70 protein-coding genes and 1 pseudogene (2 of these 71 only partly in view) are annotated in these 115,343 nt (G+C 67.4%); 49 read left to right on the forward strand and 22 right to left on the reverse strand.

Annotated features, from left to right (window positions below):
• The 6 genes and pseudogenes from ASD47_RS01210 to ASD47_RS27345 all read right to left on the reverse strand — a co-directional run.
• Positions 1-117 carry the 5' portion of an OmpH family outer membrane protein gene (locus ASD47_RS01210; RefSeq protein ID WP_056750411.1) on the reverse strand. 414 nt of this gene lie to the left of the window's left edge, so only the first 117 of its 531 coding nucleotides appear in the window; the start codon lies at positions 115-117; its stop codon lies off the left edge, out of view.
• Positions 118-132: 15 nt separating this feature from the next.
• Positions 133-570: an outer membrane protein assembly factor BamE gene (locus ASD47_RS01215; RefSeq protein WP_056750414.1), complete on the reverse strand. Its 438-nt coding sequence runs from the start codon at positions 568-570 to the stop codon at positions 133-135.
• 32 nt (positions 571-602) lie between these two features.
• Positions 603-6,338, reverse strand: a complete 5,736-nt coding sequence (locus ASD47_RS01220) for a YadA-like family protein (RefSeq protein ID WP_056750417.1) — start codon at positions 6,336-6,338, stop codon at positions 603-605.
• 155 nt (positions 6,339-6,493) lie between these two features.
• The gene (locus tag ASD47_RS01225; protein ID WP_156402054.1) at positions 6,494-7,054 is read right to left on the reverse strand and encodes a hypothetical protein; all 561 of its coding nucleotides are present in this window, start codon (positions 7,052-7,054) and stop codon (positions 6,494-6,496) included.
• A 1,071-nt stretch (positions 7,055-8,125) separates the two neighbouring features.
• The gene (locus ASD47_RS27340) at positions 8,126-8,602 is read right to left on the reverse strand and encodes a phosphatase PAP2 family protein (RefSeq protein ID WP_235525738.1); all 477 of its coding nucleotides are present in this window, start codon (positions 8,600-8,602) and stop codon (positions 8,126-8,128) included.
• A gap of 183 nt (positions 8,603-8,785) precedes the next feature.
• Positions 8,786-9,868: pseudogene (locus ASD47_RS27345) on the reverse strand (phosphatidylinositol-specific phospholipase C1-like protein); the annotation flags it as partial.
• Positions 9,869-9,907: 39 nt separating this feature from the next.
• Between ASD47_RS27345 and ASD47_RS01235 the strand changes: the two are divergent.
• The gene (locus ASD47_RS01235; protein ID WP_369800247.1) at positions 9,908-12,790 is read left to right on the forward strand and encodes a TonB-dependent receptor; all 2,883 of its coding nucleotides are present in this window, start codon (positions 9,908-9,910) and stop codon (positions 12,788-12,790) included.
• Positions 12,791-12,861: 71 nt separating this feature from the next.
• Here the strand turns inward: ASD47_RS01235 and ASD47_RS01240 are convergent, their stop codons facing one another.
• On the reverse strand, positions 12,862-13,602 hold the full coding sequence (locus ASD47_RS01240) for a GntR family transcriptional regulator (protein WP_056750430.1): 741 nt from the start codon (positions 13,600-13,602) through the stop codon (positions 12,862-12,864).
• Between the two features lie 519 nt (positions 13,603-14,121).
• On the opposite strand from ASD47_RS01240, the gene ASD47_RS01245 reads away from it, so the two are divergent.
• The 11 genes from ASD47_RS01245 (at position 14,122) to ASD47_RS01295 (ending at position 37,799) form a co-directional block, all read left to right on the forward strand.
• Positions 14,122-16,791 carry a TonB-dependent receptor gene (locus ASD47_RS01245; RefSeq protein ID WP_056750435.1) on the forward strand — a complete coding sequence of 890 codons (2,670 nt, stop codon included), beginning with the start codon at positions 14,122-14,124 and terminating at the stop codon, positions 16,789-16,791.
• 193 nt (positions 16,792-16,984) lie between these two features.
• Positions 16,985-19,138: a glycoside hydrolase family 2 protein gene (locus tag ASD47_RS01250; protein ID WP_082564397.1), complete on the forward strand. Its 2,154-nt coding sequence runs from the start codon at positions 16,985-16,987 to the stop codon at positions 19,136-19,138.
• The gene (locus ASD47_RS01255) at positions 19,138-20,787 is read left to right on the forward strand and encodes an alpha-L-fucosidase (RefSeq protein ID WP_082564398.1); all 1,650 of its coding nucleotides are present in this window, start codon (positions 19,138-19,140) and stop codon (positions 20,785-20,787) included. Before ASD47_RS01250 ends, ASD47_RS01255 begins: the two co-directional genes overlap by 1 nt.
• A gap of 29 nt (positions 20,788-20,816) precedes the next feature.
• Complete coding sequence (locus ASD47_RS01260; protein WP_056750441.1) at positions 20,817-21,890, forward strand: glycosyl hydrolase family 18 protein; 1,074 nt, start codon at positions 20,817-20,819, stop codon at positions 21,888-21,890.
• Positions 21,891-21,899: 9 nt separating this feature from the next.
• Positions 21,900-24,212, forward strand: a complete 2,313-nt coding sequence (locus ASD47_RS01265) for a beta-N-acetylhexosaminidase (protein ID WP_056750446.1) — start codon at positions 21,900-21,902, stop codon at positions 24,210-24,212.
• 26 nt (positions 24,213-24,238) lie between these two features.
• A complete protein-coding gene (locus ASD47_RS01270; RefSeq protein WP_056750449.1) occupies positions 24,239-26,878 on the forward strand; it encodes a glycoside hydrolase family 2 protein in 2,640 nt (879 codons plus the stop codon).
• A gap of 9 nt (positions 26,879-26,887) precedes the next feature.
• Positions 26,888-29,515, forward strand: a complete 2,628-nt coding sequence (locus ASD47_RS01275) for a glycoside hydrolase family 3 C-terminal domain-containing protein (protein ID WP_056750452.1) — start codon at positions 26,888-26,890, stop codon at positions 29,513-29,515.
• A complete protein-coding gene (locus ASD47_RS01280; RefSeq protein WP_056750455.1) occupies positions 29,512-30,963 on the forward strand; it encodes a glycoside hydrolase family 125 protein in 1,452 nt (483 codons plus the stop codon). The genes ASD47_RS01275 and ASD47_RS01280 overlap by 4 nt, the downstream gene beginning before the upstream one ends.
• Positions 30,960-33,287, forward strand: coding sequence for a GH92 family glycosyl hydrolase (locus ASD47_RS01285; RefSeq protein ID WP_235525711.1), 2,328 nt, complete (start codon positions 30,960-30,962; stop codon positions 33,285-33,287). The genes ASD47_RS01280 and ASD47_RS01285 overlap by 4 nt, the downstream gene beginning before the upstream one ends.
• A 29-nt stretch (positions 33,288-33,316) precedes the next feature.
• Complete coding sequence (locus tag ASD47_RS01290; RefSeq protein ID WP_235525712.1) at positions 33,317-35,710, forward strand: hypothetical protein; 2,394 nt, start codon at positions 33,317-33,319, stop codon at positions 35,708-35,710.
• A gap of 13 nt (positions 35,711-35,723) precedes the next feature.
• Positions 35,724-37,799: an alpha-L-fucosidase gene (locus ASD47_RS01295; RefSeq protein ID WP_056750461.1), complete on the forward strand. Its 2,076-nt coding sequence runs from the start codon at positions 35,724-35,726 to the stop codon at positions 37,797-37,799.
• A gap of 145 nt (positions 37,800-37,944) precedes the next feature.
• On the opposite strand, the gene ASD47_RS01300 is transcribed toward ASD47_RS01295, so the two are convergent.
• Positions 37,945-40,878 (reverse strand): TonB-dependent receptor plug domain-containing protein, encoded by a 2,934-nt coding sequence (locus ASD47_RS01300; RefSeq protein WP_056750463.1) that lies wholly within the window; start codon positions 40,876-40,878, stop codon positions 37,945-37,947.
• A 385-nt stretch (positions 40,879-41,263) separates the two neighbouring features.
• Between ASD47_RS01300 and ASD47_RS01305 the strand changes: the two genes are divergently transcribed.
• The 7 genes from ASD47_RS01305 to ASD47_RS01335 all read left to right on the forward strand — a co-directional run bounded on the left by ASD47_RS01305 (position 41,264) and on the right by ASD47_RS01335 (position 52,809).
• The gene (locus tag ASD47_RS01305) at positions 41,264-41,839 is read left to right on the forward strand and encodes an RNA polymerase sigma factor (protein ID WP_056750465.1); all 576 of its coding nucleotides are present in this window, start codon (positions 41,264-41,266) and stop codon (positions 41,837-41,839) included.
• Entirely contained in the window at positions 41,817-42,773 is a 957-nt protein-coding gene (locus tag ASD47_RS01310) for a FecR family protein (protein ID WP_056750469.1), read from the forward strand. Before ASD47_RS01305 ends, ASD47_RS01310 begins: the two co-directional genes overlap by 23 nt.
• 227 nt (positions 42,774-43,000) lie before the next feature.
• Positions 43,001-46,069 (forward strand): TonB-dependent receptor, encoded by a 3,069-nt coding sequence (locus ASD47_RS01315; protein WP_156402055.1) that lies wholly within the window; start codon positions 43,001-43,003, stop codon positions 46,067-46,069.
• A 36-nt stretch (positions 46,070-46,105) separates the two neighbouring features.
• Positions 46,106-47,797 carry a peptide-N4-asparagine amidase gene (locus ASD47_RS01320; protein WP_056750476.1) on the forward strand — a complete coding sequence of 564 codons (1,692 nt, stop codon included), beginning with the start codon at positions 46,106-46,108 and terminating at the stop codon, positions 47,795-47,797.
• Between the two features lie 170 nt (positions 47,798-47,967).
• The gene (locus ASD47_RS01325; RefSeq protein WP_056750479.1) at positions 47,968-49,962 is read left to right on the forward strand and encodes a TonB-dependent receptor; all 1,995 of its coding nucleotides are present in this window, start codon (positions 47,968-47,970) and stop codon (positions 49,960-49,962) included.
• Positions 49,963-50,347: 385 nt separating this feature from the next.
• The gene (locus tag ASD47_RS01330; protein ID WP_056750482.1) at positions 50,348-52,549 is read left to right on the forward strand and encodes a glycoside hydrolase family 3 protein; all 2,202 of its coding nucleotides are present in this window, start codon (positions 50,348-50,350) and stop codon (positions 52,547-52,549) included.
• 62 nt (positions 52,550-52,611) lie between these two features.
• Complete coding sequence (locus ASD47_RS01335) at positions 52,612-52,809, forward strand: hypothetical protein (protein ID WP_056750485.1); 198 nt, start codon at positions 52,612-52,614, stop codon at positions 52,807-52,809.
• A gap of 30 nt (positions 52,810-52,839) precedes the next feature.
• Here the strand turns inward: ASD47_RS01335 and ASD47_RS26445 are convergent, their stop codons facing one another.
• Positions 52,840-52,983, reverse strand: a complete 144-nt coding sequence (locus tag ASD47_RS26445; RefSeq protein ID WP_156402056.1) for a hypothetical protein — start codon at positions 52,981-52,983, stop codon at positions 52,840-52,842.
• A gap of 18 nt (positions 52,984-53,001) precedes the next feature.
• Positions 53,002-54,777: a methyl-accepting chemotaxis protein gene (locus ASD47_RS01340; protein ID WP_162251599.1), complete on the reverse strand. Its 1,776-nt coding sequence runs from the start codon at positions 54,775-54,777 to the stop codon at positions 53,002-53,004.
• Between the two features lie 644 nt (positions 54,778-55,421).
• On the opposite strand from ASD47_RS01340, the gene ASD47_RS01345 reads away from it, so the two are divergent.
• From ASD47_RS01345 to ASD47_RS01375, 7 genes are all read left to right on the forward strand, one after another.
• Positions 55,422-56,264, forward strand: a complete 843-nt coding sequence (locus ASD47_RS01345) for a TauD/TfdA family dioxygenase (protein ID WP_056751525.1) — start codon at positions 55,422-55,424, stop codon at positions 56,262-56,264.
• 151 nt (positions 56,265-56,415) lie between these two features.
• Positions 56,416-59,004, forward strand: a complete 2,589-nt coding sequence (locus ASD47_RS01350; RefSeq protein ID WP_082564401.1) for a TonB-dependent siderophore receptor — start codon at positions 56,416-56,418, stop codon at positions 59,002-59,004.
• An 11-nt stretch (positions 59,005-59,015) separates the two neighbouring features.
• Positions 59,016-59,966, forward strand: a complete 951-nt coding sequence (locus tag ASD47_RS01355) for an ABC transporter substrate-binding protein (RefSeq protein ID WP_056750493.1) — start codon at positions 59,016-59,018, stop codon at positions 59,964-59,966.
• Positions 59,963-61,537 carry an FAD-dependent oxidoreductase gene (locus tag ASD47_RS01360; RefSeq protein WP_056750497.1) on the forward strand — a complete coding sequence of 525 codons (1,575 nt, stop codon included), beginning with the start codon at positions 59,963-59,965 and terminating at the stop codon, positions 61,535-61,537. Before ASD47_RS01355 ends, ASD47_RS01360 begins: the two co-directional genes overlap by 4 nt.
• On the forward strand, positions 61,537-61,929 hold the full coding sequence (locus tag ASD47_RS01365; RefSeq protein WP_056750500.1) for a ferredoxin family protein: 393 nt from the start codon (positions 61,537-61,539) through the stop codon (positions 61,927-61,929). The genes ASD47_RS01360 and ASD47_RS01365 overlap by 1 nt, the downstream gene beginning before the upstream one ends.
• A complete protein-coding gene (locus ASD47_RS01370) occupies positions 61,926-62,600 on the forward strand; it encodes a peroxiredoxin-like family protein (protein WP_056750502.1) in 675 nt (224 codons plus the stop codon). The genes ASD47_RS01365 and ASD47_RS01370 overlap by 4 nt, the downstream gene beginning before the upstream one ends.
• A gap of 13 nt (positions 62,601-62,613) precedes the next feature.
• Positions 62,614-63,948: an LLM class flavin-dependent oxidoreductase gene (locus tag ASD47_RS01375; protein WP_056750505.1), complete on the forward strand. Its 1,335-nt coding sequence runs from the start codon at positions 62,614-62,616 to the stop codon at positions 63,946-63,948.
• A 90-nt stretch (positions 63,949-64,038) separates the two neighbouring features.
• On the opposite strand, the gene ASD47_RS01380 is transcribed toward ASD47_RS01375, so the two are convergent.
• From ASD47_RS01380 to ASD47_RS01395, 4 genes are read right to left on the reverse strand one after another with little or no spacing between them, the layout of a single operon-like run.
• Positions 64,039-65,037, reverse strand: a complete 999-nt coding sequence (locus tag ASD47_RS01380; RefSeq protein ID WP_056750508.1) for an NADP-dependent oxidoreductase — start codon at positions 65,035-65,037, stop codon at positions 64,039-64,041.
• A gap of 56 nt (positions 65,038-65,093) precedes the next feature.
• On the reverse strand, positions 65,094-66,188 hold the full coding sequence (locus ASD47_RS01385; RefSeq protein WP_056750511.1) for an alkene reductase: 1,095 nt from the start codon (positions 66,186-66,188) through the stop codon (positions 65,094-65,096).
• A gap of 46 nt (positions 66,189-66,234) precedes the next feature.
• Entirely contained in the window at positions 66,235-67,083 is an 849-nt protein-coding gene (locus tag ASD47_RS01390) for an alpha/beta fold hydrolase (protein ID WP_056750513.1), read from the reverse strand.
• 38 nt (positions 67,084-67,121) lie between these two features.
• The gene (locus ASD47_RS01395; protein ID WP_056750516.1) at positions 67,122-67,958 is read right to left on the reverse strand and encodes an alpha/beta fold hydrolase; all 837 of its coding nucleotides are present in this window, start codon (positions 67,956-67,958) and stop codon (positions 67,122-67,124) included.
• 104 nt (positions 67,959-68,062) lie between these two features.
• Between ASD47_RS01395 and ASD47_RS01400 the strand changes: the two genes are divergently transcribed.
• The 10 genes from ASD47_RS01400 to ASD47_RS01445 all read left to right on the forward strand — a co-directional run bounded on the left by ASD47_RS01400 (position 68,063) and on the right by ASD47_RS01445 (position 85,443).
• Positions 68,063-68,560, forward strand: coding sequence for a helix-turn-helix domain-containing protein (locus tag ASD47_RS01400; protein WP_056750519.1), 498 nt, complete (start codon positions 68,063-68,065; stop codon positions 68,558-68,560).
• A gap of 426 nt (positions 68,561-68,986) precedes the next feature.
• Entirely contained in the window at positions 68,987-69,568 is a 582-nt protein-coding gene (locus tag ASD47_RS01405; RefSeq protein ID WP_056750521.1) for an RNA polymerase sigma factor, read from the forward strand.
• Positions 69,537-70,511: a FecR family protein gene (locus tag ASD47_RS01410; protein WP_056750524.1), complete on the forward strand. Its 975-nt coding sequence runs from the start codon at positions 69,537-69,539 to the stop codon at positions 70,509-70,511. The genes ASD47_RS01405 and ASD47_RS01410 overlap by 32 nt, the downstream gene beginning before the upstream one ends.
• Before the next feature lie 376 nt (positions 70,512-70,887).
• Complete coding sequence (locus tag ASD47_RS01415) at positions 70,888-73,698, forward strand: TonB-dependent receptor (protein ID WP_056751526.1); 2,811 nt, start codon at positions 70,888-70,890, stop codon at positions 73,696-73,698.
• 51 nt (positions 73,699-73,749) lie between these two features.
• On the forward strand, positions 73,750-76,914 hold the full coding sequence (locus tag ASD47_RS01420) for an amidohydrolase family protein (protein WP_056750527.1): 3,165 nt from the start codon (positions 73,750-73,752) through the stop codon (positions 76,912-76,914).
• Positions 76,915-76,929: 15 nt separating this feature from the next.
• Positions 76,930-78,489, forward strand: a complete 1,560-nt coding sequence (locus ASD47_RS01425; RefSeq protein WP_056750533.1) for an FAD-dependent oxidoreductase — start codon at positions 76,930-76,932, stop codon at positions 78,487-78,489.
• A 410-nt stretch (positions 78,490-78,899) separates the two neighbouring features.
• Positions 78,900-81,683, forward strand: a complete 2,784-nt coding sequence (locus tag ASD47_RS01430) for a trehalase family glycosidase (RefSeq protein WP_162251600.1) — start codon at positions 78,900-78,902, stop codon at positions 81,681-81,683.
• 113 nt (positions 81,684-81,796) lie between these two features.
• On the forward strand, positions 81,797-82,549 hold the full coding sequence (locus tag ASD47_RS01435; RefSeq protein ID WP_056750539.1) for an N-acyl homoserine lactonase family protein: 753 nt from the start codon (positions 81,797-81,799) through the stop codon (positions 82,547-82,549).
• Between the two features lie 118 nt (positions 82,550-82,667).
• Entirely contained in the window at positions 82,668-83,579 is a 912-nt protein-coding gene (locus tag ASD47_RS01440; protein WP_056750541.1) for a hydroxypyruvate isomerase family protein, read from the forward strand.
• A 334-nt stretch (positions 83,580-83,913) separates the two neighbouring features.
• Entirely contained in the window at positions 83,914-85,443 is a 1,530-nt protein-coding gene (locus ASD47_RS01445) for a carboxylesterase/lipase family protein (RefSeq protein WP_235525714.1), read from the forward strand.
• Between the two features lie 157 nt (positions 85,444-85,600).
• Here the strand turns inward: ASD47_RS01445 and ASD47_RS01450 are convergent, their stop codons facing one another.
• A complete protein-coding gene (locus ASD47_RS01450) occupies positions 85,601-87,022 on the reverse strand; it encodes a DUF1593 domain-containing protein (protein WP_056750543.1) in 1,422 nt (473 codons plus the stop codon).
• Positions 87,023-87,486: 464 nt separating this feature from the next.
• A complete protein-coding gene (locus ASD47_RS01455; RefSeq protein WP_235525716.1) occupies positions 87,487-90,765 on the reverse strand; it encodes a glycosyl hydrolase in 3,279 nt (1,092 codons plus the stop codon).
• A gap of 546 nt (positions 90,766-91,311) precedes the next feature.
• Here ASD47_RS01455 and ASD47_RS01460 point away from each other — a divergent pair.
• Positions 91,312-92,847: a hypothetical protein gene (locus tag ASD47_RS01460; RefSeq protein ID WP_230983717.1), complete on the forward strand. Its 1,536-nt coding sequence runs from the start codon at positions 91,312-91,314 to the stop codon at positions 92,845-92,847.
• A 5-nt stretch (positions 92,848-92,852) separates the two neighbouring features.
• Here the strand turns inward: ASD47_RS01460 and ASD47_RS01465 are convergent, their stop codons facing one another.
• Positions 92,853-93,542 carry a TetR/AcrR family transcriptional regulator gene (locus tag ASD47_RS01465; RefSeq protein WP_156402057.1) on the reverse strand — a complete coding sequence of 230 codons (690 nt, stop codon included), beginning with the start codon at positions 93,540-93,542 and terminating at the stop codon, positions 92,853-92,855.
• Positions 93,543-93,712: 170 nt separating this feature from the next.
• A complete protein-coding gene (locus tag ASD47_RS01470) occupies positions 93,713-94,396 on the reverse strand; it encodes a TetR/AcrR family transcriptional regulator (protein WP_056750549.1) in 684 nt (227 codons plus the stop codon).
• A 225-nt stretch (positions 94,397-94,621) separates the two neighbouring features.
• On the opposite strand from ASD47_RS01470, the gene ASD47_RS01475 reads away from it, so the two are divergent.
• The 8 genes from ASD47_RS01475 (at position 94,622) to ASD47_RS01510 (ending at position 107,487) form a co-directional block, all read left to right on the forward strand.
• Positions 94,622-94,975, forward strand: a complete 354-nt coding sequence (locus ASD47_RS01475; protein WP_056750550.1) for a hypothetical protein — start codon at positions 94,622-94,624, stop codon at positions 94,973-94,975.
• Between the two features lie 649 nt (positions 94,976-95,624).
• Entirely contained in the window at positions 95,625-98,111 is a 2,487-nt protein-coding gene (locus ASD47_RS01480) for a TonB-dependent receptor (RefSeq protein ID WP_235525718.1), read from the forward strand.
• A gap of 84 nt (positions 98,112-98,195) precedes the next feature.
• Positions 98,196-98,507: a hypothetical protein gene (locus tag ASD47_RS01485; RefSeq protein ID WP_056750553.1), complete on the forward strand. Its 312-nt coding sequence runs from the start codon at positions 98,196-98,198 to the stop codon at positions 98,505-98,507.
• Positions 98,508-98,512: 5 nt separating this feature from the next.
• Entirely contained in the window at positions 98,513-100,984 is a 2,472-nt protein-coding gene (locus ASD47_RS01490) for a glycoside hydrolase family 2 TIM barrel-domain containing protein (protein ID WP_162251601.1), read from the forward strand.
• A 138-nt stretch (positions 100,985-101,122) separates the two neighbouring features.
• On the forward strand, positions 101,123-102,574 hold the full coding sequence (locus ASD47_RS01495; RefSeq protein ID WP_056750556.1) for an efflux transporter outer membrane subunit: 1,452 nt from the start codon (positions 101,123-101,125) through the stop codon (positions 102,572-102,574).
• Positions 102,571-103,677, forward strand: a complete 1,107-nt coding sequence (locus tag ASD47_RS01500) for an efflux RND transporter periplasmic adaptor subunit (protein WP_056750561.1) — start codon at positions 102,571-102,573, stop codon at positions 103,675-103,677. Before ASD47_RS01495 ends, ASD47_RS01500 begins: the two co-directional genes overlap by 4 nt.
• On the forward strand, positions 103,674-106,802 hold the full coding sequence (locus tag ASD47_RS01505) for an efflux RND transporter permease subunit (protein ID WP_056750563.1): 3,129 nt from the start codon (positions 103,674-103,676) through the stop codon (positions 106,800-106,802). The genes ASD47_RS01500 and ASD47_RS01505 overlap by 4 nt, the downstream gene beginning before the upstream one ends.
• A 76-nt stretch (positions 106,803-106,878) precedes the next feature.
• Positions 106,879-107,487 (forward strand): TetR/AcrR family transcriptional regulator, encoded by a 609-nt coding sequence (locus ASD47_RS01510; protein WP_162251602.1) that lies wholly within the window; start codon positions 106,879-106,881, stop codon positions 107,485-107,487.
• 33 nt (positions 107,488-107,520) lie between these two features.
• On the opposite strand, the gene ASD47_RS01515 is transcribed toward ASD47_RS01510, so the two are convergent.
• Complete coding sequence (locus ASD47_RS01515) at positions 107,521-110,157, reverse strand: glycoside hydrolase family 2 (RefSeq protein WP_056750568.1); 2,637 nt, start codon at positions 110,155-110,157, stop codon at positions 107,521-107,523.
• Positions 110,158-110,613: 456 nt separating this feature from the next.
• Between ASD47_RS01515 and ASD47_RS01520 the strand changes: the two genes are divergently transcribed.
• Both ASD47_RS01520 and ASD47_RS01525 read left to right on the forward strand, forming a co-directional pair.
• Positions 110,614-110,907, forward strand: a complete 294-nt coding sequence (locus tag ASD47_RS01520) for a hypothetical protein (protein WP_056750571.1) — start codon at positions 110,614-110,616, stop codon at positions 110,905-110,907.
• A 203-nt stretch (positions 110,908-111,110) separates the two neighbouring features.
• Complete coding sequence (locus ASD47_RS01525) at positions 111,111-111,857, forward strand: SDR family NAD(P)-dependent oxidoreductase (protein ID WP_056750574.1); 747 nt, start codon at positions 111,111-111,113, stop codon at positions 111,855-111,857.
• 108 nt (positions 111,858-111,965) lie between these two features.
• Here the strand turns inward: ASD47_RS01525 and ASD47_RS01530 are convergent, their stop codons facing one another.
• Positions 111,966-112,427 carry a carboxymuconolactone decarboxylase family protein gene (locus tag ASD47_RS01530; RefSeq protein WP_056750576.1) on the reverse strand — a complete coding sequence of 154 codons (462 nt, stop codon included), beginning with the start codon at positions 112,425-112,427 and terminating at the stop codon, positions 111,966-111,968.
• Between the two features lie 81 nt (positions 112,428-112,508).
• On the opposite strand from ASD47_RS01530, the gene ASD47_RS01535 reads away from it, so the two are divergent.
• Both ASD47_RS01535 and ASD47_RS01540 read left to right on the forward strand, forming a co-directional pair.
• Entirely contained in the window at positions 112,509-113,405 is an 897-nt protein-coding gene (locus ASD47_RS01535; RefSeq protein ID WP_056750579.1) for a sigma-70 family RNA polymerase sigma factor, read from the forward strand.
• Positions 113,406-113,508: 103 nt separating this feature from the next.
• Positions 113,509-114,186 carry a hypothetical protein gene (locus ASD47_RS01540; protein ID WP_056750582.1) on the forward strand — a complete coding sequence of 226 codons (678 nt, stop codon included), beginning with the start codon at positions 113,509-113,511 and terminating at the stop codon, positions 114,184-114,186.
• A gap of 53 nt (positions 114,187-114,239) precedes the next feature.
• Here the strand turns inward: ASD47_RS01540 and ASD47_RS01545 are convergent, their stop codons facing one another.
• Positions 114,240-114,929 carry a hypothetical protein gene (locus ASD47_RS01545; protein ID WP_056750583.1) on the reverse strand — a complete coding sequence of 230 codons (690 nt, stop codon included), beginning with the start codon at positions 114,927-114,929 and terminating at the stop codon, positions 114,240-114,242.
• Between the two features lie 151 nt (positions 114,930-115,080).
• Positions 115,081-115,343: the 3' end of an NADPH-dependent F420 reductase gene (locus tag ASD47_RS01550; protein ID WP_056750586.1), read on the reverse strand. 340 nt of this gene lie beyond the right edge of the window; 263 of the gene's 603 nt are visible here — the last part of the coding sequence; the start codon falls outside the window, past its right edge — the gene reads right to left on this strand; the stop codon is at positions 115,081-115,083.

A 115,343-nucleotide genomic window follows, 5' to 3' on the forward strand; every position in this document is an offset into this window, starting at 1 on the left:
CGCCCCGACGCGCGATAGCAGGCACATGCCGGTGATGGGCGGACCGAAGGTCTGGGCGGTCGCAGGCCCACCGACGATCATTGTCAGGCCGATGACCAGCCCCCCGATCAAACGCATATCATCCTCGCCCGATCAGCTCGCGGCCGCGACCCGGTCCGCACAGGATTTCTCCTGCCAGACCACTTCGGACACCGTGACGTTGTAGTGCCCGCGCGGGCGGGTGAAGCGAATCTCCATCCGGCAGCGTACCCGTTCCACGCTCCCCGGTGCGACGGGAAAGAACAAGACGTAGTTCCACCGCCGCCGGACGCTCTCCGCGAAGTGCGGCGGACCGAGCAGGGGATAGATGCTGAACTTGTCGACCCCCGGCGTAATCAGCCGCACGTAGGCCGGGCTGACCGTGACGCCCAGCTTGTCGCGTTCGCCTGGAACCTCGTGGAATGCGGCGGGATCGATCGACGCCACATAGGTGTTGGCGGACGGGGAAGGGGTGTCTCGAGCGACGGCCGCGGCCGGGCCCGCGAGGCAGAGTCCTGAAAGGACCGCGAGAGCGAGACGCTTGGCTTTCATGGTGTCCTCCTTGAATGCGCAAATGGCGGGGATCAGAACTGGAGGCCGATGCCGAGATTGGCGCCGGTGCGTTCCTGGGTGTCGTAGGTTGCGCCGGCCTTGAGGATGGTGCGGCCGTCGTCCATGATCCGCGACAGGCCCATGGCGAAGGCGGATTGTCCGCCATAGGTGCCCGCGCCCAGGGAAAGCATGCTGCGACCCGGCTCATAGGCCTGGGGCAGGCCCGCCGCCGCCAGCGCGCCCGCGTTCCCGGCGAAGGCCTCGCGCCGCGCCTTCGACATATCGACCACGAAGCCCTGCAGCCGCGCGTCGGTATAGGCGTTGGCGGTCGAGATCGCATTCGACAGCCCGTCGTTGAGCTGCTGGACATTGACCGCGTCGGTCGGCGCGACGCCGGCGGCGACATTGTGCAGGGTCGCGGCCTGGCCGCCCGGATTGAACGTCACCGCATTGCCGCCGGCGTCGTACTGAACCGAATTGCTGGCCAGTTGCTGGACCTGGTGCAACTGCGAGCCGTTGACCGCGTCGGTCGAGGTGGCGGTCACCGCGCCGGCCCCGACGTTGCGGACAACGTTGCCGCCCATGTCGACGGTGGTGTTCTGACCCACGGTCAGGCCACCATTGGCGTTGATCACCCCGTTGAAGGTCGGGTTGTCCGCCATGGCGATCTGCAGCTGGTTGCCGTTGAGGGTGACCACGGTGTTGGTCCCGGCGGTCACGTTGAGGGTGCCGTTGGACGGGACGTTGGTGGCTGGGCCGCCGTTGGCCTGGATGTTCCAGCCCGCGCCCGCTGTCTGGTTCAGGGCCTGCAGCGCGTCGTTGACGTTGCTGTAGTTGGCGCCGCCAACGTTGAGGCTGGTGGTCACCGCGCCGGTCGTGGCGTTGTAGCTCGAAGCGCCCCCCAGGCCGGCCGCCACGCTGTCGCCGAGATTGGTGACATTGGCGCCGAGGTTGGTGACGGTGTTCTCGACGGTGGTCACCCGACCGTCGAGATTGGTCACCGCCGTGGTCTGGGCCCCGAGGGCGTCCCCGACATTGGTGTAGGTGGCGCCGCCCACCGTATAGGTCGGCGCGGTATAGGTTCCGGTTGTGGGGTCATAGGACGCCCCGCCGCCCAGCGCGCCGGCGGTGTTCTGGGCCACCTGGTTCAGCTGGCTGACGTTCACCGCGTCGGTCGGGGCCGAGCCGGCCGCGACATTGGTGACCTGCCGCTCGGCGCCGACGCCGCCCACCGACACCTCGCCCGCCGAGTTCTGCGGCGCGGCCAGGCCGTAGCCGGCATAGCCGGTCCGCGAGCCGACGGTCGTCGTCGCGCCCGCGCCCAGGGCGACGCTGCCCGAGAAGCTGGCGTTGGCGCCGGGGCCGATGGCGATCGACTGGATGCCGTTGGCGATGGCGTTGGTGCCCAGGGCGACGCCGTCGGCCTGCGAGACCTGGGCGTTCTGGCCGATCGCGGTTCCGCCCGGCGCGGTTATCTGCACGACCGCGCCATTGCCGATGCCAATGCCGTTGTCGCCGTTGACGACGGTGGTCGGGCCGACCGCCACCGAGTCCTGTCCGACCGCCAGCGAGTCGACAGCTGTCGAGTTGGCGTGGAAGTACCGCACCGGGGTCACGGAGACCGAGCCGATGGCGCCCTGCAGCTGGCGCAGGGTCACCGCGTCCTGGGCGCTGGTGCCGTCGGCGACATTGGTGATCTGGCGGTATTGGCTGGTCGTGGCGTTGCCGACCGAGACAGCGCCCAACAGTGTTGCGTCGGTGGTGTTGTAGGGCACGAAGCCGATGCCGGCGGCGATCGTGCCCGAGATCGGCGCGATCGCCCGATCGGCGACGGAGCCGGAACCCAGCGCCAGGGCGCCGTCGACGCTGGCGACCGCGTTGTCGCCCAGGGCCACGCTGTCGGTGTTGTTGGCCACCGCCCGCGGGCCCACCGCCACGCTGTCGGTCCCGATCGCCTGGCTGTCGGCGAGGATCGAGTTGGCGCGGAAATACTTGATGCCGCCGCCATTGTTGATGGTGGTGAGCTGGTTGGTGAGGCTGGTCAGGCCGCCGTCGACCGCCGTGAGGCTGTCGAAGAGCGTCGTATAGTTGCCGCCGAGGATGGTGTAGGTCGGTCCGGTGACGGTACCGTCGAGATTGACGGTCGAGCCGCCGCCCAGAGTGTTCGCGACGCTCTGGCTGACGCCGTAGAGTTGCGAGCCGTTGATCGCGTCGGTGCTGGTCGCCGACACCGCGCCCGCCGCCACATTGGTCAGGTTCTGGGCCGCACCCGGCGCCGAGCCGGTTCCTCCGGGGGCCACCAGGGCCAACTGGTCGGCCGCCCCGGTTTGCTGCACCGGACCGACCGTACCGCTGTTGACGCTGTTGGTCAGATTGGTGATCGCCGCCGTATTGCCGGCGATGTCGGTGGTGTTGGTCGTCACCTGCTGGTTGGTGGCGAACAGCTGCGAACCATTGACCGCATCGGTCGAGCCGCCGTTGAGCCGGCCCGCCGCCACGTTTGTGATCGTGCGCTCGGCGCCAAGCGCGCCGACGCTGACCGTGCTGGTCGGGGCGGTTCCAGCGAAGCTGTAGTTGTTGCCGCCGATCGTCGTTCCGGTCGTGCCCACCGCGACGCCGGTGCTGCTGCCGGAGCCCAGCGCGATGTCGCCGGCGTTGTTGGCTACGGCGCTGGGACCGATGGCGACGGAGTCGGTCCCCAGGGCCTGGCTGTCGGGCTGGGTCGAGGTGGCGTGGAAGTACTTGATGCCCGCGCCGGTGTTGATGTTGGTGACGGTGTTGTTGAGATTGGCGATGTCGGTGGTGTTGGTCGTCACCTGTTGGTTGGTGGCGTAGAGCTGCGAGCCGTTGATCGCTTCGGCGCTGGTCGCCGACACCGCGCCTGCCGCCACATTGGTCAAGTTCTGAGCCGCGCCCGGCGCCGCGCCGGTTCCCCCCGGCGCCACCAGGGCCAGCTGATTGGCCGACCCGGTCTGCTGCACCGGACCCACAGCCCCGCTGTTGATGTTGTTCGTCAGATTGGTGATCGCCGCGGTGTTGCCGGCGATGTTGGTGGTGTTGGTCGTCACCTGTTGATTGGTGGCGAACAGCTGCGAGCCGTTTACCGCATCGGTCGAGCCGCCGTTGAGCCGTCCCGCCGCGACGTTGGTGATGGTCCGTTCGGCGCCGCCAGCGCCGACGCTGACCGTGCTGGCCGGGGCGGTTCCAGCGAAGCTGTAGGTGTTTCCGCCAATCACCGTGTTGGCCGTGCCGACGGCCACAGCGGTCGTGCTGCCCGAGCCCAGCGCCACGTCGCCGGCGCTGGCGGTCGCCGTCGCGCCATTGCCGAGCGCGACATTGCCCGCCAGCCCGGCCGCGCCGGCGGTCGAACCATTGCCGAGCGCCACGCTGCCCTGGCCGATCGCGCGGTTGTTGTTGCCGATCGCGACGGCGCCATTGGCCTGGTTGGCGGCGGTCGCCGTGGTGGTGCCGTCGCTGTTGGCGATGTTGTTGGCCCCGCCGGTGAAGGCGCCCGTGCCGCTGGCGTAGCTGGGGTCGCCGATCGACACCGCGCCGTCGCCGAAGGCGGTGTTTGAGCGCCCGATCGCCACCGCGCCGCCGCCGGCCGTGCCGGCGTTGGCGGTGCTCAGATTGCCAATGGCGACGTTGACGCCGGTCGCGCCCGTGCTGGCGAAGTCGCCCACCGCCACCGAGGACGCGCTGCCGGTCGTGGACCTGTAGCCAAGGGCGACCGAATTGGCGAAGTTGGCCGTCGTGTTCTGGCCGATGGCGATGGCTCGAGCCGCGCCGGCCGAGGCCGGCGTGCCGAGAATACCGCCGCCGCCTCCGCCGATGGCGATTGCCCCGCCCGTTGTCGCGCTGGCGCCTAGGCCGGACACCGTCCCGGCTCCGATGGCGACGGTATAGGCGTTGGACGCAGAGGCCGACTGGCCGAGCGCGACCGCTCCCGTGGCAAGGGCCGACGCGCGGGCGCCGACGGCCGTTGCGCCGTTGTTGCCCGTCAGCGCCGAGGCGCCGATCGCAACCCCGTTGACGCCGATGCCTGGATTGGACGCGCCATTGCCGATGGCGACGCTATCGCTTGCGGCCGACGCTGCGGCCAGACCCAGGGCGATCGAGTTCGTCCCGGTCGCGCCGTTGTTGCTGTAGTTGCCGCCCGTCACGCCGCCGTCATTGACGCTGAGATAGTGAATGGCGGTGGTGCTGACGGTATTGGCCAGCGTGGTGACCGCCTGGTTGGTGGCGAAGAGCTGCGAGCCGTTGACCGCGTCGGTCGAGGTGTTCGAGATCCGCCCGGCGGCCAGGTTGGTGAGCGTCCGCTCGGCGCCCGCCGCGCCGATGCTCACCGTGCTGGTCGGGGTCGCCGTGCCCGCGAACGTGTAGACCGTGCCGTTGATCGTGGTGTTCGCGGTGCCCACGGCGGCGGCCGTGACCGAGCCCGAGCCCAGGGCGACGTCGCCGGCGTTGTTGGCGGTCGCCGTGTCGCCAAAGGCGAGGGCGCCGGCGGCGCCCGCGCGGCTGGCGTTGCCAATGGCGACGCTGCCCTGGCCGATGACCGTGTTCTGGTAGCCGATGCCGACCGCGCCCTGGGCCGCCGTGCCGGCCGTGCTGACCCCCTGGCCGCCGCCGCCGACCATGTTGGTGTTGCCCATCGCCACCGACCCGGCGCCCGTGGCGGTGTTGTCCTTGCCGCTGGCCACCGCCCCGTCGCCGGTGGCGGTGTTGGGATCGCCGATCGCCACCGCGCCGTCGCCGCTCGCGACGTTGCCCGCGCCGACAGCGACGGCCTTGCCACCGGTGGCGGTGGAGCTGTTGCCGATGGCCACGGCGTCGGCCGTGTCCGCGAAGGCCCGGAGACCGACTGCGATGGTGTTGGCCGCTGTCGCCTTGCTTGCGCGCCCCATCGCAAGGGCGTCGTTCGCGGACGCCGTCACGTCCGTGCCGATGGCGACGGTGCTCTGGCCGAGGGCGCCGGCTCCAGCCAGGGTGCGCGAGCCGAGAGAGACGGAGTTTATCCCCGATGCGACCGTCCCGAAGCCGATCGCCACGGCGTTCTGCTGGCTCGCGGTGGCGGTGCTGCCCTGGGCGATCGCATCGATCCCGGATGCATTGGCCTGATACCCAAGCGCGACGGTGCGCAGCCCGCCAGCGACGGACTGATAGCCTCCCCCCCATGCGAAGTTGCCGCTGGCGGTGGCGCCGACGCCGACCGCGGTGGAGTTGCCCCCTGAAGCCAGGGAGGCGGTGCCCAGCGCGCTGGCCCCGGCCCCGGTGGCGTTGGCGTTGACGCCGATCGCGGTCGTATTGATGTTGTTCGAGATCGTGCCGGCGCCCAGGGCCACCGCGCCGCCGGCGCCCGTAGCCTGCGCGCCCTGTCCGATCGCCACCGTATATTGCGACGACGAGACCGTTGAGGTTCCGATCGCAACGGCATTGAGATTGGTGGCCGACGAACTCGCGCCGATGGCGACAGAGCCGCTGGCTGGCGCCGAACCGCCGCCGGCCGCATATTGCGCCTGAGCCGGGGCGCAGAGGCCGAGCGCCACGATCGCCGCCACGCCGCCGATCGCGCTGGCCGGACGCAGGCCGCCGCCGACGCCCAGCGCGCCGAGCCCCAGGCCCTTGCGGCTGACGCCCAGCACCTGGTGGGCTCGGCGCAGGATCGCCATCAGCCGGCGAAGCTGCGACCAGTTGCGCCCATCGCTGCGGCCCATCCAGTTGCGGACGAAACCGGCGAGACGACGATCCTTCGACACGTAGGCATTCATGGCAACGCTACCCCTCAATATCGGCCCGCCAGCCCTGCTGGGCATTGGCGAGAGCCGCGATCTGGGCCCACTTCACTTCTCTCGTGCGGCGGGCGCCTGTCCGCACGACCGATCTTGCGAGCCTGGCTGGCGGGGCCGGGCTCACGCGCGCTGGATCAGTGGCGCTGGGTCATCCCGGAGAGGGTGACCACCACGCAGGTGGAGCCGCTGGGGATCATCAGCGCCTGTCCCTGGTTTCCGGCGAGCTGGTATTGCCAGACGCCCAGGAGGGGCTGGCCGGCCGTGCTGCCGGCCGGGAGGAGGCTGACGACCTCGGCGCAGGGCTTCTGGAAAGGCGCCACGCGCACGAGGTAGCCTTCGCATCCCCCTTGGCCGGGCGCGGCGACCACCACCCCGCCGGCCGATCCCTTGAGGTCCGGCTGGTCGTAGGTCAGACCCAGAAGGCCTCGGACGAGATGGGCGTCGGGGGCGGCCTGGTCCGTTTCGGTCTTGACCGAGAACGCCGCCCCGCGGGTCAGGCCCTGACCAAGCGCCTCGTAGAGATCCGCGCAGTTCCGCGCGCCGACCTTGTTGGCCTGATCGCGGAAGACCGCCGCGTTCGCCGGCGCAGCGGTGGCCGCCGCCGCGGCGGCGGGCGCCAAGACGCTGACGTCAGCAATGAGCGCGAGCCCGACAACGGCTGCAAAAGCGCGGCGTCGGAGATTATTGCCCGCCAATACTTGATTCATCTTCGCCCTCAACCTTCTTTTGATGCCGGTGGATGCGGTTCTGGGCGCCCCAGCTTCCCGAAATCGCATCACCTTCCCGCTTAGGTGGCATGTAGAGGGGAGCCAGCGGCTTAAATTCTTAACACATGGTTAGCGTGGCGCGGTCCATTGGGTGTCGTTTATCGATATCAACTACTAGAAAGGTGGGAAAAGAGGTATAGCTATATTATATTTCAAGTTTATCTGTGGCTTTTGTGGCAAAGCTATTGCGCTTTAGTTTGTGACGAGTTAAATTGCTTAGTATATCTGTGAAAAATTACCCGATTCTATAGACATGTTAAAGTATATCTCGGAACGGTAGGCGGAAAAGTGAAATGGCCGTTTCTCGAAAGCCGCAGCGCTGAAGTTGTCGAGCGGCACGAGCTGTTTCCGGGGAATTGCCCTGGCTAGCTGATAGTATAAATCCCATGTTTCGGTTTCGGCGCGATATGTGTGTCGTTGCATCTCTTGCATGAGGTGGCTGATCTGGTGATTAGGCCCATTGTGGGTTGTGGATAAAAGATGATTTTCCGGGTGGCGCCGGACGCTTATCCTGTACTTTTCGCCTACAGGTCCTCGGTGTTGAAAGTCACACGGGGTGATGTATGGCTAGTGGCGCGGTCGTGGTTAAAATGAGCGGATCTTGAAGTAAATTTTTGCAAATCCGTCAAGAATAGAAGTCTCTATTACCTTCCTCGAGGCGCTCATAAAGTCGGCTGGCTTGATTTTATAGGTGTAGATAAAAAGATAGAACGTGAATTAATGTTACAATCTGGAATAGGTTCTCCGTAGCAATGGGTTTATAGAGATTTCACCAGATTTCAGCGGGTAAATCCTGATATTGTCGAGCAAACTGCAAGCCGCACGATTTTCGATTTGGCGGCGTTTTTAAAACAACAGTTCGTCCCGATGATCGTTACCGAAAGCCCAGCGGCCTCGCGAGAAGCTGCACCGTGGAGAGCTGGAGTTCGGATTCGCTTTCCTACCCGGATCCCGCCAACGGCTTCGGCGTGAGGAAACCTCCAGTCCCTGGAGCGCTCATTATCGAGAGGGCGTTGCCAGGGCTGCGTCCAGTTCAGCGCGGGCCATGTCCATGTCCCGCCGGAAGATCGGCGAAGCGTGTTCGGCCGCGTAGATCACGGCGCCGGCCTGGAGACCCGCTTCCGTCGCGCTGAAGGTGTGAGAGCCGCAGACATAGCGACTTTCGGCATAGTCGCGGCCCCGCGCGTAGAGGGCGGCGGCGCGGGAGGGGGCCAGTTCGGCCAGGATCATCGCCACCTGCTCGCCATGGACGGAGTGCCCGGATGGATAATCCGGATTGCCGGCCAGGTGGTCGCTCTTGGGTTCGCAGATCGGAGCGGCCTCCTTGCCGATATAGGGCCGCTTCGTGTCCCAGTAGGTCTTGGCCAGGCTGACGACTGAGCGATCCTCGCCGGCCCGTTGCAGCAGGGCGGTCAGCACCGGCGCGGCCTGGGGCGTCAGTCTTACGCCCAGGGCCTGGGCGAAGTGATCGTACATGGACCCATCGACGTCGGCGGTGGCCAGGGCCCAGCGAGGCGAGTCCTTCAGCGCGCGGGTCTGGTCGAAGATCGCCGCGTCGGCGACGGCGCGGGGCGAGCCCTTGGCGGGCGGCGGCGCCAGGATCTTGGTCAGGTCCGGCCGAGCCTGGGGTGAGAGATAGCCGCGCGGTGGGACGCCGGGCTGGGCTTCGATCGCCAGGCTGTCGCAACGATCGGCGGCCCGCACGGGGTTGCAGATGGCGACATCGCCCCCGGTCAGGCGCACGGCGTATCCGCCGGCAAAGCGTGGATCGGGCCAGAGGTAGTCGGTCGAGATATATTGCGCGCCGCTTGTCAGCGCAGCGCTGCGCTGGGTCACATCGTTGGTTCGCGCGGCCCAGGTGTCGGCGTCGGCGCGCGTGCGGACGATGAAGCCCGCCTTCACGGCGGCGGCGATGCGGTCCTTCTGGCCGACTGGGTCGTTGAGGGTCAGATAGGCCGCGGCTGGCGAGGCCTCGTCGGTGTTGACGAACATCGCGCGGCCCTCCAGCGAGGTTCGCGTCCCGCGATAGAGCGCCACCTTGGCGGGGGGCTCGTCCAGGGCGAAGAACACCTTGCCGCGCGAGGCGGCCAGGCTGGGCCAGCCGTCGGCCAGGATCGCCTCGCGCAGGGTGGCGCGTCGGCCGCGCACCTGGTCGGGGGTGATCAACCGGCCGTCGTCGAACACCGAGCGGATCTCGGCGTCCAGGGCGTCGAACGTCCTTTCGTCGAAGGGCAGGGGGGTGACGCCGCCGGGCAGGCTGGCCTGGCCATCCTTGGCGTTGAGCAGGATCAGGATCGGCACGTGATCCGGATGGGCTTTGGACCAGGCCTTCACCTGCGTCAGGCACGCGACGAAGGTCGGGCACGAGCTGCGGAAGTCGACGTCTGGCATGTGAAGGACCTTGAAGCCGGGCTTCGCCAAGGCGGCGGCGACGCTGGGCGGCAGGATGGTCCCGTGTCCGAGGGCGGTCAGCGGCTTGGCGTAGAGACCGCCGCCCGGATCGGCGACCACGTCGATCTCCAGCTGCCTGGCCCCGGCGTCCAACTGCTCGACCAGTGGCCGGTGCGCATAATCGACGCCCAGGGCGGCCTGTCCGCGCGCGGTGACCATGGCCGCCATCTCCTCGGGCGGGACGGCCAGCTTGTAACTGTTGTGCGTGCCGACCGCGGTCAGGTCGTTCATGCGCAGCTCGGCGGCGGCGGGACTGGCGCCCATCAGAAGCGCGGCGACGAGACTTAGCATGAGGTCCTCCGAAGATCGCGGTCCGACTAGCCACGCTCGATGACGGTTTCGCGTCGGTGGTCGACGCCCCGTCCGTCGTCGTCACAAACCCTTATTCGAAACGAGAACCGGGAGTCACGGAACACCCCTAACGCCCGGCCTCTCGCCGGACGCCCAGCTTGGGTTGTCTCCCTCCGCCGCCAGTACAGGGGCTTTTCCATGTCACCAATCAAGAAGGCGCTGGTCATGAGCGCCGCGGCCTGCGTCTTCGTCACGGTCCTGTCCGCCGGCTCGGCCGAGGCGGCCGACGTCGCGCCGGCGGCTTCCCCGGCCGACAACGCCGTCGACGAAGTGGTCGTTCAGGGCTTTCGCAAGTCGCTGGGCGCGGCGCGCGTGGCCAAGAAGGACAGCGCCATTGTCGCCGACGTGATCGTCGCCGAGGACATGGCCAAGTTCCCCGACCTCAACCTTGCCGAGTCGCTGCAGCGCCTGCCGGGCGTGGCCATCAACCGGGAAGGCGGCGAGGGGCGTCGAGTCAGCTTGCGCGGCCTGGGCCCTGACTTCACCCGTGTGCAGCTGAACGGCATGGAGGTGCTGGGCAACGTCGATTCGCCGATGGACAGCCGCGGCCAGACCTCGCGGGATCGGGCGTTCGACTTCAACATCTTCGCCTCGGAGCTGTTTTCGAAGGTCGACATACGGAAGTCGTTCTCGGCCGAGCAGGACGAAGGCGGCATGGCCGGCACGGTGGGCCTCTATACCGCCAAGCCGTTCGACTATTCGGGAACCAAGGCCGCCCTGTCCCTGCAGGGCGGCACCAACTCGGCGACCAAGGACTTCCAGCCGCGCGGCGCGGCGATGTTCAGCAGGAACTGGGACGACAAATTCGGCGTCCTCGTCTCAGTGGCCTATTCCAAGCGCAAGACCCAGGAGCAGGGTTACAACACCTACGCCGCCCCCACGACCAAGGCCCTCGCCGCCAATGTCGTCAATCTCAGCGCGGCCGACCAGGCCAAGGCCATTAATGGCGAGCTGATCTTCCAGCGCGGCAACCGACTGACCGTCTGGGGCTCGGACCAGGAGCGCCTTGGCGTGACGGCCGCGCTGCAATGGCGTCCGGTCGAGAACCTCACCCTGACTCTCGACGCCCTGCACGGCAAGTTCACTAACGACAGGGACGAGAACAGTCTGGCCACCCGCGCCAGCCTGAACTCGACCATACTGGGCGCAGCCACCCCTCACTCAGGCAACCTGGTCAGTCCCCCGCCGGTGCTGAACTCGATCCAGTACGACAAGTACAACACGGTCGTTTACGCGGATGTCGACAACACTGTCTTCGCCACCGAGACCCGTCGCCAGCAGACCAGGAACACGTTCGATCAGTTGGTGCTGACCGGCGAGTGGAAGCCCACCGACCGCCTGACGGTCGACGGTCATATCGGTCAGGAGACGTCGGATTACGACATTCCTATCTCGGACAAGTTCTACACCGAGGCGTTCGGCGGGCTGATCACCGACTATCGCGGCGACGCAGGCCACAACACCTACAAGTGGAACACCACCGATCCGAACAACTACCGGGCCCACGAGATCGACTTCTCGGCCACCTATCAGAGCACCGAGTTGAAGAACGGTGAGCTGAACGCAGCTTGGGAATTGAACGGCGCCTTGACCTTCAAGGCGGGCGTTTCGTATCGCGGCTTCGAGAACTCGGGTTACACCCAGACCAACGATGACGTGAACAAGACGGCCTGGGAAAAGGGCACGCTGGATGATCACGTCACCAGTTACTACACGATCTTCGACAAGCACCACGACCAGTCCTGGGTGAACGTCGACTTCGACAAGGCTCTGGCCTTCTACGGGGTTACCCGCACCTTGGGCGCGCCCAAGGCGATCTACCAGGTCGAGGAGGACACCCAGGCCGGCTATCTCCAGCTGGACTGGAAGACCATCTTGTTTGGCAGGCCCGTACGGGGGAACGCCGGCCTGCGGGCCTATGACACCGACTTGATCTCGTCTGGCGTCATGGCGGTCAAGGGCGTCAACACGCCGACCGAGGCCAAGAAGACCTATTCCGGCGTGCTGCCAGCCTTCAACGCCGTGTTGGAAGTATCAGACCAGTTCCAGATCCGAGCCGCCGCAGCCCAGAACATCAACCGTCCCTCGCTGGCCGCCTATGCGATGAACGGAACGATCAGCGTCGACGGGACCAGCGTGACGGTGTCGACCGGCAATCCCAACCTCAACCCCTACACCTCCGACGAGTTCGATCTGTCGGCCGAATGGTACTTCGGCAGCATCGGCATGCTGACCGCTGGCGTCTTCCACAAGAAGATCAACGGCCTGGTCAGCAGCCAGACCGTCAACAATGTCACCTACGCCAGCACCGGCCTGGCCGAAGGCCTGTACCCGGGCGTCACCGGGTCGACGATCGTATCGTCCTACACCCGGTCGGTGAACCTCAACGAGGCCACGCTGACCGGCCTGGAACTCAGCGCCCAGAGCGATTTCTTCTTCCTGCCGGGTCCATTCAAGAACATGGGTGTCGTCGCCAACGTCACCTTCATCGACTCCGAGACGACCAACCTCGTCAACGGCAAGCCCCAGAAGGGCGCGATCTACGGGATGTCCGACCTGAACCACAACGTCACGCTCTACTACGAGACGGCGAAGTGGGGCGCGCGGATCTCCTCCAACTATCGTTCGGAGTACACGATCGACAGCGGCGGCTTCAAGGCGACAACCTATATCGACGCGGCGGCCTTCTATCAGCTGACGCCGGGGATACGCCTGACGCTTGACGCCGTGAACCTCTCCAACGAGCGCGAGTCCCAGTACAACAGCTACAATAACGGGTTCGGCGCGACCGGCGCCCACCGGCTGTGGAACGACACCACCAGCGGACGGACGGTGTTCGTGGGCGCCAACATGCAGTTCTAGGCGTCTGCGAAGGACGCTGGGCAAGGCCGTTCGAAGAACCCTTCGGGCAGCCTTTGCGGCTCCGGGCCGCCCTAGAGATTGTGGTTGAGCTCGGCGACCACGTCATAGGCGTCGCCGCGATAGTAGGACTGGGTGAACTCCGCCGCGCGGCCGTCCGGCAGGAAGCCGCGTCGTTCGATCAGCAACCCTGCGTCGCCCGGACGGACACCCAGCGTCTCGGCCTGCTCCCTGGTGAACGTGACGGCGCGGAGGCGCTGCAAGGCCCTCACAGGTCGATAGCCGGCCTTGTGCAGGGCTTCATAAAGGGAGTCCTCCACCGCATCGAGCGACGGCAGGCAGTAGGCCGGGATGGTCGAATATTCCAGGGCCATAGGCGAGTCGTCGGCGTAGCGGATCCGGTGGAATCGATAGACCGGCGCGCCGGGAGACAGGACGAGCGAAAGCGATTCCTCGGGGGTCACGGCGCCGAGCGAGCGGTTGATCCAGGCGCTGTGTGGGCGGCGCCCGCGAGACAGCATGTCCTCTGAAAACGAAGACAGCTTAGAGAAGCTCTTCTCGACCCGACCGGTGACGAAGGTGCCGGCGCCTCGACGGCGGCTGAGAAGACCTTCGTCCACCAGGCCGCCGAGCGCCTTGCGCACGGTGATGCGTGAAACGGCGTATTCCTCGGCCAGGTCCCGTTCGGGCGGAATGGCGACGTCCGGCGTCAACACGTTACGCTTGATCGCGTTTCGCACGACGCGCTGCAGCTGAAGATAAAGCGGCGTCGTGTCTTCAATCTCAAGCCGGCCCACGATGTCGGAGAAGGACATGGGATTACCTAGGTCTTTCATGGGAGCGAGGTCTCAAGCGGCCGGAAGGGAATAAATGACCTGCCCCTTCAGGGAGGCGGGCGAGAGCCGGGGATCACGCGGGACGTCCTGGAGTGATCAACCAAGCGCATACCACCTATGAGACCATTTTCAGCCCAATGGCTAACTAACATCAATTTGCTTTAATTACCACGGCTGGCCCTGTCCAAATTGGGCAGCCCACAATGGCCGGTCGTGGACCTTTGCGTGGCGCGGTCCCTAAAAATCCCCTTTTTCTACAACCATATACGTGGGTCCTGATCATTCTAAAGGACTACGCCTCTGAGGCCATTTCAGAATTATATATGAAATTTAATTTACTAATTGACGAAGGTGGGAGCCCAAACGTAGGCTCAGGCTCGCATCAGGTATTCCAATGGTCCTGGATTGGTCTCTAGGGGTCTTGGCGGCTTGGGCGGCTGTCGTGGCGACGGTCTGGCGAGGGTGGGAGCTGCGGCGCCCAAGGGGAGGGGACTCGAAATGAGCCTCAAAGCACATATTCTGCTGACGACCGCGCTGGCGGGCGTGTTCATGGCCGGCGCAGCGTCGGCTCAGACGGCCAGCGGGGCGACGACGGTCGACGAAGTGGTCGTCACCGGCCTGCGCGAGAGCCTGAAGAAGTCGATCCAGGTCAAGCGCGAGGCCAACGCCGTGGTCGACGTCATCACCGCCGATGGCGTGGGCAAGTTCCCCGACCGCAACGTCGCCGAAGCTCTGGCTCACGTGCCGGGCGTTAGCGTCGACCACCAGTTCGGCGAAGGTGAGCGGGTCGCCATCCACGGCACCGACCCGGCGCTGAACCGCATCCTGGTCGACGGTCACAGCATCGCCTCGGCCGATTGGGGCGGCAACCCGTCCGATCGCTCAAGCCGCAGCTTCAACTATTCGCTGCTGGCGCCCGAGATCGTCGCCCGCGCCGAGGTCTTCAAGTCGCCGGAAGCCCGGATCGATGAAGGCAGCCTGGGCGGCACCGTCATCGTCCACACGCGCAAGCCGCTGGACCTGGACGCCAACACCTTCTCAGGCTCGCTCGGCTACGCCTACAACGATCGTTCCGAGAAGGGCAATGCCCGCGCCTCGGGTCTCTATAGTTGGAAGGACAGCACCGGCAGCCTGGGCATCTTGCTGGGCGCCACCTACGACAAGCAGCACCTGACCCGTGCTGGCGTCGAATATTTCGGCTACAGCGGCGGCGACAGCTTCGACAGCGCCTTCACCTACGACGCCAGCGGCAACGTCACCGGCGGCCCGACGATCAACGGTGCGGCGCCGACCAACGCCAGCCTGGCTACCCTGCGCGCCTCGCGCCTGCCGTGCTGCATCAACTTCGCCTACTTCGACCAGACGCGCGAGCGGATCGGCCTTTCGGGCGCCGTGCAGTACAAGCCGACGGATGATCTGGAGTTCCTGGTCACGGGCCTGCACATCGACGGCAAGTACAACAACTACAGCCAGTCGGAATATTCGGTCGCGGTCTGGACGCCGACCACCCTTCAGGCGGCCACGGTCAATAACGGCCTGATGACCCAGGGCGTCTTCGGTCCCAAGTCGAACGGCGACACCGCCCAGCTTGATACGAACTATCGTAAGACGACGATCAAGAACGACAGCCTGAACTTCGCCGCCAACTGGAAGCCTGGCGCGTGGGACATTCACGCCGACGTCGGCTACACCAAGGCCACGGGCGGCAAGGATCCCGAGTACCTGTTCTCGGCGATGACTAGCGCAGGCTTCACCTATGCCTTCGACGGCAAGAACACGGTGGTCAACTATACCTCCGATCCGAGCACCCCGGGCACCTTCGCCAGCCGCAAGAACGGCACCGTCAACCGCAACGGCCAGACGTTCACGGGTTTCCAACTCGGCGGTGTCTATACTGGCGTGACCTCGGACGAAGAGGCTTACGGCCAGGTCGACTTCAAGCGTGATGTTGAGTGGGGTCCTTTCACCAAGATCCGGTTCGGCTTGAAGTACTCCGACCACAGCAATGAGGAATCCTCGGCCGGCACGTCCGACTATTCGGACACGCCGTTCAGCCTCGCCGATATTAAGACGATCACCACGCCGGCGGACCTGTTCAGCGGTCTGGGCGCTACCGGCAACGCCACTCAGTTCACGACCATTCCGAAGGAAGAGGTTATCCGTCTGCTGAAGGCGCGGAAGTACTCGTTCTACAGCACCGACTATGGGGCCAGTTTCAAGGTCGACGAAAGCATCGCGGCCGCCTACGTGCAGGGCGACTTCGAGCAAAACGGCTGGCGGGGCAATATCGGTGGCCGCTTCGTCAACACCAACGACGACTCGCGTTACTGGCTGAGCAACGACAACGGCAATACCTATGTGCCGGCAAAGACCATGAACGAATACAACAAGTTCTTGCCGTCGTTGAACGTGGCTTACGCGCTTGGGGACAACGTGGTGGTGCGCGGCGCCGCGGCCCAGGTCGTCGCTCGGCCCCGCTACGGCCAACTGGCCGGGGCGTTCAGCCGGGATGACAACCAGCACACGGCGGGCGGCGGCAATCCCGACCTGAAGCCCTATGAGGCGCTGAACCTCGAATTGTCGGCCGAATGGTACTTCGCGCCGGGCGCCATGCTCTCGGCGGAAGTCTTCCATCGCGACATCAGCTCCTATGTCGTGTCCAAGACCACCGACATGCAGCTGTTCAATCCGAATACTCAGAAAACCGAGACCTATAGCGTCACGCTGCCGATCAATGCGCAGGACGCCAAGGTCAGCGGCCTGCTCGTGTCGTTCCAGAGCGATCTGCCCTGGGGCTTCGGCATCCAGACCAACGTTTCCTACTCGGAAGCGGAGGTCCAGGACTACAACATGCCGTTCCTGTCGAAGTACACGGTCAACGTCATTCCCTACTACGAGAAGGGACCGTTCCAAGCGCGTCTTAGCTACAACTACCGCTCTTCGTATTTCACCGGCATTGGTCGTTTGAATTCGAAAGACAGCACCGACGGATACAACCAGCTCGACTTCTCGGCCTCATACAAGTTCACCGACCGCATGTCGCTGAACCTGAACGCCCAGAACCTGCTGGATGAAACCTACTATTCGTACAGCGGCACCAAGGACGCCCCGACCGCCTTCTACAAGAACGGTCGCGTGCTGGCCCTGAGCTTCGCCTACAAGATGTAGGGTTTACTTTCTCCCCGACTGGGCCGCCGCCGCACCTGCAAGGCGGCGGCCCTTTTTTTGGGAGGCGTCCAAGCGCGCTGGGACACTGACGACGTCGTGACGCCGACGACGAGGCTTGGATCCCGGCGAGTGCATGCTTTCGAAGACTCAGTCTTCGGTGTCGGCTTTCAAGCCGAAACGATAGGGAGTGGGGATGAGGACGATTGGCAATTTTCTACGCCTGCTGATCCTCGCCTTGGCTTTGGGCGGCCATGCCACCGCCGCTACGCGGCTCGATCTCGACGGCGCCTGGCGCTTTCGCACTGACTCGAAAGGAGAGGGGCTCTCCGCCGGCTGGACCGCCGGGCCGCCCGAGGGCGCACGGGCGGTTACCGTGCCCCACACCTGGAACCTGGGCCAGGACCAGGCCTTTGATGGTGTCGGCTGGTATTTCAAAACCTTCGTCCTGCCCGAAGGCCTGACGGACCGGCACGTCGAGCTCAATTTCGGCGGAACCTTCTATAAGAGCCGGATCTTCGTGAACGGCGTCGAAGCCGGCGCCCACGAAGGCGGCTTCACAGCTTATCATCTGGATGTCAGCAAGCTGGTCCGGCCCGGCGAGAACAGGATCGCCGTGGCCATCGACAATCGGCCGAGCCTAGCCACCATCCCGGGTTACGCCATGCGGCTCCAAGCCTCGGGCAACGTCTGGTACGACTGGTGGCGCAACGGCGGTATCCTGCGCGACGTCTGGCTGAGCGTGGCTGACGGAGGATTGATCCGTCAACAGACGATCACCCAGCAGCTGTCCGCTGACCGTGCGACGGCGGTCACTCGGGTGCGGGTCGAGAACGTCGATGCGGAGACACGCGCCTATCGCCTGACCGCCGCGATCGAGGATCCGGACGGCCGCGTCGTGGGCCGCGCCGAACAGACGCTGCGGGTAGCGGCGAGCGGTGCGGCCGAGCCGTCGCTGAGCTTCACGGTCGAGCGACCTCAGCTGTGGAACGTCGGCGCGGCCAAGCTCTATCGCCTGTCGGTGCAGTTGCGCGACGAGGATGGGCGGCTGCTGGACGAACGGACGGATACGATCGGCTTCCGCAAGATCGAGATCAAGGACCGCAAACTGTACGTGAACGGCCGGGCCGTGCGCCTGACCGGCGTGACCCGCCACCAGGACTCCCCATGGGAGGGGCAGGCCGAGAGTGCGGGCACGATCCGCCAGGACTGGAACGACCTCGCGGCGCTGCACGTCACCCTGACCCGGCCGGTGCACTATCCGCAGCCGCAGGCCGTGCTAGAGGAGGCCGACCGCCAGGGCGTGCTGCTGGTCCCGGAAATCCCGATCTGGCAGATGAACGAGGCCCAACTGGCCGATCCGCGCCTGCTGCCGCTGGCCAAGCGCCAGATGGATGAGATGATTGCCGAGGCTGGCAACCATCCCAGCGTCCTGGCCTGGAGCGTGATGAACGAGAGCGACGCCTCCAAGCCTGGCGGCCTGGCGTTCTTCCGGGCCATGAAGGCGCACATCAACGCGCTGGATCCCGGCCGCTTCGTGACCTTCGCGGACTCAGACGTGTCGATCGCGCCCTGGAAGCCGGCCCAGGCGCTGCGCGAGGCCGACTTCATCATGGCCAACGCCTATTTCGGCACCTGGAGCGGCGGGGCCGGCTCGGTGGAGCCATGGCTGGACTTCTTCGACAAGGCCTATCCCGACAAGATGTTGATCATCTCGGAGTTCGGCTGGCCGGGCCCGTTCTCGGCCGATCCGAAGACGGCCGACGCGGCGCGTGTCGAGAACCTGCGGGGCCAGATGGCGGCGTTCGAGAAGCGGTCTTTCGTGGGCGGCGCGATCTTCTGGACCTACCAGGACTACCACTCCAACCGGAACCTCTATGCCGGGTCGGTCGATGGCTATGTGGACCACGGCGTCGTCGACGAGTATCGGCAGCGCAAGCCGTCCTACGCGGCCTGGGAACACCGCAACCGCGCGCTCGATGTGTCGGTGTCCTGGACGGTGGGCGAGGGCGGTCTCAAGGGCTTCACCGCCAAGGTTGCGCCGAGCGCGGCCGGGACCCTGCCGTCCTATCCGTTGATCGGCCAGCGGGTTCGCTGGAAGGCCCTGGACCAGAACGGCGCGGTGGTCGGAGAAAGTCCGCCGACGGATATTGATCTCGGGGCTCCGGCGATCGTGACGGGCGCCTGGGACAAGCCGGTGGACGGCGTCGTCCGTCTCACCCTTGATGTCCTGACCTTGACCGGCGTCCGCTCGGGCGGGGAGACGGCCGAATATCGACCCTTCAAGCTGGGCTCGGCGCCGTTCCCGCCCGATCCCGCGCAGCTTTCCAGCAATCCGGCGGTGCATTGATGTCCAAGACCGATCCGAACAGCCTCGACCGTCGCGCCTTTCTGGCGGTCGCCGCGGCCGGTGCGACAGCCGTCGTCGCCAAGCCGGCTCTCGCGGCCGAGCCGACAGTCTCGCCCACCGCGCCGACGGCCAAGACCTTGAGTCCGGAGAAGATCGACCAGGCTTGGCGGCGGGCGGCGACCAAGTTCGATGCGCCGCGCGCCGCGGTGCTCAAACGAGCCCGCGCGACGGCGGCGACCGGCCCGTTCCGCCCTGACTGGCCATCATTGAAAGCCTATGAGCCGCCGCTCTGGTACCAGGACGCCAAGTTCGGGATCTTTATTCACTGGGGCGTCTATTCGGTGCCGGCCTTTGGCGGCGAGTGGTACTCGCGCCTGATGTACCAGGAGGGCTCGAAGGAATACGAGCACCACCGGGCCATCTACGGACCGCAAGACCGCTTCGGCTACAAGGACTTCATCCCCCAGTTCACCGCCAAGGCCTACGACCCGGCCGGTTGGGCGAGCCTGTTCAAGCAGGCGGGCGCCCGCTACGTGGTGCCGGTAGCCGAGCACCACGACGGCTATGCGATGTACGACAGCCGGCTGTCGGACTGGACCGCCGTCAAGACCGGTCCCAAGCGGGACCTGATTGGCGCCTTCGCCAAGGCCGCCCGGGCCGAGGGGCTGCATTTCGGCCTCTCCAGCCATCGGGCTGAGCACGACTGGTTCTTCGACGAAGGCCGCAAGATCCCGTCCGACGTCAACGACCCCCGCTACCTGGAGCTCTACGGCCCCGCCCAGCTGCGCCTGTCGGGGAAGGACGACGCCGACCTCTATGGTGACTTCACCGCCGTCTCCCAGGCCTGGGTGGACGACTGGCTGGCGCGGACGGCCGAGCTGGTCGAGCTCTACGATCCCGAACTGATCTATTTCGACTGGTGGATCGGCAAGGCCGAGTTCCGCGCCGCCCTGCCGGCCATGCTGGCCCAGTACTACAACACCAAGGCCGCCAAGGGCCTGCAGGCCGTGGTCAATTACAAGCTCGGCTCGATGCCGGTCGGGGCCGGGGTGCTGGACATCGAGCGCGGCCAGGCGCCGGGCATCCAGGCCTCGGCGTGGCAGACCTGCACCTCGATCAGCGACAAGGCCTGGGGCTTCATCGAGAACGACACCTACAAGAGCGCCGGCCAGTTGATCCACCTGCTGGTCGACGTGGTCTCGAAGAACGGCAACCTGCTGCTCAATGTCGGCCCGCACGCGGACGGAAGCATTCCGCCGGCGGCCCGCGACACCCTGCTGGCCATGGGCCAGTGGCTGGCCCTGAACGGCGAAGCGATCTACGGCTCGCGGCCTTGGCGGGTGTTCGGCGAAGGGCCGACAGAGATCGCCGACGGCTCCTTCCAGGAAACCAAGACCAAGCCCTATACGGCCAAGGACTTCCGGTTCACCACCCGGGACGGGCGGCTCTACGCCCTGCAGCTGAGCGCGCCGGAAGGCGACCAGGCCCTGATCGCCTCGATCAAGCCGGCGGACCAGGTTCGCTCCGTCACTGCGCTCAGCACTGGCCGGCCCGTCGCCTTCAGCCAGACGGCCGAGGGCCTGCGGCTGGCGGTCAGCGGACAGCCCGCCGGCCACGCCGCCTACGTCTACCGCATCGAACTCGCCTAATCGAACTTCGCCTGAGTGAAAGGGCCGTCATGCGCCGCATCCTGACCCGCGTACTTCTCGCCGCCGCCTTGGGGACCGCTTTTGCCGGCGCCGCCCAGGCCCAGGGCAAGGCCACCCAGCCCGTGGCGCTGTTCTATTTGATGGAAACGCCCAAATCGACGCGCTCCTTCGAGCAGCATATCGACAAGATCGGCCTGCTGGTGCCGACCTGGTACGGGGTGTCCAAGGACGGCCTGGTCACTGGAGCCCCCAATCCGGGGATCCTGGCCAAGGCCAAGGCCGCGCGCCTGCCGGTGATGCCGATCATCTCGTTGACCGACCGCGCCGGCCTGCACCAGCTGATGCAGAACGAGGCGGCCAAGAAGGCGATGATTAAGGCCCTGGTTCGCGAGGCCAAGGCCAACGGCTATGTCGGCTTCCACTTCGACTTCGAGAACATTAGCTATCTGGACCGTGACGCCTTCACCCTGATGGCCAAGCAGACCGCCGAGGCCCTGCACGCCGCCGGCTTCACGATGGGCGTGGCCGTCGTGCCCAACGCCCCCGGCCATCCGGGCAAGGGCGCCTATTCCAAGTGGATGTGGGAATACTGGCGCGGCGCCTATGACATCGAGGCCCTGGGCAAGATCGCCGACGAGGTCAGCCTGATGACCTATGACCAGCACACGCGCTGGACCCCGCCGGGTCCTGTCGGCGGCATGCCCTGGGTGATGGAAAACCTCGACTACGCCCTGAAGGTGGTCCCGCGCGAGAAGATCTCGCTGGGTATCCCGCTCTACGGCTACCGCTGGTTCGCCGACAATCCGGTGCGCCCTGACGGGACCGAAGCCGTCAACATCAGCGGCGTCTATTTCGACGCCGACGAGTCCATGCCGATGGCGCGGGAATACGGCGTCAAGGTGCAGTGGGACGAGGTCCAGAAGGAGAGCTGGTACGTGCTCTACCGCGACCAGATGAACGAGTGGGTGTCGATGCCGGACGCCCGCAGCTTCAAGGCCCGCTACGAGGTGGTCAAGCAACAGGGCCTGGCCGGGTTCAGCGCCTGGGTGCTGGGGTCCGAGGATCCCGCCGTCTGGGACGCCCTTCCCGTGGTCAAGCGCTAAGGATTGCCGATGCGACCCGCTCACCATTTCGCGGCCGCCAGTCTGGCGGCTCTCTCCCTGGCCCTGGCCGCCGGTTCGGCCTTGGCCGCCTCGCCGGCGCCGATCATTCCGGTTCCGGCCGAGCTGACGCCCGGCCACGGTGCGCTCGCCGTCCGCTCTGGGGCCGTGATCTCGGTCCCGGCCGGCGACGCCGCCGCCCTGTCTGCCGCGCGGCTGCTGGCCGGCCAGGTCAAGCAGACGCGGGGCCTGGACCTCGTCGCGCAAGAGGGCGGGGCCGGGATCATCGTCCTGATCCGGGATCCGTCGGTGAGTGCGGCCGAAGGCTACGTGCTGACCGTGACGCCTAAGGGGGCGCGCATCGCCGCCAAGGACGACGCCGGCCTGTTGTACGGCGCCATGACCCTGGCCCAGCTGCTCAGCCCCGACGCGGCGTTCGGTCGCCCGGTCAAGGTTCCGGCCCTGACCGTTCGCGACCAACCGCGCTTCGCCTGGCGCGGGATCATGGTCGACGTGGCCCGCCACTTCCAGCCGGCCGAGTCGCTGAAGCCGCTGATCGATGCCATGGCGGCGCACAAGATGAACGTGCTGCATCTGCACCTGTCCGACGACCAGGGCTGGCGGGTCGAGATCAAGCGCTATCCCAAGCTGACGGAAATCGGCGCCTGGCGCACACCGCCGACGGCGGGCGAGGCCCCCTCGGCCCAGCCCTATGGCGGCTTCTACACCCAGGACCAGATCCGCGACCTGGTGGCCTATGCGCGAGAACGGTCGGTGACCATCGTGCCGGAAATCGACCTGCCGGGCCACGCCCAGGCCGCGGTCGCCGCCTATCCCGAGATCGGGGTCTTCGGCGACCGCCCGCCCGTCAGCGTCGACTGGGGCGTGAACCCCTACCTGTTCGACGTCGACCAGCCCAGCCTGACCTTCATCGAAGGCGTGCTGGACGAGCTGATGGACCTGTTCCCCTCGACCTACATCCACGTGGGCGGCGACGAGGCGATCAAGGACCAGTGGCAAAGTTCGCCCGCCGTCCAGGCCCGCATGCGCGAACTGGGCCTGAAGAACGAGCACGAGATGCAGAGCTGGTTCATCGAGCATCTGGGCCAATACCTGGCGTCACATGGCCGGCGGCTGATCGGCTGGGACGAAATCCTCGAGGGCGGCCTGCCGACCTCGGCCTCGGTGATGTCGTGGCGGGGCGAGCAGGGGGCGATCGACGCCGCCAATGCGGGTCACGACGTGGTGCTGTCGCCGGCCCCGACACTGTACCTGGACAGCTTGCAGAGCAACCGCGCCGACGAGCCGCCCGGCCGGCTGTCGATCGTGACCCTGAAGGACGTCTACGCCTACGAGCCGATGCCCAAGGGCATCGCCCCCGACAAGGCCGGCCACGTGCTGGGCGCTCAGGCCAACGCCTGGACGGAATACCTGGTGACGCCGTCGCAGGTGCGTCACGCGATCTTCCCGCGCCTGGACGCGGTTTCGGAGATCACATGGTCGCCCAAGGATCGGCGCGACTGGTCGGGCTTCCTGAATCGCCTGGACATCCAGCGCCTGCGCTACGCCCGCCAGGGAATCAACGCGGCCGTCGGCGCCTTCGCGATCAATTTCGCCTTGGACGGTGGTCGCGGCGCGGCGCTACGCTCGGGACAGGCCACCCTGGCCCTGTCGACCCAGACCGGCTTCGGCCAGATCCGCTACACGCTGGACGGCAAGACGCCGACGGGGCGTTCGGCGCTGTACGGCAAGCCGCTCAAGGTTCCGGTGGGGACCACGGTTCGCGCGGCCGCGTTCGCCGCCGACGGTCGCCCGACCGCCGAGCCGCAGTCTTTCGACCTTGGCCGGAACGCGCTGCTGACCCGGAGCAATACCGAACTGACGGCCTGTCCGAAGGGGGCGCTGGGCCTGCGCGTGCCGCTGACCTCGGAAGCCCAGGCCGACGCGCCGGCCTTCAACGTCAACCTGTTCGACACCTGCGCGATGTACCCGGCCGCGCCGCTCGACCTGGCCGGCGGGTTCGAGGTCAAGGTCGCGCGCGTGCCCCGTCACTACGGCCTGGCGGCGGACACCGACAAGGTCCGCTGGCACTACAACGCCACGCGGTTCGGCGAACTGGTCGTGCGCGCGGGCGGCTGTGAGGGGACGGTGGTCGCGACCTTCCCGCTGCCCGATCCGGCCACGGCCGACAACCGGTTGAAGTTCCAGGGCGCCTTGCCGTCGGGCACGGGCGATTCCGACCTTTGCCTGTTGTTCACCGCGCCGCTGTCTGGCCCTTTCTACGCGGTCGAGGCCCTGGCCCTGACGCCCCGCTCTTCCAACTGATCAAGTCCCCAAGGCGAGACCAGACCATGCTTCGATCCGCGCTGCTTTCCGCCTTCGCCCTAGCGGCCATGGGTTCCACCGCCCTGGCCGGACCCGTCGAAACCCGAAGCCTGGACCAGGGCTGGAGCTTCCGGCTTGATCCGGCCGACGCCGCGGCCAAGACCCACGCAGCCGAGGCGGCGCAGTGGCGGCCGGCGACGGTGCCCGGCACGGTGCAGACCGACCTGCTGGCCGCCGGCCGCATCCCCGATCCGTTCGCGGGAACCAACGAGGCGCAGCTGCAGTGGATTGGCTTGGCCGACTGGCAGTACCAGCGGACGCTGGACGCAGACCCGGCCCTGCTGGACCGCGATCACGTCGATCTGGTGTTCGACGGCCTCGACACCTTCGCGGAAGTCTTCGTCAACGGCGTCAAGCTGCTGTCGGCCGACAACCAGCACCGCCGTTGGCGTGTGCCCGTCAAGGCGGTGCTGAAGCCCGGCGCCAACGTGATCTCGATCACCTTCAAGTCACCGATCAAGAAGCTGCAGCCTGACCTGCTCAAGCAGCCCTATGTGCTGCCCGGCGCTTATGACTCTGCGTTCGGTGACGAGCCGCCGGCCAAGCACACCTCCACCTATGTCCGCAAATCGCCCTATCACTACGGCTGGGACTGGGGGCCGCGCTACGTCACCGAAGGCATCTGGCGCGAGGTGCGGCTGGAGGCCTGGGACGAGGCGCGCATTGATGGCTTCCGCATCCGCCAGGACCAGGTCGCCGCCGACCACGCCCGCCTTTCGGCCGAGTTCGAGATCGAGGCCGACGGAACGCGCACGATCGAACTGGCGGTCACGCCTACCGCGCCCGACGGCGCGGCGCTGCCCGTTGTCCGCCAGACCGTAACCCTGGCGCCCGGTCTGAACCGCGTTTCCGTGCCCGTGCCGATCGCCGCGCCCAAGCTGTGGTGGCCCGCAGGCTACGGCGCTCAGAACCTCTACCGCTTCAGCGCCTCCGTCGCCCTGGACGGCGCGGTGGTAGCCAAGGCCGAGCGCCGCTCGGGCCTGCGCACGGTCGAGCTGCGCCGCGAGACCGACGCCTGGGGCAAGAGCATGGGCTTCGTCGTCAACGGCGTGCCGGTGTTCGCCAAGGGCGCCAACCTGATCCCGTTCGACAGCTTCTCGCCGCGAGTCACCGACGAAAAGATGCGTCAGATCCTGACCTCGGCTCGCGACGCCAACATGAACATGCTGCGCATGTGGGGCGGCGGCCACTATCAGAGCGACGCCTTCTACGCGATGGCCGATGAATTGGGCTTGATGATCTGGCAGGACTTCATGTTCGGCGGCGCCATCCCGCCCTATGATGTGGCGTTCCGCGAGAACACCCGGATCGAGGCTGTCGAGCAGGTCAAGCGCCTGGGCGACCATCCGAGCATCGTGCTGTGGAGCGGCAACAACGAGGTGCAGACCGGCTGGGAGAACTGGAGCGACCGGGTCGCCTTCAAGACCTCGATCCCGCCCGAAGAGCGCGAGCGCATCGTCGTCGGCATGACCACCTTGTTCGGCCAGGTGCTGCGCGGCGCGGTCGCCGAGAACGATCCCGACACGCCCTACTGGGCCGGGTCGCCCAGCACGGACTATGACGGGGCTTCCGACCTGCTGACCGATGGCGATCGCCACTACTGGAGCGTCTGGGGCGGCTCACTGCCGGTCGAGGAGTATCTCCACGTCACGCCGCGCTTCATGTCTGAATACGGCCTGCAGTCGCAGCCGGAAATGCGGACGCTCAGGACGGTCGCCGGGTCTAAGGACTTGTCGGTCAATTCCACCGTCATGCGCGCCCACCAGAAATACGCCAAAGGCGAGGGCAACGAGCGGATCCTGTTCTACATCCGCCGCAACTACGGCGAGCCGAAGACCTTCGAGGACTTCGTCTATCTCAGCCAGGTGATGCAGGCCGAAGGTATCGAGCTGGCGGCCTTGCACCACCGATCCTCGCGGCCGCAGACCATGGGGTCGCTGTACTGGCAGCTCAACGACGTCTGGCCGGGCGCCTCTTGGTCCAGCGTGGACTATTATGGCCGCTGGAAGGCGCTGCAGTACCATGCCCGCCGGTTCTACGCCCCAGTCGCGCTCGCGGCCGTGCACGACAAGGGCGCGACGACGATCACCCTGCTGTCCGACCGCACGACCGCCGCGACGGTCCGCTGGCGGATGCGGGTGATGGATGTCGACGGCAAGGTCCTGTCGGACAGCACGTCTGACGCCGAGCTCAAGCCGCTGGCGGCTACCCAGGTCGCCGACTTGCCGGACGCGACTCTTTTCGAGGGCGCCGATCCGGCCCGGACCTTCGCCGTGGTCGAGTTGATTGAGAACGGCCGGACGATCTCGCGCGGCATAGTCACACAGGTTCCGGCCAAGGCCATGGCCCTGCCGGACCCGCGCCTGGGGGCGACCTGGTCGAAGACGGCGGACGGCTATGCCGTGACCGTCAAGGCCGCCAAGCTGGCGCGGGCGGTCTGGTTGGGCTTCGGCGACCTCGACGCCACCTTGTCGGACAACGCCTTCGACCTGCCCCCGGGCGAGGCTGTCACCGTCCAGGTGACGTCCAAGGCCTCGCTGGCCCAATTGAAGCGGGCCCTGACCCTGCGCAGCCTCTATGGCGCCACTAAGCCTGTGACGCCCTAGGAGCGCATAATGGTTCGACCCCACGCCCTAACGGCCTTGCTGCTGCTGTTCGCCACTGCCGCCCCCCTGGCCAAAACCTGGGCCGCCGAGACCCCGGCGGACCTGGTCTCGCGCCTGAGCCTCGAGGAGAAGGCGGCCCAGTTGCAAAGCGCCGCGCCGCCGATCCCGCGCCTGGGGATCCGCGGCTACGAGTGGTGGAACGAGGGCCTGCATGGCCTGGCCCGCAACGGTCCGGCCACGGTCTTCCCTCAGGCCATCGGCCTGGCCGCGACCTGGGACGAGGGCCTGATGGGCCGGGTCGGCGAGGCGGTGTCGACCGAGGCGCGGGCCAAGTTCAACGCCGTCGGTGACCGCGACCCGGGCCGCTACGAGGGCCTGACGATCTGGTCGCCGAACATCAACATCTATCGCGATCCGCGCTGGGGGCGAGGGCAAGAGACCTATGGCGAGGACCCACACCTGACCGGGACCCTTGCCGCCGCCTTCGTGCGCGGGATCCAGGGGCCTGATCCGCAGCACCCCCGCGCCATCGCCACGCCCAAGCACTTCGCGGTCCATTCGGGACCCGAGGCCGGCCGCCATGGCTTCGATGTCGATGTCTCGCCGCAGGACCTGGAGGCCACCTACCTGCCGGCCTTCCGCCAGGCGGTGGTCGAGGGCGGGGCGCGCTCGGTGATGTGCGCCTACAACGCCATCCACGGCTTTCCGGCCTGCGCCTCGCCGCTGCTACTGGACGAGACCCTGCGCCGCGACTGGGGCTTCAAGGGCTTTGTCGTCTCCGACTGCGACGCAGTCGACGACATGACTCAGTTCCATTATTTCCGCCTCGACAACGCCGCGTCGTCGGCTGCGGCTCTGGTGGCCGGCGACGACCTGAACTGCGGCAACGCCTACGCCCAGTTGCCGGCGGCGGTCCGCCGGGGGGACCTCGACGAGGCGATGCTCGACCGCGCCGTCGTCCGGCTGTTCGAGGGCCGCGCGGCGTTGGGCGCGCTGTTCGCGCCTGATCCAGCCAACCCCTACGCCAGGATCGGGGCTGACGCCGTGAACAGTCCCGCCCATCGCGCCTTGGCGCTGGAGGCGGCGCGCAAGTCGATCGTGCTGCTGAAGAACGATCGGAAACGCCTGCCGTTGGCCGTGACGACCAAGATCGCGGTGATCGGGCCGGACGCCGACGCCCTGGAGGTGCTGGAAGCCAACTATCACGGCACGGCCGTCGACCCGGTGACGCCGCTGCGGGGTCTGCGCGCCCAGTGGGGCGAGGGGAACATCCGCTATGCCCAAGGCTCGACCGTGGCCGAGGGCGTGCCCGTCGCCGTGCCGGAAACCGCGCTGCGCACCGGCGTCGGCTCGGACGCGGTCCAGGGTCTGATCGGCGCCTATTTCGACGATCCCGCGCTGAGCGGCGCACCGCGCGTGACCCGCACCGACCGGGTCGTCAATTTCGACTGGGATCGCGCCGCGCCGGCGCCGGGCCTGGATCCCGCCCGCTACGGCGTGCGCTGGACCGGCGCGCTGGTCCCGCCGGGGCCCGGCCAGTACGCTCTGGTGGTCGGCGTCGCCCGCTGTTTCGACTGCAAGGGCCACGATCCCGTCCGGCTGTGGGTCGACGACAAGCTGGTGGTTGACGACGATGGTTCGGGCAAGGCGCTCGAGGCCGTGCTGAACTTCGCCGACACGCGTCCGCGCCGCATCCGCCTGGAACTGTCGCACACGGGCGAGGACCAGGGCGTGCGCTTGCAATGGCGCGCACCCGCCGCGCCGCAACTGGCCGAGGCTGTCAAGGCCGCGAGCCAGGCCGACGTGGTGGTTGCGGTCGTCGGCCTGTCGCCCGACGTGGAAGGCGAGGCCTTGCAGGTCACCGTGCCGGGTTTCGACGGCGGGGACCGCACCGACATCGCGCTGCCCGCACCGCAACGGCGCCTGCTGGAAGCTCTGGCCGCCACCGGCAAACCCCTGGTCGTGGTGCTGACCTCCGGCGGGGCGGTCGAGCTTGACTGGGCCAAGGCTCATGCCGACGCGATCCTGGCGGCTTGGTATCCGGGCGAGTCCGGCGGCGTCGCCATCGCCGAGACCCTCGCGGGCCTCAACAATCCGGCCGGCCGGCTGCCGGTGACCTTCTACAAATCGGCCCGCGACCTGCCGCCGCTGGTCGAGTACGCGATGAAGGGGCGGACCTATCGCTATTTCGAGGGCGAACCGACCTATCCGTTCGGCTATGGCCTCAGCTACACCCGCTTCGACTACGGCGCTCCCAGCGTGTCATCGGCAGCTCCGAAGGCCGGCGAGAACCTGATCGTCGAGACCGAGGTGGCCAATGTCGGCGGTCGGGCGGGGGACGAGGTGGTCCAGGCCTATCTGATCCCGCCCAAGCCCGCGGACTATCGCGGGCGGCAGGCCGATCGGCTGCTGTTGCGCACCCTGGTCGGGTTCGATCGGGTGACTCTGAAGCCCGGCGAGCGGCGCAAGGTCCGCTTCACGCTGTCGCCCCGCGACCTTTCTCAGGTCGCCCGCAACGGCGCGCGCGCAGTGGTCCCCGGTCAGTACACGCTGTTCGTGGGCGGCGGGCAGCCGGGCGAAGGGCCTGGTCACGAGGTGACGTTCACGATCGAAGGCCAGCAGGAGCTTCCGCGATGAGTCTCAGTCTCTCCCGTCGCCAGACCCTGCTGGCCGGCGCGGCCGCGGCCCTGGCCGCCACGCCGGCGAAGGCAGCCCCGTTCATCTCGCACCGGCCTCCGGTCGAGGCTCGGCGCTTCGCCAGTCCAGCGGTCGAGGCCCTTATCAAGCGCGTGAAGGCCAAGGTCGCCGACCCCGAGCTGGCCTGGCTGTTCGAGAACTGTTTCCCCAACACCCTGGACACCACGGTCTTCCTCGGCGAAGCCGGCGGCAAGCCGGACGCTTTCGTGATCACCGGCGACATCGACTGCATGTGGCTGCGTGATTCCTCGGCCCAGGTCTGGCCCTACCTGCCGCTGGCCGCCAAGGCGCCCGAGTTGCGGACCCTGTTCCGGGGCGTGATCGGCCGGCAGGCCCGCTGCATCCTGATCGACCCCTACGCCAACGCCTATATGCACGACCCGACGGCGCGGACGAACCTGAAGTGGTCGCAGCAGGACGTCACCGAGATGCGACCCGGCGTCGGCGAACGAAAATGGGAGGTCGACAGCCTCTGCTATCCGATCCGCCTGGCGCACGGCTACTGGCGCGCGACCCGTGACCCGGCGCCATTCGACACCGAGTGGCGCAGGGCCATGGCCGTGGTGGTGCGCACCTTCCGCGAGCAGCAACGCAAGACCGGCCCCGGTCCCTACAGCTTCCAGCGACCCAGCACCCTGGCGACCGAGACCCTGATGCTGGAAGGCAAGGGCGCGCCGACCCGCAAGGTCGGGCTGATCCATTCGATGTTCCGGCCGTCCGACGACGCCTGCGTCTATCCGTTCCTGATCCCGTCCAACCTGTTCGCCGCCGCCAGCTTGCGGCAACTGGCGGAACTGGCGACGGAGGTGCTCAACGACACCGCCTTCGCCGCGGACTGCGTCGCCTTCGCCGACGAGGTGACAGCGGCGCTGCAGGCCCACGGCCTGACGCGCGACGCCGATGGCCAGCCGGTCTGGGCGTTCGAGGTCGACGGGTTTGGCAATGCCGCCTTCATGGACGACGCCAACGCACCTGGCCTGCTGAGCCTGGCCTATCTGGGCTGCGTTCCGCACGACGACCCGGTGTTCCGCCGCACCGCCCGCTTGGCATGGAGCGAGCGTAACCCCTACTTCTTCAAGGGGGCGGCGGCGGAGGGGATCGGAGGTCCCCACGCGGGTCTGAACCTGATCTGGCCGATGTCGATCATCATGCGGGCGCTGAACGCCCTGGCCGACGGCGACGACGCCACGGTCCTGGCCTCGTTGCGGACCCTGAAGGCCACCCACGCCGGCACGGGCTTCATGCACGAGGCCTTCCACAAGGACGACCCGACCAAGTTCACCCGTGACTGGTTCGCCTGGGCCAACACCCTGTTCGGCGAGCTGATCGTCGAGATCGCCGACCGCCGGCCCGCCCTGCTGGCCCGCCCCCTGGACCCGACCGCATGACCCAAGTTCCCACCCTCGATCGTCGCGCCCTGATGGCCGGAGCCGGGCTCGCCGGGCTCGCCGCGGCCGCGCCCGCCCGTTCGGCGCCGCGCAAGTCGCTGTGCGACTTCGTCGACCCGTTCATCGGCACTGGCGGTCACGGCCACACCTATCCGGGCGCGGCCCTGCCGTTCGGCATGGTGCAACTGAGCCCGGACACCAGCAACAACGGCTGGGATTCCTGCTCGGGCTATCACCAGCAGGACGGCTCGATCATGGGCTTCTCGCACACCCACCTCAGCGGAACGGGCTGCGCCGACCTGCTAGACGTGCTGGTGGTCCCCGCCACCGGCCCGGTGCTGCTGACGCCTGGCGAGCCCGGCAAGCCCGACGACGGCTATCGCTCGCGATACGACCGCGCCAGCGAGCATGCCTCGCCGGGCTACTACAAGGTTCGCCTGACCGACACGCGGATCGACGCCGAACTGACCGTCACCGAGCGGGTGGGCCTGCACCGCTACACCTTTCCCAAGGGCGAGCCCGGGCACCTGCTGATCGACCTGCAGCATGGCCAGAAAGACTGGTGGGAGAAGTCGCCCGAGACCCGGATCAAGAACGCCAGTCTGCGCCTGGTCGGCGACGACACGCTGGTCGGGGCCCGCCAAGTGTTCCAGTGGGCGCCCGGGCGCTGGATCTATTTCGCCCTGAAGCTGTCTCGGCCGTTCAAGGACGCCCAGCTCTACGCCGCTGACCAGCCGCTGGCTGCCGACGCGCGCGAGGCCAAGGGCGAGAACCTCAAATGCGTGCTGCGCTATCCCGACGCCGGCAGAACGCCGCTGCTCGTCAAGGTCGGCCTGTCCGGCGTCGACATTGAAGGCGCGTTGGCCAATCTCCAGGCCGAGGTTCCCGGCTGGGACTTCGACGGCGTGCGGCGCTCCGCACGCGCGACCTGGGAGAAGGCGCTGTCCTCGATCCGCATCGACGACGCGCCCGAGACCGACGCGAAGATCTTCTACACCGGCCTCTATCACAGCCTGCTGGCGCCGACCCTGTTCAGCGACGTGGACGGCCGTTATCGCGGCATGGACCAGAAGGACCACAAGGTCCCGGCCGGCCGCCGCAACTACAGCACCTATTCCCTGTGGGACACCTATAGGACGCTGCATCCACTGCTGACCCTGGCCCAGCCGGATCGGGCCGCCGATGTGGTCGCCGGTCTCGTGCCGATGGCCGAGGAAAGTCCCAAGGGACCGTCGGTCTGGCCGCTGCAGGGGATCGAGACCGGCACCATGAACGGTTGGCACGCAGCCGTCGTGCTGGCCGAGGCGCAGGGCAAAGGGCTGGGCGGCCTGGATGCGGCCCGCACCTGGAAGGCGTTCCGCAAACGCGCCTTCGACGACGATGTACTGGGCCTGGACTGGTACAAGCGCCTGGGCTTCATTCCGGTCGACGAGGTCATGGAAGGCGCCAGCCGCACTCTGGAATACGCCTATGACGACTGGGCCATGGCGCATCTCGCCGCCGCGGCCGGGGCCCACAACGACGCCAAGGCCCTGCTGGAGCGCTCACGCAACTACCGTAACCAGTTCGACGCCTCGACCCAGTTCATGCGGCCGCGCAACGCCGACGGCTCCTGGGTGACGCCGTTCGAGCCGCGCGCCATCGGCCACATGGAGAAGTGGCGCGACTTCACCGAGGCAAACGCCTGGCAAGCGACGTTCCTGACCCAGCACGACCTTTACGCCTACATGGAGCTGTTCGGCGGCGAGAAGGGGTTGGAGGCCAAGCTCGACGCGCTGTTCACCGCCAGCTCGGAGATGCCGCCGGGCTCGCCGCCCGACATCGCCGGCCTGGTCGGCCAGTACGCGCACGGTAACGAGCCCTGCCACCACGTGGCTTACCTCTACGCCTATTGCGGCGCCCACCATAAGACCCAGGCCCAGGTCCGGATGCTGCTCAAGAGCCAGTACCAGGCCAAGCCAGACGGTCTGTCGGGCAACGAGGACTGCGGCCAGATGAGCGCCTGGTACGTGATGAGCGCCCTGGGCCTCTATCCGGTCGACCCGGTGATGGGCGCCTATGTGTTCGGTTCACCGCTGTTCCCGCGGGCCGAGATCGCGGTGGGGCAGGGGCGGAAGCTGGTGATCGAGGCCAAGGGCGTCGCGCCGGACCGCTTCTACATCCAGTCCGTGACCTGGAACGGCGCGGCGCACGACCGCTGCTGGATCGGCCACGACGAACTGGCCAAGGGCGGGCGGCTGGTGTTCCAGATGGGCGAGCGGCCGAACCCGGCGTTCGGCGCGGCGCGGTCGTCTCGTCCGCCCTCGACGCCGAAGTTCGCGTGAAGCCGCGCCGCCTCGCGTTGGGATTGGCCATGCTGGCCGCCAGCGCGGCCGCGGCGGCGCAAGCCGAGGACCTGACGCGCGCGCGGCTGGTCCAGACCAGCGCGGAATCGACGATGGCGGCGCGCTTCCTGGCCGAGGAGATCGCTTCGCGCCTCGAACGGCCCTGGGGAGCGGGTTCTGACGCCAAGGCGCCATTGGTGATCGTGGCGCGGCCCGATGCGATCGAGGGGCTGTTGCCCATAGCCTTGCGAGCGACGTGGCGAGCCAATCCCGCCGGGAGCGCGGCCCGGACGCCGGAAGGGTTCTCGGTACGAAGCCTGCGCGCCGGGTCACGGACGGCGCTGGTCGTGGCGGCTGAAACGCCGCGCGGGCGACTGTTCGGCGTCGGCTGGCTGTTGCGCAAGCTGGAGATGGAGTCGGGGAGGGTGGTGGCCCCCAGCGCCTTGGCGATCGACACCGCGCCGGTGCAGGCCGTCCGCGGCGTGCAGATTGGCTACCGCTTCAAGAACAACAGCTACGACGCCTGGACGCTGACGATGTTCGAGCGCCGCGTGCGCGACATCGCGATCTTCGGCGGCAACACGATTCAGGTCATCGCGCCGCTGTCGGACGACGCGGCGACCAGCCCGCTGTTCCCAGCGCCGGCGCTGGAGACGATCGTCGGCCTGTCGGCCCTGGCCGAGCGCTACGGCCTGGACTTTGCGCTCTACTATCCGCAGCTGGCCAAGGACTACGGTGACCCGGAGGCCGTGGCGGCGGAGCTGAAGGCCTTCGAGGCTTTGGTTCGCCGGCTGCCGAAGGTTGACGCGCTGTACGTCCCGGGCGGCGATCCCGGACACACGCCGCCGGACAAGCTGTTTCCCCTGGTCGAGCAGGAGGCGGGCGTGCTGGCGCGCGTCCACCCCGGAGCCAGGGTGTGGCTATCGGCGCAAGGGTTCGACCAAGCGGAGAGCGAGGCGTTCTACGCCCAACTGGCGCGCGGACCCGGCTGGCTGACCGGCGTGTTCTTCGGCCCCCAGACCCGCGATCCCATGGCCGTGCAGCGCCGGCGGATCCCGGCCCGCTATCCGATCCAGTTCTATCCCGACATCGGCCACACGATGCACGCCCAATTTCCGGTTCCGGAGTGGGATCCCGCCTTCGCGATCACCGAGGGGCGCGAGCCGATCAATCCCCGTCCTCTGGGTCAGGCCACGATCTTCCGCCATTTCGCGGCGCTGAACACCGGGGCGGTGACCTATTCGGAGGGGGTGAACGACGACGTCAACATGACGCTGTGGTTTCAGCTGGGCTGGTCGCCGCAAGTCGAGCCGCGTGAAGTACTGGGCGACTACGTCCGCGTGTTCCTCGGTCCGCGCATTGGTGATCAGTCCAGCGACCGGTTCGCCGACGGCGTGATGGCGCTGGAACGCAACTGGTCGGGCAAGGCGGCCGGCAACGCCGGGATCGACGCCACCCTGACCCTGTTCGACGGCCTGGAGCGAAGCGCCTCGCCAATCCAGCGCGCGAATTGGCGGTTCGAGTCCGCGCTCTACCGGGCGGTCTATGACGCCTGGGTTCGTGCGCGGTCGCGGGCCGAGGCGGCGCGGCAGGCCGCGGCGATGGCGGCGCTCGCGCAGGTCTCCACGACTGGAGCAGAGGCCGCCATGGCTCAGGCCGAACACGCCCTGGCTGAACCGGACACGGCGGAAGCCCTGGTCCTGCGCGGCCGGCTGTTCGAGCTGGCGGGACGACTCTACACTCATGCCGGCCTGCAGCTCAGCGTCCAGCGCTACGGCGCCTCGGCGATCGAGCGCGGCGCCAATCTCGACCAGGTAGACGTCTCGCTGAACGACCGGATCTGGCTGACCCGCCAGTTCGCAGACATCCGTGCGCTGACGGACGAAGCCGAGCGCCGGACGCAGCTGGCCAAGATCGGGGATCCGACGATGACCGGGCAGGGGGGCCTGTACGACGACCTCGGTGACCCGGATCGCGAACCGCATCTGGTGCGCGGCCTCGGCTTCGATTGCGATCCCCAGATGCTGGAGAGCGCCATCGACGGCGTCGCCGACAAGGTCCCGGACGACGGCTGGCGCGGAGCTTGGACAACCTATGCCGAGACGCTCTACGACCGGCCGATTACTCTGGTCTATCGAGACCTCGATCCGAAGCGGACGTGGCGGCTGCGCGCCACCTACGCCGGTGAGGACTACCAACTGCCCATGCGCCTGACGGCCAATGGCGTCGAACTGCATCCGCCGCTGCCGCGCGCCACCAATCCGATGACGGTCGAGCTGGCTGTTCCGCCCGAGGTCATGCGGTCGGGCCAGCTACGCCTGGACTGGACGCGCCCGCCCGGTGTCGGAGGGGGCGGTCGCGGCCACCAGGTGGCCGAGGTCTGGCTGATCCCCGATCCCGTTTCTTCCTCTGTTTCCCCCTGACCGGAGCCGATCGATGCGCCCCGAACTTCATCTATCTCGTCGCCGCTTGATGCTGGCCGGCGCCGCCGCCTCGGCCTTGCCCGGCATGGCCTTCGCCGCTGCACCAACGCCCTACGGCGCGACGCCGTCGGCCCGGCAACTGGCCTGGCACGGCCTGGAGACCTACGGTTTCGTCCATTTCTCGATCAACACCTTCACCGATCGCGAATGGGGTTACGGCGACGAGTCGCCCGCCCTGTTCAACCCGACCGATTTCAGCGCCGACCAGATCGTCGCCGCGGCCAAGGCCGGGGGGCTCAAGGCCCTGATCCTGACGGCCAAGCACCACGACGGCTTTTGCCTGTGGCCCAGTCGCTTCACCGAGCACAGCATCAAGAACAGCCCCTACAAGGGCGGCAAGGGCGACATCGTCCGGGAGATGTCCGAGGCTTGCGCGCGCGGCGGATTGAAGTTCGGCCTCTATCTGTCGCCCTGGGATCGCAATCACGCGGACTACGGCCGGCCGGAATACGTCACCTACTATCGCAACCAGCTGCGCGAGCTCCTGACCCAATACGGAACGCTGTTCGAGGTGTGGTTCGACGGGGCCAATGGCGGGGACGGCTATTACGGCGGGGCCCGCGAGGTTCGAAAGATCGGGCCCAACTATTACAACTGGCCCTCGATCGTCGCCTTCGTCCATGAGTTGCAACCCATGGCCGTGACCTTCGACCCCAAGGGCGCCGACCTGCGCTGGGTGGGCAACGAGCGCGGCTTCGCCGGCGATCCGTGCTGGGCGACGATGGACGATGGGCCCTATACCGAGGCCAAGGGCACTAGCGGCGTGCGCGGCGGGTCGGTGTGGTGGCCGGCCGAGGTGGACGTGTCTATCCGTCCGGGCTGGTTCTGGCACGCCTACGAGGACGCCGAGGTGAAGTCTGCAGGACGGCTGCAGAAGATCTATTTCGAGTCCGTCGGCCGCGGCGCGAACCTGCTGCTCAACCTGCCGCCAGATCGCCGAGGCCGCATTCCCGACGAGGACGTCGCCGCCCTGACCGCCTGGGGCAAGGCCCGGCGCGAGTTGTTCGCCCGCAATCTCGCGGACGGGGGCAGGGCCCAGGCCAGAAACGCCCGCGTCGGACATGCCGCCGCCAACGTGCTGGACGGCGTGCGGGATACCTACTGGGCCTGCGACGAGGGCGCGGCGACGCCTGAGCTGACCCTCACCTTGCCGCAGGCGCAGACCTTCGACGTCGTGCGCCTGCGCGAGCACCTGCCGCTGGGCCTGCGGGTGACCGAGTTCGCCCTGGACGTCTGGGATGGCGACTGGCGCGAGATCGCCCGGCATCAGGGGATCGGAGCCCAGCGGCTGGTGCGGCTGGCCGCCCCGGTCACGACGCGCAAGTTGCGCCTGCGGGTGCTGGACGCGCCGGCTGGCCCGGCGATCAGCGAGATCAGCCTGTTCCGGCAACCCGTGCTGGTCGATCCCCCCGCCATCCAGCGCGACCGCGAGGGTCTGGTGTCGATCATCGGCGACGCGCCGGGGCTGGAGCTGCGCTATACGGTGGACGGCTCCCCGCCGACGCGCAACGCCTTGCGCTTCAACGGACCTTTCCCGCTGCCCGAGGGCGGGGAGGTTCGAGCCATTGCGGTCGAGCCGGCCGGCGGCGTGACCAGCGCGCCGGCGCGACGGGCCTTCGACGTGCGGAAATCCGACTGGCGCATCGCCCAGGCCAGTGCTCCGGGCGCCGAGGCGCTGATCGACGACGAGCGCGGCACCGTCTGGCGGGCGCCGGTCCCCGCGCTCGTGGTGCTGGATCTGGGACAGGCCAGGTCGCTGTCCGGCTTTACGCTGCAACCCGCCTGGGACCGACCGCAGGGCGCGGGCGCGCCGGCGGGCTATCGGGTCGCGACCAGCGCCGATGGCGTCACCTGGACGGCGGCAGGCGAGGGCGAATTCGCCAACATCGCGGCCAGCTTGGCGCCTCAGCGCGTGACCTTCGCTCGTCGGGAGGGGCGGTATCTAAAACTGGAAGTTACGCGGGCGGCGGCAGGCGAGGCGCAAGTCGCGTTCGCGGAGCTGGGAGTCATCACCTTGGGCGACGCGTAAGCCCATCTGAGGTGCTTCTTCACGCGAACCGGTTCCGGTTCGCGTGAAGAAACGGCTTGCGGACAAACGCTCGCCGACGTCAGGACCTCAAGGTGCGAGCCGAAGCACAAGCCGCGTCGTCCCAGGACGACGCGGCTTGCCGGTATCAGAAGTTATATTGCAGGCTGATGTTCACCGCCCGGCCCAGCGGATCATAGAGACCCGTATAGGTGTTGGGGTTGTTGGTGGTGCCGTCGACGAAGGTCGCGGGGACGACGGGGGGCGACTTGTCGAACACGTTGTTGATCGCGATCCGCGCCGTCATGTCCTTGACCACCATCACCGACGCCGCCAGGTCGAAATAGCTGTAGGCCTTCATCTTGGTCAGGATCTTGTAGCCTTGGGGACCGGCGCCGCCGTTGAGGGCGTTGTCGGTGCTGTTGGCCGAAAGCTTGGTGTCGCCGATATAGCGCCAAGCCAGCGAGATGTTGCTGTTGCGCCACGGGGTGCTCCAGGTGGCGCGCGCGTTATGCGCCCACTTGGGGGCCGGAGCGTAGCAACTGGGCTGGCCGTAATAGCCCGCGCAGTCCTGAGCGGGCGTGGTCGGCGAGTCCTGGCCCATGCTGTCGATCAACAGCGTGCCGACCAGGTTGAGGTCCATGCGACCGTACTTGCCGATGCCGAAGTTGTAGCCGACCTGAATGTCGTTGGCCTTGTAGTTGAGGATGTTGGTGTTTTCGGTGCCGCCGGAGATGAAGCCGTTGGTCGCCGACGTGCCGTCGAGGCGGCCGGTAGTGGGGTCTCGCTTGACGAAGCGGCAGTAGTAGTCAAGGCCGGTGGTCAGGCAATTCGACAGGGCGACGTTGGCGTCGATATAGCCGATGAAGTCCTTGATCTTGATGTCGACGTGGTCGATCGAGAACATCAGGCCGGGCACGAAGGACGGCGTGTAGACCAGACCCAGGGTCTGGGTGATCGCCTTCTCGGGCAGGAGGTTGATGTTGCCGCCGCCGGCGTAGCGGCGGCAGCCGTTGGGTCCGCAATCGGCGATGGACTTGTTGGTGTATTGCGCGGCCGTCACGCCCGTGTTGGCGCACTGGGCGGCCGTCGGCGCACCGGGCTGGCTGAGCGAGGTCGCCGAGCACGGATCGACGCCATTATAGCTGAAGTTCCGCGGCGAATAGAGCTCGGAGATGTTGGGCGCGCGAGCGGCGGAGTTGTAGCTGAACCGCACCAGCAGATCGCTGACCGGGCGATAAAGCCCTTCGACCTTGGAGGTGTAGAGCTCCTTCTTCTGATTGTCGTACTTGGACGCCCGCAGGCCGGTGTTGAACACCAGGCTCTTGACGAAGGGCAGGTCGTTGGCGATCGGCAGTTGGGCTTCGCCGTACAATTCCTTGACGCCATAGTGGCCGCCGGTGGTACTGAACCAGCCCTCGTAGTCGACGGTGGCCTGGTCGGCCAGGACCTTCAGGCTTTCCCGGCGATACTCCGCGCCCAGGGCGATGGCGACGCCTTCCTTGGCCCAGGGGCTCTTGATCCCGTACTGGCCCAGGTCGCCGGTGATGTTGGCCGTCACATCCCGCTGCTCGACGACGTTCGTCCAGCGGTAGTTGTCGTAGACGTAAGGATAGACCTTCGGGTCGATCTTGTTGGCCTGGAAGATGTTGGCGGCGACGCAGTTGGTGTCGGTCTTGTCGACCACCGACTGGCAGGTCGGCGTGCCGCCGACGCTGACGACGTTCACGGCGCGGGCGAAGCGCGTCGGGTTGATCTCGTTGCGGTCGGACAGGGTGTTCTCGACGCGCGAGGCGATGAAGTTGACGTCATAATGCCAGCCGTCGAACAGGTCGCCCTTCAACCCGCCGCTGAAGCGATAGTCGGCGTTCACGATACGGTTTTGGACGGGCGTGCTGCCTGGCCCCTCCTGCAGCAGGTAGTAGTGGCCATCGACCGTGGTGGTCGTACCCGCCGACGAGCCGCACAGGCTTTGGCCCTGGCTGGCCGATAGGAAGGGGTTGTTGCAACTGATACTGACGTCCTGGTCGAAGGCGCCCGACTGCTGCTCGATCGACACGTCGCGCATCACCAGCAGGTTGGCGTAGGCTTCGAGCGCATCGTTGAAGTGATAGTTGGCGAACAGGCCGCCGGTGAACCGCTTGTCGGAGCGGATGAAGTTCCAGTCCTTGCGGGTGTTGCTGGCGTAGTCGGCGGCGTTGGCCGTCGAGACGAAGCTCTGGGTGCCGTCCTTGTTCATGAAGTAGCCGTTGCCGGCGTTAGGACCGCTGGCGATGTCGAGACGGCCAAACGGCGTGTAGCTGGTGTTGACCGAGCACGACAGCGCGGTGGTGCTGCCCGCCACGCGGCACGATGAATAGTCGCGCGCGCTCCACTTGACCGGTTTCTGGTCGCGATAATCGGCAAAGATGCTGATGTTGCCCTTGTCGTCCGCGAAGTTCTTGCCCGCCGCGAAGTTGATGTCCCAGCGGCCGCCGTCGGTCACATGCTGGGGAGGCACGGGGAAGTTCGGGTACTGCGAGATCAGGCCTCGCATGGCCATGTCGTCGTTGGTGTGCTGGAAGAAGCTGTAGGACCCGTTGACCTGGACGCCGTCGAACTTCTTGTTCAGCACGAAGTTCACGACGCCGGCCACGGCGTCGGAGCCGTAGGTCGAGGAGGCTCCGCCCGACAGGACGTCGACGCGCGAAATCAGGGCCACCGGCACGATGTTGAGGTCGATCGCCTGGACGGGCAGCAGGCGCTCGCCGTCCAGGAGCACCAGGGTGCGCTGGTTGCCCAGTCGACGGAGGTTCACCTTGGCCTGGCCGCCATTGTCGAAGCCGGCGCCGAACTGGTTGTTGTCGGCGCGGACCTGCGGCAGGCGATTGAGGGCGTCCTCGATGTTCATGACGCCCTGGAACTGCAGTTCCTGCTTGTCCATCGTCACGATCGGCGCGGCGGACTGGACGTTCGGTCGGCGGATGCGGGTGCCGGTGACGATGACCGCGTCGACGGTGTTGTCCTTGTCCGCCTTTGTGTCCGCCTGTTGGGCGTGGGCGCCCTGGGAGAAGGCCAGCGCCGACACGGCGATGGACGCCATGAGACCCGCTTTGAGCCGATCAGATCTGCCAATCATTTTGATTATCCCCTAGGCGCGGGTGAATTCCCGGCGTCCCCTAGAGGTCAAGACGGACGCCCGGCGCCGTTCCTTGGTCGGGTTGACGAAATTATGTGATTTTCGCGACAATCGTGGCTTGTCGGTCTTCGGGGCGGTCCAGCGTCATTGAAGTCGACGGGCGGCTGCCTCATCAAAAGGCAGGGGCGGGAAAAGAGGATGGCGACTGTGTTCTTGACTCGCCGCCGCCGCAGGCCGCCCCTACTAGGCGCAGCTTGCTCAGAGTCGCCATTCCGATGACCAACCAGATCGAGCCAAGGTTCTCGGCGCCCGCAAGGTCGTTGGCCGACCCTTCAAGGCGACGCACGCCGTGACGTCCGATCGGGAACACATCGTCAAATGGGTGGCCAACGAGGTCATGCCGCATGAGGCCGGTGTGCGGGCCTGGTTGCGCCGCGCGCGTGTGCCGGCCGACGAAATCGATGATCTGATGCAGGAGGCCTACGCCAAGCTGGTCGGCTTGCAGCGCGTCGACCAGATCGAGAGCCCCGATGGCTATTTCTTCCAGGTCGTTCGCAATCTGCTCACGGATAAGTTACGGCGCGCCAGGGTGGTTCGTATCGAAACGGCTACGGAAATCGACGCGCTGTCCGTCTGTTCTGATGAGCCGTCACCCGAACAGGCCACAGCCGCGCGTCGTGAACTGTCCCGGGTGCAGGCCTTGATTCAAGCTTTGCCGGAACGCTGCCGGCGGGTATTCGAGCTGCGAAAGGTTCTGGGCGTGCCGCAACGTGAAATCGCCCGACAACTGGGTATCAGCGAGAGCGCCGTGGAGAACGAGGCGGTCAGGGGCATGCGCCTGATCATGCGCGCGCTGCAGGAAGAGGGCGCCGAGGTGCGTGGCGACCGGGTGAGAAAGACGAATGACCGATCGCGAAACGGCTGAGGATATCGAGGCGGAAGCCGCCCGATGGGTCTGGCGATTGGATCGCGACGGCCGCATCCCGGAACTGGAAATCCAGCTTGAGGCCTGGCTCGCGGGCGATGCACGCCGTCGTGGCGCCTTTCTGAAGGCCGAGTCGGTCTGGACGTTGCTGGATCGGGCAGGGGGAATTGCATCACGTTCTCTCGCGAGGCCCGCCCGGCCGATATCGCGCCGGGTCCTGCTGGCCGGAGCCGGCGGAGCGATTGCGGCCGCGATGGTTGGGAGCGGCGTCCTGATCCTGCGAGAGGATCGTTTCAGCACCGGCGTTGGCGAGGTTCGTCGTGTGCCGCTGGAGGACGGTTCGGCTGTCGCGATCAACACCGCCTCGGCGGTGGAAGTCGCCTTCCGGCGGACGCAGCGCACCGTTCGCCTGCGGGACGGCGAAGCCTGGTTCCAGGTCGCCAAGGACGTCCAGCGGCCGTTCGTGGTGGAGGCTGGCGCCGTTCGCGTGCGGGCCGTGGGCACGGCCTTCTCGGTGCGGCGAAGAGCCAATGGCGCCGATGTCTTGGTCACCGAGGGCGTGGTCGAGGTCTGGGCCGAAGGGGCGACGCGCGCGCCGTCGCGCCTTAAGGCCGGACAGGGGGCGTTCGTCGATGCGAGTGCTGTCATGCGTCCGGCGGTCGCCGCGCCCGAGGCCGTCGATCGAAAGCTGGAGTGGCGTTACGGCAAGATCGACCTGGCCGGCGAAACGCTGGGCGAGGCGGTCGCCGACTTCAATCGCTACAACGAGCGCAAGCTGGTCATCGCCGATCCGGGGATCGCCGACGAGCGCCTCTACGGCGCCTTCAACACGGGCGGGCCGGACGCGTTCGCCGCGGCGGTCGGCGCTAGCCTGGGGGTCGAGGTCGAGGTTCGCAGCAGTGAAATCATCCTGGGCCGGAGGCGCGCGTCATAACCTGGCCGTCCGCTCCCGAAGACCTCGCAGACGGCGTCGGGCCATCGCCTCGGCCCAGGTCGGCGGGGTCTTCGCACGGACGCCAGCGACGCCTTCTGGCCTGCCTGATTGCGATCGGCGCGGCGTTAGCCCACCCAGCCTTGGCCGGCGTAAAGACCTTCCGGATCAAGGCCCAGGACGCCGGCCCGGCCGTGACTGAATTCGCGCGTCAGGCGGATGTTCAACTGGTGCTGTCGGCCGCCGCGGCGCGAGGCCGACGCACCAACGCCCTGAACGGGACGTTTGATGTCGGCCAGGGGCTGGAGTTGTTGTTGAAGGGGACGGGCCTGCGGGCCCGTCATCTCGCGCCGGGGATCTACGCGGTTACCTTGGAACCTAGACCGCGCCCGCCATCAACGGCGCCTGTCGTGATTCAGTCTGTTCCGTCGACGCAAGTCGCCGCGCCGACTTCGCTGGACGAGCTCGTGGTAACGGGCACGCGCATCCGCCGGGCCAACACCACGGCCGCCGCGCCCGTGACGACCCTGTCCCAGGCGGACCTGCGCTTGAGCGGCGTGCTCAATCTGGAGGAGGCGATCAACCGACTCCCCGAGGCGCGCGCCGACTCGACCCAGTTCACCAACGGCTCGGATGCGGACGGGCGAGCCCAGATCAATCTGCGGAATCTGGGTCATCAGAGGACCCTCGTCCTGCTCGATGGCGAGCGCCTGGCCCCAGTGCAGGCGGTCGATCTCAACATCATACCGGCCGCCCTGGTTCGGCGGGTCGACATCCTGACGGGCGGGGCCTCGACCACCTATGGCTCGGACGCGGTCGCTGGCGTCGTCAACTTCATGCTCGATCGCGATTTTGAGGGCGTGCGAATTGATGGCGGCTACAGCGTCTATCAGCACGCCAATGACGACGTCGCCGTTCGCGGCGTAGTCGCGGAATTCGCCAACATAAGGGCTCCGGCGGAGCGCGTCACCGATGGCGTCCGCAAAGATCTGACGATTGCGGCGGGGAGGCGGTTCGCCGGAGGACGCGGCGAAATCGCCCTTTTTGGCGCCTACCGCAGCCAGGATCCGGTGCAGTGGAAGGATCGGGACTTTTCCGCTTGCCGGATCATCGCGAGTGAGGATAACGGCGCGCCGTCCTGCGCGGTCAGCGCGCTCTATACCCACCATGGCCGCTTTCGGCCGCTTACCGGTCCTTCGGCGGGGCAGGTCTTCTACACCGGGGCGGATGGCGCGTTCGCGCCGGAAGCCGACCGCGACCTTTATGCAGCAAACACGCGCGAGAACTTCAACTTCATGAGGTCGGACGAGCGGCGCTCCGCGGGTGCTTTCGTGAACTTCGGGGCATCAAGGGCCGCGCAATTCCGCGCCAGCCTGCTCTACATGAAGGACGCGACCTACAGCCAATTCTATCCCTACATCAACACAGCGGAAGTCCCCGCGGGGGGCTTCCAGGTCAATTGCCGCAATCCGTTTCTATCGCCAAGCCAAGCCGCTCTGCTGTGCGGTTCCGCGGTCGGCTCTGACCAGTTGGTCTCAACTCAATACACCGCGATCATGGGCGGCCCGGGCAGCCGACCGTTGCGCGCGGAAGCCATCAACCAGGACTACAGGATCAGCCTGGGCCTGAGCGGCGAGGTGTTCGACCACTGGCATTATGATCTGTCAGCAATCCGCTCGACGGTTTTCAGTTCGCTCTCCGACAGCAACGAGGTCGATCCGAGCCGGCTCAACAAGGCCCTGAACGTTGAACTGGTTGACGGCATCCCGACCTGCGTCGCCAAGCTCAACGGAACCGATCGCGCCTGCGTGCCGGCCGACATCTTCCGGCAGAACGGTCTCGACCCGCACTTCTACGCCTACGCCTACCGCGACTATGTCTGGGCAAACCACTATGGCCAGACGGACCTGATCGCCAACCTATCGGGAGACCTGACGAGTTATGGCGTGAAGAGTCCATGGGCCGGCCAGGGCGTCGCGGTGGCGCTGGGCGTCGAATATCGGGCCGATTCCCTCAAGCAGAAGATCGACCCGGCGGCGCTGGAGTTCGAACAGCTGAGCCCGCCGTTGCGCGGTCGCCAATCGGTGCGCGAATTCTACGGCGAGCTGCAGGCGCCCATCGCCGAAGGGCGGCCCTGGATCGAACGGCTGGAGATCAATGCGGGGGTCCGTTATTCCAACTACAATACCGACCACAGCCTCCTGGCGACCCGGAAATACGAGCTGCAGTACCAGCCCACGGCTGACTGGCTGGTCCGCGCCAGTCTCAACAAGGCTGCTCGCGCGCCGAACATTTCCGAACTCTATACCGGCTCCACCTATGGCGTGATCGGCCTGTCGGATCCGTGTTCGGGCTCGTCTCCGGCCGCAAGCCTCATCGCCTGCCAGCGCACCGGCGTGACCGCCGCGCAATACGGCCACATCCCCAACTGTCCGGACCAGCTGTGCCAGACCTATGGCGGCAACGGGAATCGAAGCCTTCGTCCCGAAAACGCAAGGACCCGGACCATAGGCCTGGTCTATACGCCGCGCGGTCTGCCCGGCTTCAGCGTCTCCGCCGACTACTACCGGATCGCGGTGAAAGGCTATATCGGCCCGATCCTCGCCGACAGCGTGTTTCAAAGCTGCTTGAGCACGGGCCAGGACTACTACTGCCGGTTCGTGCATCGCTCGGCGGACACGGGGGCTCTGTTCGGCAGCCCGGCGACCGGCGGATATATCGCCACCGGCGCCCAAAACACCGCATTGCTGATCAACGAGGGCGTGGACGTTCAGGCCAGCTATGACATGTCGCTGGGTGCGCTCGGACGGCTTGGTCTCAATCTGACCGGCATGCGACTGATCACCACTGGCGGCAGGAGCGCGCCGGACGATCCTTTGCGCAACTGCGCCGGCTATTTCGGGCCGCCCCAGTGCTATGCGCCGCAGCCGCTTTGGCGTCACAACCTTGCCGCCACCTGGCGGTTGCCCTGGCGTGAGGCGGTCGTGTCGCTCAACTGGCGCCATGTCGGCCCGACGCGGCTGGCGGCCAACAGCTCCGCCCTCAGCGCCGGGGCGCCGCCCTATGCCTATCCGTCGTTCGCTCGGCTGGAGGCCTACGACTATCTCGATCTCGGGATCTCGATGCGGCTGCGTCCCGGCCTGACCATCCGCCTGGTGGCCAACAACCTGTTCGACCTGACCCCGCCGGTCGTTCCGTCGACCTTCGTGGACGGCACCACCAATAACCCCAACACCTACACCGGAACCTACGACCCGCTAGGGCGCGACCTGCATCTCGCCTTCAGTCTGGGCTTCTAGCGCCGGCCCGTTTCATCCCTCATTCGAGTCCTGCTTATGACGTCTCGTCACGCCCTCGTTTCCGTTCTCGCCGTCATCCTCGGCCTCGCTGGACCGCTGACCGTCGCTCGAGCGGAAAGCGTCATTCCCGCTGGCTTCGCCGCGCCGCCGCGGCCAGCGCCCGGCGTCAATACGGTCGCCGACGTCGAGCCGCGTGTTCCGCGGCCGGCGGGCGAGCCCTGCGTCGCGCCGCTGTTCGCCCCGCGGCAGTTCGAGGGCGTGGAACCCGTCGCCTTTTCCTATACGCCGCCAGCGGCCTGTCCCGGCCCCTGGGCCAAGGTCGTGCTAGAAGCCGATTTCGACGTCACCGCCGGTCGGCAGTTCGATCGCACCGCCATCATCCATCTGGGTGGGGTGAACCTCTACTACGGCACCACGATGGAGCCGCGCAAAGCCATTGCGCCAGCCTGGCATGTGGAGCGCGACGTAACCGACTACGCCGCCTTGCTGGCGCAGCCGGGCGCTGGGGAGGTCCTCATCGCCAATGTCGTCAACGAGACCTACACCGGGCGCCTGACCGCAGGCGCGCGCCTGCTGTTCTATCCCGCCTCGACCGCGACGCCCGCCCCGGCGGCGCCGCAGATCGTGCAGCCGATCTCCGGCGGTCTCGCCAGGCTCACCAAGGACAAGGACCGCCTGGCCCAGACCGTGGTGCTGCCGGCCAATGTCGAGCGCCTAGCCTTGGACGTCGTCGCCCAAGGACAAGCGGACGACGAGTTCTGGTACGATTGCGTTCCCGATCATCTGGCCTCCGACAAGGAGGGACGATGCGGGGGCGGAGCCTTCCGGCAGGTCGAGGTGTTCGTCGACGGCCAACGCGCGGGACTGGCCTCGCTGTTTCCGTGGATCTTTACGGGCGGGATCAATCCGTACCTGTGGTTCCCGGCTCCCGCGCCGGAGACCCTGAACTTTACACCCTCGCGGATCGACCTGACGCCGTTCGCCGGCCTGGTCAACGACGGCCGGCCGCATCGCGTCGAGGTCGCGGTGCCCGGGGTGCGCAACTACTATCTGGTCACGGCCAGCCTGCTGGCCTGGCGCGACGCCGGCGCCAGCTCGACCCGCGGGCGGCTTCTCCACAATACGCTGGCGGCGCCGCGCGAGACCACGGATGCGCGCCACGTTCAGGTTGGCGAGCAGGGCTTGAACGGCCGGATCGACACGCGCTTGGCGCAGAAGGGAGAGATCGCGGGCGTTCTCCAGACTTCCCACGGTGAGGTCACCACCAGCGTGCGCTACGCGATGTCGTTCTCGAACCGCCAAAGCTATGTCTCCAATGACAAGGTCCAGATCGGCCGCATGCGGCAGTCGACGCGTCTGCAGGTCGATACGCGGCGGACCGACGCGTCAGGAACCGCGACGCGCCGGGAAATCTCGTCCTACCCCTTCAGCTCCGTCACCCAGGAGACGATTACGGCCGACGGGACCAACCAGACCGCCGCCGTCGACCTGACCCTGGCCCGGACCGAACGCGAAGTCACCTCGGACGGCCGGGTCTGGACACGGGCCCTCAGCAATCACGTCGCGCCAACCGCCCAGGGACAATTCAACCGCGCCGCCCGACGCTTCCAGAACGCTTCGGGTTCATCGGTCCAAGCGTATCGGCTCGAAGACAGCGCCATCGGCTGCTACGGCCGCACCGTCGTGGTGAAGGATAACACCGTCGTGACGGCCCGGGACGGGTGCTGAACACGATCCGGCCATAGAGGCGCGATTTAGGCGTCAAATAGCGATGGGGCGGGTTTGCGATGCCTAAAAGCGTCGCAAACCCCGCCGTCTTCTCGCAGGTTCAAAAATCCGCTTGGAAGCTGTTACGATATAACATAAGCCAGCCGCGAGCATTCTTTTGTGAGGATCAAATGCGACTGCGTACGATGTTGCTGGCGGCGGCCGGAGTCGGGGGGCTGTTGGCCTGCGCCAACCAAGCCGTAGCCCAGGATCTGGGTCATTCGGTGTCCGAGGTGGTGATCACCGCCTCGCCCCTGGCGGGCGATCCCGACCGTTTCGCGACCATCGTCGAGCAGGTGAGCCGCGATCAGGTGCTCAGCAACGGCGGAGCCAGCCTGGCCGACGCCTTGCGCAACGTTCCGGGGGTCGCCGGGACGGGTTTCGCGGCCGGCGCCAGCCGTCCGGTGATCCGCGGCATGGACGCGCAACGCGTGAAGCTGGCCGAGAACGGCCTGTCCAGCTCGGACGTCTCGGACGTCGGTCCCGACCACGGCGTGCCGATCGACCCGCTGGCCGCCCAGCAGATCGAGGTCGTGCGCGGCGCGGCCACCCTGCGCTACGGCAGCCAGGCGATCGGCGGCGTCGTCAACGTCATCAACAACCGCATCCCGCTCAAGCCGATCGATGGGATCGAGGGGGAAACAACGGCGGCCTATTCCACCAATTCGTCGACCGGCGAGGGTACGGTCAGCCTCGACGCAGGGCAGGGGCCGTTCGCGGTTCACCTGGACGGTTTCGGGCGCCGGGCAAGCAGCTACGACACGCCCGATGGCGTCCAGCCGAACTCGTTCTTCCGGGGCAACGGCTATTCGGGCGGCGCGTCCTACTTCTTCGGCGACGACAGCCGCGTCGGCGCCAGCGGCACGCACTACGAAGCGCGCTACGGCATTCCGTCCGACGACACCTTCATCCGCATGAAGCAGGACAAGGGCGCCGTCGGTGGGTCGTTCAAGTTCAGCCAGGGCCTGCTGCAACGGATCAATGTCGACGCCGGCTACGCCGACTACACCCACAGCGAGATCGACCCTGAAACCAATGCGGTCCTGTCCACCTTCAACAACAAGGAGTGGGACGGCCGCGCAGAAGCGTTGTTCGGCGCCACTGGGCCGCTCTCGGCCTCGGCGCTCGGCGTCCAGTTCCAGGACCGCAAGTTCAGCGCCCTGGGGGAAGGCGCCGATTATCTGCTGCCCACCCATACCCAGAGCGCCGCGGCGTTCGCCTTCGTGGAGGCCCCGGTCGGCGCCCTGCAGTTCCAGGGCGCGGCGCGGATCGAGCGCATCAAGATCGACGGCACGCCAACCACGGGAATCGAGACGAGCCGCGACTTCACGCCCTTCAGCCTGTCGGCCGGCTTCACCTACGACGCTTCCGACGCCCTGCGCCTGGGCCTGACGGTCGCCTCGGCGGCTCGGGCCCCGGCCCAGACGGAACTCTTCGCCCGGGGTCCGCACGACGGCCCGGCGACGTTCGAGACCGGCGACCCGGAACTGAAGATCGAGCGCGCCAACTCCCTGGAGGCGACGGCGCGGTACAAACTCGGTTCAGAAGGCCGCATCGAGGCCTCGGCCTGGGCCGCGCATTTCGACAACTACATCTACGGCGCGTTGACCGGACGCCTGTGCAACGAGAGCGGCGTCTGCGAGGCCGGCGGCGACGGCGAGCTCAAGGAACTCAACTACGGCCAGCGCGACGCCAACTTCTGGGGCCTGGAGGCCAAGGCGTTCTTCCCGCTGGCGTCGGTGGGCGGCGGCAAGCTGTCGGGCCAGGTGCTGGGCGACTATGTGCGCGCCAAGTTCACGGGCGGCGGCGGCGACGTGCCGCGCATCCAGCCCGGCCGGTTCGGGGGCGGCCTCGACTGGGACAACGACGTCGTCGACGCCAGTTTCCTGGTGCTGGCGGTGTCCTCGCAGGACCATGTCGGCGTGGCCGACCTGGCGACCGACGGCTACACCTCGGTCGACGCCCAGGTCCGCTGGAAGCCGTTCAAGGCCAAGCCTGGGATCGCGCTGACGCTCGTCGGTCACAACCTGGCCGACGAGACGATCCGCAACGCCACGGCGCTGAACAAGGATTCGGTCCTGATGCCGGGCCGCGACGTGCGCCTGGTGCTCAGCGCCAAGTTCTGACCAGGAGCGCCGCCCCGCCTCTCCACGAGGGCGTTGCTTGCGAATCGACTTCTCTCGCGCTGGCGTGGAGCGCCGCATGATGAGGCTCTACGAGGGTCACATCATGCGGCTTCTGGCGCGTCGGCGTTCGGCTCTGCGAGGCTGGCGACCGCCCAGATCGTCCGAGGCGGCGCGGGGAGGGCCGGCAACGGCCTCCCCGCAAGGTTGGGCTTTCCCGTTGTGGCGCAATGATCCCAATCCGGCGACCGAATCTCCGACAGCGGTGTCTTTTCTTGTCCTATAGACAACGTTGTCGTGGTCTCGTACGACAACGTTGTCGTTGTGGTTCCTAAACCGCCGGCAGCAAGGCCTCCGCGGAGGGGCCGGAGGAAACACGGGGCCTGTCATGACCATTCGCACCTTCACGCTCGTCTCAAGCCTTGCCATCCTAGTCGCGACGTCGGCGCAGGCTGCCGGACCGTCCGACCAACTCTGGATGAACGTCAAGCTGTCGCCGGACGAGCGCGCGGCGCTGCTGGAGAAGGAACTAACCCTCGACGAGCGCATCGGCCTGCTGCACGGGCCGATGTCGATGCCGATCTTCGGGATCACCAAGCCCGAGGGCGCGATCGGCTCGGCCGGCTACATCCCGGGGATCGCGCGCCTGGGCGTGCCTGCCCTTCAGGAAAGCGACGCCAGCCTTGGGGTCACCAACCCCCTCGGCGTGCGGCCGGGCGATGGAGCCACGGCCCTGCCATCGGGTTTGTCGCTGGCGGCGACCTTCAACACCCGCCTGGCCTACGAAGGCGGGGCGGTGGTCGGTCGCGAGGCGCGGGCCAAGGGGTTCAATGTCCAGTTGGCCGGCGGTGTGAACCTGGCGCGCGATCCGCGCAACGGCCGCAACTTCGAATACCTCGGCGAGGACCCATGGCTCGCCGGCAACCTGGCCGGGGCGTCGATCAAGGGGATCGAGGATCAGGGGATCGTCTCGACCATCAAGCATTTCTCGCTGAACGGCCAGGAGACCAGCCGCCATTTCGCCAATTCGGTGATCGACGAGGCGGCGCATCGCGAGAGCGACCTGCTGGCCTTCCAGATCGCGATCGAGAAGGGGCAGCCCGGCTCGGTGATGTGCGCCTACAACCTGGTCAATGGCGACTACAGCTGCGGCAACGATCACCTACTGAACACGGTGCTGAAGGGTGACTGGGCCTACAAGGGTTGGGTGATGTCGGACTGGGGCGCAGTCCACGCCACCGACTACATCGCCAAGGGACTCGACCAGCAATCGGGAGAACAGCTGGACGCCAAGGTCTGGTTCGGCGCGCCGCTGAAGGCCGCCGTGGAGAAGGGCGAAATACCGGCCGCGCGGGTGTCGGACGCCAGTCGCCGCATCCTGCGCTCGATGTTCGCCGCGGGTCTGTTCGACAAGCCGGTGCTGCCGGGCGGCGCTATAGACTACGCGGCCAACGCCGAGGTGGCCGGGGCCGCGGCGGCCGAGGGCATCGTGCTGCTGAAGAACCGCGACGGGCTGCTGCCCCTGGCCGCCACGGCCAAGACCATCGCCGTGATCGGCGGCCATGCCGACGCCGGCGTGCTGTCAGGCGGCGGTTCGTCCCAGGTGGTGCCGCCGGGCGGCGCGAAGCGCATGGTCCCGCTGGGCGGCGAGGGGATGATGGGACCGTTCCGCAGCGAGTATTTCAACGGGTCTTCGCCCCTGGCCGCCATCCGCAAGGCCGCGCCGAACGCCAAGGTCTCCTTCGACGACGGCCGCTACATCGCCGCCGCCGTCGCCGCCGCCAAGGCGGCCGACATCGTCGTGGTGTTCGGCAACCAGTGGATGGGCGAGGGGGAGGACGCGGCGGACCTGTCCTTGCCGAACGGCCAGGACGCCCTGATCGCCGCCGTCGCGACCGCCAATCCCAACACCATCGTGGTGCTGCAGACCGGCGGTCCGGTGTCGATGCCCTGGCTAGGCCAAGCTGGCGCGGTCGTCGAGGCCTGGTACTCGGGCGTCAAGGGCGGCGAGGCGATCGCGGACGTACTGTTCGGCGCGGTCAATCCCTCAGGCCGCCTGCCGATGACCTTTCCAGCGTCCCTGGCGCAATATCCGCGGGAGGCGCTGCCGGGCCGTGGCGTACCTGAAAAGACCCAGTTCGACGTCGTCTATACCGAGGGGGCCGACGTCGGCTATCGCCGCTTCGCCCAGACCGACCTGAAGCCGCTGTTCCCGTTCGGCTACGGCCTGTCCTACACCCAGTTCGCCTATTCGAACCTGAAGGTGACCGGCGGCGACACCCTGACGGTCGGTTTCGATGTCGCCAATATAGGACAGAGGGCTGGCAAGGACGCGCCTCAGGTCTATTTGACCGACGCGGCGGGCAAGCCGGTCCAGCGGCTGATCGGATTCGACAAGGTCGACCTGAAGCCCGGCGAAACGCGCCGCCTTACGTTCACCGCCGACGCCCGCCTGCTGGGTCGCTTTGACGCCAAGGCTCGGCGCTGGGTGATTGACGCCGGCCGCTACCAGGTGGGCGTCGGAGGCGCTTCCAATGACCTGGCCCTGAGCGGCGGCGCCAAGCTCAAGGCCGGGATCCTCAAGCCCTGACCTTGCGCGCGGACGTCGCCGGGGAGGCGGCGCCCGGCCATTCGAATCTAGGAGCGCATCTGATGAATATGGTTCTCGTCGACGAGGAACAGGTCCTTGCCTTTCGCGCCGCGCTTCCGGCGGTGACGAAGGTCTGCCTCCAGGAGGTGCTGGGCGTCAGCGAGACGACCTGGACGCGGTTGCGGACGGGGCGGCCGATCCGTCGCTCGACCTATGATCGCCTGCTGTGCCGCCTCGCACGGGTTTCGGCCCACGCCTAGCTTCGGCGCAGACACGAACGCAGGCCGCGTTCACTGTTCTCGGAAAGCGCGGAACATCCGCTGCTGCAGCGGCTCGACCAGATACCGCAGAGCCGTACGCTTGCGCAGCGGCGCCGCCACCTCGACCGGCAGGCCGGCCTTCAGCATCGGCGGGTCCCGGCCGGGCTGTTTCAAGGCGGCCCTGGTATCGGGTCAGCTGGCCTGGCGCACAATCCGTGCGGCGACCGCTGCCCGAGCGGCCTGTTCGCCAACCTTGAACCGACCGATCAGTCGCGCCAGGTCCTGAGCCTCCCGGGCCAAGGCGTGGCTCGCCGCGGTGCTTTCCTCCACCATGGCGGCGTTCTGTTGCGTGACCTGGTCCATCTGGTTGATCGCCACATTGACCTGTTGAAGGCCGCCGGACTGCTCCTGAGCTGAGGCCGCGATCTCGCTGACCACGCTGTTGATCTGCGAGACCTGGCCGACGATGCGCTCCAGGGCCTTTCCGGTCTGCGCCACCAGATCGACGCCGGCGCTGACCTGGCCGGTGGATGTGGCGATGAGGGTCTTGATCTCCTTGGCGGCCTCGGCCGAACGTTGGGCCAAGGCGCGCACCTCCTGAGCGACGACGGCGAAGCCGCGACCGGCGTCTCCCGCCCGGGCGGCCTCGACACCGGCGTTTAGGGCCAGCAGGTTGGTCTGGAACGCGATCTCGTCGATGACGCCGATGATCTGGGTAATGCCCTGGGAAGAGGTTTCGATGGCGTTCATCGCCACGATCGCCTTGCCGACCACCTCGCCGCCCGTCTCGGCGTCGAGCTTGGCGGCGGCCACCACGGTGCGTGCGTGCGTCGCGCCTTCGGCGGTCTTCTTCACTGTCGCGGTGATCTGCTCGAGGGCGGCGGCCGTTTCCTCCAGGCTGGCGGCCTGTTGCTCGGTGCGGCGGGACAGGTCGTCCGACGCCACCGTGATCTCGCCAGCGCCGGACCGGATGCCCTGGCTGTTGCCGGAAATCTCTTCCATCGTCGCCTGAAGGGTTTCGACGGTCGTGTTGAAATCCTCGCGAAGCTTGGCGTAGTCGGCTGCGAAGGCCTCGGTCAGGCGGTAGGTGAGATCGCCGCCGGAAAGCTTCGACAGGCCGGCGCCGACCTGTTCGATGGCGCGCGCCTGTTCGCGGGCGGCTATGGCTCGAGCGGCTTCGTGAACACGCCGTTCCTCTTCCGAGGCAGTGCGAAGCCGTTCGGCTTCGCACTCGAGCGCCTTGGCCTTGACGCCATTCTCCTTGAAGACCTGGACCGCGCGGGCCATGCCGCCGACTTCGTCGCCACGGTCCTGAGCCTCGACGACCACCTCAAGGTCTCCCCCGGCCAGGCGGCGCATACGTTCGGAAAGAACATTCAGGGGTCGAGCGATCTTGCCGATCGCGACCCAGAGGCCGACGCCCACGCCCAAGGCGATGCCGCCGATCGCGAGGATGAGGTTTGTCGCTATGGACATGTGCGTGGACAAACTGAGATCGACCACGGCCTTGTCGTCGCTGGCCGCGGCCGTGGTGTTGAACGCGACAATCTCCTTGGTCATTCCCACGATCTTGGGGTCGAGCTGGGTCATGACGCGCTTGGCCTGGTCGTCCTGACCCGCGAGAGCCAGGTCGGCCGCCCGATCGGCCAGTCCGGCGATCTGGTTCGCCTGCGCCGCGAACGTCCTGTAGGTGGCCGCGTTTTCGGGCAGCAGCCGTTCGGCGATTTCCAGATTCTTGAGCAACTGGGCTGTCGACCCGTCGATGTCCGCCCTGGCCTGGCGCGCCGCCGGGGTCGGGCCGTCCTCCGCGACGACGCGATAGGTGGCGTAGCCGATGACGTTGACCATGCGGCCGACGCGCGCCAGTTCGAGCGCGGCCGGCGCGCGATGAGCGACCAGCGCCCTTGTGGCGTTGTCCGCCTTCTTGAGGGCGACGCTGCTGTAGGTCGCCGAGGCGGTGAAGGCCAAGGCCAGGAGGGTCAAAGCCGTCAGGATCTTGGTCGAGATTTTCCAGCTGTCGATGAATTTCAAGGCCAGTCCCCCGCGCACCCTTCGTCGCGGCACCATGGGGCCTGAGCAAAGTTAACGAAGGTTCTTTGTTTGGCGGCGCCGTTTCCAATGTCTGAGGTCATAATGTCGCAGATCTTCAAGTATTGACGACCACCGGTTTTGTGGCGGCTCCAGACAAACATCGCCGGTAGATCAGCTCAGCTTTGGTCTTGGCGCTGGGACTAAGAGAACGAAATGGGTGCGTACGCGCCGCCGTGGAGCTCAAGATTTCTGGGACAACTCTAGAGATCGGGAGATCTGAGGCCAAATTCCGAGAACGATTTTGGCCGGGCAGGCTTGGCGCCGCTGAACCTCGTATCGACGATGACGGGACAGGCGCCGCGCAACGTGTCCAGCTGAACTCTGTGATCAGCGGGCTCCTGCCCGTCGTCCGCACCGACTTGCAATCGGCATCGCCCATATGCGTCGCGCAAATGCGGCTTATGGCTTCGGGCGATATATAAAACTCTGAATTTGTTCAAAGAAATACTAGGTCGCTCAATTTAAAGCCTCCGGCCATGGTGCCGTCGCCGGCCCAGGGGGCGGCTTCCAAGGAGGTTTCCATGAGCGCCATCCGCGACAAGATCCAGAGCGCCGACCTGAGCGTCACGCCGCTCAGCCCTACGATTGGAGCCGAAATCGGAGGCGTGGATCTTCGCCAGAAGCTCGATCGCCTGCAGCGGGACGCCCTCAAGGCGCTGCTGTTGCGCCACAAGGTCCTGTTTTTCCGCGACCAGGATATCAACCGCGACCAGCAACTGGCCTTCGCAGCCAATTTCGGCGAGGTCTACGCCCATCCGGTGGGCGGTGTTGAGACCCATCGCGCCGTGCAGCCGATCTCCGCCGAGGCGCTCAAGAAGTACGACATCCGTGACAACCATTGGCACACCGACACCAGTTGGCGGATCAACCCGTCGTTCGGGGCCGTGTTGAAGGCGGTTCACATCCCGGAAGTCGGCGGCGACACGATCTGGGCCGATGGGCACGCCATTTGGAAAGGCCTGCCCAATGACTTGAAGGCACGGATCGACGATCTCTACGTGATCCACGACTACCAGGACGCCTTGTTCAAGGCCGGCGAGCGCTATCCGCTGGTGGCCCATCCGGCGATCCGCACGCATCCGGAGACGGGGGAGGAGATCTTCTGGATCAATTTCAGCCTGAAGCCGCAGTTCGTCGACCTGGCGCCGGATGAAAGCCGCGCGCTGCTCGCCCGCCTCTATGATGAAGTCAAAAGGCCGGAGCACCAGGTCCGCTTCCGCTGGAAACCCAACTCCGTCGCCCTGTGGGACAACCGGGCCGGGTTGCACTACGCCGTGCGTGACTATGGCGATTTCCCACGGGTCATGGAACGCGTGCTGATCGGCAGCGACGACATCCCGTATCGCGAGCGCGAGCCCGCCTGAGCCGAGCGTCAGGCGGGAACACTTTCCAATCCACGAATTAACGACGACGCCCGGCGATCCGCCGGGCGCGGGGGATAGACTTTTGCCTTTTTTGTATGTCCGCGTGGCCGCCCGACAACGACACCGCAAGCTCCAACACCACGCTGCGCTCATGACCTGCGCCTCGGTTCTGGCGTTGGGAGGCCAGGCTCGCGCCGAGAATACAGCGGCAGCGCCGCCCGTTCCCGCGGCCGCCGAAGCTGACGGCGCGGTGGCGCTTGAGAGCGTTATCGTCACCGGCGTGCGTGGCGTGCGGCGCACCGTCGCCGACAGCCCCGCGCCCGTCGACGTGATCGGTGGTGAGCAACTCCTGGCTACCGGCAAGGTGGGCTTGAAGGAGGTGCTCAACACTCTGATCCCGTCGTTCAACCTGCCGGGCATCAACGGTGGCGGCACCTCGTGGACGGTGCGGGCGATCACCCTGCGCGGCTTGAACGGCGACCAGGCCCTGTTCCTGGTCAACGGCAAGCGCCGCCACGGCACCGCCCTGATCAACAACCTGGCCCGCGTCGGTCGAGGCGGGGCGCCGGTCGACCTCGACTTCATTCCCGCCTCGGCCATCGAGCGGATCGAGGTGCTGCGCGACGGGGCCTCGGCCCAGTACGGCTCGGACGCCATCGCCGGCGTCGTCAACATCATCCTGAAGGACGATTCCGAAGGCGGTTCTTTCAGCTACACCGGCGGCCAGAACTACCTGGGCGACGGCGACACTCGCGCCGCGACGCTCAACTGGGGGCGGCCGCTGGGCGAGACTGGCGGCTTCCTCAGCTTGGCCCTGAACTGGAAGAACAACGAGGCGGCCACTCGCGCCATTCCTTCGCGCGCCCAGTACATCTACCAGCCCACAGTCACGACGGTCGGCGGTGTCACCACCGTCACGCCAGACCCGCGCGACGCCACGGCCGACCGCGACGCCTGGGGCCTGAGTTACGGGCCGGGCGAGGAGGACATCCTGGCGGCCTCGTACAACGCCGAGCTGCCCTGGCGGGACCTGAAGCTTTATTCGTCGGGCACGCTCAGCCACCGGTCGTCGCGGAAGAACACCGGCAGCTTCCTGCCGAACCTGGCTCCAGTGGCCGGTGTCACGGCCGGTCGACCGCTGAGCCGCAACGCGCTGCCCGAGGTCTATCCGGACGGCTTCAACGCCTATCGGCGGATCTTCGAGCTGGACTTCCAGACCAGCTTCGGCGCGCGCGGCGAGGCGGAGGGTTGGGCGTGGGACTTGTCGACCACCCTGGCCCAGGACCACGCGCAGCTGGACGGCCAGAACACGCTGAACGCCACGCTGGGCCCGTCCAGTCCGACCTATTTTCACCTGTCGACGCACGAATTCCGGCAGTGGACCAACAATCTGGACGCCACCCGCGAGGTGACGCCGGGCTGGCTGAAAAACCCGCTGCAGGTCTCCTGGGGGCTGGAGCACCGCTACGAGCGCTTCCTGATCGAGGCGGGAGACGAGGCGTCCTACGTCGTTGGCGACTACGTGATCCCGGCCGGCCAGCCGTTCGCCGGCCTGCGCCCGAACCCGGGTCTGGCCTCCTACGCCGGCACCGCGCCGGAGGACGCCGGCTCGACCCATCGCCACAGCGGCGCGGCCTATGTCGATGTCGGGACCAACGTCACCGACACTTGGTACGTCGGCCTGGCCGGCCGCTACGAAAAGTACGGCAAGGGCGTGGGCGACACCTTCAGCGGCAAGCTGACCACGCGCTGGGAATTCCTGCCGGGCTACGCCGTGCGCGCCACGGTCAGCAACGGCTTCCGCGCTCCATCGCTGGGCCAGGTGCTATTCGCCACCTCGACCATCAATGGCAGCCTGTGCCCGGCCGCGCCGAACAACATCTTCCGGGGCGCCCCCTGCGTGGCGGGCGAGTACCTGACCTTCCCGACCAAGGTGCTGCGCACCGACAGCGCCGAGGCCAAGGCGCTGGGCGCCGAGCCGCTGAAGCCCGAGACCTCGACCAACTACAGCTTCGGCGTGACCGCCGAGCCGGTCGCCGGTCTGCGACTGACGCTGGACGCCTACGAGATCCAGATCGACGACCGGATCGTCGACACCAGTAACCTTGATCTCTCGGTCGCGCAGCTGTCCTCGCGAGCCGATCTCGCGCCGCTGCTGGCGCGCTTCCCGCAGGGACTGACGGCGACCTACTATACCAACGCCGTCTCGACCCGGACCAACGGGCTCGATTTCGTGGGCGAGTACGGCTTCAGCCTCGGCGACCTGGGCAGACTGAATCTCAATGCCGCCTACGCCTTCAACAAGACCAAGATCACCGAGCTGAAGGTCACACCCGCCGTACTGACGGCGGTGAACCCCAACCTCGTCCTGTTCGACCGCCAGAAGATCGCCGACCTGACCATCGGCACGCCGCGCGAGAAGATCATCGTCGGGGCCCAGTGGTCGCGCGGCGGTTGGAGCGCCAGCCTGCGCAACACCCGCTTTGGCCGCTACACCGAGGCCGGCGCCTCGGCGAGCCTGGACCGGACCTTCAATCCCAAGTGGATCACCGATCTGGACATCGCCTGGCAGGTCCGGCCATCGACCAACATCGCAATCGGCGCCAACAACCTGTTCGACAAGCATCCCGACAAGATCGGGATTCTCAACGCCGACCAGGGCACGGGCCAGTTCGGCATCTTCTCGCCCTTCGGCATCACCGGCGGCTACTACTACGCCCGCCTGACCCAACAGTTCTGAGGGAGGGCGCGATGGATCGACGTCAGCTCATCGCCAGTCTCGCCTTCGGAGGCCTGGCCGCGAGCTTGGCCGCCTGCGCCAAGAACGCCGGCGGCCAGCCTATCCTCAAGGTCGGCAGCCAGCGGGGCGGCACCAAGGCTTTGTTGCTTTCGTCTGGAGCGCTGGAAGGCGTTCCGTACGAGATCGAATGGAGCGAGTTCCCGGCCGCCGCGCCGCTGCTCGAAGCGGTCAGCGCCGGGGCGGTGGACCTCGGCGAGGCCGGCGACGCGCCCTTCCTGTTCGCCTACGCCGGCGGCGCCAGGATCAAGGCCGTCCAGGCCGGCCGTAGCGGCGGGGCCGCGACGGCGATCCTCGTGGGCAAGGATTCGCCGATCCGATCCCCGGCCGATCTGCGCGGAAAGAAGATCGCCACGGGACGTGGCTCGATCGGCCACTACCTGCTGCTGCGGGTCTTGGAGAACGCTCGCCTGAAGCCCACGGACGTGTCGATCGCCTTCCTCAATCCCGGCGACGCCAAGGCGGCTTTCACAGCCGGATCGATCGACGCGTGGGTGACGTGGGGGTCGTATGTCGCGCTGGCTCGCCTGCACGACGCTGCACGGATCCTGATCGACGGCGACGGCTTGCTCAGCGGGTTCGGATACGAGGCCGCCAGCGAGAAGGCGATCGCCGAGAAGCGTCCGCAGATCGAAGACTTTCTGAAGCGCCTGGCGACGGCGCGGCGCTGGGCGGCCAACAATCCGGACGCCTTCGGCAAGGTGCTGGCTCGCGAGACCGGCCTCTCCGAAGAGGTCGCGCTCTACACCGTCCGCCAGTATCGGATCCTGCCGACCCCGCTGGGGAACGAGGCGGTCCAGGAGTCGCGGGCGGTGCTCGACCGTTTTCGCGCGGCGGGAACGGTGACTTCGGACCGCGACGTGGCCCGCGCCTTCGACACCTCGTTCAACGGGGCCCTGGCATGATCGCGTCCTTGTCCCTGGCGACGGATGTTCTGGTCATCGGAGGTGGCTTGGCCGGCGCATGGGCGGCTGTGGCGGCGGCGCGCGAAGGTGCGGACGTCGTGCTGGTCGACAAAGGGCATTGCGGGACCAGCGGTGTCACCGCGACGGCCGGTCCCGGCCACTGGTGGGCGCCTCCGGATCGCCGTGAAGCCGCCGTCACCGACCGGCTGAAGCGCTCACTAGGCCTGGGCGATCCGGATTGGATGCGCCGGATCCTGGACCTGACCTGGAGCAGCCTTCCGGGTCTGGCCGACCACTACGCTTTCTCGACCGACGACCGGGGCGAGGTCCAGTACCGAGCGCTGCGCGGCCCTGAGTACATGCGGGCCATGCGCGCCTACGCGGTCGCGGCGGGCGCCAGGATCCTTGACCACCATCCGGCGCTGCAGCTGCTGCGCCATGGCGACGGCTCGATCGCCGGCGCGTCGGGGATCGCCCTGCGCGGCGAGCGGCCGTGGACCATCCGGGCGGGCGCGGTGGTGCTGGCGGCGGGCGGCACGGCCTTCGCCTCGCGCCTGCTGGGTTCGGCGACCAATACTGGCGACGGCCTGCTGATGGGCGTCGAGGCCGGCGCCGACCTCTCGGGCATGGAGTTCACCAACTACTACACGCCCGCCCTGGCCGGCACGAACATGGCTCGCTCCATGGCCTACAGCTTCGCCCGCTGGTTCGACGCCGACGACCACGAACTCGACATCCCGAACGGTCCGGAGGTCACCCCGCACCTGGCGCGCGCTCTGCTGAAGGGGCCGCTGTTCTGCCGGCTGGACCGCGTGCCGGCCGACATCCGCGCGGTGATGCCGCAGGTGCAGCCCAACTTCGTGCTGCCCTTCGCGCGCCTGGGGATCGACGCGTATGGCGAGCGCTTCGAGGTCGTGCTGCACGCCGAGGGCACGGTGCGCGGGATCGGCGGCCTGCGCGTGGACGACAACGACTGCCAGACCGCCGTGCCCGGTCTCTATGTCGCAGGCGATAACGCCAGCCGCGAGCTGGTGACCGGCGCGATCTCGGGCGGCGGGGCGGTCAACTCGTCCTGGGCCCTGTCGTCGGGCCAGTGGGCGGGCGCGGCGGCGGCGCGGCGAGCGCGTTCGACCGGGGCGCGGGAGACCGACCTGGCGATCGCGACGGGCCAGACCGGCCTGGCCCCGCGGCGCGGCGTTCGGGTGGTCGACACAGCGGGCGCCGTCCAGGCCGTGCGCGAGGAACTGAACGCCTACGACAAGAACATCTTCCGCCAGGGCGAGGCGCTGGCCGCTTCGATGGTGCGGTTGGACGAGATCTGGAAGGAGCTGGCCGATCATGGCCGGGCCGAAGGCCGGGCGGGCCTGCGCCTGCGGGAGGCCGCCACCCTGGTCGCCGCCGGGCGCTGGAGCAAGGCCGCCGCCCTGTCGCGGCGCGAGAGCCGTGGCATGCACCGCCGCGAGGATGCGCCGGGCCTGGATCCGCGCCTCTCAAGCCGTCAGCGGGCGCAGGGGCTGGACCGCGTCGTCACCCGCTTCGAGCCCGCGCCGACGCAGGCGGAGGTGGCCTGATGATCGAGGTCGTCATCGAGGATCGTTGCTCAGGCTGCGGCGACTGCGTCGAGGCCTGTCCCAGCGATGTACTGGCGCTGGGGGCGGGCGGCAAGGCGGTGATCGCGGCCCAGGCTGACTGTCAGACGTGCCTGCTGTGCGAGCTCCACTGTCCAGCCGACGCCCTGTTCGTCTGGCCCGAGACCGACCGGGTCGCGGGCGTGACCGCCGAGCGGGCCCTGGCGTCCGGCCAACTGGGCGCCTTCCGGCGCGACCACGGCTGGGGCGAACACGCGGCGCCCCACACCAACCAACACTGGCGGATGGGAGCGATCTTCGAGCGCGCCCGCCTGCAGGCGATCGATATCGCCGCCGCCAAGACCGCTCGCACTGAGGAAGGATGCTCCACATGAGCCGCAAGAGCCTGAAGGAACGCTTGGCCGACCTGCACGCCGAGCGCGTGCGCACCTGGGACCCAGCAGCGCTGAAGATCAATGTCGACCAACGGCGCACGCTGGTCGAGACGGCCGATCCCGCGCGATGGATCCAGGTCGGCGACCGCCTGGATCCGTTCGTGCTGCGTGACGTGGAAGGTGGAGACCTGCCGCTGGAGGCGCTGATCCAGCGCGGGCCGGCCGTGCTGGTGTTCTTTCGTTTCGCGGGCTGCCCGGCCTGCAACATCGCTCTGCCGTATTACGAGGAAGCGCTGGCCCCCGGCCTGCGGGATCTGGGCGCGACCCTGGTGGCGGTCAGCCCGCAGGTTCCGGAGCGCCTGGGCGAGATCAAGACCCGCCACGACCTGAGCTTCAAGGTCGCCTCGGATCCGGACAACGCCCTCGCTCGCCGGTTCGGCATCCTCTACACGGCCGACGAGGCCAGCCAGGCGGCCCAGCGCGCCAAGGGCGGCTTCATCGGCGATACGACCGGCACGGGAACCTGGGAGCTGCCGCAGCCCGCCGTCGTCGTCATCGACCACGAGCGAGTCGTCCGGTTCGTCGACGTCAGCCCTGACTGGCTGGTCCGCACCGAGGCGGACCCCGTCCTTGAGGCCGTCCGCGACATCACCCTGGTTCCCGCCGAATAGATTGGACACGACCATGACCGCACAACGCCAACTGAAGCTGGGTTTCATCCTGCACGGCGTCGGCCCGGGCTGGGGCGACTGGCGCCATCCGAACGCCCATCCCGGGGCCAGCACCGATTTCCAGTTCTACAAGCGCCAGGCGCAAGTCGCCGAGGCGGGCAAGTTCGACTTCCTGTTCGTGGCCGACAGCGTCTACATCACCGAAAAGTCCAGCCCGCATTATCTGAATCGCTTCGAGCCGCTGACCATCCTGTCGGCCCTGGCCGGTGCGACCAGCCATATCGGCCTCGTGGCCACCCTGACGGTCAGCTACAGCGAGCCGTTCAATGTCGCTCGACAGTTCGCCTCGCTGGACCACATCAGCGGCGGCCGCGCAGGCTGGAACGTCGTCACCTCTTGGCTGGAGGGCAGCGCCGCCAACTACAGCCGCGAGAAGCATTACGCCCATGACGTACGCTACCGCCTGGCCGGCGAGTATCTGGACGTGGTCCAGGGGCTGTGGGACTCATGGGAAGACGACGCCCTGACCTTCGACAAGGCCGGCGGCGAGTTCTTCGACCCGAAGAAGCTGCACACCCTGGATCACAAGGGCGAGTTCTTCTCGGTGAAAGGGCCGCTCAACATCAGCCGCTCGCCGCAGGGCCAGCCGGTGATCTTCCAGGCTGGCGCGTCCGAAGACGGCAAGGCGTTCGCCGCCAAGCGGGCCGACGCCATCTTCGTCTCCCACGAGGAGATCGACACGGCCAAGGCCTACTACCAGGACATCAAGGCCCGCGCCGCCGGCTACGGTCGCGATCCGGACCAGTTGCACGTGCTGCCCGCCGCCCGCCCGGTCGTCGGCCGCAGCGCGCAGGAGGCCGAGGCGCTCTACAAAGAGCTGACTGAGCTGGTGTCACTGGACAACGCGCTGTCGATGCTGGCCCGCCCGTTCAACGAATACGACTTCGGCCAGCACGATCCGGACGGCCCGTTCCCACTGGAGGCGGCCGAGTTCGGGGCCAACTCGAACCAGAGCGCCGTGAACCGCATCGTCGCAGCGGTGAAGGAAGAAGGCCTGACTCTGCGCGAGACGGCCCTGCGCTTCGCCACGCCGCGCGGCCACTTCGTCGGCGACCCCGAGCAGGTGGCCGACAGCCTTCAGCGGTGGTTCGAGGAACGCGCGTCCGACGGTTTCGTGCTGTTCGAGAGCTTGCCCGGCCAACTGGAGGCCTTCGTCGAGCTGGTCGTGCCGATCCTGCAGGCGAGGGGACTCTTCCGGGCGGACTATGAGGGGACGACCTTCCGGGAGAGCCTGGGCCTTGATTTTCCCGCCAACCGCTACGCCCCGACGCTTGCGGCGGCGGAGTAGGTTCAGTCAGTCCTGTCCCGGTAATGGCATCAGGCGTTTCTGGCGCCCGACGGCCATTACCGGCCCTTTACGGTCGTCTTGCCCGGATGCTCATCGCGCGATGACGACCTTGCCCTTGGCGCGTCCGGTCGCGAGGTAGGCCATGGCCTCGTTCAAGGCGTCGAACGCGAAGACACGATCGATGACCGGGCGCAGCGCGCCGCTGTCGACGAGCGCCGCGATCTGGGCGAGCTGGCCGCCGTCGGCCCGCATGAACAGGAAGGAATACTCGACTTGGCGGCGCGCGGCCTCACGCCGAATGTTGCGGCTCAGCAGTCCTACCACCTGCCGCATCAACCAGTTCATGCCCTGCGCCCGCGCGAACGCAGGATCCGGCGGACCGGATATGGAGATCAGCTTGCCGCCCGGCTTCAAAATCTTCAGCGAGCGTTGCAGCGTTCCGTCCTCCAGACTGCTGAGCACGACATCGTAACCTGACAAGCGCTCGGTGAAGTCCTGGGTCTTGTAGTCGATCACGACATCAGCGCCGAGACCGCCGACGAGTTCGGCGTTGCCGGCGCTGGTCGTGGTGGCGACCGTCGCGCCCAGATGCTTGGCCAATTGGATCGCGATCGTGCCTACCCCGCCAGAGCCGGCATGGATCATCACCTTGTCGCCGCGCTTGACGCGAGCCGCCTCGACCAGCACCTGCCACGCGGTCAGGGCGACCAGCGGCAGCGACGCGGCCTCGACCATCGACAGGGTAGTGGGTTTTGGCGCCAAATCGGCCTCGGCGACTGCGATCCGTTCGGCGAAGGCGCCGATCTGGTGATCACGGGGCCGCGCGAACACCTCGTCGCCCACCTTGAACCGCGACACCCCAGGGCCGACGCCGGAGACGACGCCCGCAAGATCGTGGCCCAAGACGAAGGGCGGGCGATAGGGCAGGATCGGCTTGAACGCGCCATCGCGGATCTTGGCGTCCAGCATGTTGAGCGCGGCGGCGCGGATATCCACCAGCACCTGCCCCGGCCCCGCCACGGGATCGGGCCAGTCTCCCAGGCGGAGCGGCTGCCCCTTGCCGTAACGATCGAGAATATAGGCCTTCATCAGGCGTCTCCTTGTTCCGTCGGAGCCGCCCCGTGACGCGGCCTGCGGGTGGCTTGTCAGGCGGCGACGGTGGCGGTCGCCGTCGAATAGTCGGTATAGCCCTTGGCCCCACCGCCATAGAGCGTCGCCGGATCGAGGGCGGCGAGCGGCCTGCCGGTCTTCAGGCGCTCGACCAGGTCGGGATTGGCGATGAACGGACGTCCGAAGGCGAACAGATCGGCCTTGCCCTCGGCCAGCCGGGTCGTAGCGAGGTTCAGGTCATAGCCGTTGTTGGCGATGTAAACGCCGTCGAAACGCTTGCGCAGCGATCCGAAGTCGAACGGGGCGACATCGCGCGGACCGCCCGTCGCGCCCTCGACGACATGGATGTAGGCGATGCCCAGCGCGTTCAGGCGATCGACGATATAGTCGAACTGCGGCTGGGGATCGCTGGTCGAGACGCCATTGGCAGGCGACACGGGCGACAGCCGCACGCCGGTCCGGTTGGCGCCGACCGCCTCGGCCACCGCCGCGGTCACCTCGATCATCAGCCGCGCGCGGTTCTCCACCGAACCGCCATAGGCGTCCGTGCGGACATTGGCGCCGTCCTTGGCGAACTGGTCGAGCAGATAGCCGTTGGCGCCATGCACCTCGACCCCGTCGAACCCCGCCTTGATGGCGTTGAGCGCGGCGTTTCGGAAATCCTCGATAACGCCCGGCAGCTCGTCCAGCGCCAGCGCGCGCGGTTCCGAGACGTCGACGAAGGCGTTATTGACCACCGTCTTGGTCTGGGCGCGGATGGCGGAGGGGGCGACGGGCGCCGCGCCGCCGTCTTGCAGGTCAACATGGCTGACCCGGCCCACATGCCACAGCTGGGCGATCATTCGGCCGCCCTTGGCATGAACGGCGTCCGTAACCTTGCGCCAGCCGTCGACCTGATCGAGCGTGTAGATGCCGGGGGTGTCCTGGTAACCCTGGCCCTGCCGTGACACCTGTGTCGCCTCCGAGATGATCAGGCCGGCGGTGGCGCGCTGGGCGTAGTAATCGGCCATGAGATCGGTCGCGACCAAACCAGCGCCCGCTCGATTGCGCGTCAGCGGGGCCATCACGATGCGATTGGCGATCGTCAGCTCGCCGAAGGCGTAGGGTTCGAACAGGGCGTTGCTGGTCATTCTCGATCTTTCGCTTGGAAACTGAAACTTGGCGGACGGAATGCGATCACGCTTCATCCAGGAACTGGATGGCGTGGCGCAGGAAGCGTTCGGGATACTGGAACTGGGCGCCGTGGCCCGCGTCCGGATAGATGAAGAGCTGGGCGTTCGGGATGTTCTGCGCCATTTCGTACGAGTTGATCGTGGGGATCATCACGTCGTCGTTGCCGTTCAGGATGAAGGTTGGCTGGGTGGTCGCGCGCAGATGCGCCAAAGGCGCGGCGGGATCGAGCGGCGCCAGCCAGCCGAGGTTGGCCTCCATCTGCGCCTGCATCGCCGCCGGTGAGCTGGGCGTGTCCTGATCGGCGCGCTGGTGGCACCGCGCCCAGAACTCGCGGCCGGCCTGTTGCGCCGCTTCCGAGCGACCGAAGAACAGGAACAGGAAATCCTCGAGGCTCGGAACCCGCTGCGTCGCATGGAACAGAACGCGCTTATCGGAGCCGAAGGCGCCGCCACGCGGGCCCGTGCCGAGCAGCATCAGCCTGCGGACCCGTCGCGGGTGCCGTAGCGCCACGTCCTGCGCCTGCATGCCCCCCAGGGAAAAGCCGAGCAGATCGACCTGCTCCAGTCCCAACGCCCGGATGAAGGCGGCGATGTCGTCGGCCATGTCCTCGATCCTGTTGCGGGGCGGGCCTGACGAGGAGGCGACGCCGCGTCCGTTGTAGAGGATCACTTCGCGTCCGGCGGCCAGACCGTCGGTCATCAGCGGGTCCCAATTGTCCATGCCGCCCCGGAAATGCTGGATCAGCAGCAAGGGCGGTTCACCCCCTTCGGCGTTTCCCCAGCGGCGATAGGCGAAGCGGTCGCCGTCGATTTCCAGAAAGCGGCTGGGAGCGGTGACGTGGGTGTCGGTCATGTCGAGGACTCCGGATCGGAAGGGTTGCGATCAAGCGGTCAGCGCAGGAACTCGAGCGCGGCCAACACGAAGGGGCGGTGATATTGGAAGATGCCGCCGTGACCGGCGTCCTGGTAGATCACCAGCTTGGCGCCAGCGATGCGGCGGGCTAGGTCACGCGAATTTTCGGTCGGCACCATCCGGTCATCGTCGCCGTTGGCCACGAGGGTCGGCTGGGTAATGACGGATAGATCCTGCGGCGGCTGCCCCGCCCAACGCCTGATCGCGGTGAGCTGGCGCCCAAAGGCGGCCAGCGTGATCGGTTTGTCGCGATCGGCGGTGCGTTCCTTCAAGCGCGCCAGAAATTCGCGGCCGGCGCGACGCCCGTTGGCGGTCTTGGTGAAGAACAGATAGAGCTTGGGATCTTTGAAGGTCATGGCGCCCTTGATCATGGCGCGCACCGTGACGCCGGTGACCTTGTCCATCCCGGCCCCGCCGGCGGGACCTGTGCCTGTCAGGATCAGCCGACGCACGAGCGCGGGTTCGCTGAGCGCGATCTGCTGGGCGACGAAGCCGCCCATCGAGAAGCCGAGCAGATCCACCTGTTCGAACCCCATGGCGCGGATGAAGGCGACCGCGTCGTGCGCCATCGCGGCGATGTCGCGCGGCGTGGCGCCGCTCGATCCGCCGACGCCGCGATTGTCCACCGCGACCACGCGATGCTTGCTCGCCAGGCCATCGACGACGCGAGGGTCGAAATTGTCCAGCGTGGCGCCCAGGTGATTGAGCAGGACGACGGGCGTTCCTGTCCGAGGACCCAAATCGCGGTAGGCGAAGCGGACCTCGCCGACCGTGATGTTGCGGTTGGGCGTGTTCCTGTACGACTCGGCGGCCATGCGCCTTCTCCCGCCTGCAAGGGCTCGCGCACCGGCGCCGAGGCTTGCGGTTTGATGAGGCAGAGATATACTTCAATTATTGAAGTGACAAGAGGGCGGCGGTGATGAAGGCGAAATCGTTCTCCGGAATGCGGTGCTCGATGGCTGGCGCCCTGGAAGTGGTCGGCGATCGCTGGGCGTTGTTGTTGATCCGCGACCTGTCGCTGGGACTGCGCCGCTATGACGAACTGCGCGCCAGCACAGGCATCCCGCCCGCGACGCTAGCGGCGCGGCTGACGCACCTGGTGGAGGGCGGCCTAGTCGAACGGGTTCGATACCAGGAACGCCCGCCACGCGACGAATATCGGCTGACCGACAGGGGACGGGACCTGTGGAAGGTCACGGTGGCGCTACGCGAGTGGGGTGACCGATGGGACGCCAGCGGCTTTGGCGTGCCCATGGAGATGGTCGATCGCCATACCGGACGCCCCCTGCGCTTGACCCTTGTCGACGCCGAGACGGGTGAGGCGGTGCCGATCGAGCGCGCGATGATGCGCCCCGGGCCGGACGCCGACGAGGCTGTCCATCGGCTGTTGGGCGCGGGAAGCGAAAAAGGGCGTTAGCTTCGCGTGGGAGGCGCGACGAAGGAAGCTAGGATAGGGTCTCGTTTCGGCAGGGTCCTGATAACCAGCGTTTTCGGGCAGCGCAAAGCAAGGCTCAAAGCCCGGATCAGGCGGACCCTTCAACACGTTCTTCGTGCCTTCCAGAACCTTCGATCGCCCAGAACTGCTACCGGCCCCGACGTTCCACGCCTTCTAAAACCGCCGTGTCGCCAATGCGGCCGACACCCTGCCCAAACACCGCGGCTATTGGCCAGGCCTGGCTGACGGGCCGGTCGCCATGGCCAGCGCGAGGCGCCGGACGCCAAGTTCTGCCCCATGCGGCGGCGCCGAACGGGGAACAGGCGGTGATTGACCCGCAGGGGTGTTGCCGGCCTGACCGGTTGACCGAAACCTGAGTCCCGTCGGGATTGCGTTGTCGAGGGGCCGTTGAAGCAGAGCCGCGCCGAGATTGTCGCCTTCGTCAGCGGCCAGATTCTACCGCATGAAGCCGACGTGCGCGGGTGGCTGCGCCGGTCGGGCAGTTCCGCCGCGGACATCGACGACGTGGTGCAGGAAACCTATTGTCGGTTGGCCGCGCTGGAAACCGTCGCCCACATCGCCAACGGCCGCGCATATTTTTTCCGGACGGCCCGCAACATCGCCATCCAGAAAATTCGCCGCGCGCGCATCGTCCGCATCGATTGCGTCACGGAAATCGACGCCCTGAACGTCGTAGATGATGAGCCTTCTCCAGAACGCGTGGTTGCGGGCCGTCGCGAACTGGGGAGGGTGCAGCAATTGATCGAAGGATTGCCCGAGCGGTGTCGACAGATCTTCACCCTTCGCCGGATCCACGGCCTGTCGCAGAAGGAGACCGCCGCGCGTCTGGGCGTGACCGAGAACGTCGTGGAAATGCAATCGGCCCGAGGCTTGCGTTTAATCCTGCGCGCCTTATCGGAGACAACGGCGCAGGATCAAGCAGCAGTCGGCAAGGCTCATGAGCTCCATTCGGTCCGCAAGCGAGATTGACGAGGAAGCGGCCGACTGGGCCGCCCGCGTCGACGCGCATGGGCTGGACGTCGAGCGCGACCCCCAACTGCAGGCCTGGCTGAAGGCCGACGCGCGACGGGCCGGGGCGCTGCTGCGGGCGCAGGCGGCGATCAGCTTCCTGGACCGGGGGCGCGCCCTGGCCAATGTCGCGCCGACAGTCGAGGCCGTGGTCGCCCAGCGTCCCGATCGTCGCGCCCTGATCGCCGGAGCGGGCGGCGCGGTCGCCGCTGCGCTGGTCGGCGGGATCGGCCTGTGGACCGCGCGGCCCCAGCGGCTGGACACGCGCCTGGGCGAGATCCGTCGCGTGCCGCTGGCCGACGGCTCGCTGGTGGCCATCAACACCAAGACCGCACTGGAAGTGGCGATGAAGCCCCAGTCGCGTCATGTCGTCCTGAAGGAAGGAGAGGCCTGGTTCCAGGTCGCCAAGGATCCCGAGCGTCCGTTCGTCGTGGCGGCGGGGCCAGTTCGCGTCCGCGCCCTAGGCACGGCCTTCTCGGTGCGCCGCGACGCCGAAGCCGGCGTCGGCGTCGACGTGATGGTCACCGAGGGCGTGGTCGAGACCTGGGTCGAGGGTGATCCGGGACCCCGGCGGCGGTTGTCGGCCGGCAGCCGCATCGTCCTGGCCAGCACCGTCTCGCCCACCGTGGCGGAGTCGCCCTCCGAGATCGAGCGTAGCCTGGCCTGGCGCAATGGCGAGATCGCTCTGGATGGGGAGAGCCTCGAGCAGGCCGCGCGCCTGTTCAATCGCTACAACAGCCGCCAGATCGTTATCGACGATCCGGCCCTGGCCCAGGAGCGCTTCGTGGGTCTGTTCCAGACCAACGAACCGGAGAGTTTCGCGGCGGCAGTCGCCAAGACGCTCGGGGCGGCCGTCAGCGATGACGAAGGCACGATCAGGATCGCGCGCGCTCGTATTTCATGAGTACATATTCTTCGCGACGATATGAGTTGATTGAATATCACTCATTCGGTTTGGCGATATGAGTAAATCTTCTGTCCGAGGCATGTATATTGGCTTCGCATAAGTCGCACTGATCGACCTAATACCCTCTACCTTTAAGGTCGAGGTGTTCATGAAAATTGGAAGAGAGCGGGTTCCGGCGAAAAGGACTTTCGCCGATGGCCGTCACCCTGACAAGCGTGCGAAATGGGCGCCGGGCGGCGAAGCTGGCGCAAAAGCGAGCGTGTTGGACCGTGAGCGGACCAATCCCACGCCCACCCACCGGAAAATCGGCTCCGGCGCCTCGTCCTGTCAGGAGGCCGCGAGTGGCGGGCCTCGGAACGATGGGGGATTGTCGATGCGTGACTGGAACCGTTCCGCCAGGCGGAGGTTGCTGTGCGCGGCCTCGGCCGCCTGGGCGCTGAGCGCGGGAGCGACCCTGGCTCAGGCCATGCCGTTCAAGATCGACGCCCAGCCGGCGGCGGCGGGCATCCGCCAGTTCGCCCGGCAGGCCGGCGTGCAGATTCTGGTCCAGTCCGACGCCGCCCAGGGCCGGCGCACCGCGCCGGTGCGCGGAGCCCTGCCGGTCGATCGCGCCCTGGAGCAACTCTTGGCGGGGACGGGCCTGTCGGTGGTCTCCAACGACGGCAAGACGATCATCCTGGCCCCGCCGCGCGCCGGCCTAATCCGGACCGGATGGTCGGGCGCCGGCGCCGGCGCCATGGCCGCGGCCCCCGAGCCCGCGCCGCCGCCGGAACCCGACGCGCCCAGCGTCATCGAGGAACTGATCGTCACCGGCACGCGCTCGACCTCGCGCACGGTCACCGAGAGCATGGCGCCGATCGACGTGATCTCGTCGGCCGAGCTGACCAAGAGCGGCAAGCAGTCGACGCGCGACCTGATCTCGACCCTGGTGCCGTCGGCCAACACATCCAACAGCGGGGCAGGGGCCAGTTTCGCGATCAAGACCGTGTCGCTGCGTGGGCTGTCGGCCGACCAGACCCTGGTGCTGGTCGACGGCAAGCGCCGGCACAACACCGCCATCCTGTTCGTCAACGGCACGACCCAGAACGGCCAATCGCCGCCGGACCTGGACCTGATCCCGTCGGCCGCGATCGAGCGGATCGAGGTGCTGCGCGACGGCGCCTCCGCCCAATACGGTTCCGACGCCCTGGCCGGAGTGATCAACGTCATCCTCAAGAAGCGGCCCGAGGGCGGCTCGATGACCGCCCTCTACGGCAAGACCGCCGAGGGCGACGGCGAGACCGGGCAGCTCTCAGGCAATATCGGCTTGAAGCTCGGCGAGGCCGGCTATCTGAACCTGACGGGCGACGTGCGGATCACCGATCCGACCGATCGCGGCGACAAGACGCCGAACACCACCCTGATGTACTTTCCGCGCAACGCCCAGGGACAGCCGGTGCGAGTGGGGACGGCCGGTTCGACCCCGGATCCGCGCGAGGCGACCGCCAACCGCCACACCAGCCATCCGGGTTCGCCGCAGGTGCAGCTGTTCTCGCTGGGCTACAGCGCCGGCTCGCCGATCACCGACGATATCGACGTCTATTCGTTCGGCACCTTCTCCAGCCGCAACACCGCAGCCTGGCTGACCTTCCGCAACCCGAACGCCAGCAACAACATCACCGCGGTCAATCCCGACGGCTACACGCCGCGCCTGTTCCTCAAGGACCGTGACTTCCAGGTGGCGTTCGGCGCCAAGGGCTCGGACGTGCTGGGCTTCGATTGGGACCTGTCCACGACCTTCAGCCGCGACGACGTCGACTACTATGAGAACTCGTTGAACGCCTCGCTGGGCCCAGCCAGCCCGACCTATTTCTACATCGGCGCGCTGAAGTTCCAGGAGTGGACCAGCAACCTGGATCTCACGCGCGAAGTCGAGACCGGCGTTTTCGCCGAGCCGCTGTTCGTCGCGCTGGGAGCGGAATACCGCGACGACAAGTTCGAGATCGTGGCGGGCGAACCGGCCTCCTACGTCAACGGCGGCTATGTCGCCCCGGCCGGCAGCCCGCAGGCGGGCGTCGTCTTCGCGGGCGGCTCGCAGGGCGTGACCGGCTTCCCGCCATTCTCGGCTGGATCGTTCTCGCGCGACAACATCTCGGCCTATCTGAACGTCGAGCAGAAGGTGACCGAAAAGCTGGAGTTCGCCCTGGCCGGTCGCTTCGAGCACTATTCGGACTTCGGCGACGCCAAGACCTTCAAGCTGTCCAGCCGCTACGCCATCCTGCCGCGCCTGGCGATCCGCGGGACGGCCAGCACCGGCTTCCGGGCGCCGTCGTTGCAGCAGCAGCACTACGCCTCGTCCAGCACCATCGGCGTGATCGTACCGCCCGCGACCACGACCCAGCTCTATCCGGTGCAGTTGCTGCCGCCGGACAACCCGGCCGCCATCGCCCTGGGCGCCAAGCCGCTGCGGCCGGAGAAGTCGACCAACTATTCGGTCGGGATCGTGGCCCAGCCGCTGTCGCGGATGAACGTCACGCTGGACGTCTACCAGATCAAGATCGACAACCGCATCCTGCAGAGCGGCACGCTGGGCCCGAACGTCGCCGTCAGCACCGCCCTGGCCAGCCAGGGCCTGAACCCGCAGCAGGCGGCCTTCTACTACGGCAATTTCGCCGACACTAAGACGCGCGGCGTCGACTTTGTGGTCGACTATCGGACCGACTTCGGCGACTTCGGGTCGGTGCGGTGGACGCTCTCGGCCAACCACACCAAGAACGAGTTCACCCGGGTCGTGCAGCCGCCGGCGGCCCTGGCGGTGGCGGGGATCGTCTATATCGACCGCGTGAAGATCGGCGACCTGACCGTCGGCGCCCCCAAGGACAAGTTCATCCTGGGCGCCGACTGGACCCTCGGTAAGTTCGACACCAACCTGCGCCTGACCCGCTACGGCGAGGTCATCCAGCGCACGTCGCTGGCGGCCAACGACGAGACCGTCAGCCCCAAGCTGATCGTCGACCTCGACCTCAGCTACGCGGCGACCGACAACATCACGCTCAGCGTCGGCGCCAACAACCTGCTGGACGCCTACCCCGACAGCGTCAGAGCCGCCAACCGCGGCACGCCCGCCTTCGCCTACTACAACCAGTACTCTCCGTACGGGATCAGCGGCGGCTTCTACTACGCCCGCGTCGCCGCCCGGTTCTAGGCTTGCCGCCGGTCCGGGCGCAGGTCCGGACCGGTCCTCTCGGAGTTCACGATGACCAAGAGTTCCTCGCCCGGCGTCAGCCGTCGCCGGCTTTTCTCGATCGGCGGCGGGGCGATCGCCGCCTCGGGCGTCGCGGCCCTGACGCCGCCCGGGGCGAAGGCCGACCAGCCGCTGGCCGCCGACACGCGGATGGTGACGGCGACCGAAGGGACCAATATCTGCGCGACGGTCTCGCCCGACGGCAAGACCGTGGCCTTCGACGTCTACGCCATGCTGTGGCTGATCCCGATCGAGGGCGGTCCCGCCAGGCGATTGACCGACGAGATCTACGAGATCGCCCAGCCGGACTGGTCGCCGGACGGCAAGACCCTGGCTTTCCAGTCCTACCGCGACGGCAATTTCCACGTCTGGACGATCGGCGCCGACGGAACAGGGCTGCGACAGTTGACCAAGGGCGTGTTCGATTGCCGCGAGCCGCGCTGGTCGCCCGACGGACGCCAGATCGCCTTTTCGTCGGATAGGGGCGGGCGCTACGGCGTCCACCTGCTCGACCTCGCCAGCGGCGCGGTCACCGCCTTCAGCTCGGGACCCGGTGACGAGTTCGAGCCCTCCTGGGCGCCCGACGGCAAAAGCCTCGCCTTCACGGTCGACAAGGTCCGCATCGACGTCCAGGGCCTGGACGGAACACGGCGCACAGTAGCCAAGGTCAAGCCCTCGGCCGATCGCTTCAACGCCGCCTCGGTCGCCAGTCCGGCCTTCACGCCCGATGGTCAGGATGTCGTCTTCACCGCCATCGAAAACGGAAAAGCCGAGCTGCGAAACGGCGCTGGCGTCCTGGTGCGAGACGAGGACGTCTTTCCGTTCCGCGCCTCGTGGCTGCCGTTTGGCGAGTTCGTCTACACCGCCGACGGCCAGATCAAGCGCCGCGCGGCCGGCGGCGCCACCAAGGCGGTCGCCTTCACCGCCACGGTCCCGGTGCTGACGCCACGCTACGTCAAGAAGAGCCGCGACTTCCTGTCGGCCAAGACCCGACCGGTGGTCGGGATCGGCAGTCCGGCCCTGTCGCCCGACGGCCGCCAGGTGGTGTTCCGAGCGCTCAACGACCTCTACCTGCTCGACATCGGCGGCGGTCCGGCCAGGGCTCTCACGAAGGACGCTTTCAGCAAGGTCGACCCGGCCTGGTCGCCCGACGGCAAGACCTTGGCCTATTCGACCGACAAGGGCGGCTCGTTGGACCTCTGGCTCCGTGACATGGCGACGGGCGCGAGCAAGCAGCTGACCCATTTCGACGGGGCGGCGGTGTCCAGCGCTTGGTCGCGCGACGGGAAGTCGATCGCCTTTCTCAGCCAGAACGGCGGCCTGTTCGTCGCCGACGCCGCGACTGGCGAGACCCGCCGCGTCTATGGCGACCTCTGGGAACCGGGCAAGCCCAGCTGGGGCCCGGGCGACAAGACCATCGCCTACGCAGCCTTCAAACCGTACTCGGCCCGGTTCCGCGAGGGCCTCAGCGAAATCCTGACCGTCGACGTGGTGAGCGGGAAGGGGACCTACGCTCCGATCCTGCCCGACCGCTCGCTGGGCACGCGCGGTGACGATGGCCCGGCCTGGTCCCCCGACGGCAAGTCCCTGGCCTATGTGTTCGCCAGCCGCCTGCACCTGTCGCCGGTCGACGAGACCGGCAAGCTGCTGGGCCCGCCCAAGGCGCTGAACGACGAGCTCACCGACGCGGTCAGCTGGAGCGGCGACGGCAAAAGCCTGGTCTATCTCTCGGCCGGCCAGCTGAAGCTGATCTCGGCGGCCGGCGGCGCGCCCAAGCTCGTGCCGCACGGTCTGGCCTGGGCCAATGTCCGGCCCAAGGAACGCATAGTGGTCCGCGCCGCTCGCCTATGGGACGGCAAGTCGCCGAGCCTTCGCGAGAACGTCGATGTCCTGATCTCCGACGGCCGGATCGCTGGCGTCGCTCCACGCGGCGAGGTGGCGGCCGACGTCACGGTGATCGATGCGCCGACGGGCACCGTGATGCCCGGACTGATCGACATGCACACCCATCGCCAGATGCAAGGCTACGGATACGGCGATCGGGAAGGGCGGCTTTGGCTGTCCCTGGGCGTGACCACGACCCGCTCGCCCGGCGGTCCGGCCTATCACACGGTCGAAGACCAGGAGGCGATCGAATCCGGCAAGCGGGTCGGTCCCCGCTACTACGCCACCGGCGAGGCGATCGACGGCTCGCGGATCTTCTACAACTTCATGCGGCCGGTCACCGAGCCGGGCCAGATGGCGCTGGAGCTGAAGCGGGCCGAGGCGCTGTCCTACGACCTGATCAAGACCTATGTTCGCCTCTCGGGAGAACGCCAGAAGGAGGTCATCGCCTGGGCCCACGCCAAGGGCCTGCCGCTGACCTCGCACTATCACTATCCGGCTCTCGGCCTGGGCATGGACGGGATGGAGCACCTTGGGGCGACCAGCCGCACCGGTTATTCGCGCACAGTCAGCGCCCTGGGCAACATCTACCAGGACGTCAACGCCGCCTTCGTGGCCAGCAAGGCCGCCCGCACGCCGACCCTGTTCACCTCGACGGCCCTGTTGGGCGACGACCGCTCGTTGGTCGACGATCCGCGGATCAAGGCCCTGTATCCGCCGTGGGAGTATGCCCGCCTGCTGGAGCGGGCCAAGCAGATGGCGGCCATGGACCGCACGCCGATCCTGGCTTCTCTGGAGCGCAACGTCGCCGAGGTGGCGCGAACCGTCCGGGCGGGTGGCCGGATCACTACGGGCACGGACTCGCCGATCGACTTCAACGCCGTCAGCCTGCACATGAACTTGAGGGCCATGGTCCGCTACGGCATGACGCCATTCGAGGCCCTGGTCACCGCCACCAGCGCCTCGGGCGAATATCTGGACGAGCCACTGGGCTCGATCGCGACCGGCGCCTATGCCGATCTCGTGCTGGTCGACGGCGATCCGTTGGCCCGGATCGAGGACGCGGCGAAGGTCGTCAAGGTGATCAAGCACGGCGAGGTCTTCACGATCGCCGACCTGGTCGGTCCGTTCGCCGAGCATGTGCAGCACGCCGCCCTCGATCGCGGCCGGCGCTTCGTTTGCGAGGCGTCCGCCGAATACTGGTGGCATGAGCCCGACTTTCTGGCCCAAGCTCGCGCCTCGTGCTGCGACGGGGCCTGCGGCTTCACGCCGACCTTCAGCCTTCAAGTCTAGTATCGGGGACAGACGATGGGAATTTCGCGACGCAGCTTTCTGACGTCCGTGGGCAGGGCCGGCGGCTATGGGGCGCTCTACACCACGATGATGGGCATGGGCCTGCTGGCCGCGCCGCGAGCCTATGCCGGCGCGCCCAAGCTGGAGCTGGCCGGCGGGCGGGGCGCGTCGGTGGCGATCCTCGGGGCGGGCATAGCCGGCCTGGTCGCCGCCTACGAGCTGCGCAAGGCGGGCTATTCGGTCACGGTGCTGGAAGCGCGCGACCGCCCGGGCGGTCGGGCCTGGTCGGTGCGCTCGGGCACGAAGATCGTCCAGACGGGCCGGCCGGACCAGATCGTCGACTGGTCGACGGGCAGGAACGACTATTTCAACGCCGGTCCCGCCCGCATCCCGCAATGGCATCACGCCATCCTCGGGTATTGCCAGGAGCTGGGCGTGCCGCTGGAGGTGATGGTCAACGCCAACCGGTCGGCCAAGCTGGACTTCGCTGGCCAGGTGGTGACCGAGCGCCAGGCGGTCAACGACACCCGGGGCGCCTTCACCGAGCTGCTGGCCAAGGCCGTCGACAAGGGCGCGCTGGACCAGGAACTGACCGGGATCGATAAGCAGAAGCTGCTGGGCTACCTGTCGGCCTACGGCGACCTGTCGAAGAACGCCTACGAGGGCTCGACCCGCGCTGGTTTCCTGGCCTCGCCCGGCGGCTACGACCATCCGCCCAAGGGCGGGCCGCCGCTGCGCATGGCCGACATGATGAAGTCGCGGTTCTGGGGCGCCAGCCTGATCTTCGAGGAGATCATCGACATGCAGGCGACCATGCTGCAGCCGGTTGGCGGCATGGACCGCATTTCCTACGCCCTCTACGAACAAGTGAAGCCGGCCGTGAAGTTCGAAGCGGTGGTCAAGCAACTGCGCAAGACGCCCAGGGGTGTGAAGATCGTCTATGCCGACAAGGCGGGCGAACAGGCGCTGGAGGCCGACTACTGCATCTGTACGATCCCGCTGCCCGTGCTGGCTAAGATCCCTTCGGACTTCGCGCCGCGCGTGAAGTCGGCGATCGCGGCCGCCGAATACCACCACGGCACCAAGGTGGCCTGGGAGAGCCGGCGGTTCTGGGAGCAGGACGACTTCCAGTACGGCGGCCTGGGTTGGACCGACGAGGCCAACGAGCTGGTCTGGTATCCCAGCGGCGGCGTCGGCGAGAAGACCGGCATCCTGGTCGGGGCCTACTCGATCGGCTTCTCGGGACCCGACAGCCCGCCGAAATACGCGGCCATGTCGTTCGAGGAGCGCTTCGCCCTGTCGCGCAAGGTGATCGAGAAGTTCCACCCTGGCCACGGCCAGGAGCTGACCAAGCCCTTCACCGTCTCGTGGATGCAGACGCCGTACAATGAAGGCGTAGCCGTGGGCTGGAAGGACGAACAGCGGGCCACCGACTACGCCGAACTGTGCAAGCCCGACGGCGCCTTCTATTTCGCCGGCGAGCACATGAGCTACATCAACGCCTGGCAGGAAGGCGCGGCGCTGTCGGCGCACGAGGCGCTGAAGCTGATCCAGGCGCGGGTGTCGGCGGCGTAGGGCCTTTCAGCCCAGACGGTTGTCGTGCCGGAAGCTCCTGTTCAGACCGGGGACTGGACTGATGCGATCCGCCTGTCCTGAGTCCCGGACAAGCGCGCTGCGCGCTTTCCGGGATGACAACGATGGCCTCCGCGTCCGCTTATGCGAGGCCTCTACCGCGGTCGATGGCGAAGTTCGACCGTCCTTGGAGGTGGAAACGGAGGCCAGGAACACCACGGCCTTGCCGCTGGGAGGATCGGGGCGCCCGGCGCGGCCTGTCGCACCCAGCGGGTGTCCATCGACTACTTGGCCGCAACCATAGGTGATGAAATCTCTACGGTTCGACGGTCAGACTATCGACGTTCCGCATAATTTTGTAAGGCGTCGATGGTCGTGAAAGGATCCGCATGCCCACCAGGCGGAACACTCTAGTGCTTCTGGGCGCGGTCGCGAGCGCGGCTGGCGTGAAGGGCGACGCCGAGGGCCGGGCGATGAATTCAGCCGCGATTTGGCCGCGGCCCGCGCACCGCGACATACCGACATCCGACTGGGGCCCCTACAGCGACCATTGGAACGGGGTTTCCCACATCACAGGCCATCAGCGTGGGCTGCGGATGGACTTCGCGCTCACGCCAGCCATCCTGCGGCAGGAAAGTCTAATCCCGTTTGCGCACGCTGGCCTGGGCATGCAGCCGGTGCGCGCGGACCCGGACCTGAGCTACTACGCATGGCTCTATCGGCTCGAAGCGGGCGTTGAAATTCGCCTTGAGTGGCTGCGCCTGTCCGAGGCGGGAGGTGTGCTCAGGGCCCGTGTTCGCAACCTTTCTGACGTCGTCTGCCCCGTTGTTCTGAACTGGACCGCGCGGCTTTGCCCACCGCCATGCCCGGCCCGCCTCGAGCGCCCGCGATCGTCCGGCATTGCTCATCTGGCGGTCCCCCGCACGCCCTTGCGCCCGGCGCGTGTGTCCCTGCCCATCGATGCGGTCTGGGTTAACGCGCTCTTCTACGACCATTTCCAATGGGCCAAGCCTGGTCCGGACGAGAGCCTCCCCTACGACGGCCGCCGCCATGGCGAGGTGGTGGAGCATGACTTCGTCGATGGTTACGGAATTGGCCAGGGTTTTGGGCGCGAGAAGGGCGACCAGATCCGCTGGCGGATGAAACTGGCCAAGCCCCTCGCCAACGCGGTCGTGCGCGTGCGATATCGCTGCGCGTTCCCTTCCGCCAGCTTTGTGGCGAGCGGGCTTTTCTCGGGTGTCGTCACGCTAGCCGGCGGGGAGGATCCGCGAGCCTTCATGGAGCTCGATCTCGCCGTGGGAAGGCTCGCGGCGGGCGAGCATGATTGGTCGCTTGTGGCCATGGGCGACGCCGCCGTCGAGTTGAATGGATTTGTTCTCGTCGAGCAGAACGCCGCCGACGCCGTCAGCTTCGCCCCACACACCTGGGCTCTGCGTCCGCAACGCCACGACGCCATACGATCAGCGGTCCTGGCCTTCGCCGAGGAAACCGACAGCACCTACGCCCTGAGCTGGACAGACGATATCCTGCCCATTCGCACGGTGGCCAATGATGACCTGCGTCTCCTGGAGACGGCCCTGAAGTCGCCAGCGGCGTTCACCCTGCGTCGCGTGCCCGATGCGGAGACGCCGGAACACGTCACCGTGCTCACCCACCGGGTGTTCAACCTCGAGCCAGGACAAACCGCTTGGCGAGACCTCCGCGTGGCGGTGGGGAAGGGAGGCGCGACAGCCGAGCTTCCCGCGGCCGACGCCGACGCGCTTGACATGCGGTTCGCTGCGGCTCGGCGAAAGTTCGGTGATACTGATCAAACTCCCGGCGACCGGTACGCCGAAAGCGCTGAACGCCTGCTGGCTACGGCGGCGACCAACATGCTGTTTCCCATCTGGACCGGCGGCGCCTGGGTGCGAAATTATAGTCCAGGTCGTGAATGGCCGTCGGTCTATACCTGGGACTCCGGTTTCACGGGGCTGGGCTTGGCTAAGAGAACACCGCGGCTGTCGACCGCGCTTTTGGACACCTATCTGAGCCCGGTTCAGGACAAGCAAGCCGCCTTTCTGCACCACGGTTCGCCCCTCCCGACCCAATTCTATCAGTTCGAGGCCCTTTGGAATCTGAACGGTGGCAAAGCCTTCGCGCAGGAGCGCTATCCCAGGCTCAAGCGATATCTTGAGTTCTTGCTGGGGCGCGCGGCAGGCTCGACGTGCCGGACCTTCGGCAGCGGTCTGATCAGGACCTACGACTATTTCTACAACGCCGCCGGCATGGACGACTATCCGGCGCAGATGGCCATGCACGCCGGCGGCCTGGCCGCACGGGTCGCGCCAGCCATCAGCACCGCCCATGCCATTCGATGCGCCAAGCTTCTGCGCCGCATCGCCAGGACGCTTGACCTCCATCGTGACGTGGAGGTCTGGAGCCGGGACATAGAAGCGCTCAGCCAGGCGCTGCAAACCCATGCCTGGGACGCCCGGAGCGGCTACTACGCCTATGTCATCCACGATGCGACGGGCGCGCCGACCGGCTGGCTGAGGAGTGCGGCCGGAGAAAATTTCAACATGGGACTCGATGGCGTCGCACCGCTGGTGGCCGACATCGCCGACGCCTCGCAGCGTCGCGCGATGATCGACAACCTGATGTCCCCGGAGCGACTGTGGACTCCCAGCGGTGTCACCGCGGTCGACCAGCGGGCAAGCTATTTCGATCGCGCCGGCTACTGGTCGGGCTCGGTATGGATGCCGCACCAGTGGCTGATGTGGAAGGCCATGCTCGACTATGGGCAGGGCGCGCTGGCCTGGCGCATCGCTCAGACGGCGCTTGACGTCTACAGCCGCGAGATCGCTCGAACCGGTTTGGCCTACGAACAATTCGACGCTTTCACCGGACGGGGAGGCGGGTGGTCGCCCTTCGGAGCGCTCTCCTCGCCCATACGCAACTGGTACGAGGCCTACTACCAGCCAAGAACCTTGAGCGGTGGTTTCAATACCCACGTCCGCCAGCAGCATTGGTCGGCGCAAGGTCTCCTGGCGCGGCTGAACGTCGAAGGCGAACACGCCGCGTCCGTGCTCGTTGTCGCTGACCGCGCGCCGCGCAAAGCGTCCTGGCGAGGAAAGGCGGTGGCTATCACCCTCCGCGGCGAGCGCGCCGCCGAGATCGTTTTGACGCCTGGAGACGGAGTCCTTGAGTTTGATCTGTGACTAACCAGCGGTAGGGTTCGGACTGCACCGCCCGCCATGTTTCCGAGTGTTGGAAATGGCGGTGCAGGGAGCGGACGTGCATAGTCACGCCTTGGCAGCTGGGGAATGTCAGAATGAGGCTGTTCGGCTGCGTCTGCGGTCAGTTCCACAGTTCAGGCGCAGGCATGGGAATGTCGGCGGACCGCGTGGCCGTGCCGATCCCCTTTTATGTTGTGGATCATCCAGAAGGAGTCGCCGTGTTCGACTGCGGCCTGCATCGAGACCTGGTGCACGCCGATGATCCCTATCGACGCCGACTGCGTACGCAGGACATGGACGTCAGCCTCTCGCCTGAGGAAACCGTTACGCGCGCCCTCGAACGGTTGGACATCGATCCCGCGGCGGTTCGGTTCGCCGTGCTCTCGCACTTGCATTTTGACCATACCGGCGGCCTGAGCGAACTCCCCAATGCGACGATCGTCGTGCAGGCTAGAGAGTGGCAGGCTGGCCGCGACGACGACCTTTCCGCACGCTACTTCCTGCCGCGTCGGTTCTTCGACCTCGGCCACTCCTTGCTTCAAATCGACGGCGAGCATGACCTGTTTGGGGACGGGGCGGTGACTATTCTGCCGAGCTTTGGCCACACGCCGGGGCACCAGTCGATGCACGTGCGCAGCGATGATGGAGACCACATCCTGGTGGCGGATGCTTGCTACAATTGCGAGACCGCGCGGACACGCCGCTTCCCCGCCCATTTTGATAGTCCGGCGATGAACAAGTCTCTGGACGCACTGACTGCGCGGTGTGGTCCTGAAACCCTCATGATCTACGGCCACGACCCCGACCAGTGGGGCGATCAACCTATCCTGAGTTCAAGCCGCAGCTAGTGCGCGTCTGAGATTCGGATCGAGCTGAAGAGCCAGGCCTCTCGGCGTCTATTGTTGATCAGCGGGTGGCGTGTGATGGCTTTTGCTGGCGCGATCGCCGCCTAGCTGGGAGCCGGAAATGATCATTCGTCGTCGGACCATGCTTGCGGCGGGCGCCGCCGCCTTCCTGGCGCCGGGGCTGGCCGCCGCCCAGGGCGGCGGGTCGAACGCGGCGCGCTTTTCGCTCGCCTTCGCACCCCATGAGGGCAGCTTCGCCAGCCGCGGCGGACTGATCGAGCAGATCGCCTTTGCGGCGGACCAGGGGTTCACCGCCTGGGAGGACAACCAGGCCCGCGACCGTCCTGTGGAAGAACAGGAGCGAATGGCGCGGGCGCTCGAGCAACGCGGCATGACGATGGGGGTCTTCGTCGCCAGCATGCCCAAGTGGGCTCAGTTCCGGCCCGTGCTCGGCGGCCCCGATGACGCCGAGCGGGACGCGTTCCTGGCCGACATCCGTGCGTCCGTCGACGTGGCCAAGCGGCTGAACGCCAAGTACATGACGGTGGTCACCGGGTTCTTGGATCCCAAGACGCCGCTGGATATCCAAACGGCGCGCATCATCGACGTGATGCGCCGAGCGAACGACATCGTGGCTCCACAAGGCCTGGTCATGGTGATGGAGCCGCTGAACACTCGCATCGACCATCCCAACGTCTACATGCAAACGATCCCGCAGGGTTTCGCGATCGCCCGCGCCGTGAACAGCCCGGCCGTGAAGGTCCTCGCCGACCTCTACCACGCGCAAATTCAGTTCGGGAATCTGATCCCGACGCTGGAGGCCTGCTGGAGCGAGGTCGCCTATGTGCAGTTCGGCGACAATCCAGGCCGCAAGGAGCCGACCACCGGCGAAATCAACTACACCTCGATCGTCCGGTGGTTGAAGTCCCGGCGTTATGGGGGCGTGATCGGCATGGAGCATGGCAATTCTCTGGCCGGACGTCCCGGCGAGGAGCGCCTGGTCGCCGCCTATCGCGAAATTGACCGAGGATGAGGACCCTCTGCTGACGCGGTGGCTTGCTTCGGACGGATGGCGCTCGCGGCGCCCTGGTCAAGCGGCGTTTGACATCCTCGGCGAAGGTCATGTTGCTGCAGTTGGCCCAAGGGCCGCTATTGGCGCTGCCCGACTTTAACGACTGAGCCTGAGGCCGGGAGGGGCTGGGCGAGCTCCGTGCCGACGATCTTCCGAGCTCCGCACATTCTCGGGACGACGGAGGGCTAAGTTCTTCGATGGGCGTGAACTTGAGGACGGGTTGGCCCAGTCGCGATAGAGGTTCTGAACCGATGAGTCGGTGCGCCAAGGGGTTGGCGTGCGGGGGAGCGAAATCGTGAACTGTTTGCCGACCAGGGCCGTCGCCGCGGCCGTTCTGAGCCTGTTGCTGTCTCACGCCAGCCAGGCCGCGCCGACCACCCGTCCCGTTAAGGTGTCCGGCGGCGCGATCGTGGGCTCGGTGGACGGTCCTCTGAACGAATATTTCGGCGTTCCGTTCGCGGCGCCGCCGGTCGGCGATCTTCGCTGGCGGGCCCCGCAACCTGTCGTCCCGTGGGCCGGCGAAAGGTCGGCGCGCGACTTCTCCCCCGCCTGCGCGCAGACGGCGACCTGGATTCCCAACCCAAAGAGCGAAGACTGCCTGTACCTGAACCTGTGGGCGCCGGCAAAAGCCAAGGATCTGCCGGTCATCGTCTGGATCCACGGTGGGGCGATGGACAGCGGCGCCGCCGCCGTGCCCGTGCAAAACGGCGCCAACCTGGCTCGGCGCGGGGCCGTCGTGGTCACCCTCAACTACCGCCTGGGCATATTCGGCTTCTATGCCTTGCCGGAACTCAGCGCGGAGTCGCCGCAGCATGTGTCCGGAAACCAGGGCGTTCTCGACCAGATCGCGGCGCTGCGCTGGGTCCGCGCCAACATCGCGGGCTTCGGCGGCGATCCCGACCGGGTGACGATCATGGGCAATTCCTCGGGCGGGGAATCGGTGGCGGTGCTCGTGGCCTCGCCGCTGGCCACGGGCCTGTTCCAGCGCGCCATCGCCGAGAGCGGCAATGATGCGATGCCGATCAGTCCACAGGACGATCACCGCTTCGATCGAACGCCCGCCGCCGAGGCCAAGGGCTTGGCCTTCGCCAAGGCGGTCGGGGCCGAACGCCTGGCGGACCTGCGCCGGCTGAGCGTTTCGGACTTGCAGAAGCAGGCCTGGTCGCCGCGGGTTCATGTCGACGGCCATCTGCTGCGCGCCGACTTGACCACCACCTACCGCAACCATGACCAAAACGACGTGCCCCTGCTGGTGGGCTGGACAGCCGAGGAGGGCACGGACCTGACGGCGTTCTACCTGGACGCCAGCGCGTCGACCGCCGCCGGGCGACGAGACCAGATGGCCAAACTCCTGGGCCATCCGCCGTCCGATCGCATGCTGGCCGCCTATCCTGGCGCCACCGACGTGCAGGCCCTCGCCTCGATCAACCAACTGACCAACGACTGGTGGGGCTGGCGAATGGTCCGTTGGGCCGCCTTGCAAGCTAGGTACGGCCGCTCCAAGTCCTACGTCTACTACTTCGCCCACCGTCCCGCGGAACCGCCGACCCCGTGTTCGTGGGGCTGCGGCGCTGGCCACGGCGTTGAAATCCAATACCTGCTCGACAATCTCGCCGTGGATCCCCGGGCCTGGACCGCGGAGGATCGACGGCTGGCGAACCAACTGGCCGACACCGTGATCCGGTTCGCGCGAACCGGAAGCCCGGCAGGCGAGGGACTACCCGCCTGGCCGGCGTTCGACGGCTCGAACGCCTCCATACGGCCGATCGGCGGCGACGCCGAACTTCAGGCCCATCCGCTGCCGGATTTCTCGGTCTTTCAATAGCGGCTGCAGCGTCCCAGCCCAGGTGATAGTCGCCGACGAGCGTCGCGCGGCGGCGCAAGCCTCTTGGCCAGGCGACGGGGTCTGAGAAACGGAAGGCGTTGGTCCATTTTGGCGGGACGATCTTAAGGGCGTGACGAAGATCCAAGGTGCCATCGGCTCAGGGGGTGATGGTGACGATCACCCGCTTGTAGCGAGTGAGGGGCGGGGCGCCCTTGTCGGTCACCCGAACGATGAAGTGGGCCTCACGCGGCGCGGTGACGGTGGGCGCGGTGAAATCGACCGTATGAATGTTCGCGGCGATGCCATTGGGTATCGCCGACTGCCAGTGGCCGACCTCCTGATAGTGCAGCCACTGGAAGCTCAGGCTGTCGCCATCGGGATCGGTGCTGTCGACCGCGCTCAAGACGAACCGCTGGCCCGATTTCACGGTCAATCGATCAGGATGAGCGAGCCGAACCTCCGGCGGGTGATTGGCCTGCGCGAACGGCCGCGTCGTCCAGTCCATCCGCGCGGCGAAGTCGTTCTGCAGATCATCGCGCCAGCGCCAGATCCCGGCGCGAAAGTCCTTGGATCGCTCCACCGAAGTGTGAGCGCGGCCAAAGTCCTGGGCGACTTGCGGCATGAACGTATCGATCGCGTTGGTCCAGATCGGCCGGGTTTCCGGCTCGATGGTCACCCCGCTGAAACCGCTCGGATCGGTGGTGGCGACGGCCGGTGTATAGAGCTCGTAGCGGCCGCCCCATCCGCCCCAATCGGGGTGTTCGGGATTGCTCAGGCCGTTGGGGATCAGCGACAGGAAGGCCGGCGTGTCGCCTTCCATGCCATAGGAGACATCGGGGTAGAGGGCTCCCAGGGGGCCATGGCCTTGCTGGATGTTGTCGCGCAGCCAACTGTTGCTGACCATGCGGTTGTCGGCGCCGTCGATGACCGTGTGAATGCCGGTCCAGGTTCCCGCGCCATAGCCGCCGGGGCTGACGACGTAAAACAGCTCTGGAAAGGTGCGGCGGATCCAGGGCCCGCCATCGTCCTGGTCCGAGATCGTATAGACCCGCAGCTTGGCGATCAGACGGCGCGCCGTTTCGGGCGAGCGCGTTTCACGGATCGTGTACAGGGCCTGGGCCAGCGTGTTGACGCCGCCCCACACCGAAATCCACAGCGGGCGCGGATCGTCGCGCTCCAGCGCCTGGATGATCAGCCGCGACCCGGCCGTGTCCTTGCCCGTCCCGACCGCGGCCATGCCGTAGCCGGACTGCCCTTCGCTCACGAGAGCGGCGAGCCGGTCGGGCGTCGGGAAGCCGGCCTCGTGCTTGGCTAGGTTCGGGCGGACCTTGGCGTAGGCCTGGATGATACGGCGAATCGACTCCGGATGCGTCGAGGTCTTCATGTGGATCGATGTCGTGGCCACCAGCCCTTCCAGGTCGATCTGGTTGGCGTAGAGCATCAGCCGCACGAAGGATTGGGTGTCGTCGGGATCGGCCTCGATGTCGCTCAGCACGATCATGCGCTGACGCTCCGGCGGCGCTGGAAGCCGCGCCTGCGCGGCCGCGGGCCAGGCGAAGACGGCGAGCGTGGCGGTCATCGCAAGCAGCCTCGTCAGTTTGTGAGGGCCTTGTTCCCGTTGTCCGACCCGGCCAGCTTGGGCGCCGGCCCTACACGTCCGCCCAATGGCGAATAAATCCATTGCGCCTTTCATTTGGCTGCTGCGCGCTGGTTTTTGGATTTGGTGCTCACCAAGGCCTGACGAGCCTTGCGAGTGCAGCAGCCGCCAATCATCGAACCCCCTACGTTTTATTGCCTTTTTTGTCCCACCAATGGTACCGCAACCATTGCTCAATGCGAAGCGTGATTACGTCGCCGGGCAAAATGCGAGAGGCACGCTTTGAACTCTCCCGTCCCAGGATGTAGGAGGGCGGACGACCAGCCGCCGCGGCCCGCGGCTGGAAGGCGAGAACGTGCAAGGCGCCGCGGAGTAGCCGGTTGCGGGCCCATCAGCAGGCGACAGGCGAGGAAAGCGCGGCCATCGCCACCGCTGACCGCCTGTCTCTATGGCCTCGGCCCGGCGGCTAGGAGACCTGTGAGTCGAACCGGCCCAAGCAGCCCCGACGGCAGCAGAGGCGAGTCGGCGCGATAGGGCGAGACCGGCGCGAAAGCGACCGGCTTGGCGCCAGGCTGCCTGTCGCCGATCAGCCGGTTGGGCCAGAGGTTCACCACCGCGACCGTCAGCGCGTTCTTGCCGGGCTTCAGGGCGTCGGTGATGTCGACGCGGTAGGGGGCGCGCCAGGCCGTGGCGACCGGCTTGCCGTTGACCGACACTGACGCCAACTCCTTGACCTCGCCAAGGTCCAGTTCGATGCGCCGGCTCGACTTCAACCAGCTCCGCTTGATCTGGACGTCCTTTTCATAGGTCGCGACGCCCGAGAAATATTTGATCCCAGGATCTGTCGCTTCCGGCCACGAGATCAGCTTATCGAACACGGCGTTTTCAGGGGCGCCCCGCCTGGCTTCGAAGCTGACGCGCCAAGGCCCTTCCAGGGTCGCGAGCGTGCTGGCCTGCCGCGGAGGCGCGGTCCAGGCCTTCTCTCGCATGGGCTTGTCGAACACCACGAAGACCGCGTCATGCCCGGCCAGGTCCAGCCGGGTGCGGACGCCGGTCGCCGTCTGTTCGTAACCCAGAACCTCTCGCCGGCCCGTCTCGGCTCGCCACAGTTCCGGGGCGTGGCCGTCGACCCGGAAGACGGCGTCGAGGATGCGCGGTTCGGTGCTCTGGTTGGAGACGAAATAGATGTCTGCGTCGGCGGTGCGGCGGTGCAGGGTCAGGAGGTCTGCGGCGGCCGCCTTGTCGGTGAACACCACATCCGGCGTGACCTTCTCGGCCGCCAGGGCAGAGGTCAGGTCGGCATAGACGCGGCCCTGGCCAAGGCTTCGGCCCGGCGCGCCGTCGCCCCAAATCTCGTCAGCGAGCTTGGCGACCTCGCTGTCCGGACTGGCCATGCCCAGCCCGCCCACCGGGCGCTTGGCGACCAGCACCGCCCCGTCGGCGACCAGGGCGCGGATCTTTCGCAGGGCAGGCAGGCTGAGCCGCTGGACGGTATCGGGCAGGAAGAGGACGCGATAGCTCATGCCGCTGGGGGTCACCAGCCGTCCGTCCTTGACCGACAGCAGGGTCAGCAGCGCCTCGGGGTTGATGTAGTCGTAGGCGTAGCCCTTGGGCACGTCGGTGTTGACGCGGTCCCTGAACAGCTCGGTGAGATTGCGCTCCTCGCCGTAGAAATAGGCCACGTCGGCGACGAACCGGCCCTGCTGCAGCATGTACGAGGTGCGGCTCAGATAGCTGACCCAGGGCCCGGCCTGCTCGGCCCAGGTCTCGTTGCGATTGAAGTACTGGCCGAAGATGAACAGGCCCAGCCCCGGCTTGGCGTCGACCAGCGGCTGCATGTGCGACTCGTGCATCAGGATACGGTTGACGCCACGTGCGAAGATCTCGTCGGCGACCGGCTTGAGCATGGCTGGCGAGAACGACCACGGGTCCTGCATGGCCGCCACCGTCAGGGCCTCGGCGGCGACCAGCGGCTTGCCGTAGACGTGGGCGGCGGAGGCGGCCTCCTCGAGGTCGGCCTTGAGCGGCGGCTGGCCGGGACCGGTGGACCAGGGGCGGTACCAGAACTCGGCGGTGGGAATGTCGGCGCGGGCCTTGGCCGTCATGCCGTCGACGATGGCCCGCGGATAGTCACCCTGAACTTCGGTGTAATAGCCCATGCCCCGGCTCTTCAGCGCCTGGGACAGCACCGCGTAGTGGTTGTCGACCACCAGGTCCTTCAATGTCTGGCGAAAGTCGAACAGGAAACGCTCGGACGCGTCGGCGCTCTGAACCATCCGGCCGGTCAGCACCGGAAGCCACGGCGTCGGATCATAGCCTCGCCGGGCGCGGAATTGCGCCAGCATGGCCGGCGTCCAATTCTGCACCCCCGCTTCCCAACTGTCGGTGAGCAGGGTCTGCACGCCCTTGGACCCCAGGGTGTCGCCGCTGGCCTGCTGGTAGAGGTCCAGATAGTGGTCGAGGTAGCGGCCGACGGCGGCGGCGTCGAGCTTGTCGACCTCAAGACCCGTGGCGCTCGGCTCGGCCGGGGCGTTGACCGCGCCGGTCAGAGACCAGCCTAGCCGGACGATCGTCCAGCGGCCCTTCGGCGGGACCCAGTCCAGCGTCCCGTCGGGGCGGAGCTTGCCGGTCAGGTCGACGACCTTGGCCGGGTCGATCAGCGAGCCGGCCGGGATCGTTGCTGGCGGCCCGTCCTCGTGCACGCTGGGCGAAAAACCGGCCTTGGCTTCGAAGCCGTTGATCCGCGCCCCGGTCTGCAGAGTCAGGCGCGAGAGAGCGAAGCTGACCTGCTTGGGGCGCCCCATCACCTTGGCGACGGGCGGCTGGAAGTCCTCGGGCGGCGGGGCGAAGCGCAGGCGCAGCCGCTGGGTGCTCACCGGCGAGAAGGCGATCGTCTGCTGCGGCGCGCCGTGCGCCAGCGGGCCGCTGGTGGCCTCGACGACGCCTTCGCCCACGGCTTTGAAGACCCCCGGCGCGGCCTCGGCCTCGATCACGACCTTGGCGCCGAATTGGACGCTGAGCGAGACCGCGCCCAGGGGCACTGCGCCGGGAAACCGCGCTTCCAGCCAGGCCTCGGTTTCGCCCTGGGCGGGCGCCAGCTTCAGCGACAGGCCCTCGGCCGGAGCGCCCGGGACCGTCTCAGCCAAGGTGGCGGGGCCCGCCTGAGTGCTCCACCGCGGCGCGGCCAGGGCGACCTCCAGCGGCGGGGTCGGATAGGCGAACACCGCCGCGTCGTCATAGGCCTCGACTGGGGATTTGCCGGTCTTGGCGCCCTGGAAGCCGCCGCTCGCCCGGGGTGGGGCGGGGAGGGCCAGCGGAGCGGTCGCGCCGCCGTCGACGGTGGTCTCGCTCCAGACGTACTTCTTCATCGCGTCGGCGGGCGGCACCCATGGGCCGCCGGTCTCGCTCCAACCGGGGGAGCCGGCGATGCCGACCTCCATGTCGGCCGCGCGGGCCTGGGTCACCGCCTGGCGGAAGATGGCGCGCCATTCGGGCGACATGAACGGGATGGGCTTGTCGACGACGATCGGCTCGGGAAGCTTGCCGCCGGAGAAGGCGTGGACGCCGCCGACGCCGATCCGCCCCATCCAGTCCAGGTCGAGGCGGGCCCCTTCTGACGAGACATTACCGCTCATCCAGTGCCACCAGACGCGAGGCTTGGCGCTGTTGGGTGGGGCGGTGAAGCCGGCGGCCAGGTCGTCGCCGGCGGGCGCGGACAGCGCCACGCGAGGCTCGACCATCAGAGCTGAAGCGCCGAGGAGCGCCAGAAGGAGGCGATGCCTGGCCTGTGTGCGGCCGATGCCCGTGGATCCCAAATCGTCCTCCCGTCCGCTGGCCGCCGTCGACGTCACGGGGCTTTTGGAGCAACGTTATTGAACGAATGTGTACGATAATTGCCGCCAACTCGTCAAACGGCTTCGGTTCGGCCGGGATGGTTCTCGGCGAGGGTGCAGGCCGTTCGCAAACTCGGCGTGAAATCGGCGCTTGGCGTTTGTCGTTCGGCTTTCTGGTCCTGCTCGCGCCTGGCTCCTCGCGCCTCTGGGCGGTCTCTGGCCGCGGCGTCGAGGTGGGCTATTTCACACTTGATCACGCATTTAATTGACCGTTGTCGTTTAATTTTACTTGCCAGCCAAAGCGCCGCCGTTGATGATCCTGACCACGGACCGCGAGGCGGTTCCCGGCCCGTCCGTCGAGCGCCCGAAGAAGCGCCGAGGGCGCGCCAACGAAAGTCGCGCCGATCGCAGTCTCGGCCGGGCAGTGGAGGAAGCATGATGAACCGACGGGATCTTATCGCCACGGCCGGCGCGCTGGCCGCCACCTCCGCCCTTTCCGAAGCGGCCTGGGCGAAGGCTCCGCTCCCACCGCTTCCCATCGAGACCGTAGACGTCGACCTGACCGCCGACGTGGGCGCCCTGGCCCACATCTGGTCCGAGTGCGTGGGCTCCGACCGGGCCGGCCTGACCATGCGCGAGGAATGGCGGATCGACGCCAAGCGCGCCTACAAGGAGGCTGGCATCAAGCGGGTGCGCTTCCACGGCATCTTCAACGATGACGAGATGGCGGTGCGGCCCAAGGGCGCGATCGGCGCCGCGGGCCAGAGCTTCAACTTCCAGAACGTCGACACCGTCTATGACGGGGTGCTGGAAACCGGCATGAAGCCGTTCGTCGAGCTCAGCTTCATGCCCAGCAAGCTGGCCAGCGGAACCGCCAATTTCGGCACCTATCGCGGCAACATCACCCCGCCGGCGTCGCTGGACGACTGGAAGGCGTTCGTCGCCCTGTTTGTGCGCCACCTGATCGACCGGTACGGCGCGGCCGAGGTGCGCCAGTGGTATTTCGAGGTCTGGAACGAGCCCGACCTGGGCTTCTTCTGGAGCGGCACCCAGCAGCAGTACTTCGAGCTCTACAAGGCCTCGGTCGAGGCGGTGCGCAGCGTCGACCCGAGCCTGAAGGTTGGCGGCCCGGCCACCTCGAAGGTCCAGTGGATCCCCGAGTTCCTGGCCTATTGCGCCCAGAACAGTCTGCCGGTCGATTTCGTCTCGACCCACCTCTATGCCGGCGACAACCAGGTCAAGGTGTTCGGCGAAGCAGGCAGATACACCCAGAACGAGATCTACGCCGCGGCCATGAAGCAGGTCAGCGACCAGATCGCCGCCAGCGCCTACAAGAACGCTGAGCTGTGGCTGGGCGAGTGGTCGTCCGACAGCCCGGCGATGATCGCCCACATCATCAAGGGCTGCATGCCCTATTTGAAGGGTATGTCCTACTGGCAGGTCAGCAAGTTCGAGGAAGTGCTGGTCCCCAACTTCATCTTCAAGGAGGGCGACAATGCCTGGGGGCTGTTCTCGGCCCGCAATGTCGCGCGTCCGACCTTCAACACGTTCAAGCTGCTCAACAGGCTGGGGACGCGCCGCCTGAAGGCCGAGGGTCCCGCCCTGGCCTCGCGGCGGGCGGGTGGCGAAAGCGCCGTCATGGTCTGGAACCTGGCCGACGCGCCGCAGGCCAGCGGCATTCCTGGCGCCAACAGCGTGCGCAAGGTGGTCGGCGAGGCCAAGCGCTACCGAGTGCGACTGAAGGGCGCCAAGTCGGGCCAGACCGTCAAGGTCAGCTATGTCGACATGGAGCGCGGCTCGCCCTATCCGGCCTGGCGCGCGCTGGGGTCGCCGCAATACCCCACACGCGAGCAACTGGCCAAGATCCGCGCAGCCGCCGAGCTGCCGGCGCCGCACGTGCTGAAGCTGAGCGCCACGCGCGAGCTGGTCATCGACCTGCCGCCCGAAGGCGTGGCCCTGCTGGAGTTGACCTGACCGTCCTAACCGGCGCGCCAGGCTGATTGTCCATCGATCAGCAGGCGCGCCATCATGTCGGCCGCCGCCTCGCACGCGGCGTCGGTCACCTCGTCAACGCCGGACTCCTGGCGGATCCATCCGACAAGACCCGAGGCGAACAGCTTGGCGGCCAGCAGGGTCTGCTCAGTGGGCGAGGCCTGGCCTTCGGCCCGCGACAGGCGCGTGGCGATCGTCCGGACGTTCAGCATGTAGCCCATCTCGTGGAAGAGGCGCGCCAGCTCCGGAAAGCGTGGCCCCTCGGACACTACCAGGTGGTCGAAGGCGCGGATCTCCGGTTGCCTCAACGCTCGCAGCATCGAGACGGCGCGGTGGCGCAGCCAGGCCGCGATATCCTGGTCGGGGCGCTCGTCCTCGGCGGCGCTGTCCGCCGCCGCGGCCGCCTGCCAGGCCTGGATCCGCGCCTCGACGATGGCCTGGAACAGCTCGTGCTTGTTGGCGTATCGGGCGTAGAGGGTCGCCTTGGAGACCCCCGAGGCGGCGACAATCGCCTCCATCGAGGTGTTGGCGTAGCCCTGCGACAGGAACAATGCCTGGGCGGTCGAGAGTATGGTGTCCGAGATCGCCGCCAGCTGGGCGGCGCTCGGGCGCCCGCGCCGGGCCGTGAACGGCGCCTTCTCCATGTTCAGCCGAGCCCCGTCATCAATCGCGCCCACGTCGCCTGCCCCCGTCTCGTCAGCCTCTTGCTAGCGGCTCAGGGGAGGGGAGTCACCCGCGTTCAAGGCGCCGCGGACATGATTGGCCTGACCAATTTCCAGTCTTGCTGGCGCGGCCATTGGGCAGGATCGCCAAGTGAACGAATTCAACGCAGTCGTTCAGATGGCGACTACCAAGCCATGCGGCCATGGAACAGCACGTCGACGGCGTGCTCGGCATAGGCCATGGCCTCCTCGTGGCTGATCTCGCGCACGCGCTGATGAGCGTCGTACCAGCCCGTCAGCATGGCCATCAGCATCTCGGCCACCCGGGCCGGATCGCGGGGCGGGGCGGGGAAGTTGCTGGTGCTTTCGACCAGGCTGCGGGTCAGCAGGTCGATGGCGCTGCGATGCCCGGCCTCATGCAGGGCACGGGCCAATTCGCCGCCGGCGTCCGAGCTGCTGGTCAGCACGCGCTGGAAGGCGTGGATCTCCTCGGAGGCCAACGATTCCAGGATCGAGCGGGCGATATGGTTGAGACGCTGCTTGAGGTCCGCCGGCATCGGCCCGTTACGGGCGTCGGCCGCGGCCTGCCAGGCCTGTACGCGGTCGGCGACGACGGCGTGAAGCAGGGCTTCCTTGGTGGGATAGCGGGAATAGAGCGTGCCCTTGGCGATTCCGGCCGCTGCAGCGACGGATTCCATGGGCGTGGCGTCGAAGCCCATGGCCAGGAAATGTTCGCGCGCCGCCGCCAGAATGGCCGGATTGATCGCCTCGGAGCGCGCCGTGGTCGGGCGACCCGGACGCAGCGGCGCTTGCGGGGGGGCGTCCCGCGAGTCCTGGCCAGCAGTGTCTTGCGAGGGCGCGGCGGTCATGGACCTTCTAACCAAGTCGGTATCCAAATCTTTCGGCGCGAGCCGGGAGTCCAGCTCTCACGATTGTCCCGGGTGGGGCAACCCGATTCAATGGAATGGGCCGCCAGGCAGCGATCCTACAACATCTCACGATAAAATCGACCGGTATCGTACAATTATGGTTGCCTTTGCGCGACCCCGCGCCATGATCGCGTTCGAGGAACGTCCACAACAACGAGATCCCCCATGCGTCTAGCTTCCCTCGCTCTCGCCGCCGCTCTGCTGGTCGCGCCAGCGGCCGTCATGGCTCAGGCCGCCCAAACCGCTCCGGCGGCGGCCAGCGCCGATCCCGCCAGCCTGCCCGGCGCCGCCCAGGCCGCCAAGTTCAAGACCAGCGAAACCACGGTCGGTGACATCCTGGACAACCCCGCCGCGACGGCGGTGGTGAAGAAACACCTGCCGGATCTGGTCGCCAACGAGCAGATCAACATGGCGCGCGGTATGACGCTGAAGGCGATCCAGCAGTACTCCGCCGACACTGTCACAGACCAGAAGCTCACCGATATCGACGCCGATTTCGCCAAGCTCGGCGCGAAGTAGCGCCCTGACGACCGACGCCTCGGCGATCGCATCGCCGAGGCGTCTTCGCGAGGCCGCCGCTGCGGCTGGCCTCGCCGCCTGCCGGGCCCTTCGCCCGTCAGGCGCGCGCCGGCCGCGGGCCGTTAAGGCGCCGGAACGCCATCAATCGTACATCATCGTCAAATTGTCGCCCTGGCGGTCGCGTTTTCGCGCGGTCTCGTCAGGGTGCGGAGGCGCTCGCCCTCATGGCTGGCGAGATTGAGGAACCTAATTGAACGGTTCCGTCTGTTTTTGGTTGACCACTGGTCAGGACAGTTTACAACACAGGTCAGCGGCGCCGGCCTAGCTTTCACGGCGTCGCGAACGCCCCGCGAAAAACGCGGACGCGTTTCTCGCCAGCCCGAACAGTGCGGGCGGACGACAACGATCAAGACCGGCCTTTTTAGGTCGGCGCGAGTGGACGGAGACGAACGGGTGCTTCCGCACTTTGTGGACGGCGAACGCCGTCCAGCCCACCGCCGAGTTCGCCTTGCCCGAACGGGGCGCCGGCGAGCCTGGCCAGGGCGCGAACGTTCGTGGCCGTCTTCGAAAAAACAAAGCAGGTCGCCGCCGATCGCAACGCGCGGCGATCGCCGGGCGTCGGGCCGGCCTAGGGAACAGGGAGGGTGAAATGAACAATACTCGGATCATGATGCTCGCGGGGGTCAGCGTTCTGACCCTGAGCGCCGGCGCGGTCCATGCGCAAACGGCGGCCAAACCGGCGGCCGCCGAGCCCGAGACGGTCGGCGAAGTGATCGTCACCGCCCGCCGGCAAGCGGAAAACCTGCAGAACGTGCCCACGACGGTTTCGGCGGTCAGCGGCGACTCGCTGAAGAAGCTGGCGATCACCCAGTTCCAGGATGTCGCGGCCCTGGTGCCGGGCCTTAGCCTTGGTACGTCCAGCGTCACCGCCGGCCGCTCGCCCGCGCCGTCGATCCGCGGGGTCTCCTACGACGCCAGCACCCAGGCCTCGCCGACGGTCGACATCTATCAGAACGACGTGCCGATCGACGGCACGGTGGCCTTCCAGGCCGTCTACGACATCCAGGCGATCGAGGTCCTGCGCGGACCGCAGGGCACGTTGCGCGGCCGCACCGCGCCGTCCGGCGCCATCACCCTGACCACGCGGCGCGCCGACACCCACGACTACGGTGGCTATGTCAGCGCCCAGGCGACCGACCACGGCGGCCGCAACCTGCAGGGCGCGGCGAACATCCCGCTGATCGCCGACGTCCTAGGCGTCCGCCTGGCCGGCGTCGTCGACGAGAACAAGGGCGATTTCGTCACCAGCCTCAACAGCGCCTTCCTGCCGGTGAAGAGCACGCGAAGCGGCCGGATCAGCATCAACTTCACGCCGACCGAGACCTTCGACGCCACACTCAGCTATCAGAAGCTGAACAGCCACAAGCGCCAGTTCACCCAGATCGAGGGCAATGGCGCCGTCGGCGGCGTCTCGGCGGCCGCGCCGGCGGGCTACAACGGCCCGGTGATCACCGCCTCGCAGCGCCTGGACGTCGATGACTCGCCGCGTTTCAACTACACGGACAACGACTTCCTGAGCGCCCAGCTGAACTGGGAAGTGTTGGGCCAGCGCCTGAGCTATGTTGGCGGCTACACCAAGGGCGACGCCACCACGGTCGGGGCGCTGGACTACGGCAACGTGCTGATCGGGCGCAGCTACTTCCAGAACCTCAACACCAGGAACTCGCAGACGACGCACGAAATCCGGCTGTCGTCGGTCGGCAGCGACCGCCTGATCGACTACACGGTCGGCTACTTCTATTCGAAAGCGCCGAGCAAGACCGGCGGTACCCAGATCGCCTCGTTCCTGCCGGGCTCATTCGGCTCGCCCGGCGCGCCCGCCAACCCTCGCGTGCTCGACAGCCGCTTCAGCCTGCCGACCCTGATCACCGTCAACAACAACGCGACCGAGAACTCCGTGTTCGCCAATGTGCGCCTGCACCTGGGTGAGGCGACGGAGATCTCGGGCGGCGTGCGCCACATCGTCTCCAAGGTCGACAACGTCCAGACAGTGTTCCTCGGCGCGGGCATGATCTCGCGCGCCATCGGCTTTCCGTGCTCGGCCGCCGGCTTCGCCAGCACCTATGGCGGCGGCTTCTGCGACATCCCGATCGCGGCCGGCAAGACGCCGGTCCAGAACAGTTCGCAGAAGAACACCGAGAAGCCGACGGTCTACAACCTGTCGATCTCGCACCGCTTCTCGGACCAGGTGCTGTCCTACGGCACCTTCGCCACTTCATGGCGACGCGGCGCCAACAACTTCGCCCTTGGCAACGCCGAGAACGACCCGGTCCTGGCCAGCCTGATCTTCCTGCCCGACGAGAAGTCCAAGTCGTTCGAGACGGGGATCAAGACCAACTGGCTGGACCGTCGCCTGCGCCTGAACCTGGCCGTCTTCTACCAGAAGTATGACGGCCTGCTGTTCCAGCTGGGCTCCATTCCCTATGTCGCCGCCAACGGCGCGACCACCGTGGTGCAGAACTCGACCTTCAACGTCGGCGCCGACTCGATCGTCAAGGGCTTCGACTTCGACGGCGCCTTCCAGGTCACGCCGAACTGGAGCATCAGCGGCGGAATCAGTTACGCCGACGGCAAGGTCGACAACGACATCGTGCCCTGCCGCGACAGCAACTTCGACGGCGTTCCGGACAAGGGAACGCCCACCCTCAGCGACTTCCGCTCGCGCAACATTCACGTGGCGACCTGCAAGTCCAACGTGTCGGTGTCCCGTGACCCACTGTGGAGCGGGACGCTGCAAAGCGAGTACTGGCGCCCGGTCGGCGGGGTTGAGGCCTATGTCCGGGGCCTGCTCAGCTACTATCCGGAGAACAAGCGCCGGAACGCCGGCTACACGGTTCCGGACTACGGCCTGCTGAACGTCTTCGCCGGCGTCCGCTCGCCGGACGGCGCCTGGGACATCAATATCTTCGCCCGCAACCTGACCAAGACGGGCGTCGAGACCAGCCGGGATGTGGACTACACGACGCCGGCCGGCGCGGTGACCTCGTTCTTCGGCGACAGCGGCTATCGCTGGACCAGCTATACGCCGCCGCGGGAAATCGGCGTGTCGCTGCGCTACGCCTTCGGCGCGCGCTAGACGCGAGCGGGACCGGTTCACGCCGGTCCCGCGTCAACCGGATCCAGCCCTTCAGCGCCGGTCGTGGAATTCCTAGGAGGGATCGTGGACGCGCCGCTCTATTCTCGCACGGGTGGCTATGTCGAGCCTCGCCTGGCCCAGGCCGAATTCGGCGTCGGCGCCATCAGCGTCGCGGACCTGCTGCGCTCCGACGCCCTGCTCGCCGTCGTCGAGCGGGAGGTTCCCGGCTTTGGCAAGATGGCGCGTACGCCGCGCCTCTACCCGACCTTGACCAATGTGACGTTGCGAGAAATGGCGTCGTTCTCGTTCTTTGCGGGCGTCGTGAAGCCTGGAGCGCTCGAACGCATCGACGCCGGGTTTCGGGCGCTCCCGACAGACGCGTGGCCCGGCCTATGACCTCGTTGCGTGCACACCTCCACAGGCGCGAGGCGCTGCTGTTGATGTCGGGCGCGGCGCTTTCGGCGCTGCTGCCGGCGGCCGACGCGCTGGCGATCGGGTCTGGCTTCGGTCCCGGACGGGACCAGGATTTCGATCTCGGATGGCGGTTCTCGCGCGGTTCGGGCCTGGCCTGGGAGGCGGCGGGACTGGACGACTCCGGATGGCGCAGCGTCGATCTCCCGCACGACTGGAGCATCGAGGACCTGCCGAACCCGTCGCCGCCAAACCGGCTCGGCCCCTTCGACGCCAAGAACGAGGGCGGAGCCAACACCGGGTTCACCCTGGGCGGCGAGGGCTGGTATCGCAAACGCTTCCGCCTGACGCCCGACGCTGCCCGCGCCGAGATCGTTTTCGACGGGGTGTACGCCGTCAGCGACGTCTGGCTGAACGGCCATCTCCTGGGGTCGCGAGTGCATGGCTACGCGCCGTTCGCCTATGACCTGACGCCGCACCTTGACCCGATCGGCGACAATGTCATCGCCGTCCGCGTCCGGAACCTCGGAGAGAACGCCCGCTTCTATGCGGGGTCCGGCATATACCGGTCCGTCACCCTGAACGTCTTCGCCGCCCCCGCGCGGATCGCCCTTTGGGGCGTCGCGGCCTGGACGCGGCGGATCACCGCCGCCGGCGCGGTGATCGACGTGACGACCACGATTGAAAATCCGGAGCCGGGCCTGACGCTGCGCACCACCCTGCGCTCGGCTTCCGGCGTGGTGGAGGCCAAGGCGCTCGCCACCGCCGGTGGCGAGGTCAAGCAGGTGTTGCGCCTGCCCAAGCCCACGCTGTGGGCGCCGGCCGATCCCGACCTCTACACCCTGCAAACCGAACTGCTGCGCGGCGGTCGCCTCGTCGACCGGCTGAGCCAGCCTTTCGGCGTCCGGACCGTGGCGTTCAGCGCCGATCGCGGCATGACCATCAACGGCGAGGCGGTGAAGGTTCGCGGCGGCTGCCTGCATCACGACAACGGCCTGTTGGGCGCGGCGGCGTTCGTCGACGCGGACGAGCGCCGCATCCTCCGGCTCAAGGCGCGGGGCTATAACGCTATCCGCAGCACCCACTATCCCTGCGCGCGAACCTTCCGCGAGGCCTGCGAACGGCACGGCATGCTGCTGATCGAGGAGGCCTTCGACGTCTGGCGCATGCCCAAGACTAAGGACGACTACGCCCAGTTCTTCGCGGAGCACTGGCGCCAGGACCTCGCCGCCACGGTGCTCAGCGCGCGCAACAGTCCCAGCGTCATCATGTGGAGCATCGGCAACGAGATACCCGATCGCGCGTCGCGGGAAGGGCTCCGCGACGCCTGGAACCTGGCCGACGAGGTGCATCGCCTGGACCCGACGCGTCCCGTCACGGCGGCGATCCATTCCTTCAGCGGCCGCCCAGTCACCGTCGGCGACCGCACGAAACCGCGAGAAGCGTCGATGATCTTCCTCGACGTGCCGGGCTACAACTACAAGCTCGAGGACATCGAGCCCGATCACGCGCGATATCCGGACCGGGTGCTCTACGCGTCGGAGACCTATCCGGCCAACGCCTTCGACTATTGGGCGCTGGGGGAAAGCGCGCCGTATATGATCGGCGAGTTCGTCTGGACGGCCATGGACTATCTGGGCGAGGCGGGGATCGGCGCGGCCGTGCGGCGCGCGGCGCCGGCGAACGGCGCGAAACCACCTCAGCTGCCGTTCATGCAGCCCTATCCGTGGGTAGTCGCCAATTGCGGCGACATCGATCTGATCGGCGACCAGAAGCCGCAATCCTACTATCGCGACGTGGTCTGGGGCGTGAGCGGGCTTGAGCTGGCCGTGCAACGCCCCGTGCCGGTCGGCCAGGTCGAAGCCGTCAGTCAGTGGGGCTGGTCGGACGAGCTGCAAAGCTGGACCTGGCCCGGCGCTGAGCGTCGGCCGCTGGCCGTGCGCGTCTACACGTTCGGCGACCAAATCGAGCTGCGGTTGAACGGCGACCTGGTGGGGACAAGGGCGTTGAGCGCGGGTGACAAGATGCGTGCGGAGTTCGCGGTTCCCTACGCGCCGGGCGTTCTGGAGGCGATCGCCTGGCGCCAAGGCGTCGAGATCGGCCGCAAGCGCCTCGAGACCGTCGCGGCTCCGGCCAAACTGCGGATCCGCGCCGAACGCGAGCAGGCGGGCAGCGGACGCCACAGCCTCAGCTACCTCATGGTCGATGTGCTGGACGCGACTGGCCGCCTCACGCCGGACGCCGCGATCAGGGTTTCGTTGGAGGTCGCCGGCCCTGCAGAACTGCTCGCCTTCGGCAGCGCCAATCCCCTGGCCGTCGGCTCACTGCAGTCGAACCAGGCCCTGACCTGTCGCGGCCGGGCGCTGGCCATCCTGCGGGCCCAGGGCGGTCGTGGCGAGGTGCGTGTCGAAGCGCGTGGCGAGGGCGTCGAAGCTGGAACGGCGACGGTTCGGCTGGCCTGACGAGGCGTTTTGTTTTCGGTCTGCCGATAGCGCCCCCGCATAGCAAAACCGAGGCTTGACAATATCAGCCCGCTCGACGATCAGATAAATGAACGATACCGTTCAATTACGGGCTCGCGGAACGGTCGGGAGGAAACCATGGACGGCGCGCCATTGATCGGCGGCACGAAGCGACGCGCTTCGTCGCGGCGTCCGGACGCCGGCTTCGCCGCGGCGCTGATGGCGGGCCTGACGCTGGCCGGATGCGCCGCGCCGCCCAAGACCGACCTGAGGCTGCCGGCCGCCTACGAAGGCCCCTCGGCGACGTCGGCGAACTTGGCGTCGGACGCCGTGTCGCTGGATCGCTGGTGGACCCGGTTCGGCGATCCGCTGCTGGACCGGCTGGTCGACGAGGCCTTGGCGTCTGGCCTGGACGCCCAAGACGCCGCCGCCCGCCTGGCTGAGGCGCGAGCCGCCAAGTCCGGCGCCCTGACCAGTTTCCTGCCGCAGGGCGATCCCAGCGCCTCGTACCTGAAGCAGCGCACCAGGACCGGCGGCGCCGCCACGGACCTGCGCATCACCACGGGCGATTTCGACGTCAACTGGCAGGTCGACCTGTTTGGGCGGCTGCCCACCGCCAGCCGGATCGCCAAGGCCGACTTGGCCGCCGCGCGGTTCGCCTATGAAGGGTCCCGCGCCTCGGTCGCCGCCGAGGTCGCCGACAGCTACTTCCAGGCCCGCGGCCTGGCCATCCAGCTGCAGGACGCGCACGAGAGCGCCCGGGTCCAGAAAGAGCTCTACGACATGACCGAACGGCGGGCGCGGGCGGGCCTGTCGGCCGTCGCCGACGCCGACCGGGTAGCCGGCGACCTCTCACAGTCCAATGCCCGGGTGGCGTCGCTGGAGGCGCAGCTGCAGGCCCAGAAGCGAGCGCTGCTGATCCTGGTCGGCCGGGTGGTCGATCCCACCACCTCGATCGCGATCGCCGCCGATGTCGGGGTCGCGCCGGCTCCGCCCTCTCTCGTTCCCGGCGACCTGCTGACCCGCCGCCCCGACGTGCGCGAGGCGCAGGCGCGCCTGGCCTCCGCGTCCGGACGCGCCAACCTGGCCCGCCTGACGATGTTGCCGACGGTCAGATTCATTCCCGGCCTCGGCTATTCGCGCCCCTCGATCGGCGGCGCGACCACCACCACCAGCCTCGGCCTGGCCCTGAGCCAGCCGCTGTTCGACCTGCCCAGCCTGCTGTCGCAGGCGGGTGTTCAGAAGGCCCAGGCCGCCCAGGCGGCCATCGCCTACGAGCGGACGCTGCGCCAGGCCTTCAAGGACTCCGAGGCCGCGCTGGTGGGCCTAGACGCCGACCGGCGACAGGTCGCCCTGCTGGCCGACGGCGAGGCCCGCGCCGCGCGGGCCTATCGCGCCGCTCGCGCCAACTACGGACGCGGCCTGACCGATCTTCAATCCACCCTGTCGGCCGAGCAGGCCTGGCGGACGACGCGCACCCAGCTGACCTCGGCTCAGGTGCAGGCCGTCCGGCGGGCGGTGCAGGCCTACCAGGCCCTTGGCGGCGGCTGGCCCGTCGATCGCTATTCGTCTGTCGCGAGCTCGAAATGACCTCTTGCAAGAAGCTCCTGGCGACGACGCTGCTCGTCGTCGCCGCCGCGCCGATCCTGGCCGGGTGTCATCGAGGCGGGCCGCCGGCCGCGCCGCACGCCGCCGAGCTGCGGTCGGTGTCGGTGATCACCCTGGCGCCGCGCGCCGTGGCCGGCAGCCTGACCGCGACGGGCGACCTGACGCCGCGCGAGGAGGCCGCCGTCACGCCGGAGGTCAGCGGCTATCGCGTCATCGCCGTGCTGGCCGATGTCGGCGACACGGTCCGGGCGGGGCAGGTGCTGGCGCGGCTGGACCCGGCCCTGATCGAGGCCCAGATCGCCCAGCAGGCCGCCCTGGTCGCCCAGGCCGAGGCCCAGGCCGCCCAGGCCGTGGACCAGGCCAACCGCACCAACGGCCTCGACGGCTCGGGCGACCTGGCGCAAGAGCAGATCAACCAGCGGCGCTTCCAGGCCAAGGCCGCCCAGGCCACGGTCCAGGCCCAGAAGGCCGCGCTGCGCGACCTGCAGGTGCGCCGCGACAAGCTGGCCGTGACCGCGCCGGTCGGCGGCGTGGTGCTGGAGCGCGGCGCGCGCCCGGGCGACGCGGCCTCGGCCGGGCAGGCCGCCTGGTTCCGCCTGGCGCGTGACGGCCAGATCGAGCTTCAGGCCCAGCTGGCCGAGGCTGAGCTGGCGCGGATCCGCGTCGGCCAGTCGGCCAGCGTCACCCTGCCCAGCGGCGCGACCGCGACGGGCCGCGTACGCCTGATCAGCCCGCAGATCGATGCGAAGTCCAAGCTGGGCTATGTGCGTCTCACCCTGCCGGTCCGTCCCGACATCCGGGCGGGCGGCTTCGGCCGCGCCGTGTTCGGCGACGCGGCGGACCAGGGCCTTTCGGTCCCCGAGAGCGCGGTGCGCTACGACGCCGGCGGGGCCAGCGTCATGGTCGTCGAGGCCGGTGACCGCGTGCGGCGCGCGCCCGTCAAGACCGGGGATCGCGGGGCCGGCTGGGTCCGCCTGACCGCCGGGCCGTCCGCCGGCGCGCGGATCGTCGAGAACGCCGCGGCCCTGCTGGTCGACGGCGACAAGGTTCGTCCGGTCATGAGCGTGACGGGGGCGGGCCGATGATCGCGCCGACCACGGGCGACGGCCTGAAGATCTCCGCCTGGGCCATCCGCAACCCGATCCCGGTGACGGTGCTGTTCCTGGCCCTGCTGCTGGCCGGCGTGCTCAGCTATCTGCAGCTGCCGATCAAGCAGTACCCCAACGTGCAGCTGCCGATGGTGTCGGTCACCGTCACCGAGAACGGCGCCTCGCCCGGCGAGATCGAGACCCAGATCACCCGCCAGGTCGAGGACGCCGTCGCCGGCGTCTCGAACGTCGAGAACGTCCAGTCGGTGGTGACCCAGGGCGCCTCGACCACCAACATCACCTTCCAGATGGGCGAGGACCTGCAGAAGAAGACCGACGAGGTCCGCACCAAGATCGAGCAGGTCCGCGCCCAGCTGCCGCGCGACATCGACGCCCCCACGGTCCAGCGGGTCGAGATCGACAGCGCCCCGATCACGACCTACGCGGTCTCGGTCGACGGGCTGTCGGACGCCCAGCTGTCGTGGTTCGTCGACGACACCATCGCCCGCGCGTTGCAGGCCGAGAAGGGCGTGGCCCAGGTCACCCGGGTCGGCGGGGTCAATCGCGAGATCAACGTCCTGGTGGACCCCGACAAGCTGACCGCCCGGGGCCTGACGGCCGCCGACGTCAACAGCGCCCTGGCCGGCTTCCAGCTGAACGCCGGCGGCGGCCGCGTCGAGATCGGCGGCCGCGAGCAGACCATCCGCATCCTGGGCCAGGTCGAAACGACGGCCAAGCTGCGCGACCTGACCATTCCCACCAACGGCGGCGGCTATGTCCGCCTGGCCGACATCGCCGAGGTCGGCGACGGCTCGGCCGAGGCGCGGGGCTTCGCCCGGCTGGACGGCCGTCCGGTTGTCGGCTTCCAGGTCATGAAGACCCGCGAGGCCAGCGACGTGGCCGTCGACGACCGGGTGATCAAGGCGCTGGCGGCGCTGGAGAAGGCCCGGCCCGAGGTCCACTTCACGCGGATCTCGGCGACGGTCGACGAGACGCGCACCAGCTTCGAGGCCACGCGCGGCGTGCTGCTGGAAGGCATGGCGCTGGCGGCGGTCGTGGTGTTCTTCTTCCTGAAGGACTGGCGCGCCACCCTGATCACGGCGGCGGCCATGCCGATCTCGCTGATCCCGACCTTCGCGGCCATGGCGTTCCTGGGCTTCTCGCTCAATGTCGTGACCCTGTTGGCCCTGACCCTGGTCATCGGCATCCTGGTCGACGACGCCATCGTCGAGATCGAGAACATCGAGAAACGGGTCGTCGCCGGCTACCAGCCCTATGACGCGGCCATGGAGGGCGCGGACGCCATCGGCCTGGCCGTGGTCGCCACCACCTTCGCCATCGTGGTGGTGTTCGCTCCGGTCAGCTTCATGCCGGGCATCGCCGGCCAGTTCTTCAAGGAGTTCGGCCTGACCATCTCCGTGGCGGTTCTGTTCTCGCTGGTCGTGGCCCGGCTGCTGACGCCGCTGATGGCCGCCTACCTGCTCAAGCCGCGGACCAAGGCCCATGAGCCGGCCCCGTTGCCCAAGACCTATCTAAAGGTGCTGAACTGGAGCCTCGATCATCGGATGCTGGCTTGCGCCATCGGCGGGATGCTGTTCATCGGCTCGCTGGCCCTGCTGCCGCTGCTGCCGACCGCGTTCACCCCCGAAGGCGACCCTGACTATCTGAACCTGAAGCTGCAGGGCGCGCCGGGAGCGACCCTTGAGCAGATGGACCAGGCGGTCTCGCGCATCGACGCGGTCTTCGCCAAGGAGCCCGCGGTGGACGGCGTGTTCGCCACGGTCGGCTCGACCTCGGGCGACCCGTTCCGGGGCGGCGGCGGCGCGGACCTGCGCAGCGGCTCGGTCACGGTGCTGCTGAAGGCCGACCGCAAGGTGAGGGGGCAAGCCCTGCGCGAACGCTATCGCGCCGCCATCATGGCCATTCCGGACGTGCGGATCGGCTTCTTGAAGGCCGACGGCCAAGCGGGGTTCCAGCAAATCCTGACGGGCGACGACCCCGACGCGCTGTTCAACGCCGCGCTCGACCTTCAACGCCAGATGCGCGACCTGCCCGAACTGGCCGACCCGCATCCGTCGACGCCGCCGGTCGGTCCGGAGATCGTTATCCGTCCGCGCGCCGACGAGGCTGCTCGCCTGGGCGTCTCGGTCGACGCCATCGCCCAGGCCGCCCGCGTCGCCACCAGCGGCGATATCGACGCCAACGTCGCCAAGCTAAATGACAAGGAGCGGCGGATCCCGATCCGCGTCCGTCTGCCCGCCGACGCCCGCGCCGACCTCGACCGCGTCCGTGGGCTGCGCCTGAAGACCGCCAGCGGCGAGACGACCCGGCTGGAGGCGGTCGCCGATGTCAGCTTCCAGGCGGGTCCGGCCCGCATCGACCGTCTGGACCGCCAGCGTCAGATGACCATCGAGGCTGAACTGACCGAAGGCGCGACCCTGGGTTCGGCGACCAAGGCCGTGCACGGTCTGCCAATCTTCAAGGCCATGCCCGCCAGCGTGCGGGCCAGCTCGATCGGCGACGCCAAGGCGATGGCCGAGCTGTTCGGCGGCTTCGGCCTAGCGATTTTCGCTGGGGTGACGATGATCTACGGCGTGCTGGTCCTGCTGTTCGGCTCGTTCTTCAAGCCCATCGTCATCCTGTCGGCCCTGCCGCTGGCGGTGGGGGGGGCGTTCCTGGGGCTGCTGGCCTTTCACCAGGCGCTGTCGATCCCGTCGCTGATCGGCTTCCTGATGCTGCTGGGCCTGGCGGCCAAGAACTCGATCCTGCTGGTCGAGTACGCGATCGAGCTGGAGCGCGGCGGCATGCGGCAGCGCGACGCCCTGATCGAAGCCTGCCGCGAGCGGGCCCGGCCGATCGTCATGACCACCGTGGCCATGGCGGCGGGTATGCTGCCGACCGCCCTGGCGCTTGAGCATGGCGCGGAGTTCCGCCAGCCGATGGCCGTGGCGGTGATCGGCGGGCTGATTACTTCGACGCTGCTGTCGCTCGTCCTGGTGCCGGTGGTCTACGAGTTCGTTGACGACTTCGAACAATGGCTGCGGCCGCGCCTGGCGAAGCTGGTCACCCCACGCGCCGTGACGCCTGGGGTTCCGCTTGAGGATGTCGAGGCCAAGGCGTAGCCGTCGATGGCGGGGTTATGACCATGGCGATGATCATCGGGCGCCCGGCGCCGTTCGCGGAGCGCGGGCAGGGCGGTTGGAGACGACGCTCGTGATCCGTCAACCGCGGCGATCGATGGGGCAGGATGAGCGGCGCGAGCGGATCGTCGAGGCGGCCCGCGACTGCATCGCCCTGTCAGGCATTCACGGCGCGGCCATGGCCGAGATCGCCGAGCGCGCCGAACTTGGGGTGGGCCAAGTCTATCGCATCTTCGAAAGCAAGGAGGCGCTGATCGCTCAGATCGCCAATGAAGATCTGGCGGAGATGCGCGCGATGCTCGACGCCCTGGACGGCGGCGCCGCCGGTTTGCTCGATGAAATCTGCGCCCTGGTTCCCCAGTCGATCGACCGGTGCTTCGATACCCGACGGGTGGCGCTCAGGACCGAACTTGCCGCCGAAGCCGCGCGCAATCCTCGCGTCGCCGGGATCCTGCAGGCCGTGGACCGGCAAGGACGCGCGGCGTTCGAGGAGCTGATGAGCGCCTTGAGGCGGTCCGGCGAGACCGTCGGCGATTTTCGAGCCCGCTGCGAGTTCGTCCACGTGCTGTTCGACGGACTGGCGGTACGCTCGATCAACCATCCACAGGCTGATCGAGCGATCTTGACGCGCCTTGTGCAGATGACGCTCCGACGCCTGTTCGCCTAGTCGGTGCGCTGGAGACCACCGCCCCACGCCCGTTCAGGGGCGAGGCGCGACGTCGACGGACGAGACGATGGCCTTGCCGGTCTTGCCCTTGAAGGTGATCGTCAGACCCGCGTCGGTCGCCTCGACGGGGACGCTGCGCACGACGGTGGCGCGCTCGCCCTTCGCCGCGCCGGCGACGTCAAAATCGCTTAGCGCGACCTTGTCGTTGATCAGCACGTCGAAGACGCGCTCGCCCTTGGCGTAGGTCGGCTCGACGAAGGTCAGGGTGACGGTGTAGCGCCCCCGCGCGGCCGGGATCTGGTAGCGGAAGTCGCCTTCGCGATAGGTGCGCGCCACCGGCCACGGCGCTGCGCCGGGTTCGCCGCCGCCCTGGCCGGTCATGGCCTTGGCCGCTCCGCCGGCGAAGAACGCGTCCGAGCCCATGCGGACCCCGAGGCCGGCCGGGACCAGAAGGGCGCCGCTGTCGATCGTGAAGCGGTCCTTGCCCTCGGGCGCCAGGCGCCAGGTCAGGCGGTCCTCGGTTGGGCCCATCTCGAAATGCCCTTGGGCGACCAGCGTGTTGTCGCCCGAAGCGAGACGAACGCTCTTCCAGACGCAGATCTTCTGCGGGCAGTCGGCCAGCGCGCCCAGGGACCTGCCGTTGAGCACCAGGTCGGTGGACGGGGCGTTGCTGTAGACGCGCACGTCGGTCACCGGATAGGCGCGGTCGACATAGCGGCGGCCGGTGATATGCACCGACGGCTCGGCGCTCCAGTTGGCCTTGTAGAAGTAGAAGGCGTCTTTCTTGACCTGGCGATCGTAGGTCACCAGGCCCTTGGTGTTGATGCTCTCGCCATCGCCCTCGTGACGGTCGCCGGTGGCGAAATCGAAGCTGTTCCACAGCCAGGACGCCCAGAGATAGGGCTTGGAATCCAGGATCGCCCAGTTCTTCTCGTGAACGAAGGCCTGGTATTCCTCGGGCTGGATGCGACCGAACGAGTCGAACGGGCCGCCCAGCGGATCGTCGGTATGCTGGCTGATCGCGCCGCCGGCGCCGTATTCGCTGACCGACAGCGACTTGTCCGGACGCTTCTTGCGCAGGGCGTCCAGCGCGGGTCCCAGCAGTTCCGAGGGGGTGTAGTACCAGCCGAAATAACGGTTGGCGCCGCTGGTGTCGGTGATGGCGGCCACCTCGGGTGCGTTGGGCTGCAGACCCTCGCAGCAGGTGGCCTGGGTGGTGGCTCGGTCGGGATCCTCGGCCTTGGCCAGGGCCTGCAGGTCCTTCAGCAGGGGGATAGGGTCGCGCTGGACGATCTTGGCCGCGCCCATGAATGATGGCGGCGTGCCGCGCAGGTCGACCTCGTTGGCGATGCCCCAGACGCCAACGGAGGCGTGGTTGTAGTTCTGGCGGATCAGCTCCTGCAGCTGCTGCCGCGCGTCGGCGATCAGGCCCGGCGTCGGCTCGATCTGGTCGGCCGCCAGGGTCATGACGCTGACGAACGGGATCTCGTCCCACAGGATCAGGCCGTACTGGTCGGCCAACTCGTGGATAGCCGTCCCGTGCTGGTAATGGGTCAGCCGGATCGTGTTGGCGCCCATCTCTCGGATGATGGCCATGTCCTGAGCGGTGTCGGCCGCGCTGACCGCCCAGCCCTTGCCCTCGCGGTCCTGGTGGTAACCCACGCCGTGCAGGCGCAACGGCTGGCCGTTCAGGATCAGGCCCTTCTCCGGATCGATGCGGATCTGCCGTACGCCGAAGCCCTGGTCCAGGCTGTCGCCGACCTGGCCGCGCGCGTCCTTAATCACCGACTTCAGCCGGTAGAGGTAGGGGTCCTTCACGCCCTGCCACAGGTGGGCGGCGGCCAGGACCAGGTCCTGCGCGACCTCGGTCGACTGGCCGGCGGACAGGGAGACGGGCGTGACGACCTGGGCGGCGACGGCGCCGGACGCGTCGACCAGCTGGGTGGTCAGAACCAGCTTGACGCCACGCTTGGCGTCGTTGCGGAGCTTGGAGCGCACGGCGACCGTGGCCTTGCCGTCGCCGATCGCGGTGGTCCGGGCGTAGACGCCGGAGCCGCCGAAATCGAGCATGTCGAAATGGGCCTTGTCGGTAGCGACCAGGCTGACCCCGCGATAGAGGCCGCCGTGGACGAAGAAGTCGCCGCCCAAGGGCAGGATGTCGGCGGTGGGGCCGCCGGCGACCGGCCGGCTCGCGTCCACCCTGACGACCAGCAGGTTCGGCTGCCCCGGCCGGATCGCCTGGCTGGCGTCCAGGCGGAAGCGCGAGAAGCCGCCGGCGTGGTCGCCCAGGTGGACGCCGTTGAGCCAGACCGACGCCTTGCGGCTGGCGGCGTCGAACTGCAGCCAGGTCGCCTTGTCCTTGATCGCAGCCGGCGCGGTGAAGGCCAGCCGATACCAGCCTACGCCCTGCTTGGCGTTGATCGTGGCCGGTGTGTGCAGATGAGGGCCGTCGGACAGGTAGTAGCCAGCCCGGTTCCAGGTGTGGGGCACGCTGACGGCGGCCCAGGCCTTGTCGTCGAAGCTGGGCGCCTCGGCCCCGGTCAGGGTGTCGTCCTGGGTGAACCGCCAGCCATCCGTCAGCGGGACGGTCAGCCGTTCCGCTGCGGAGGCGAGGCTGCTCGTGGCGGCCAGGGTCAGGGCGAAGGCGCTTGCGGCCAGCTTGATCGTCATGACGTGTTCCACCCCGGCTCTTATGGCTCTTCGCGGCCAAGTATCAGCCGCGCCGTCGCGAAGTCAATAATCGAACGATGATGTTCTATTTTGCACAGCTCCGCGATGCCGGAGGTCGCTTCCATGCGATGATCTCGGTGTTATAACTTCGGAAAGGGCCTCAAAGATCACCGATCTGATCGCCGCGTCATGACTATGCGCGCCGCGCATGTCCGACCGCCCGTCGACGGGAGTGTCGGTTTGAAAATTCAGATGTTGTTATAATACGCAGAAAACAAACGAAATATAGACGGGGGTTTCACCGACTCCCGAGGGGCGAGAAGGGGCGTTACGCCGCGTCGATCGCGGGAGACGGGCGGGCATTGGCTATAATTGAGCGTATGCGTTCGATTTAGGATTGCCTTTAGTCGCGAATGGGACATCCTGAGGCCAACGACCCTTGAGAAGAGGCCGCCCATGCGTCCCATCCGAACCGCTCTGGCCGTCGCGTTGCTGATGGGCGTCGCGGGCGTGGCCGTCGCCGCGCCGCCGCTGAGCACGGCGACCACCACGATCGGCGAGATCCTCGACACCCCGGCCGCCAAGGCCGTGGTCGACCGGCATCTGCCGTCGGTCTTCGCCAACCCTCAGATCCAGATGGCGCGCCCACTGACGCTCAAGGGCTTGCAGCGCTTCGCCAAGAACACCGTCAGCGATAGCGACCTGGCGGCCATCGACAAGGATTTCGCCGCCTTGCCGGCGAAGAAGTAGTTCGGGCGCGGCTTCGCGCCGTCGCCAGGGCGTCCCGCCTCCGTCGCTCCCGCGCGCGGAGACGTTTTCCTCCTGCACTGAGCCGGAGCCCTGACGGGGTCCGGACGGGGCGCTCGCCGATCGAGCGCCCCGTACCTTTTCCTGTTTCGAGCGCCCTAACTCGCGAAGGGCAGGGCGCCTCCTCCTGCCAAAGGGCGCTTCACATGCCGCATTTCAGTTCAAGGTTCGCCGGCAAGACCGTGGTGGTCACGGGGGCGGGATCGGGCATCGGCCGGGCAACCGCCGAACGCCTGGCCGCCGAGGGCGCGCGGGTCGTCGCCAGCGACATCGACCCGGCTCGCCTCGACGCCGTCGAACTGGGCGCCGCCGGCGTGAAAGTCGCCGGCGACATCACTCAGGCCGCCGTGGTCGCGTCGGTGTTCGACGCCTGCGAGGGGCGGCTGGACGGGCTGGCCAATGTCGCGGGCGTCATGGACGGTTTCCTGCCAATCGCCGAGGTCGACGACGAGACCTGGGATCGGGTGCTCGCGGTCAACCTTACGGCGGTGATGCGATGCACCCGGGCGGCGGTGCGGCTGATGGAGCCGGCCGGAGCGGGGTCGATCGTCCAGGTCGCCTCGGAGGCGGGCCTTCGCGGTTCGGCGGGCGGGGTGTCCTACACGGCGGCCAAGCACGCGGTGATCGGCCTTGGCCGCAGCGCCGCCTTCGCCTGCAAGGGGACCGGCGTGCGGGTCAATGTGGTCGCGCCCGGCGGCGTGATCACCGGTATCGACGCCACGCCGCGCTCGGAAAAAGGGTTCCAGTCGGTGATGACCGTGCTGATGGCCGCCGCGCCCGGCCTGGCTGACGCCGGCGACATCGCCGCGGCGATCACCTGGCTTCTCAGCGACGAGGCCAAGAACGTCAGTGGCGCGGTCCTGGCCTCGGACGGCGGATGGTCCTCCATCTGACTTGGGGAATTCGCCCGCAGCTAGCCGACGTTGGATCGGAAGGATCACCTTCCGATCCTTTGTCTGGAGCCTCGGCGCAACGTCAGTTCCGGCGCCGCTCAGGCGCGGTCAGCCCCATTTGACCGAGCCGGCCATCATGCGAACCGACGCGTTCAGGCGGTTCCACACGTTGATCGTCGAGATCGACAGCAGCAACGAGGCCAGTTGGTCCTCGTCGTAGTGGCGAGCGGCCTCGTTCCAGACCTCGTCGGATACGGCGTCGCCCCGGTCGGCGATCCGGGTGACGCTTTCGGCCAAAGCCAGCGCGGCGCGCTCGGCTTCGGTGAAGTAGGGGGTGTCACGCCAGGCGGCGACCGAGAACAGCCGCTCGTCGGTTTCGCCGGCCTTGCGGGCCATCTTGCCGTGCATGTCGACGCAGACGCCGCAGCCGTTGATCTGGCTGACCCGCAGGTGCAGCAACTCATGCACCGCGTGCGGCACGCCGCCTTTCTGGCTGGCTTCGCCCAGGGCCATCAGCGCCTTCATGGCGTCTTGGTTGATGAAGGCGGGGTTGTTCATGCGGGCTTGCATCGTCTTTCTCCGTTTGGTTCGTCACATCGGCCGTGTCTCGACCGTCATCTCTCTGACGGAGCCCAGAAGGGGGATGTGACGATGGACGAGAAAAATTTTCTGGCGGTGCAGTTCGAGGCCAGCCGGGCCCACTTGCAGCGGGTGGCGTTTCGCATGCTGGGCTCTCGCGAAGCGGCAGAGGACGCGGTGCAGGAAGCCTGGTTCAAGGTTAGCCGCGCCGACACGGCCGACGTCGACAACCTCGGCGGCTGGCTGACCACCGTGGTTTCGCGCGTATGCCTGGACATGCTGCGTTCCAGGCGGGCGCGGCGCGAGGACGCGCTGGGGCCGGCCGTCCTGGAGCCGGCGATCGGCGAGGACGATAGCGCCTACCCCGAGCGCGAGACCCTGTTGGCCGATCAGGTCGGCATGGCGCTGATGGTGGTGCTGCAGACGCTGCCGCCGGCGGAACGGGTGGCTTTCGTGCTGCACGACATGTTCGACTTGCCGTTCGACGACATCGCCACGATCGTCGACAGGAGCCCGGAGGCGGCGCGCCAGCTGGCCAGTCGCGCCCGACGCCGCGTCGGTGGTGGGGCAGCCGCAGTCCGGCCCGACATTGAGCGCCAGCGCGTCGTCGTGCAGGCTTTCCTGCGGGCCGCGCGCGGCGGCGACATGCAGGGCTTGTTGGCCGTTCTGGCGCCGGATGTCGTCTTTCACGCTGATGCGGCGGCGCAGAAAAGCGGTTCGCGGCCCGAACTGCGCGGCGCCGAGGCCGTGGCTGCCAACTTCCATGGACGGGCGCAGGCGGCCAGGCCGGCCCTTGTCGACGGCGTACTGGGTCTGGCGGTGGCGATCGACGATGGCCCGGTCTTCGTGGTGCTGCGTCTGTCCCTGAGGAGCGGCCGGATCACCGCCATCGAGGCGGTGGCCGATCCCGAGCGCTTGAGCGGCTTCGAGATCGAAGTGCTCGACGAATTGCCGATCGCCGAGGCGTGAGATCATTGCAACGCCGCCGGTCAATGGTCTCGCCCTGGGTGGGCTGGATGGCTGACCTCGCCTGAGGCATCTTCGTGAAGGCTCTTCATCGACAAGGCAGGCCATGATCTGGGTTTCATCGAAGCCGTTGGCGGGAATTCTCGGTGCGCTCGCCTTGTCCGTCGCGATTCCGTTGACGGCTCACGCGCAGGCGACGTCGCGAACCTGTTCTGGACAAGCCGGAGAGACGCCAGGCCCGGCCTGCCTCGTTGCTCACCAGGACCTTGGGGCGCTGCCCCGGACGCCGCTCTACTGGAACATCTATACCTTCGCTGACGTCCAGGCCGCTGAACGCGCCAAGCCGCAACATGGGGTGGTTGTACAGGCCTTCGGCGAGATTTGGATGTTCGACCTGGGCGCGAAGGGCCGGCAGTTCGAAGGTGGACGTCATCTTGCCGACGTCGGTCCGCTTCCGGTCGAAACCCCACAGGGCGACTTCAGCGCCGAGTACCTGAAATCGACGTTCGCGCCTGGCATGACCGCGCCGGTTCATGTGCATTCCGGCCCCGAGGCCTTCTATGCGATCAGCGGCGGAAGCTGTTTGGAAACGCCTGATGGCGTTCAGGTCGCCCGGGGCGCGGGACATTCGTTGATGGTGCGGCAGGGGCCGCCCATGTTGTTGGTGGCGATCGGTCAGGAGACCCGACAGGGGTTCGCCCTGATCCTGCACGGAGACGGCAGCCCCCCAACGACGCTCACCTCGGCTTGGACGCCCAAGGGCCTGTGTCTGAAAGCGTCATGATGGCCGACCTCCGCCGTGGGTCTGACATCGCGTTCGACGCCTTCGGCTGAAGGTCATCGAGCAGCAGATTGTAGCTCGCCAATGAAAGGCTGGGCGCCTTCCGTATCGACGATCGCCCAGGCGCGCACATAGTCGGGGCCGATGGGGGCGTCTGCGGCCCGCGCCGCATCCGCCATCTCCGGCCGGCCGAGGCGTCGATAGACTTCGCTTTGCAGCGCGATCAGATGCAGGTGATTTCGCGTCACGAGCGATTCCTGCGCGTATTTGCGAAGTAATGCCGAACGTAGGGCGGCCTTATCGCCTGCGCCCAGAATGCCTCGGATGTAGGTGTGCAGGGTTTCGTGAAACAGCGTGTCGACAAACATCTCCGGCCGGTCGACAAAGCGCCCGTTCGTGGCGCGCAGGAACAGTCGCACATTGATCAGCAGGGGCAGGCTCATGCTGGCGAAGCCTGGGCAGACGTGCACGGCCGCGACGGTCTCCCGAAAGCCATAGGGCCGGCCGGTGATCACCTGGGCGGTCTCCAGCAAGCGCGGCCCGCCTTGGGCCCACAGACGTCGAAACTCCTCCAGCCTGGCGACGATCTCTTCGGAGGCGCCTGGCGGCGTTGGCGAGCCCACGGCCTGGCTGCAGACGCGATCAAAGACGGGCGTGTAGTCGATCAGGACTCTGGGTGCGGGACGCGCGGCCGCCGCGCCCGGCAGCAAGACAAGTCCGATCAAAAGGGTCGCGAGACCGCGCATCGACGATGACTCCTGCGCTCGGCAGGGCGCCAATTTACATCAGGCGCGCCCACGCGTGTAGCGCCGCCGAACGGCGGTGGGTCCGTGAGGGATCGCCACCCGGATCGGATCGCGAGATCCGGGCGGCGTGTCCCTGTCGGTGAGATCGTATTCATCCGTCGAACTTGACCAGATCCTTGAAGACCAACTGACCCCAGCTGTTTCCGCGCGCCTGGACCAGCAGCCCGCCTTCCGAAAGGCGGCCGAGCTTGATCGGCGCGAAGCCGAGATCTTCCGCAAGCCCGCCGATTTCAGCCGCGGTGTCGTCGTCATCGCTCGCCAGGAACACGACGCGCCTGCCGCCCTGCACGGCCGGACCCTGGTCAAGAATGGCGGCGATCAGATGGTTGAAGCCCTTGACCAGCCTGGCGTCCG

Origin of the sequence: Caulobacter sp. Root1472 (assembly GCF_001426985.1) — a bacterium.
GTDB lineage: Bacteria > Pseudomonadota > Alphaproteobacteria > Caulobacterales > Caulobacteraceae > Caulobacter > Caulobacter rhizosphaerae.

Coding starts and splice junctions, on each gene's coding strand:
- ASD47_RS01360 (WP_056750497.1), top strand. CDS start 59,963: ATGATCGCGTCCTTGTCCCTGGCGACGGATGTTCTGGTCATCGGAGGT.
- ASD47_RS01500 (WP_056750561.1), top strand. CDS start 102,571: ATGACCTCTTGCAAGAAGCTCCTGGCGACGACGCTGCTCGTCGTCGCC.
- ASD47_RS01380 (WP_056750508.1), bottom strand. CDS start 65,037: ATGAAGGCCTATATTCTCGATCGTTACGGCAAGGGGCAGCCGCTCCGC.
- ASD47_RS01350 (WP_082564401.1), top strand. CDS start 56,416: ATGACCTGCGCCTCGGTTCTGGCGTTGGGAGGCCAGGCTCGCGCCGAG.
- ASD47_RS01355 (WP_056750493.1), top strand. CDS start 59,016: ATGGATCGACGTCAGCTCATCGCCAGTCTCGCCTTCGGAGGCCTGGCC.
- ASD47_RS01260 (WP_056750441.1), top strand. CDS start 20,817: ATGCGCCGCATCCTGACCCGCGTACTTCTCGCCGCCGCCTTGGGGACC.
- ASD47_RS01370 (WP_056750502.1), top strand. CDS start 61,926: ATGAGCCGCAAGAGCCTGAAGGAACGCTTGGCCGACCTGCACGCCGAG.
- ASD47_RS01520 (WP_056750571.1), top strand. CDS start 110,614: ATGCGTCCCATCCGAACCGCTCTGGCCGTCGCGTTGCTGATGGGCGTC.
- ASD47_RS01240 (WP_056750430.1), bottom strand. CDS start 13,602: ATGTCCTTCTCCGACATCGTGGGCCGGCTTGAGATTGAAGACACGACG.
- ASD47_RS01335 (WP_056750485.1), top strand. CDS start 52,612: ATGAATATGGTTCTCGTCGACGAGGAACAGGTCCTTGCCTTTCGCGCC.
- ASD47_RS01290 (WP_235525712.1), top strand. CDS start 33,317: ATGCTGGCCGCCAGCGCGGCCGCGGCGGCGCAAGCCGAGGACCTGACG.
- ASD47_RS01545 (WP_056750583.1), bottom strand. CDS start 114,929: ATGCGCGGTCTCGCGACCCTTTTGATCGGACTTGTCTTGCTGCCGGGC.
- ASD47_RS01330 (WP_056750482.1), top strand. CDS start 50,348: ATGACCATTCGCACCTTCACGCTCGTCTCAAGCCTTGCCATCCTAGTC.
- ASD47_RS01410 (WP_056750524.1), top strand. CDS start 69,537: ATGAGCTCCATTCGGTCCGCAAGCGAGATTGACGAGGAAGCGGCCGAC.
- ASD47_RS01265 (WP_056750446.1), top strand. CDS start 21,900: ATGCGACCCGCTCACCATTTCGCGGCCGCCAGTCTGGCGGCTCTCTCC.
- ASD47_RS01325 (WP_056750479.1), top strand. CDS start 47,968: ATGCGACTGCGTACGATGTTGCTGGCGGCGGCCGGAGTCGGGGGGCTG.
- ASD47_RS01415 (WP_056751526.1), top strand. CDS start 70,888: ATGCGTGACTGGAACCGTTCCGCCAGGCGGAGGTTGCTGTGCGCGGCC.
- ASD47_RS01245 (WP_056750435.1), top strand. CDS start 14,122: ATGAGCCTCAAAGCACATATTCTGCTGACGACCGCGCTGGCGGGCGTG.
- ASD47_RS01475 (WP_056750550.1), top strand. CDS start 94,622: ATGCGTCTAGCTTCCCTCGCTCTCGCCGCCGCTCTGCTGGTCGCGCCA.
- ASD47_RS01390 (WP_056750513.1), bottom strand. CDS start 67,083: ATGACCGACACCCACGTCACCGCTCCCAGCCGCTTTCTGGAAATCGAC.
- ASD47_RS01480 (WP_235525718.1), top strand. CDS start 95,625: ATGAACAATACTCGGATCATGATGCTCGCGGGGGTCAGCGTTCTGACC.
- ASD47_RS01270 (WP_056750449.1), top strand. CDS start 24,239: ATGCTTCGATCCGCGCTGCTTTCCGCCTTCGCCCTAGCGGCCATGGGT.
- ASD47_RS01460 (WP_230983717.1), top strand. CDS start 91,312: ATGAACCGACGGGATCTTATCGCCACGGCCGGCGCGCTGGCCGCCACC.
- ASD47_RS01525 (WP_056750574.1), top strand. CDS start 111,111: ATGCCGCATTTCAGTTCAAGGTTCGCCGGCAAGACCGTGGTGGTCACG.
- ASD47_RS01250 (WP_082564397.1), top strand. CDS start 16,985: ATGAGGACGATTGGCAATTTTCTACGCCTGCTGATCCTCGCCTTGGCT.
- ASD47_RS01375 (WP_056750505.1), top strand. CDS start 62,614: ATGACCGCACAACGCCAACTGAAGCTGGGTTTCATCCTGCACGGCGTC.
- ASD47_RS01220 (WP_056750417.1), bottom strand. CDS start 6,338: ATGAATGCCTACGTGTCGAAGGATCGTCGTCTCGCCGGTTTCGTCCGC.
- ASD47_RS01495 (WP_056750556.1), top strand. CDS start 101,123: ATGGACGGCGCGCCATTGATCGGCGGCACGAAGCGACGCGCTTCGTCG.
- ASD47_RS01215 (WP_056750414.1), bottom strand. CDS start 570: ATGAAAGCCAAGCGTCTCGCTCTCGCGGTCCTTTCAGGACTCTGCCTC.
- ASD47_RS01450 (WP_056750543.1), bottom strand. CDS start 87,022: ATGACCGCCACGCTCGCCGTCTTCGCCTGGCCCGCGGCCGCGCAGGCG.
- ASD47_RS01470 (WP_056750549.1), bottom strand. CDS start 94,396: ATGACCGCCGCGCCCTCGCAAGACACTGCTGGCCAGGACTCGCGGGAC.
- ASD47_RS01345 (WP_056751525.1), top strand. CDS start 55,422: ATGAGCGCCATCCGCGACAAGATCCAGAGCGCCGACCTGAGCGTCACG.
- ASD47_RS01310 (WP_056750469.1), top strand. CDS start 41,817: ATGACCGATCGCGAAACGGCTGAGGATATCGAGGCGGAAGCCGCCCGA.
- ASD47_RS01540 (WP_056750582.1), top strand. CDS start 113,509: ATGATCTGGGTTTCATCGAAGCCGTTGGCGGGAATTCTCGGTGCGCTC.
- ASD47_RS01280 (WP_056750455.1), top strand. CDS start 29,512: ATGAGTCTCAGTCTCTCCCGTCGCCAGACCCTGCTGGCCGGCGCGGCC.
- ASD47_RS01435 (WP_056750539.1), top strand. CDS start 81,797: ATGAGGCTGTTCGGCTGCGTCTGCGGTCAGTTCCACAGTTCAGGCGCA.
- ASD47_RS01515 (WP_056750568.1), bottom strand. CDS start 110,157: ATGACGATCAAGCTGGCCGCAAGCGCCTTCGCCCTGACCCTGGCCGCC.
- ASD47_RS01535 (WP_056750579.1), top strand. CDS start 112,509: ATGGACGAGAAAAATTTTCTGGCGGTGCAGTTCGAGGCCAGCCGGGCC.
- ASD47_RS01255 (WP_082564398.1), top strand. CDS start 19,138: ATGTCCAAGACCGATCCGAACAGCCTCGACCGTCGCGCCTTTCTGGCG.
- ASD47_RS01320 (WP_056750476.1), top strand. CDS start 46,106: ATGACGTCTCGTCACGCCCTCGTTTCCGTTCTCGCCGTCATCCTCGGC.
- ASD47_RS27340 (WP_235525738.1), bottom strand. CDS start 8,602: ATGTACGATCACTTCGCCCAGGCCCTGGGCGTAAGACTGACGCCCCAG.
- ASD47_RS01440 (WP_056750541.1), top strand. CDS start 82,668: ATGATCATTCGTCGTCGGACCATGCTTGCGGCGGGCGCCGCCGCCTTC.
- ASD47_RS01425 (WP_056750533.1), top strand. CDS start 76,930: ATGGGAATTTCGCGACGCAGCTTTCTGACGTCCGTGGGCAGGGCCGGC.
- ASD47_RS01300 (WP_056750463.1), bottom strand. CDS start 40,878: ATGGCGTCCATCGCCGTGTCGGCGCTGGCCTTCTCCCAGGGCGCCCAC.
- ASD47_RS01395 (WP_056750516.1), bottom strand. CDS start 67,958: ATGGCCGCCGAGTCGTACAGGAACACGCCCAACCGCAACATCACGGTC.
- ASD47_RS01385 (WP_056750511.1), bottom strand. CDS start 66,188: ATGACCAGCAACGCCCTGTTCGAACCCTACGCCTTCGGCGAGCTGACG.
- ASD47_RS01365 (WP_056750500.1), top strand. CDS start 61,537: ATGATCGAGGTCGTCATCGAGGATCGTTGCTCAGGCTGCGGCGACTGC.
- ASD47_RS01285 (WP_235525711.1), top strand. CDS start 30,960: ATGACCCAAGTTCCCACCCTCGATCGTCGCGCCCTGATGGCCGGAGCC.
- ASD47_RS01235 (WP_369800247.1), top strand. CDS start 9,908: ATGACGGTTTCGCGTCGGTGGTCGACGCCCCGTCCGTCGTCGTCACAA.
- ASD47_RS01420 (WP_056750527.1), top strand. CDS start 73,750: ATGACCAAGAGTTCCTCGCCCGGCGTCAGCCGTCGCCGGCTTTTCTCG.
- ASD47_RS01275 (WP_056750452.1), top strand. CDS start 26,888: ATGGTTCGACCCCACGCCCTAACGGCCTTGCTGCTGCTGTTCGCCACT.
- ASD47_RS01400 (WP_056750519.1), top strand. CDS start 68,063: ATGAAGGCGAAATCGTTCTCCGGAATGCGGTGCTCGATGGCTGGCGCC.
- ASD47_RS01530 (WP_056750576.1), bottom strand. CDS start 112,427: ATGCAAGCCCGCATGAACAACCCCGCCTTCATCAACCAAGACGCCATG.
- ASD47_RS01505 (WP_056750563.1), top strand. CDS start 103,674: ATGATCGCGCCGACCACGGGCGACGGCCTGAAGATCTCCGCCTGGGCC.
- ASD47_RS01295 (WP_056750461.1), top strand. CDS start 35,724: ATGCGCCCCGAACTTCATCTATCTCGTCGCCGCTTGATGCTGGCCGGC.